At 53.3% G+C, this 110494-nt stretch carries 122 protein-coding genes and 1 pseudogene; 57 read left to right on the top strand and 66 right to left on the bottom strand.

Annotated features, from left to right (window positions below; all coding sequences use genetic code 11):
- Positions 1 to 501: 501 nt before the first annotated feature.
- Together GSQ70_RS17920 and GSQ70_RS17915 are read right to left on the bottom strand one after the other, a co-directional pair.
- On the bottom strand, positions 502 to 762 hold the full coding sequence (locus GSQ70_RS17920; protein ID WP_370521080.1) for a biofilm/acid-resistance regulator YmgB/AriR: 261 nt from the start codon (positions 760 to 762) through the stop codon (positions 502 to 504).
- A 241-nt stretch (positions 763 to 1003) separates the two neighbouring features.
- Complete coding sequence (locus tag GSQ70_RS17915) at positions 1004 to 1312, bottom strand: hypothetical protein (protein WP_158783804.1); 309 nt, start codon at positions 1310 to 1312, stop codon at positions 1004 to 1006.
- Positions 1313 to 1356: 44 nt separating this feature from the next.
- Here GSQ70_RS17915 and GSQ70_RS17910 point away from each other — a divergent pair, with 44 nt between their 5' ends.
- Complete coding sequence (locus tag GSQ70_RS17910; RefSeq protein WP_199257278.1) at positions 1357 to 1602, top strand: hypothetical protein; 246 nt, start codon at positions 1357 to 1359, stop codon at positions 1600 to 1602.
- A gap of 1392 nt (positions 1603 to 2994) precedes the next feature.
- On the opposite strand, the gene GSQ70_RS17905 is transcribed toward GSQ70_RS17910, so the two are convergent.
- Complete coding sequence (locus tag GSQ70_RS17905) at positions 2995 to 3240, bottom strand: hypothetical protein (protein WP_158783803.1); 246 nt, start codon at positions 3238 to 3240, stop codon at positions 2995 to 2997.
- 418 nt (positions 3241 to 3658) lie between these two features.
- Between GSQ70_RS17905 and GSQ70_RS17900 the strand changes: the two genes are divergently transcribed.
- The 5 genes from GSQ70_RS17900 (at position 3659) to GSQ70_RS17880 (ending at position 8203) form a co-directional block, all read left to right on the top strand.
- On the top strand, positions 3659 to 4516 hold the full coding sequence (locus tag GSQ70_RS17900) for a hypothetical protein (protein WP_199257277.1): 858 nt from the start codon (positions 3659 to 3661) through the stop codon (positions 4514 to 4516).
- On the top strand, positions 4513 to 5733 hold the full coding sequence (locus GSQ70_RS17895; protein ID WP_158783802.1) for a DNA adenine methylase: 1221 nt from the start codon (positions 4513 to 4515) through the stop codon (positions 5731 to 5733). The genes GSQ70_RS17900 and GSQ70_RS17895 overlap by 4 nt, the downstream gene beginning before the upstream one ends.
- A gap of 255 nt (positions 5734 to 5988) precedes the next feature.
- Positions 5989 to 6354: a hypothetical protein gene (locus tag GSQ70_RS17890; protein ID WP_158783801.1), complete on the top strand. Its 366-nt coding sequence runs from the start codon at positions 5989 to 5991 to the stop codon at positions 6352 to 6354.
- A gap of 412 nt (positions 6355 to 6766) precedes the next feature.
- Positions 6767 to 7888 (top strand): cupin domain-containing protein, encoded by a 1122-nt coding sequence (locus GSQ70_RS17885; protein WP_158783800.1) that lies wholly within the window; start codon positions 6767 to 6769, stop codon positions 7886 to 7888.
- Between the two features lie 93 nt (positions 7889 to 7981).
- Positions 7982 to 8203 carry a DUF2767 family protein gene (locus GSQ70_RS17880; protein ID WP_158783799.1) on the top strand — a complete coding sequence of 74 codons (222 nt, stop codon included), beginning with the start codon at positions 7982 to 7984 and terminating at the stop codon, positions 8201 to 8203.
- A gap of 90 nt (positions 8204 to 8293) precedes the next feature.
- Here the strand turns inward: GSQ70_RS17880 and GSQ70_RS17875 are convergent, their stop codons facing one another.
- Positions 8294 to 8392, bottom strand: coding sequence for a YoaK family small membrane protein (locus GSQ70_RS17875; protein WP_157032633.1), 99 nt, complete (start codon positions 8390 to 8392; stop codon positions 8294 to 8296).
- 182 nt (positions 8393 to 8574) lie between these two features.
- A complete protein-coding gene (locus tag GSQ70_RS26060) occupies positions 8575 to 9468 on the bottom strand; it encodes a UbiD family decarboxylase domain-containing protein (RefSeq protein WP_233268343.1) in 894 nt (297 codons plus the stop codon).
- Between the two features lie 432 nt (positions 9469 to 9900).
- On the opposite strand from GSQ70_RS26060, the gene GSQ70_RS17865 reads away from it, so the two are divergent.
- Both GSQ70_RS17865 and GSQ70_RS17860 read left to right on the top strand, forming a co-directional pair.
- Complete coding sequence (locus GSQ70_RS17865) at positions 9901 to 10227, top strand: hypothetical protein (RefSeq protein ID WP_158783798.1); 327 nt, start codon at positions 9901 to 9903, stop codon at positions 10225 to 10227.
- Between the two features lie 82 nt (positions 10228 to 10309).
- Positions 10310 to 11269 carry a chemotaxis protein gene (locus GSQ70_RS17860; protein ID WP_158783797.1) on the top strand — a complete coding sequence of 320 codons (960 nt, stop codon included), beginning with the start codon at positions 10310 to 10312 and terminating at the stop codon, positions 11267 to 11269.
- A 34-nt stretch (positions 11270 to 11303) separates the two neighbouring features.
- Here the strand turns inward: GSQ70_RS17860 and GSQ70_RS17855 are convergent, their stop codons facing one another.
- Both GSQ70_RS17855 and GSQ70_RS17850 read right to left on the bottom strand, forming a co-directional pair.
- Positions 11304 to 11462, bottom strand: coding sequence for a hypothetical protein (locus GSQ70_RS17855; RefSeq protein WP_158783796.1), 159 nt, complete (start codon positions 11460 to 11462; stop codon positions 11304 to 11306).
- Between the two features lie 106 nt (positions 11463 to 11568).
- The gene (locus GSQ70_RS17850) at positions 11569 to 12471 is read right to left on the bottom strand and encodes a DMT family transporter (RefSeq protein ID WP_158783795.1); all 903 of its coding nucleotides are present in this window, start codon (positions 12469 to 12471) and stop codon (positions 11569 to 11571) included.
- A gap of 178 nt (positions 12472 to 12649) precedes the next feature.
- Here GSQ70_RS17850 and GSQ70_RS17845 point away from each other — a divergent pair, with 178 nt between their 5' ends.
- The 9 genes from GSQ70_RS17845 to GSQ70_RS17805 all read left to right on the top strand — a co-directional run bounded on the left by GSQ70_RS17845 (position 12650) and on the right by GSQ70_RS17805 (position 25370).
- Complete coding sequence (locus GSQ70_RS17845; protein ID WP_158783794.1) at positions 12650 to 13525, top strand: helix-turn-helix domain-containing protein; 876 nt, start codon at positions 12650 to 12652, stop codon at positions 13523 to 13525.
- 142 nt (positions 13526 to 13667) lie between these two features.
- A complete protein-coding gene (locus GSQ70_RS17840) occupies positions 13668 to 14162 on the top strand; it encodes a DUF1198 family protein (RefSeq protein WP_158783793.1) in 495 nt (164 codons plus the stop codon).
- 449 nt (positions 14163 to 14611) lie between these two features.
- On the top strand, positions 14612 to 15337 hold the full coding sequence (locus GSQ70_RS17835; protein ID WP_158783792.1) for a gluconate 2-dehydrogenase subunit 3 family protein: 726 nt from the start codon (positions 14612 to 14614) through the stop codon (positions 15335 to 15337).
- 40 nt (positions 15338 to 15377) lie between these two features.
- The gene (locus GSQ70_RS17830; protein WP_158783791.1) at positions 15378 to 17147 is read left to right on the top strand and encodes a GMC family oxidoreductase; all 1770 of its coding nucleotides are present in this window, start codon (positions 15378 to 15380) and stop codon (positions 17145 to 17147) included.
- 14 nt (positions 17148 to 17161) lie between these two features.
- A complete protein-coding gene (locus tag GSQ70_RS17825; protein WP_370521120.1) occupies positions 17162 to 18412 on the top strand; it encodes a cytochrome c in 1251 nt (416 codons plus the stop codon).
- 173 nt (positions 18413 to 18585) lie between these two features.
- A complete protein-coding gene (locus GSQ70_RS17820; protein WP_158783789.1) occupies positions 18586 to 23820 on the top strand; it encodes an AvrE-family type 3 secretion system effector in 5235 nt (1744 codons plus the stop codon).
- Between the two features lie 10 nt (positions 23821 to 23830).
- A complete protein-coding gene (locus tag GSQ70_RS17815; RefSeq protein ID WP_158783788.1) occupies positions 23831 to 24241 on the top strand; it encodes a type III secretion system chaperone in 411 nt (136 codons plus the stop codon).
- A 203-nt stretch (positions 24242 to 24444) separates the two neighbouring features.
- Positions 24445 to 24906, top strand: a complete 462-nt coding sequence (locus GSQ70_RS17810; RefSeq protein WP_158783787.1) for an RcnB family protein — start codon at positions 24445 to 24447, stop codon at positions 24904 to 24906.
- 254 nt (positions 24907 to 25160) lie between these two features.
- Positions 25161 to 25370, top strand: coding sequence for a hemolysin XhlA (locus GSQ70_RS17805; protein WP_158783786.1), 210 nt, complete (start codon positions 25161 to 25163; stop codon positions 25368 to 25370).
- A 113-nt stretch (positions 25371 to 25483) separates the two neighbouring features.
- Here GSQ70_RS17805 and GSQ70_RS17800 read toward each other — a convergent pair whose 3' ends face one another.
- The 4 genes from GSQ70_RS17800 to GSQ70_RS17785 form a co-directional block, all read right to left on the bottom strand.
- Positions 25484 to 25897 (bottom strand): RcnB family protein, encoded by a 414-nt coding sequence (locus GSQ70_RS17800; RefSeq protein WP_158783785.1) that lies wholly within the window; start codon positions 25895 to 25897, stop codon positions 25484 to 25486.
- Positions 25898 to 26131: 234 nt separating this feature from the next.
- Positions 26132 to 26908 carry an SDR family NAD(P)-dependent oxidoreductase gene (locus GSQ70_RS17795; protein ID WP_158783784.1) on the bottom strand — a complete coding sequence of 259 codons (777 nt, stop codon included), beginning with the start codon at positions 26906 to 26908 and terminating at the stop codon, positions 26132 to 26134.
- Positions 26909 to 26961: 53 nt separating this feature from the next.
- Positions 26962 to 28101, bottom strand: coding sequence for an iron-containing alcohol dehydrogenase (locus tag GSQ70_RS17790; RefSeq protein WP_158783783.1), 1140 nt, complete (start codon positions 28099 to 28101; stop codon positions 26962 to 26964).
- A gap of 92 nt (positions 28102 to 28193) precedes the next feature.
- On the bottom strand, positions 28194 to 28565 hold the full coding sequence (locus tag GSQ70_RS17785) for a hypothetical protein (protein WP_158783782.1): 372 nt from the start codon (positions 28563 to 28565) through the stop codon (positions 28194 to 28196).
- Between the two features lie 506 nt (positions 28566 to 29071).
- On the opposite strand from GSQ70_RS17785, the gene pqqU reads away from it, so the two are divergent.
- The 16 genes from pqqU (at position 29072) to fetB (ending at position 45505) form a co-directional block, all read left to right on the top strand.
- A complete protein-coding gene (gene pqqU / locus GSQ70_RS17780) occupies positions 29072 to 31180 on the top strand; it encodes a TonB-dependent receptor PqqU (RefSeq protein WP_370521119.1) in 2109 nt (702 codons plus the stop codon).
- 148 nt (positions 31181 to 31328) lie between these two features.
- Positions 31329 to 33719, top strand: a complete 2391-nt coding sequence (locus GSQ70_RS17775) for a glucose/quinate/shikimate family membrane-bound PQQ-dependent dehydrogenase (protein ID WP_158783781.1) — start codon at positions 31329 to 31331, stop codon at positions 33717 to 33719.
- Between the two features lie 194 nt (positions 33720 to 33913).
- Positions 33914 to 34135 (top strand): YdgH/BhsA/McbA-like domain containing protein, encoded by a 222-nt coding sequence (locus GSQ70_RS17770; protein WP_158783780.1) that lies wholly within the window; start codon positions 33914 to 33916, stop codon positions 34133 to 34135.
- Positions 34136 to 34338: 203 nt separating this feature from the next.
- On the top strand, positions 34339 to 34572 hold the full coding sequence (locus GSQ70_RS17765; protein WP_199257275.1) for a LysR family transcriptional regulator: 234 nt from the start codon (positions 34339 to 34341) through the stop codon (positions 34570 to 34572).
- A 442-nt stretch (positions 34573 to 35014) separates the two neighbouring features.
- Complete coding sequence (arnB, locus tag GSQ70_RS17760; RefSeq protein ID WP_158785360.1) at positions 35015 to 36154, top strand: UDP-4-amino-4-deoxy-L-arabinose aminotransferase; 1140 nt, start codon at positions 35015 to 35017, stop codon at positions 36152 to 36154.
- A 1-nt stretch (position 36155) separates the two neighbouring features.
- Positions 36156 to 37136, top strand: coding sequence for an undecaprenyl-phosphate 4-deoxy-4-formamido-L-arabinose transferase (gene arnC / locus GSQ70_RS17755; protein ID WP_158783778.1), 981 nt, complete (start codon positions 36156 to 36158; stop codon positions 37134 to 37136).
- Positions 37136 to 39118 (top strand): bifunctional UDP-4-amino-4-deoxy-L-arabinose formyltransferase/UDP-glucuronic acid oxidase ArnA, encoded by a 1983-nt coding sequence (gene arnA / locus GSQ70_RS17750; protein ID WP_158783777.1) that lies wholly within the window; start codon positions 37136 to 37138, stop codon positions 39116 to 39118. The genes arnC and arnA overlap by 1 nt, the downstream gene beginning before the upstream one ends.
- A complete protein-coding gene (gene arnD / locus GSQ70_RS17745; protein ID WP_158783776.1) occupies positions 39115 to 40008 on the top strand; it encodes a 4-deoxy-4-formamido-L-arabinose-phosphoundecaprenol deformylase in 894 nt (297 codons plus the stop codon). The genes arnA and arnD overlap by 4 nt, the downstream gene beginning before the upstream one ends.
- A 6-nt stretch (positions 40009 to 40014) precedes the next feature.
- Positions 40015 to 41676: a lipid IV(A) 4-amino-4-deoxy-L-arabinosyltransferase gene (gene arnT / locus GSQ70_RS17740; protein WP_158783775.1), complete on the top strand. Its 1662-nt coding sequence runs from the start codon at positions 40015 to 40017 to the stop codon at positions 41674 to 41676.
- Positions 41673 to 42005: a 4-amino-4-deoxy-L-arabinose-phosphoundecaprenol flippase subunit ArnE gene (gene arnE, locus GSQ70_RS17735; protein ID WP_158783774.1), complete on the top strand. Its 333-nt coding sequence runs from the start codon at positions 41673 to 41675 to the stop codon at positions 42003 to 42005. Before arnT ends, arnE begins: the two co-directional genes overlap by 4 nt.
- Positions 42005 to 42391 carry a 4-amino-4-deoxy-L-arabinose-phosphoundecaprenol flippase subunit ArnF gene (gene arnF / locus GSQ70_RS17730; protein WP_158783773.1) on the top strand — a complete coding sequence of 129 codons (387 nt, stop codon included), beginning with the start codon at positions 42005 to 42007 and terminating at the stop codon, positions 42389 to 42391. Before arnE ends, arnF begins: the two co-directional genes overlap by 1 nt.
- 8 nt (positions 42392 to 42399) lie before the next feature.
- A complete protein-coding gene (locus tag GSQ70_RS26055) occupies positions 42400 to 42558 on the top strand; it encodes a hypothetical protein (protein ID WP_233268342.1) in 159 nt (52 codons plus the stop codon).
- Entirely contained in the window at positions 42555 to 42785 is a 231-nt protein-coding gene (locus GSQ70_RS26050; protein WP_233268341.1) for a HAMP domain-containing sensor histidine kinase, read from the top strand. Before GSQ70_RS26055 ends, GSQ70_RS26050 begins: the two co-directional genes overlap by 4 nt.
- Before the next feature lie 99 nt (positions 42786 to 42884).
- Positions 42885 to 43991 (top strand): ABC transporter substrate-binding protein, encoded by a 1107-nt coding sequence (locus tag GSQ70_RS17720; RefSeq protein ID WP_233268565.1) that lies wholly within the window; start codon positions 42885 to 42887, stop codon positions 43989 to 43991.
- A gap of 93 nt (positions 43992 to 44084) precedes the next feature.
- A complete protein-coding gene (fetA, locus tag GSQ70_RS17715) occupies positions 44085 to 44741 on the top strand; it encodes an iron ABC transporter ATP-binding protein FetA (protein WP_158783772.1) in 657 nt (218 codons plus the stop codon).
- Positions 44738 to 45505 (top strand): iron export ABC transporter permease subunit FetB, encoded by a 768-nt coding sequence (gene fetB / locus GSQ70_RS17710; protein WP_158783771.1) that lies wholly within the window; start codon positions 44738 to 44740, stop codon positions 45503 to 45505. Before fetA ends, fetB begins: the two co-directional genes overlap by 4 nt.
- Positions 45506 to 45555: 50 nt before the next feature.
- Here fetB and GSQ70_RS17705 read toward each other — a convergent pair whose 3' ends face one another.
- From GSQ70_RS17705 to GSQ70_RS17685, 5 genes are all read right to left on the bottom strand, one after another.
- Positions 45556 to 46896, bottom strand: a complete 1341-nt coding sequence (locus GSQ70_RS17705) for a carbohydrate porin (protein WP_158783770.1) — start codon at positions 46894 to 46896, stop codon at positions 45556 to 45558.
- A gap of 404 nt (positions 46897 to 47300) precedes the next feature.
- The gene (locus GSQ70_RS17700; RefSeq protein ID WP_158783769.1) at positions 47301 to 47555 is read right to left on the bottom strand and encodes a CsbD family protein; all 255 of its coding nucleotides are present in this window, start codon (positions 47553 to 47555) and stop codon (positions 47301 to 47303) included.
- 161 nt (positions 47556 to 47716) lie between these two features.
- Complete coding sequence (locus tag GSQ70_RS17695; RefSeq protein WP_370521077.1) at positions 47717 to 47878, bottom strand: DUF2474 domain-containing protein; 162 nt, start codon at positions 47876 to 47878, stop codon at positions 47717 to 47719.
- A gap of 79 nt (positions 47879 to 47957) precedes the next feature.
- The gene (gene cydB, locus GSQ70_RS17690; RefSeq protein ID WP_158783768.1) at positions 47958 to 48965 is read right to left on the bottom strand and encodes a cytochrome d ubiquinol oxidase subunit II; all 1008 of its coding nucleotides are present in this window, start codon (positions 48963 to 48965) and stop codon (positions 47958 to 47960) included.
- Between the two features lies 1 nt (position 48966).
- The gene (locus tag GSQ70_RS17685; RefSeq protein ID WP_158783767.1) at positions 48967 to 50391 is read right to left on the bottom strand and encodes a cytochrome ubiquinol oxidase subunit I; all 1425 of its coding nucleotides are present in this window, start codon (positions 50389 to 50391) and stop codon (positions 48967 to 48969) included.
- A 904-nt stretch (positions 50392 to 51295) separates the two neighbouring features.
- Between GSQ70_RS17685 and GSQ70_RS17680 the strand changes: the two genes are divergently transcribed.
- Both GSQ70_RS17680 and gntT read left to right on the top strand, forming a co-directional pair.
- Positions 51296 to 52219 carry a hypothetical protein gene (locus GSQ70_RS17680; protein ID WP_158783766.1) on the top strand — a complete coding sequence of 308 codons (924 nt, stop codon included), beginning with the start codon at positions 51296 to 51298 and terminating at the stop codon, positions 52217 to 52219.
- A 167-nt stretch (positions 52220 to 52386) separates the two neighbouring features.
- On the top strand, positions 52387 to 53703 hold the full coding sequence (gene gntT, locus GSQ70_RS17675; RefSeq protein ID WP_158783765.1) for a gluconate transporter: 1317 nt from the start codon (positions 52387 to 52389) through the stop codon (positions 53701 to 53703).
- Positions 53704 to 53940: 237 nt separating this feature from the next.
- Here gntT and GSQ70_RS17670 read toward each other — a convergent pair whose 3' ends face one another.
- From GSQ70_RS17670 to GSQ70_RS17645, 6 genes are all read right to left on the bottom strand, one after another.
- Entirely contained in the window at positions 53941 to 54183 is a 243-nt protein-coding gene (locus GSQ70_RS17670) for an immunity protein (RefSeq protein ID WP_158783764.1), read from the bottom strand.
- Positions 54184 to 54623: 440 nt separating this feature from the next.
- On the bottom strand, positions 54624 to 54896 hold the full coding sequence (locus GSQ70_RS17665; RefSeq protein WP_158783763.1) for a hypothetical protein: 273 nt from the start codon (positions 54894 to 54896) through the stop codon (positions 54624 to 54626).
- 14 nt (positions 54897 to 54910) lie between these two features.
- Entirely contained in the window at positions 54911 to 55345 is a 435-nt protein-coding gene (locus GSQ70_RS17660; protein ID WP_233268340.1) for an S-type pyocin domain-containing protein, read from the bottom strand.
- Positions 55346 to 55497: 152 nt separating this feature from the next.
- Positions 55498 to 55758, bottom strand: coding sequence for an immunity protein (locus GSQ70_RS17655; RefSeq protein ID WP_233268339.1), 261 nt, complete (start codon positions 55756 to 55758; stop codon positions 55498 to 55500).
- Complete coding sequence (locus GSQ70_RS26045) at positions 55755 to 57992, bottom strand: S-type pyocin domain-containing protein (RefSeq protein WP_233268338.1); 2238 nt, start codon at positions 57990 to 57992, stop codon at positions 55755 to 55757. Before GSQ70_RS26045 ends, GSQ70_RS17655 begins: the two co-directional genes overlap by 4 nt.
- Before the next feature lie 356 nt (positions 57993 to 58348).
- Positions 58349 to 59428 carry a malate/lactate/ureidoglycolate dehydrogenase gene (locus tag GSQ70_RS17645; protein ID WP_158783762.1) on the bottom strand — a complete coding sequence of 360 codons (1080 nt, stop codon included), beginning with the start codon at positions 59426 to 59428 and terminating at the stop codon, positions 58349 to 58351.
- A 288-nt stretch (positions 59429 to 59716) separates the two neighbouring features.
- Here GSQ70_RS17645 and GSQ70_RS17640 point away from each other — a divergent pair, with 288 nt between their 5' ends.
- The gene (locus GSQ70_RS17640) at positions 59717 to 60826 is read left to right on the top strand and encodes a hypothetical protein (RefSeq protein ID WP_158783761.1); all 1110 of its coding nucleotides are present in this window, start codon (positions 59717 to 59719) and stop codon (positions 60824 to 60826) included.
- Positions 60827 to 60835: 9 nt separating this feature from the next.
- Here GSQ70_RS17640 and GSQ70_RS17635 read toward each other — a convergent pair whose 3' ends face one another.
- The 3 genes from GSQ70_RS17635 to GSQ70_RS17625 all read right to left on the bottom strand — a co-directional run bounded on the left by GSQ70_RS17635 (position 60836) and on the right by GSQ70_RS17625 (position 63731).
- Positions 60836 to 61477, bottom strand: coding sequence for a response regulator transcription factor (locus GSQ70_RS17635; RefSeq protein ID WP_158783760.1), 642 nt, complete (start codon positions 61475 to 61477; stop codon positions 60836 to 60838).
- Positions 61478 to 61523: 46 nt separating this feature from the next.
- The gene (locus tag GSQ70_RS17630) at positions 61524 to 62990 is read right to left on the bottom strand and encodes a PAS domain S-box protein (RefSeq protein WP_158783759.1); all 1467 of its coding nucleotides are present in this window, start codon (positions 62988 to 62990) and stop codon (positions 61524 to 61526) included.
- A 198-nt stretch (positions 62991 to 63188) separates the two neighbouring features.
- Positions 63189 to 63731, bottom strand: a complete 543-nt coding sequence (locus GSQ70_RS17625; protein WP_158783758.1) for an RNA polymerase sigma factor — start codon at positions 63729 to 63731, stop codon at positions 63189 to 63191.
- 299 nt (positions 63732 to 64030) lie between these two features.
- On the opposite strand from GSQ70_RS17625, the gene sctW reads away from it, so the two are divergent.
- The 11 genes from sctW to sctU are packed head-to-tail and all read left to right on the top strand — an operon-like array spanning position 64031 to position 74546.
- On the top strand, positions 64031 to 65182 hold the full coding sequence (gene sctW, locus GSQ70_RS17620; RefSeq protein WP_158783757.1) for a type III secretion system gatekeeper subunit SctW: 1152 nt from the start codon (positions 64031 to 64033) through the stop codon (positions 65180 to 65182).
- A gap of 12 nt (positions 65183 to 65194) precedes the next feature.
- Entirely contained in the window at positions 65195 to 67303 is a 2109-nt protein-coding gene (sctV, locus tag GSQ70_RS17615; protein WP_158783756.1) for a type III secretion system export apparatus subunit SctV, read from the top strand.
- Between the two features lie 10 nt (positions 67304 to 67313).
- On the top strand, positions 67314 to 68213 hold the full coding sequence (locus GSQ70_RS17610) for an FHA domain-containing protein (protein ID WP_158783755.1): 900 nt from the start codon (positions 67314 to 67316) through the stop codon (positions 68211 to 68213).
- Positions 68207 to 69568 carry a type III secretion system ATPase SctN gene (sctN, locus tag GSQ70_RS17605; RefSeq protein WP_370521118.1) on the top strand — a complete coding sequence of 454 codons (1362 nt, stop codon included), beginning with the start codon at positions 68207 to 68209 and terminating at the stop codon, positions 69566 to 69568. Before GSQ70_RS17610 ends, sctN begins: the two co-directional genes overlap by 7 nt.
- Positions 69555 to 70019 (top strand): hypothetical protein, encoded by a 465-nt coding sequence (locus tag GSQ70_RS17600; protein WP_158783753.1) that lies wholly within the window; start codon positions 69555 to 69557, stop codon positions 70017 to 70019. Before sctN ends, GSQ70_RS17600 begins: the two co-directional genes overlap by 14 nt.
- Positions 70016 to 70681, top strand: a complete 666-nt coding sequence (locus GSQ70_RS17595; RefSeq protein WP_158783752.1) for a type III secretion system HrpP C-terminal domain-containing protein — start codon at positions 70016 to 70018, stop codon at positions 70679 to 70681. The genes GSQ70_RS17600 and GSQ70_RS17595 overlap by 4 nt, the downstream gene beginning before the upstream one ends.
- Positions 70678 to 71727: a FliM/FliN family flagellar motor switch protein gene (locus tag GSQ70_RS17590; RefSeq protein WP_158783751.1), complete on the top strand. Its 1050-nt coding sequence runs from the start codon at positions 70678 to 70680 to the stop codon at positions 71725 to 71727. Before GSQ70_RS17595 ends, GSQ70_RS17590 begins: the two co-directional genes overlap by 4 nt.
- A gap of 4 nt (positions 71728 to 71731) precedes the next feature.
- Positions 71732 to 72385, top strand: a complete 654-nt coding sequence (gene sctR, locus GSQ70_RS17585) for a type III secretion system export apparatus subunit SctR (protein WP_158783750.1) — start codon at positions 71732 to 71734, stop codon at positions 72383 to 72385.
- A gap of 10 nt (positions 72386 to 72395) precedes the next feature.
- The gene (gene sctS, locus GSQ70_RS17580; RefSeq protein WP_158783749.1) at positions 72396 to 72656 is read left to right on the top strand and encodes a type III secretion system export apparatus subunit SctS; all 261 of its coding nucleotides are present in this window, start codon (positions 72396 to 72398) and stop codon (positions 72654 to 72656) included.
- Position 72657: 1 nt separating this feature from the next.
- Entirely contained in the window at positions 72658 to 73461 is an 804-nt protein-coding gene (gene sctT / locus GSQ70_RS17575; protein WP_158783748.1) for a type III secretion system export apparatus subunit SctT, read from the top strand.
- A complete protein-coding gene (gene sctU, locus GSQ70_RS17570) occupies positions 73461 to 74546 on the top strand; it encodes a type III secretion system export apparatus subunit SctU (protein ID WP_158783747.1) in 1086 nt (361 codons plus the stop codon). Before sctT ends, sctU begins: the two co-directional genes overlap by 1 nt.
- A 32-nt stretch (positions 74547 to 74578) precedes the next feature.
- Here sctU and GSQ70_RS17565 read toward each other — a convergent pair whose 3' ends face one another.
- From GSQ70_RS17565 to GSQ70_RS17505, 13 genes are all read right to left on the bottom strand, one after another.
- Positions 74579 to 74923: a hypothetical protein gene (locus GSQ70_RS17565; RefSeq protein WP_233268337.1), complete on the bottom strand. Its 345-nt coding sequence runs from the start codon at positions 74921 to 74923 to the stop codon at positions 74579 to 74581.
- The gene (locus tag GSQ70_RS17560; RefSeq protein WP_158783746.1) at positions 74920 to 75318 is read right to left on the bottom strand and encodes a glycoside hydrolase family 19 protein; all 399 of its coding nucleotides are present in this window, start codon (positions 75316 to 75318) and stop codon (positions 74920 to 74922) included. The genes GSQ70_RS17565 and GSQ70_RS17560 overlap by 4 nt, the downstream gene beginning before the upstream one ends.
- Before the next feature lie 139 nt (positions 75319 to 75457).
- The gene (locus GSQ70_RS17555; RefSeq protein WP_158783745.1) at positions 75458 to 75781 is read right to left on the bottom strand and encodes a hypothetical protein; all 324 of its coding nucleotides are present in this window, start codon (positions 75779 to 75781) and stop codon (positions 75458 to 75460) included.
- On the bottom strand, positions 75778 to 75963 hold the full coding sequence (gene hrpT / locus GSQ70_RS17550; protein WP_158783744.1) for an HrpT family type III secretion system protein: 186 nt from the start codon (positions 75961 to 75963) through the stop codon (positions 75778 to 75780). Before hrpT ends, GSQ70_RS17555 begins: the two co-directional genes overlap by 4 nt.
- 13 nt (positions 75964 to 75976) lie before the next feature.
- Entirely contained in the window at positions 75977 to 78094 is a 2118-nt protein-coding gene (sctC, locus tag GSQ70_RS17545; protein ID WP_233268336.1) for a type III secretion system outer membrane ring subunit SctC, read from the bottom strand.
- A 13-nt stretch (positions 78095 to 78107) separates the two neighbouring features.
- A complete protein-coding gene (locus GSQ70_RS17540) occupies positions 78108 to 78503 on the bottom strand; it encodes a hypothetical protein (RefSeq protein ID WP_158783743.1) in 396 nt (131 codons plus the stop codon).
- Entirely contained in the window at positions 78490 to 78717 is a 228-nt protein-coding gene (locus GSQ70_RS17535; protein WP_158783742.1) for an HrpF protein, read from the bottom strand. Before GSQ70_RS17535 ends, GSQ70_RS17540 begins: the two co-directional genes overlap by 14 nt.
- 140 nt (positions 78718 to 78857) lie before the next feature.
- A complete protein-coding gene (gene sctL, locus GSQ70_RS17530) occupies positions 78858 to 79472 on the bottom strand; it encodes a type III secretion system stator protein SctL (RefSeq protein WP_158783741.1) in 615 nt (204 codons plus the stop codon).
- Positions 79441 to 80046 carry a hypothetical protein gene (locus tag GSQ70_RS17525; protein ID WP_158783740.1) on the bottom strand — a complete coding sequence of 202 codons (606 nt, stop codon included), beginning with the start codon at positions 80044 to 80046 and terminating at the stop codon, positions 79441 to 79443. Before GSQ70_RS17525 ends, sctL begins: the two co-directional genes overlap by 32 nt.
- A complete protein-coding gene (sctJ, locus tag GSQ70_RS17520) occupies positions 80033 to 80800 on the bottom strand; it encodes a type III secretion system inner membrane ring lipoprotein SctJ (RefSeq protein WP_158783739.1) in 768 nt (255 codons plus the stop codon). The genes GSQ70_RS17525 and sctJ overlap by 14 nt, the downstream gene beginning before the upstream one ends.
- A gap of 8 nt (positions 80801 to 80808) precedes the next feature.
- On the bottom strand, positions 80809 to 81180 hold the full coding sequence (locus GSQ70_RS17515) for an EscI/YscI/HrpB family type III secretion system inner rod protein (RefSeq protein ID WP_199257274.1): 372 nt from the start codon (positions 81178 to 81180) through the stop codon (positions 80809 to 80811).
- Between the two features lie 70 nt (positions 81181 to 81250).
- On the bottom strand, positions 81251 to 81481 hold the full coding sequence (locus tag GSQ70_RS17510) for a hypothetical protein (RefSeq protein ID WP_158783738.1): 231 nt from the start codon (positions 81479 to 81481) through the stop codon (positions 81251 to 81253).
- A 146-nt stretch (positions 81482 to 81627) separates the two neighbouring features.
- Entirely contained in the window at positions 81628 to 82542 is a 915-nt protein-coding gene (locus GSQ70_RS17505) for a sigma 54-interacting transcriptional regulator (protein WP_158783737.1), read from the bottom strand.
- A 444-nt stretch (positions 82543 to 82986) separates the two neighbouring features.
- Between GSQ70_RS17505 and GSQ70_RS17500 the strand changes: the two genes are divergently transcribed.
- Complete coding sequence (locus GSQ70_RS17500; protein WP_158783736.1) at positions 82987 to 83844, top strand: hypothetical protein; 858 nt, start codon at positions 82987 to 82989, stop codon at positions 83842 to 83844.
- A gap of 483 nt (positions 83845 to 84327) precedes the next feature.
- Here GSQ70_RS17500 and GSQ70_RS17495 read toward each other — a convergent pair whose 3' ends face one another.
- Positions 84328 to 84573, bottom strand: coding sequence for a hypothetical protein (locus GSQ70_RS17495; protein WP_158783735.1), 246 nt, complete (start codon positions 84571 to 84573; stop codon positions 84328 to 84330).
- A gap of 120 nt (positions 84574 to 84693) precedes the next feature.
- Entirely contained in the window at positions 84694 to 86007 is a 1314-nt protein-coding gene (locus GSQ70_RS17490) for a hypothetical protein (RefSeq protein ID WP_158783734.1), read from the bottom strand.
- 1086 nt (positions 86008 to 87093) lie between these two features.
- Here GSQ70_RS17490 and pagP point away from each other — a divergent pair.
- The 3 genes from pagP to GSQ70_RS17475 all read left to right on the top strand — a co-directional run bounded on the left by pagP (position 87094) and on the right by GSQ70_RS17475 (position 88839).
- Positions 87094 to 87633: a lipid IV(A) palmitoyltransferase PagP gene (pagP, locus tag GSQ70_RS17485; RefSeq protein WP_304623064.1), complete on the top strand. Its 540-nt coding sequence runs from the start codon at positions 87094 to 87096 to the stop codon at positions 87631 to 87633.
- Positions 87634 to 87783: 150 nt separating this feature from the next.
- The gene (gene cspE, locus GSQ70_RS17480) at positions 87784 to 87993 is read left to right on the top strand and encodes a transcription antiterminator/RNA stability regulator CspE (protein WP_004156612.1); all 210 of its coding nucleotides are present in this window, start codon (positions 87784 to 87786) and stop codon (positions 87991 to 87993) included.
- 417 nt (positions 87994 to 88410) lie between these two features.
- On the top strand, positions 88411 to 88839 hold the full coding sequence (locus GSQ70_RS17475) for a GNAT family N-acetyltransferase (protein ID WP_158783733.1): 429 nt from the start codon (positions 88411 to 88413) through the stop codon (positions 88837 to 88839).
- Here the strand turns inward: GSQ70_RS17475 and GSQ70_RS17470 are convergent.
- Complete coding sequence (locus GSQ70_RS17470) at positions 88820 to 90178, bottom strand: aminotransferase class I/II-fold pyridoxal phosphate-dependent enzyme (protein ID WP_158783732.1); 1359 nt, start codon at positions 90176 to 90178, stop codon at positions 88820 to 88822. The two genes, GSQ70_RS17475 and GSQ70_RS17470, sit on opposite strands and share 20 nt — an antisense overlap.
- Positions 90179 to 90311: 133 nt before the next feature.
- Here GSQ70_RS17470 and GSQ70_RS17465 point away from each other — a divergent pair, with 133 nt between their 5' ends.
- The 6 genes from GSQ70_RS17465 to tatE all read left to right on the top strand — a co-directional run bounded on the left by GSQ70_RS17465 (position 90312) and on the right by tatE (position 95052).
- Positions 90312 to 91271 carry an ABC transporter substrate-binding protein gene (locus tag GSQ70_RS17465; protein WP_158783731.1) on the top strand — a complete coding sequence of 320 codons (960 nt, stop codon included), beginning with the start codon at positions 90312 to 90314 and terminating at the stop codon, positions 91269 to 91271.
- A gap of 2 nt (positions 91272 to 91273) precedes the next feature.
- Positions 91274 to 92068, top strand: a complete 795-nt coding sequence (locus tag GSQ70_RS17460; RefSeq protein ID WP_158783730.1) for a deaminated glutathione amidase — start codon at positions 91274 to 91276, stop codon at positions 92066 to 92068.
- 19 nt (positions 92069 to 92087) lie between these two features.
- The gene (locus GSQ70_RS17455) at positions 92088 to 92975 is read left to right on the top strand and encodes an ABC transporter substrate-binding protein (RefSeq protein WP_158783729.1); all 888 of its coding nucleotides are present in this window, start codon (positions 92088 to 92090) and stop codon (positions 92973 to 92975) included.
- On the top strand, positions 92972 to 93946 hold the full coding sequence (locus GSQ70_RS17450; protein WP_158783728.1) for an amino acid ABC transporter permease: 975 nt from the start codon (positions 92972 to 92974) through the stop codon (positions 93944 to 93946). The genes GSQ70_RS17455 and GSQ70_RS17450 overlap by 4 nt, the downstream gene beginning before the upstream one ends.
- Positions 93943 to 94713, top strand: a complete 771-nt coding sequence (locus tag GSQ70_RS17445) for an amino acid ABC transporter ATP-binding protein (protein WP_158783727.1) — start codon at positions 93943 to 93945, stop codon at positions 94711 to 94713. The genes GSQ70_RS17450 and GSQ70_RS17445 overlap by 4 nt, the downstream gene beginning before the upstream one ends.
- A gap of 132 nt (positions 94714 to 94845) precedes the next feature.
- Positions 94846 to 95052, top strand: coding sequence for a twin-arginine translocase subunit TatE (tatE, locus tag GSQ70_RS17440; protein WP_158783726.1), 207 nt, complete (start codon positions 94846 to 94848; stop codon positions 95050 to 95052).
- Between the two features lie 121 nt (positions 95053 to 95173).
- On the opposite strand, the gene lipA is transcribed toward tatE, so the two are convergent.
- The 25 genes and pseudogenes from lipA to GSQ70_RS17320 all read right to left on the bottom strand — a co-directional run.
- Positions 95174 to 96139, bottom strand: a complete 966-nt coding sequence (gene lipA, locus GSQ70_RS17435; RefSeq protein ID WP_158783725.1) for a lipoyl synthase — start codon at positions 96137 to 96139, stop codon at positions 95174 to 95176.
- A gap of 177 nt (positions 96140 to 96316) precedes the next feature.
- Entirely contained in the window at positions 96317 to 96970 is a 654-nt protein-coding gene (gene lipB / locus GSQ70_RS17430) for a lipoyl(octanoyl) transferase LipB (RefSeq protein ID WP_158783724.1), read from the bottom strand.
- A gap of 83 nt (positions 96971 to 97053) precedes the next feature.
- The gene (gene ybeD, locus GSQ70_RS17425; protein WP_158783723.1) at positions 97054 to 97317 is read right to left on the bottom strand and encodes a DUF493 family protein YbeD; all 264 of its coding nucleotides are present in this window, start codon (positions 97315 to 97317) and stop codon (positions 97054 to 97056) included.
- Positions 97318 to 97496: 179 nt separating this feature from the next.
- Positions 97497 to 98708 carry a D-alanyl-D-alanine carboxypeptidase DacA gene (gene dacA, locus GSQ70_RS17420; RefSeq protein ID WP_158783722.1) on the bottom strand — a complete coding sequence of 404 codons (1212 nt, stop codon included), beginning with the start codon at positions 98706 to 98708 and terminating at the stop codon, positions 97497 to 97499.
- Positions 98709 to 98848: 140 nt separating this feature from the next.
- Complete coding sequence (gene rlpA / locus GSQ70_RS17415; protein ID WP_158783721.1) at positions 98849 to 100006, bottom strand: endolytic peptidoglycan transglycosylase RlpA; 1158 nt, start codon at positions 100004 to 100006, stop codon at positions 98849 to 98851.
- 11 nt (positions 100007 to 100017) lie between these two features.
- Positions 100018 to 101130, bottom strand: a complete 1113-nt coding sequence (gene mrdB, locus GSQ70_RS17410) for a peptidoglycan glycosyltransferase MrdB (RefSeq protein ID WP_158783720.1) — start codon at positions 101128 to 101130, stop codon at positions 100018 to 100020.
- Positions 101131 to 101132: 2 nt separating this feature from the next.
- The gene (gene mrdA, locus GSQ70_RS17405) at positions 101133 to 103037 is read right to left on the bottom strand and encodes a peptidoglycan DD-transpeptidase MrdA (RefSeq protein ID WP_158783719.1); all 1905 of its coding nucleotides are present in this window, start codon (positions 103035 to 103037) and stop codon (positions 101133 to 101135) included.
- Positions 103038 to 103068: 31 nt separating this feature from the next.
- Positions 103069 to 103539, bottom strand: a complete 471-nt coding sequence (rlmH, locus tag GSQ70_RS17400; RefSeq protein WP_158783718.1) for a 23S rRNA (pseudouridine(1915)-N(3))-methyltransferase RlmH — start codon at positions 103537 to 103539, stop codon at positions 103069 to 103071.
- 3 nt (positions 103540 to 103542) lie between these two features.
- The gene (gene rsfS, locus GSQ70_RS17395) at positions 103543 to 103860 is read right to left on the bottom strand and encodes a ribosome silencing factor (RefSeq protein ID WP_158783717.1); all 318 of its coding nucleotides are present in this window, start codon (positions 103858 to 103860) and stop codon (positions 103543 to 103545) included.
- Between the two features lie 72 nt (positions 103861 to 103932).
- The gene (locus GSQ70_RS17390) at positions 103933 to 104892 is read right to left on the bottom strand and encodes a tyrosine-type recombinase/integrase (RefSeq protein ID WP_370521117.1); all 960 of its coding nucleotides are present in this window, start codon (positions 104890 to 104892) and stop codon (positions 103933 to 103935) included.
- Positions 104893 to 105003, bottom strand: a pseudogene (locus tag GSQ70_RS26425) (phage integrase Arm DNA-binding domain-containing protein); the annotation flags it as partial.
- Positions 104978 to 105223 (bottom strand): excisionase, encoded by a 246-nt coding sequence (locus GSQ70_RS17385; RefSeq protein WP_158783715.1) that lies wholly within the window; start codon positions 105221 to 105223, stop codon positions 104978 to 104980. The gene GSQ70_RS17385 and the pseudogene GSQ70_RS26425, both read right to left, overlap by 26 nt.
- A gap of 81 nt (positions 105224 to 105304) precedes the next feature.
- Entirely contained in the window at positions 105305 to 105598 is a 294-nt protein-coding gene (locus GSQ70_RS17380) for a hypothetical protein (protein ID WP_158783714.1), read from the bottom strand.
- 162 nt (positions 105599 to 105760) lie between these two features.
- The gene (locus tag GSQ70_RS17375) at positions 105761 to 105940 is read right to left on the bottom strand and encodes a hypothetical protein (protein ID WP_158783713.1); all 180 of its coding nucleotides are present in this window, start codon (positions 105938 to 105940) and stop codon (positions 105761 to 105763) included.
- Positions 105937 to 106293, bottom strand: a complete 357-nt coding sequence (locus GSQ70_RS17370) for a hypothetical protein (protein WP_158783712.1) — start codon at positions 106291 to 106293, stop codon at positions 105937 to 105939. The genes GSQ70_RS17375 and GSQ70_RS17370 overlap by 4 nt, the downstream gene beginning before the upstream one ends.
- Entirely contained in the window at positions 106290 to 106505 is a 216-nt protein-coding gene (locus GSQ70_RS17365; protein ID WP_158783711.1) for a hypothetical protein, read from the bottom strand. Before GSQ70_RS17365 ends, GSQ70_RS17370 begins: the two co-directional genes overlap by 4 nt.
- Positions 106502 to 106771: a DUF5405 family protein gene (locus GSQ70_RS17360; protein WP_158783710.1), complete on the bottom strand. Its 270-nt coding sequence runs from the start codon at positions 106769 to 106771 to the stop codon at positions 106502 to 106504. The genes GSQ70_RS17365 and GSQ70_RS17360 overlap by 4 nt, the downstream gene beginning before the upstream one ends.
- Before the next feature lie 75 nt (positions 106772 to 106846).
- Positions 106847 to 107230 carry a DUF551 domain-containing protein gene (locus GSQ70_RS17355; protein ID WP_158783709.1) on the bottom strand — a complete coding sequence of 128 codons (384 nt, stop codon included), beginning with the start codon at positions 107228 to 107230 and terminating at the stop codon, positions 106847 to 106849.
- Positions 107227 to 107475, bottom strand: coding sequence for a hypothetical protein (locus GSQ70_RS17350; RefSeq protein WP_158783708.1), 249 nt, complete (start codon positions 107473 to 107475; stop codon positions 107227 to 107229). Before GSQ70_RS17350 ends, GSQ70_RS17355 begins: the two co-directional genes overlap by 4 nt.
- Positions 107476 to 107551: 76 nt before the next feature.
- Complete coding sequence (locus GSQ70_RS17345; protein WP_158783707.1) at positions 107552 to 107935, bottom strand: hypothetical protein; 384 nt, start codon at positions 107933 to 107935, stop codon at positions 107552 to 107554.
- Positions 107936 to 107977: 42 nt separating this feature from the next.
- The gene (locus tag GSQ70_RS17340; protein WP_158783706.1) at positions 107978 to 108460 is read right to left on the bottom strand and encodes a siphovirus Gp157 family protein; all 483 of its coding nucleotides are present in this window, start codon (positions 108458 to 108460) and stop codon (positions 107978 to 107980) included.
- Positions 108457 to 109350, bottom strand: a complete 894-nt coding sequence (locus GSQ70_RS17335; protein ID WP_158783705.1) for a RecT family recombinase — start codon at positions 109348 to 109350, stop codon at positions 108457 to 108459. Before GSQ70_RS17335 ends, GSQ70_RS17340 begins: the two co-directional genes overlap by 4 nt.
- Positions 109350 to 109664: a hypothetical protein gene (locus tag GSQ70_RS17330; RefSeq protein WP_158783704.1), complete on the bottom strand. Its 315-nt coding sequence runs from the start codon at positions 109662 to 109664 to the stop codon at positions 109350 to 109352. Before GSQ70_RS17330 ends, GSQ70_RS17335 begins: the two co-directional genes overlap by 1 nt.
- A 288-nt stretch (positions 109665 to 109952) precedes the next feature.
- Positions 109953 to 110168: a hypothetical protein gene (locus GSQ70_RS17325; RefSeq protein WP_158783703.1), complete on the bottom strand. Its 216-nt coding sequence runs from the start codon at positions 110166 to 110168 to the stop codon at positions 109953 to 109955.
- Positions 110169 to 110185: 17 nt separating this feature from the next.
- The coding region (locus GSQ70_RS17320; protein ID WP_233268335.1) for a hypothetical protein at positions 110186 to 110494 on the bottom strand (309 nt) is incomplete at its 5' end.

Here is a 110494-nt window from a genome sequence, read left to right as displayed (position 1 = left end):
TAATGAATTATACTCTTTCAGATAACTCCGAAAGAGGGTGGGGTATGCAGGCAAAATATTACTATATCGTAGAAGATCCGATTGGTGATTTCTCAATACACACAAAGAGTTGCAATATGTCATGTCCACTCATTCCGAAAAGATTCATTGGGACATTTTACTCTGCGCAAGGGGCACTCACACACACCCGTTCCATGGGGTACAACTGCCACTTGTGCACACTTTGCTGCCGCTTGACTGACGAGAAATGATATTGTAGAAAATAGTCACCTTCTGTTATCTGTTGTTAACCGAGAAAGTCCAATCCGTTCAATGGCGGAAGGTAGCCCCGATCATCATCCATCGGGGCTTTTTTTCTGCACAGCAGACAAGCAAATAGCCAGTTTGCAGAAATACATTCGCGCAATTGAGCCAAATAATATTTCCAAAACTCAGTGAGGTATTCCTCAGGCGGAAGGATTTATTGGTTGTGCAGCAAAAATGCCCATCCATGGGAATGGTTTATTTAACCAGATCATCCGGTGTGCGATGTACAACAATCTCTAACGCATTTCGATATACATCGAGCATTACGACATCATGCTCAGTCTCCAGACGCTCGAGGAGTTGCATGATAATTTTCTTGTTTGAAACCATCCCTTCACGAGCAGTCAATTCAGCGATGATTTCACCAATGACCATAGACTCGTCGTCCATGTTTTTGACTGAAGCCATCAGGTAAGCTTCAATCTCAGCAGCAGTATTTGTTTGTTGTTCTTGCATGATGAATTCCTACCAAGAGTATAAATATGTGTAGTTTCAAAGTGGTAACCATGTATAGAACTCAAAAAACTATACAAAAAAAGTCCTCTGAAAGTAGAGGTTAGCTTTCCTTTCAGAGGCGTCCCATCTGGGATTTGTTACCGGGTTCAAATAACTCCGAACTAAACTTATACAATAAAACAAAACCTGTACAATAATTTTTTGATCAAAAAGTGCTGTTAATGTTGCATCTTAAGTACCACTAATAAATTTGAAGTTTCATGCCAGCTTGTTCAAGAAAAAGCCCAACAGAACAATAAGCAAAATAGAAAGCGACTAGCGGCAGGATTATCAGAAGCAAGGATATCCAAAAAGGTGAGTCGCTATATTTGAGAAGTTGCTGCATGTGATAAAAAAATGCTGCAAAAGATAATGCACTAAAAATCAGTGCCATAGATGCCGTAAACAGGATCATATCCTTATATCCTAAACCGGTGGGATAGGCCTCGATGATATCAATTAAGCCTGAAATCAAGCAAGGAGCCGTATGTTGATAATCCCCCTGAAACATCAACTATCTGCACGGTATATCCTGTGATTTATGGAGCAATCTGAATGGCTGACAACGGCTTTAACCATCCAACCCTTTCGCAGTTAATTACCACGATCCGCAGCGATATCAAGACCCGCCTTGCCGCCGACAGTACGCTGGCCGCACTGCGCCGCACAGACGCCAAAGTCTATGGGCGCTTACAGGCAGTAGCGGTTCACACGGTTTACGGGTATATCGATTATCTGGCGCTAAATCTGCTGCCGGATCTGGCAGACGCTGCACGGATATATGAAACGCGCACCGTATAAAGCGGCCACACCGGCGTCGGGATTTGTGCGCTGGGGCTTATCGATCAGCGGCATCGTTGTGCCTGCAGGCGTGACAATCCAGCGTGACGATTTGGTACCTGATGATCAGCGTGGTGGTTTGAGATGGTTAAGGATAGGAAAGAGCCGGTTTACGAAAATCGGATGAACTACATCACTTTCAGTGACAGCTGACACATTAAAAAAGCCCGCGTTACACGGGCATGAATTTGTACAAGGGGAATTGGGAAATCCAATGTCAGCGCTTTGCTGAGCAGCCACCATACAGATAACTGCATAGATTTATACATATCTTTTACATTCGTTGCATTTAAAGCACGACAGGTACCTCAGATACAAAAAAACCCGCCTCCGATGCCGGGGCGGGAAAAAGTCATTAAAGTTATTTTCACCTTACCAGTTTGACACAGGAATAGGTGTCATTTTCAGATTAGACTAACTAATGTTTTTTGCAAGTTATCAGCAAAAAAATGCCAGTGCATGAGAGGGGCACCAGCATAAGTAGAGGTATACCAAAGTGTTGCTTTCAACGTTTGGACTATGGCATCAGTGGGCATAAAAAACAACAATCAGTGAGGCATGCGGTCTGAAGATATCTTCTGGCGTGATAAAAAAAGCCCGCACATGGCGGGCAGAGATGAGGCTGTGTGTCTTTTTATCCCTTCAACTTTGTGGTGAAGGTACATATTAATAACGGCAGCGTAGCGGGAAACTTAAGCGACAGGCACAAAAAACTATCGCGGTGGCCGCCCGCTATGAAGCCTCCCTGCTGAACACTCCATTTATAACCAGCCCTGATGCTGATTTGTAGTGCGCTACTCTGAGATCATTTAAGGATAACGACACCGGGAACAATAAGTGACATGACTACTAACAGAATTGGGGCGATTAAAATTCGCATATTGATTTCTGTGTGACTGTTATGCCGGTCTGCACATATTCTCTGTGGACATATCCCACCGAAATCCCCTGGTATGGGTACGTTATCATTTACCCGGGTACAGCCCTGAAAAAATGTGAAGCATAAAATCGGTAACTGCTGGCAGAATTTTCCATGGGTGCGTTCGAAAACTAAGAGCTGATTCGGCCTGTCCTGACGCAGAGGCTTACCACCATGGCAGTGGGCTTAAGCCCATAATCATTAACATGAATATCACTGCAAGGGATATTATAACAAGAGGGAAGATGATCTTGCTCATAACGTGCCAGATAATCATAAAGTTGAGGATGTCTCACAGCGGATGAATCATCGATGTCCATAACAACAAATTTGCCATGAAAGCCCACAATGTGGGCCATGCTGGGTGGCCATCGGACTTGCTGTATGCAGATTAAGACTACAATAATTACTGGCGCTAATGTTTAGGATGTTTCCTAATGAGTGTTAAAACTCATTAAATGGCTTTCCCTGCGATCTCCACCGAGGCGAAGGAACTGGCTGCGCTGCTTAAGTATGCCTGCTTTTAATACTATTTCGATTTTATCCAGTGAATCCATTTCTGAATTTCCAGACTGTTGTGTTTTTTCATTAGCATTACCCACTGCAGGACAACCTGTTTCACCTTCCATCATTGCCGCCAACTGGGCCGGCGTCATTACAATACTAAAACCGTTTTCCATAACGTTTCCTTGTATGATAATTATCCATTGCTAATAGTAGGGAATCTGGCGCACCCGGCAAGTGCTTTCTGTGAGCAATTGTCATTCTGTGCATGATATTTGCTTTTGCATAGAAAAGGCGTAATTTCTCAGGAAAGCAGGATATTACGCACATATCACTTACACAATTATGAACTTCGCTTCGGCGAATTTTTTACTTTCAGGCAAACTGACAGAGGGCTGTTGGTTGCTTAATTTTTAAAATCCATAAAAAACAATGTGTTGTGTGTTTTAATCGAATTCTGTGTGTTGAGGCCAACACACCGCTACTGAATTCTCCTGTTCTCCTTTATACTCCCTGAAATTACTGGGTTTTTCTGCCATAAGTTCTGTCGAAGTCAACTTAAGTTATCTCTGTTATTTTAAAAGGGCGTTTTGTATGAAAGTTGTAGGTCTTAAGAAACTGGTTGATGTAAATGATATGCTGGAAGAAGGTTCATACGGAAGCGATAACGATTATTATGAACTTTTTATGGAGCCAGTTAGAAAATGTAAATACTATAAACCCAAATTAGGTGGTAATGATGCTAATGGGGTTGACCTTGATGGATTCAAAACGTTATACGGCAGTGACTCTTTCTATTCATGGGTCGGTTTAGATAGTGAGCTTATGTACTCTGCGCATAAAGCAGCGGGAGGAATGACATCTATTTACCGGCAAATAGGTATTGGGTGTGAAAGACTTTTCAGGCAAATCATTATGGATACTTGTCTCTATGAAGACGCTGTCTACTCAAACTGGTCTTATGAATCAAAAACCAGTGGCGGGAAAGTGAAAACGTTGTATTTGGATGGGCGCCTGGAATTAGAAAAAATCAGGAATGAAGAAGTCCTGGGTGGCGTTAAGTCATGGATGGATAAATACTGTGACCAGTTAGGTGTTTCAGCGCCTGTCAAAGGTGTGGTTTTTGAAGTAAGGCAAGGTTATAAAAGTAAAGACAGCAAAAGACAAAATGGTGATATTGATAATGCAACGGTAGCATGGGCTAATGGATACCTGCCAATCTTCGCTATTTTCTCTGCTCAAATTGATAAAGATATTGTCTACAGATACATAAATAACCGTTGTGGGATCCTGACAGGCATTAATGAGTCTGATGCCGGGGAGTTTTTATCACTGTTTTCATTTTTCAGGAAAGTTTTAGGGTATGATTTAGCTGGATTTTTCCAAAGAAATAGTGATAAAATGAAGGTTGAAATTAATACTGTTTTAGCTAAACTGTTGAGTCCAGAATGAAAGATACCTTTTCTTTAAAAGGAAGTGATTATACTTTTAAATACAACCGTGGAATAGGGCGACATGGTTGGTTGAGATTAACTCCTGCCTATTCAGTAAAACTTGTTGAGGAGTTAATCTCACAGACACCAAAAGGCAAAAGGCTCCTTGATCCTTTTTCTGGTACGGCCACTACGGGACTCAGTTCTCTGGAACAGGGCTATGATGCTGTCCTGTGTGATATCAATCCTTTTTTGATTTGGTTTGGCAACACTAAACTTGCTTATTTTAGTCATAATGACCTTTTAAAGATAAAATCACTTTCTCTCGAAGTCGTTAACCTTTCATCTTCAAAGCTTGTTGAGGATAACTGGGTTCCTGATATACATAACATCAATCGATGGTGGGATTGTGATACTCTTTCGAGCCTGGCCGCATTACGGTCTGCAATCGTTGAAACGATAGGTGAGCCTTCGGATAACCCTGTTTTTAATCTGGTCTGGATTTCATTCTGCAGGTTGATTATTGAAACATCTTCAGCAGCATTCAATCATGTTTCAATGTCTTTTAGTCATTCAACAATTAAACATGAGCACGCTCAAATTGTTGAGCTTTTTTTGTCCGTAGTTGAAAATATTGTCTCTACAGCATTTATTGAAACGTCCCATCATGCTCAGGTGTTGAGCTGTGACTCCAGATTTGTAAATAATATCGAAGTTGAAAAAATTGATCATGTGGTGACATCCCCTCCTTATCCTAACCGAATGAGTTATATCAGAGAGCTTAGACCCTATATGTATTGGACTAAGTTTTTAAATCATGCCGTTGAGGCGGCAGATCTGGACTGGAAAGCAATAGGAGGGACCTGGGGAAGTGCGACATCTAAACTAAAAACCTGGCATCCATCGGGTAGTGATTTGCCTGGGCTTTTAATTCGCAAGTGCGATGAAATACGAACTAAAGAAGATAAAAATGCCGATTTAATGGCCAGATATGTGCATAAGTATTTTTATGATATGCATCAGCATTTTTCTTCATTACGAGATCTGCTCAATGACGGTGCTAAAATAGATTACATTGTTGGTAATTCAACTTTTTATGGCGTCAAAATTGAATCTGAGAAGATTTTTGAAAGCTCGCTCTTATCTTTAGGGTTTAAAGACATATCATCCAGGATCGTAAGGAAAAGAAACTCAAATAAAGAGCTGTTTGAGTTTTGTGTGACAGCCTACATCTAGTTTTTTTGATTTAAGAGGCAAGAATGAACGGCTTGTCTCTTGAGTTTTATTTGCGTTAATCATGAAATTATTACGTTTTCTACGGGGTTTAATTCACCGTTTGGCAGTCATGGAGGTTTTTTGAACGTCTGTATCGGAACAGGCATGTGATCCCCCGGAGCATTTAAATCACCAAATCCCCCTGTTTTAGCCTTACTCTCATTTGTCATGCTGATTGTGTCTGCTAGCCTTAGTGGCTGATACAAAGGAGGCAAGATGCGAGTTATAAGTTCAGTTTTAGTCATCTCCATAGGGATGCTGTCATTGCCAGCCTCAGCCGCGCAGATGTACAAATGCAGCCTGACCCAGAACCGGGATATGCCTGGTCAGAAGCCAAAAGTCGATGTGCTGAACCATAATTCAATGGTCACGGACAATGGCAATACCTTCACCTTCTCCACTGATGGTGTAAAGAAGATCACCAGTCCTGAACTGATTGCTATGAAGACGGATGACGGGACGGAAGTGATGGCAGGCAAACAGAAAGATCTGACTTTCGTGAAGCTGAAGAACAGCTATGTGATTCGCAATGCTCATGAAGGCTACGTTTATGCTGGCTGCAAACCCGCAGCGAATGAATAAACCTCATTGCAAATATTAACCAGCCCGCAGATGCGGGCTTTATAGTGGCGAAAATCTGGTAATAAGAATGTGTTCTGTTCAAAAATTTACTAAACGACGCTTTCTGCTTCTTTACTATATGAAAGCATACTGAAGATGAGGGAACGTATAAATTTCATGTGACGAATTAAACACGACATGCCATTGCCGGGCAAGGACGAAGGCTGTAGTGAGTTGCTTAAGTTTATTCAGCTAATTAACGTGAGTCAGTCAGGGAATAATATTACCTTAATTTCATCATTAATTAATGCCGGTCTTACTCTTAAGAAGTTAAACCGATCCGATTATCTGTTCAGCACTTGACCTTTAACAAGGCAAGCCGGGTGGCACAGGCTGATAATCACGCCCTCTCTTTCCTGACTGGTGCGAACGTATGGCATATCAACTGAACCTGAACTGGTCCGAGTTCATTGAAAAATACTGGCAAAAACAACCCGTTGTATTAAAAAAAGCCTTCCCTGATTTTGTCGATCCCATCAGTCCGGACGAGCTGGCCGGGCTGGCGATGGAGCCTGAGGTGGACAGCCGCCTGGTGACCCATTTCGGCGGCGAATGGCAGGCCAGTAACGGCCCCTTTGAGCATTTTGACGGTCTGGGTGAAACCGGCTGGTCGCTGCTGGCGCAGGCGGTTAACCACTGGCACGAGCCGTCTGCAGAGCTGGTGCGCCCGTTCCGCGTGTTGCCGGACTGGCGTCTGGACGATCTGATGATCTCGTTTTCCGTGCCGGGCGGCGGTGTCGGGCCACACATTGATAATTACGATGTGTTCATCATTCAGGGAATGGGTAGCCGCCGCTGGCGAGTGGGGGACGCAATCCCTATGCGTCAGTTCTGCCCGCATCCGGCACTGCTGCACGTCGATCCGTTTACGCCAATCATTGATGAAGACCTGGAACCCGGCGACATTCTTTATATTCCACCAGGGTTCCCGCACGATGGTTTTACGCATGAAACCGCGCTTAACTATTCCGTTGGCTTCCGTGGCCCCAATGGGCGCGAGCTGATCAGCAGCTTTGCCGACTACGCGCTGGAAAACGATCTGGGCGGCGAGCACTATAGCGATCCGGATTTAACCTGCCGCGCGCATCCGGGCAAAGTAGAAGCACACGAGCTTGAACGTGTGCGAAGCATGATGACTGAAATGCTTAATCAGCCGGAGAGCTTTAATCAGTGGTTTGGCCGCTTTGCCACTACTCCCCGCCATGAGCTGGATATTGCTCCGGCGGAACCACCGTATTCGCCGGAGGAAGTCAGGGATGCGTTGATGGACGGTGAAATGTTGATCCGCCTGAGTGGGCTGCGCGTGCTGAATATTGACGGCAGCTTCTTTATTAACAGTGAGCCTTTAGACACCGTGGCTCCCCACGCTGCCGATCTGCTGTGTCGCTTTACCGAACTCGGCCAGCAGGAGCTGGGCAATGTGCTGCAAAATCCGGAGTTTGTGGCTGAGCTGACCGGGCTGATCAATCAGGGTTACTGGTATTTTGAAGACTGACCCGGATTTGAAACTTCATCATAACGTTCTAAGCTGAATCTTAATGTCAGGCAAAATGCACTGTTTTCCGGTGTGGAATGAGGATGATTCGGGATGAAACGCGATATCTTAAGCGAAGAGTATTATGACGAAGTCTGTCGGGTAGTGGGAGATGCGGTGATTGTGCTGGCGGAGGCGGGATATGACACGCGCCGTGAAGCGCTGGCCGATCTGCTGAAGAAGACCCGTAATGAGCGCCATGATGCGGACAGGGATGAACAGAAGGTGCTGGAGCATGCCATCAGACTGGTGAAGCCCAGTCAGGGGCCGGTCTGAACCAGCCGGGCAGGACGCTTTTCGCTCTAATCGGCCAGGTGAGAATGGCGCTGGCGGTGTGAGAGGGCCATTCTCACTGGCAGACGCGGCTCAGGCACCCGGCATCCAGGCGCCGCTGGCGATAAACCAGACCAGCAGCGCAACGCCAGCAATACCGACAGCCGCCGGAAACAAATAGCCAATTTTCATATGCTGCTCCTGCTGTTAAGGGGGGATCTGCTGCTACCGGGGGTAGCGACCGTCAGTCATCATAAAGAAAACCGCGACTAAAGCCACCATAACCTGTTACCTTTCGGCAGTCATTTTATTGCAGGACATTGAAAATGTTCAAACAAGCTACTGTAGCTTTGTTCATGCTGATGTTTACCTCTTCAGCGCTGGCCGCTGTGCAGTGCGGCCCTTTTACCATCAAGCCTGAACCCCATGGCGGGTTTTATATTAACAATGCCAAAGCTGAGCGGGTGAAAACCACTTTTACCGGCAAAAAAGGTGATACCGACAATGTCCGTTATCACTGGATCGTGAAGAATACCCGTGCGCCAGGCAAACTGGCAATGACGCAGTCCAATGCTCACGGCAAGGCAACATTGCAGGTGGAGGTTGTTCGTACCAGCAGCCAGCAGATCCGCCTTTCGGGCGATTATGATTGTGTTAAAGCAGATTAAGGTATAATTCAGTACTTCCTCAAAGGCCGTGTCCACATCCCCCTGATAGCGGGTCTGCATGGCCCACAGCACGTCGTCGGTATCGAAAATATCCACATTTTCCTCCACCAGGATCACGTGCTTCAGTTTCGGGAAGGCGGCAAAGGCCAGCAGGGCAGCCTGACGCTGATGGCCTTCATCCACCGCAGCGGATTTTTTAAACTGGATGACGGCCAGCAGTTTGCCGCCGCCGGAGGTATGGGCATTGACGTTAAGCACACGTCCCGGCATCACTTTTTCCACCATATCCAGAATGCTGGACCCGCCATGCTGACATTCAGCCCGATCTTGGGCGATCACCACCGGATCCACGGCGTTATTAACCGACTCTTTCAGCAGGAAGCCCAGTTTTTCCGGCGGGCAGTTTAATAAGCGGCCGACACGTTCTCTGGTGGACATCCGTCCGGTGACCACCCGCACGTCCGGAAAGCCTTTGATGGTATTAAACATCATCGCCGGGCCTTTGCGTGTTGGGCGTTCACAGGTTCCGCCTGCGCCAACATGGCGATAAACACCGGATAATTCCGCATGGGGATCCACTTCCACATCCGTACTGACCATTTCGTCTGGCAGACTTTCTAAAAAGGAAATGGCTGAACGAAAGTCGTGAATATTTTTCTTATTCCTGTTCGCTTTTTGCCAGACATAATCGATTCCATTTTTCCTGAAGTGAAGAAGTGAAGAAGTGAAGAAGTAAAGAAGTAAAGACGTGAATGGAATATATTCCTGATAATTAAATTTAATTAATACCTTTTGAATGCAACGTCTAAACTTTTTTGGTATATAAATGAAGTGTCGACTTTATTTCAATCAAAGCAAACACGTCATTAACACCTTGTCGTTATAATTATCTCTTCCACATCTGAAATTGCACTATTGTAACGGTACTTCAACGGGAGCGCGTTTATCATTGCTGGTTGAAACGCGATTAATTATCAGCAGCTATACTCGCAGGGGAAGATTAAGCAGGATGACTGAAGGTAAGGAAGTAAAATGAAATACAAAGTGTTTTCACTGGCCGGACTGGCGTTGATCGTTCTGGCATCCTGGCTGGTGCTGCCAGGCGCTCTGCAAAGGATCAACCACAGTGAAGCGGTCGACCGCTATGTTGCCAGTCCGGATTCAACCTTCGCGGTTTTTACCGGCTGTAAAAAGCAGGTGGATGATGCAAACGACTGTTACAACGCCTACAGTGCCGCCGTTGCGCTGTCGGAATCGCAAGATTGTGGTGTCGCGAGGCGCTTCAAAACGCTGGTTGAGCACAACAGGCCGGAGATCATCGAGCAGGAGCTGGCGAAGGTCTGTACCCCAGAGAAATAATGCTTTCACCTCTGTACTTTTTTTCTGCGCTGCCGATATACAGATGAAGCGTGTAAAACCAGTATTTAACCCAGAGGTAGAGATGGATAATTTTCAAAAAGAGATTGATGAGAGAGCGAATCTCGCGTCATCCAATAAGTTTGAACTCCTTCTATTTCGTTTAGGATCAGAGAGTAACGAAACCAAACCAGAATTGTTCGGTATCAACGTGTTTAAACTGCGTGAAATTGTGCCGATGCCGACCATCACTAAAGCCGCCGGCATGAAATCTCCGTTGCTGGGGATGGCCAATATTCGCGGGCAATTTATCCCGGTAATCGACCTGCCAGCCGTAACCGGTTGCACCCCGGAAACCGGACTGAACCTGCTGCTGGTCACTGAATATGCCCGCAGTACTCAGGCGTTTGCCGTGGAGTCGGTTGAGGATATCGTGCGTCTGGACTGGAGCCAGATCCATACTGCGGAAGCGGGCGTCAGCAGCCGCAATATCACCAGCATTGCCTGTCTGGACACCAAAACCAACAGCATGGCGCTGGTGCTCGATGTTGAGCAGATCCTTAATGATGTGATCCCTTCCGTGCGTGAAGTGAAGGACGGCGACATTGAGATGAAGGCCTTTAACATCCGGCCGGGTGCGGTGGCGATTGTGGCGGAAGATTCCAAAGTTGCCCGTCAGATGTTGGAGCAGGGCCTGAAAGTGATGGGCATTCCGGCGCTGATGCATGTCACCGGCCTGGAAGCCTGGGAAAAAATCAAGCAGATGGAGCAGCAGGCCGTCGCCGAAGGCACATCGATTCATGACAAGATTGCCATGGTGCTCACGGACCTGGAAATGCCGGAAATGGATGGCTTTACCCTGACGCGCAATATCAAAACCGACCAGCGGTTCCGTGATATTCCGGTGGTGATCCACTCCTCGTTGTCCGGCAGTGCCAACGAAGATCACGTACGCAAAGTGGGCGCTAACGGCTATGTGGCGAAGTTTGAAATCAACGAACTCTCCACAGTGATCCATAAGGTGCTGGACGAAGCACCACACTGATGCAAAAAACCCAGCGACGGCTGGGTTTCATTTTTCAGCTGATGGAATAACCCACCACGCCGTTAATCACGGCCGTCAGCATAAAGCCAAGCCCCAGCGGCAGAAATACCTGGTTGCGTTGACGGATCCCCAGAAACAGGAACACCACGGCCAGAACAAAGAACGGGATAGCAATAATGTAATTGGTGGACATGAACTCTCCTTGTATGTCGTCACGAGATCTGAGACCAATCTCACCCGCATAATATAGCGTTCCTGATTAGCAATATACAGTAACGCTAATTATCCCGTGGCCCCGTTCAGGAAGAAGCGGCGCTGCGGCGCAGGCTGAGCATCCCCGGCTTTGAGAACATCACCAGATTACCCAGCAAAATCAGGACCAGCCCAATCACCGCGTTGATATGCCAGACATAGCCTTCGTACAGGGTGGAAAGCATCAGCGCAACCAGCGGAAACAGCAGGGTGCTGTAGGCAGCCCGACTGGCGCCAATTCTGCCCACCAGGGTGAAGTAAGCCCCAAAAGCGATCACCGATCCAAAGATGGCGAGGTAGAGCAGCGAGCCGAGATAGCGTACCGACAGATCGGGCATAAAATGGTCGCCATTGAACAGGCTGATGGCCGCCATCACCAGTGCGCCATAAAACATCGCATAAGTGTTGGTGGACATCGTTTCCAGCCCACGTTGCTGGTGGCGGGTACTGATCATATTGCCCAGCGAGAAGCCGAAGGTGCCCAGCGCGCTCAATCCAATGCCCGGCAGCAGTGAGGGCGCTAACTGAGTGGCTACCAGATCGTGCCAGAACAGCGCCACAATGCCGGTCAGACCCAGCAAAGCGGCGGGCAGCAGGTTGGGATGAGGGCGCTGGCGGAAGAACAGCATGCTGTTCACGGCGTTATACAGCACAGCCATTGAGAAAATCACCGACTCCAGCCCGCTACTGATCCACGCGGCGGCATGATAAAAGCAGACAAAATTGAAGCCGAACACGCAACAGCCCTGCAGCAGGCAGAACAGATGGTCGCGCAGGCTGATTTTACGCAGGCGTCCCATTATCCCCAGTACAATAAGCATCGCCACGGCGGCCACCAGGAAGCGCCAGAAGATTGAGACGGTGACTGGCACCACTCCCTGCTGCATAAAAATGGCAATCCAGGTGGTTCCCCAAATCACCACCACCAGAAGATATAACACTGCATTCATTGTTCACCTCAGCTCAGTCTGTTTGCGTCAGTGTCCCTTTTTACGGCTGATGCGGCTTCCACCTGATTGCGGTGACTTGCATAATCTTGCGGTTTTTTGCCTGCCCGCACCGGGAAAGGCTGGTTTCTGGCGGCATCGCTCCTTAAAATAGTGCTCTGAATCACAGCAGCAGGTTGCCATGAACAAATCCTATCAGGCATTTGAAAACCTCCAACAGCACCGCGCGCGCCTGCAGGGCAGCGTGCAGCTTGGTTCGGGTATTCAGCTGGCGGCCTGGCGGAATGATTTTGACTGTGTCACCCAGCGCAGCGATCACCACACGCTGAGCCTGTATGTTGAAGCAGGCTTCGATACCTGGCATAAAACGCAGGCGGGGTGGCAGGACGGCGGCGGTCCGGATCGCTTTTGCCTGATGCCGGAAAACAGCGAGTCTACCTGGGATATCCGTTCCGAATTCTCCTTTGTTCATCTCTACTGTACTGATGAACACCTGCGCCATCTGGCCGAGCAGATCTGGGATAAAAGCCCGGCGGCCATTTCACTTGATGAAATGATCTTCAGTGAAGACCCGCGGATCACCCAGCTTTACCGTCACTTTCTGCTCAGCTGTGACTGGCAGCAAAATGCCAATCACCTGACGCTGAGCAGCGCCTCAACCCTTCTGATGACCCACCTGCTGCAGCACTACAGTCAACTGCTATGGAAACTGCCTGCGGTGCGTGGCGGGCTGGCCCCGACGGTACTGCGTAACGTGATGGCTTACATTGAAGAGAATCTGGCGGCTTCGCTGACGCTGGGGGAGCTGGCGTACCAGGCCGCCCTGAGCGAATTCCATTTTGCCCGCATGTTCAAGCAGTCCACGAAGCTGGCTCCGCATCAGTATGTGATGCAGCGGAGAATGGCGAAAGCCGAACTGCTGCTGCGGCACAGCAAGCTGCCGCTGACCGAGATCGCTCTGCAGTGCGGCTTTAACTCGTCCAGCCATTTCAGCCACCGTTTTAAAAGCCTGCACGGGATGATGCCTTCAGCCCTGCGGCGCGCTGAGGTAACGTAGCCCGCCATCAAATTGTTGCTGCAATATGTCGATAAAAGTGATTTTTTTGAACACGTTTGCGTGACATGTTTCTGTCATCAACATATTCTGTCGACCATTCTCTTTCTGCCTGCCATAGCGCGGTAATCTCACAGGACGGTTAATGATCTGGTTGATGCTCGTGACCCTGGTTGTGGTTTTTTTCATTGGTTTCCGCGTGCTTAACTCGCAGGCGCGTCGTGCCTCACGGGCTTTAACGAAGCGGCTGAACCTGGACCCGGTCTACGTGGAATCACTGATCAGCCTGATGGGGCGCACGGCAGGCGAGGAGTTTGTCGCTTATCTGTCCAGAGATAACGAGGCGCACCTGAGCAATGCTGCCAGCGTGTTATTGATTTATCAGGTGTTTATCGTCGATGAGTCAGAAGAGAGCCTGACTTTCTGGCGCGGCGTGCTGCGCAAAGCTTACTTTCCGACCGAAATCTCCAGCGAGCATGTTCGCCTGGCGCTGGTCTTTTTACGTGAGCTGGAACCTGACGCGCAGGAAATGCATGCTTTTCGCCTGCGCTATAATACCCGCTTTTCTCCCGCTGAAGATATTTCCCCTGCTGAAGTCAGCAATGTCTATTCGATTCATTCCCGAATCAACCGTCACTGATTTTTTAACAACTTAATTTCTTTCCGGCATGCTTTAAACCCCTTACTGATGTTTTTTAAGCGCAGATTGCCTGGAAAAGCGTCATTGTATTAAATTTGTTAAATTAATGTTCTTTAAAAGTGAAATTAATAAAATTGACCTCAGACGACTTTTTCCCATTTATTCAGTGTGGGCATTGTCACACTGGTGAATTATAACCGGATAAATAACGGGTAAATTGGCCCTGAATCAGCACAAAAACAGGGGAGATCGGCCTTTCATCGTTGTTACAGGCGTTTAAAATTTTTTAAGCACTTTTTAAAAATATGAATATGATTTAACTATAAACAAATAGAATTTAATATTTACATTTTGTAACGTGTGTATCCATAAAATTACGTAAAGATTCGTCGATAACGATACTTATTAACTCAAATTACATTTTATTAGCATGTGAGAGTCGTAATGTTATGCTCCTTCAAAAAGAAACTACCCGCCGAAAGTTTTTATTAGGATCGCTGTTGGCATTACCGCTGACCGATATCGTGTTTAAGGGATTAACAGCAGCTCAGGCTGCTGAAATGGCCGCTCCAGAGCTGGTCGATTATAAACCCATCTTTTTTTCCGCGAATGAATGGCAATTTATCATGGCCGCCTGCGATCGTCTGATCCCTGCTGGGGGCAAAGGTAAAGCGCCCGGTGCGTTAGAGACCAACGTGCCGATTTTCATCGATCAGCAGATGCACGGCGAATTCGGCGAAGAGATCTACATGCAGGGGCCGTTTAACGTTAACGCTCCGGCCACAATGGGTTATCAGATCCCGTTCCGTCCGCAGCAAATCTATAAAACCGGTATCAAGCTGATCGAAGGCTGGTGCCAGACTAACCATCAAAAATCGTTCCATGAACTCACAGATGCGGACAAAGATGCCGTGCTGACTCAGGTTCAGAAGAACACCATTAACTTCAGTGAATTGGGTGAAGGTTCTCTGAAAGCGTCGCAGTTCTTCAGCGAGCTGCTCTCGGATACCAAGCATGGTTATCTCGCCGATCCGATGTACGGCGGTAACAAGGGGATGAAGGCGTGGATCGCCATCGGCTTCCCTGGCGCGCGCGCCAGCTACACCGAATGGGTGAAGCAGCACAACATTCCGTACCCGCTGGGTCCGGTAAGCATCAAGGGCGAACGCGCCTGAGTGAGCTTTTTCCCTTTTCTGAAGAGTGGCAGGATTTAAGATGGCAACTGTAAATAAAGAAGAAGTCGACGTTGTAGTCGTCGGCCTGGGCTGGGCTGGCTCGCTGATGAGCATTGAGCTGGCAATGGCCGGACTGAAAGTGCGCGCACTGGAGCGTGGTGCTGACCGTTCTTATGAAGATTTCGCCTATCCGAAACCGGCGGATGAGTACGCTTATGGCGTGCGTAACAAAGTGATGGCAACCCCGGCAGAAGCTGCAGTCACCGTGCGCTACAACATGAGCCAGACCGCGCTCCCAACCCGTAAATGGGGCGCATTTGCGCCAGGTACCGGTGTTGGTGGTTCAGGTCTGCACTGGACGGCGGTATTGATCCGTCCGACGCCTACCGACCTGAAGCTGAAAACCTATGCGGATCAGGCTTATAAACCTGGGATCCTGCAGGAAGATATGCGCATCATGGACTTCCCGTTCACCTGGGATGAAATTGAGCCGTATTACACCAAATTTGAGCACATCTGCGGCCAGTCCGGTACCACCGGTAACCTGCGCGGGCAGATTCTGGAAGGGGGCGATCCGTTCGAAGGTCCTCGTTCCGAGCCGTACCCCTTGCCAGCACTGGAAGATACGCTGAATACCACCATGTTCGCGGCCGCAGTGAAGAAACTGGGCTACCATCCGTTCCCGAACCCTTCAGCCTGCGTGTCCCGTGCCTGGACTAACCCTTACGGCAACCAGATCGCACCCTGCAACTACTGTGGTTACTGCAGTAAATATCCGTGCCTCAACTACTCCAAAGCCTCGCCGCAGACTGCGGTGATGGACGCACTGAAGCGTATGGATAACTTCTCATATGAAGTGCATGCCAACGTCATGAAAGTGGTGCTGCACGACGACAAGAAAACCGCGAAAGGTGTGATCTACATCGATGGGCAGGGCAACGAGTGCTTCCAGCCAGCGAAAATCGTGGTGCTGAGCAGCTTCCAGTTCTGTAACGTCCGTCTGATGCTGCTGTCCGGTATCGGCAAACCTTACAACCCAATCACCGAAGAAGGTGTGGTGGGGCGTAACTATGCCTTCCTGAGTAACGGCGGCTCCACGCTGTTCTTCAAGGACAAAAACTTCAACCCGTTTGCCACCGCTGGTGCGACCGGACAGATGTTTAACGACATCTCTCCGGGCAACTTTGATGGTCCATCACTCGGCTTTATCGGTGGGGCAAAAATCCACAGTTCTCAGGCGACCGGTACGCCAATCGCCACCGCGCTGCCTAAAGGCACGCCTGGCTGGGGAGCGGGCTGGAAAGAGGGAATGGAAGAGTGGTACGGCCATTCGATGAAAATCAGCATCACCACCACCTGCCAGTCCTATCGCGATATCTACCTTGATCTGGACCCGAACTACAAAGATGAGTACGGCTACCCGCTGCTGCGTATGACCTTCGACTGGAAACAGAACGAACTTAAGCTGCAGCAGTACCTGAAGGGCATCGTAGGCAATATTACCAAAGAGCTGAATCCGGACAGCTACAGCGAAAGCTTCCTGCCGATGGACGCGCACTTTGACCTGACCAAATATGTGTCGACCCATAACGTGGGCGGCGCGGTGATGGGCGATAACCCGAAAACTTCAGCGCTGAATAAGTACCTGCAGAGCTGGGATGTACATAACGTCTTTGTGCCGGGCGGTAATGCGTTCCCGCAGAACTTCCAGGCGAACCCGACCGACACTATTGGCGCACTGTCGCTGATGGCAGCGACGGCAATCAAAGATATGTATCTGAAAAATCCCGGCCCACTGGTACAGGCATAAGCGATATGAAGATGATGAAACTGAAGAGCTTTTTAATCGCCAGCGCGGTGCTGTTCAGCGCGGGTTATGCGCTGACTGCACAGGCTGATGATGCGGCGCTGGTAAAGCAGGGGGAGTACATCTCCCGGTTGGGCGACTGTAGTGCCTGTCACACCATTCCGGGCAAGCCGGAGTTTTCGGGCGGCCTGGCGATTGAGTCGAATCTGGGCACTATCTATTCGACCAACATCACGCCGGATAAAGATCACGGTATTGGCAATTACAACGAACAGCAGTTCTCGGACGCGGTACGTAAAGGCGTGCTGCCGGACGGTACGCGCCTGTATCCGGCGATGCCTTATCCGGATTATGCCAAAATCAACGACCAGGATATGCACGCGCTTTACACCTGGTTTATGCAGGGCGTGAAGCCGAGTGCGGAAGCGCCGCCAGAAACTGACCTGAGCTTCCCGTTCAGCCAGCGCTGGGGCATGCGCTTCTGGAACTGGGCGTTTACCTCTGACAAGCCGTTCCAGCCAATCGGCGGCGCGTCGGCAGAAGTCAACCGTGGCGCCTACCTGGTGGAAAGCCTGGGACACTGCGGTAGCTGCCATACGCCTCGTGGTCTGGGGATGAATGAGAAAGCGCTCGACAGCAGTGACAGCAAATTCCTTGCCGGTGGCAGCCTGAACGGCTGGGAAGTGCCTTCGCTGCGTGGCCTGCCGAAATGGACAGAGCAGGAAACCGTCGACTATCTGGCTACCGGGCGCAATGACAAGGCTGCCGTGGGGGGGGAGATGACTTCGGTCATCGAGCACAGCTCCTCGTATATGACCGATGCCGACCTGAAAGCGATTGCCGCTTATCTGAAGTTCCTGGGCGGCAACCCGCCAGTACCGGCAGCGGAAGACAAAGCAGTAAGTGCAACCGAGGCTAAGCTTACCACCGCGAAGAACCTCAGCACCGGCGAGCGTCTGTATCTGGATAACTGTGGTGCCTGTCACTTTGTGACCGGTAAAGGCGCACCTGGCGTCTTCCCGCAGCTGGATCAGGCGACCATTGTCAATGCAGGCGATCCGACCGGGCTGATCCACACCATCCTGGCCGGTGCACAGCAGCCTTCCACCGCCAAAGCGCCTTCCACTCTGGCGATGCCTGGTTTCAGGTCTCGCCTGAGCGATGATGAAGTGGCACAGCTGGCCACCTTTATCCGCCAGGGCTGGAGCAACAAGGCTTCAGCGGTAACGGCGGATCAGGTGGCGAAGGTCAGAAAAACCCTGAAATAACCAGCCATAGCCGTCTGGTGTTACAGAGAAGAGAGAGGTGAAAGCCTCTCTCTTTATTTATGCTTTGCGCTCATCAGTAAATATAAAAAAAACTTATTTTTCGGGAACCGGGCCGTCTTTTCCGCCACATAGCTGAAGTTTCAGGACGCTATCACTGGCCGGGGAGAGACATTGTGTTAACGGGATTAAGAACACTTATCAAGCCATCGGGGGCAAGTCAGACTCAGCGTGCGGGCGCTGTCGGGCAGCAGGGGCAGGCTGCTTTGCGCCAGCAGCAGGCGCAACCACGGTTAAACGGAGGCGGGACGCTGCGAACAACGGCTAACGAGCAGGGCGCGCCTCAGGGGGCAGGAGTTCAGCAGCAGGCGGCTTCGCGCAGCACGGGACGGGGGCGATTCACCTCATTCGGTCATTTAGCGTTATTCCGCAGAAATTCACAGGCTGCACCGGCACGAAACGCAGGGCAGGCGGCGGAAGAACACGAGATGCAGCCGCTGGACCTGATGAATTTTGCTATTCCCACCCTGCAGGAGGGCGGCCTGGAGCAGGAAATTCATGCAGAGATTGCCGCCCGTGCCGCACCACCTCCGCCGCCACCGCCCCCTCATGTTCCCACGCCTCAGGAAATAGCCGCCCGGCCATATCAGGCAGAAGATAAGTCCTCGCTGGGCATTACTCTGAACGACAAGCGCAACGTCAGGGTGGCCGCGCCGGAAGGAAAGGATGTGCAGCGGGCGTTAATCAGGCAGACTTTAGGTCACCCCAAAATGCAGTATCAAAGCGTGGCGGCCAGCAAGGATCACCAGCAGCACACTCTGCTGGATGACAGCGGAAGGCTGCTGGCTTTGCATTCCACACCGGGCAGCTTAATTGGCGTCGCCCACAGCAAGGCAAATCCGCAGTGGCAGCGCGAAGAGACACCAGGCTCCTCATTTCCAAAGCGGCGACCAGCCGTCGTCACCGATCACGCGCTTTCGCTCAGCGATGACGGCAGTACGGTGCGGATCGGGCGGAATAATGCGCCTGCAGGTCGTCCACTGGCTGAAGTGAAACTCCCGGACAATGCCATCCTCAGCCAGCTCTCCGGCATCCATCATCAGGCCTCGCTCGCAGGTTCAGAGGCATTCCGCCTGCATAACGACAAACTCTACCGCCTGACCTCGCAGGAAGAGGGCTGGCAGCAGGCCGATTATCCGCTGCTTGCTCAGGATAAGGATCAATCGAAGCTGGCGCGGCAGGCCGATAACGCTCTCTATCTGGTTCATGATGATCACCATTTACATAACCTCAGCAGCCAGACGCAGAGTGCTCACTTTGAGGACAAAATCAGCAAAGCCTCCGTTGCCCCGGACGGTCAGGCACTGCTGATGTTGACCAATGACGACAGTAAACAACAGAGCCTGAAATTACTTCCCCGCATCGACAGCCTGGAAGAGGCCCATCGCACGCTGAATGTCTCGCCTCAGGGAACCACGCTGGCCGCTTTTGCCCAGACTGACGCGCTGGTGATTGCGGCCGATCATCATGGGCGGTTACAGGTAGCGCTGCGTCCGGGTGAGCAGAGCGACGAGCTGAATTTTGGCACCGGGCTTAATCAGACCGTGCGTGACCGTCTGCAACAGCAGATTAAGGATGCCGTGGGCGAGCGTTTCCATGTGCAGGACTTTATTCACGATGGCAGCAATCAGCTGCATGCGCTGGTGAAGGATGGTATGGATCGCCAGCACGCCGTGGCGCTGAGCCTCGATCCGGCACGTCCCCACGCGGCTTCCAGCTGGAACCTGAGCGACAGTATGGTATTAGACTTCCAGAAAGGCCTGCCTGAAGTCACGCCGGAGCGCGGTGATATCGTCAACATTGGCAACAATGGCAAGCTGGCGCTGCACGATGGCAAAGTGCACTTCTTCAATGAAACCACCAGCGGCTGGGAAGCGTCAGAAGTAAAGGCCGACCAGCTGCGGGCCGGACAGGATGGTCAGGCCTGGGTACTGAAAGATAACGAGCTGAAGCGCCTGAAGGTCAACCTCTCCAGCAATAAAATCAACTTCGATCAGAATGCCTTCTCGCTGCATCAGGTGAAGAAAAGCGTCAGTGAAGACCTGGCGATGCCGGGACTGGATAAAAATCAGGCCACCGTTTCGGCCAGCGTGCTGGATAACGGGCGCTTCGTCACGCTGCAGGACAATGGCGATATTCATTCGCACCACGTGAATACTGACACCCGCCGCGATAAACAACTGGCGCGTACGCTGGATAAGCAGGCACTGAGCCAGGCGATGAATGACGCCGTCAACGCGCTGGCAAGGATCCCGGCCGGTCCGGAGGAACACAAAGCCACCGACATGGCGATCGGGCCGGATCACCGGATGTTTATCCTTAGCGACAAGGGCAAGCTCTTCAGCCTTCCGGCACAGAGCTGGCAGCAAGGGCGGCTGGCTGGCATGCGGGAAGAAAAGCTCCCCAAAGCGGCGGCCAGTGTCCGGGAGGGGATCGAGGTAGACGAAGAGGAAGCAGAAGCGAAGCCGTCAAAACTGCATGGCAATCAGAAGGATGGTTTGTTACTGGAACTGGATAACGGCCGGATGATGGTGCGGGGCAAAGAGCAGTGGCAGACTGTTTCTTCCCATCTGTCACCGGGTGGCCACCACCAGGATAATCTGGCCGATCAACATTACGATCGTCTCAGTGCCGCCACCCGCGACTCCAGACTGGGGAAAACCGGCCTTACCTTTAAGCGTGAGGTGAATACTTTCGGCCAGTCCGGCCATGACGGACATAAGGTGCATACGCCTTTCCGCACACGTCTCAGCACCTTTGTCTTCCGCCCTACGCTGGAAACGCCGCGTCCGCTGAAGAACATGGGTAATCTGATCCAGCATGCCCACAGCGGGCGAAAAGGGCTGACTGGCATCTACCAGCAGCAGACTCAGCAACTGGCGGAGCTGAACCAGCACCTGCAGCAGCAGGCAAATCGCGCGCCGGAAGAACCGCTCAGCCTGAAACTGAAAACGCTTTCCGGTAAAGCAGACCTGCCCGGCTGGTTTGGCGAAATGCAGCAGTTCAATACCACGCTCGCGGACAGCGCAGCGCATCAGGCCGGTTTGCTGCAGCAGTTTTACGGCAAAGAGTCGGGGGCGTTTAAACAGCAGCTCGGCAATCTGACCAGCAGCCTGAATCCGGCCAGCTCGCGCAACGACGACCTGGTAAATAAGCTCAACCGGCTGTTCTCGCAGCAGCCGAGCGGTAAAGGGAATACCGCTCAGGTGACGCTGGCTTCTTTGCAGAAAAAAGGTGTTGCGCTCTCTCATCAGAAACCTGGTGGAGATATTCCAGCCGCGCTGCATCGTGATAAACATGATTCGATGGGGCTGGTGAAAACCCGCCTGATCCTCGATGGCCTGACGAACGCAAAATTGCACGACCTGACCGGGCGCTTATCAGCAGCGTTAGATTTGCAGGACGGCACGCGCGAGCAGGCACTGAAAGATCTTGGCGCAGAGTTCCGCACGCTGCGGGATGACCGCTGGGAAAAAAATCCGATCAAACAGGTGACCAGCCAGGGCTTCACCGGCAATGACCGGCTGGAGTCGAACTACGATGCCATCAAATCGATGACCAAGGCCTTCACCAAGCAGAATCACGGGATGAACGTCACCACCCGGACGGTAATGCAGGCGGACGATCAGCAGACGCTGGCCCGCAGATTACAGGGCACGGTGTTATCCATGGAGAAGGGCGAGAGCATCTCCTTCAGCCGGGCTTACGGGGCAGCAACCACCATCACTGGCATTCCCGGTACTCAGGTGATAGCCGGTGTCGGCGGCAGGGGAAATCTGGATCGCGGTTATAATCTGAGCATGACGCGCGGAGAGGGGGGAATAAACGTCAGCTTTGGCCGTGATGGTGGCGGAGCGCTGACCGCTTTTACCGGCGTGGGTTACAACCTGCTGACTGATTATATGAAAGATTCCGCTCATGATGTGCCGATCGATCATGAACGGGATCTCTCGCCAGCACTGCGTCTGGGTGGCGTATTTTCGGCCACGCCGCTGGATTTAAAAAAGCAAAACAGCGTCAGCTTTGATATCACCGAGGCTGAGCTGCCTGAATTTATTGAGGGGTTGACGGAAGGCACGCTCGATCCGCTGGCCCTGCTCAACCGGGGGATCAATCACAGCGTTAAGCATGGCGACGTGATGAATGTCAGCCTTGATGCCAACGCCGCGGCACTGGCTTCAGCAGGCATACCGCTCACCAACAATCATGAGAAAGATACGCCAGCCAGCTTCCGTGTCGGTGGCGGTGCTTACGCCGGGGTGAATATCCTTTCCGGCACTCGCGAACGGGGCGAAACCACTAAGGAAGACAGCGCCACCGCCAGCCGCAGTAACAATCGCCTTCGCGGGCTGAATAAAGCCAGCGTCGGGGCGAACTTCGCGCTGCCCACCGGCGTGCTGATCCGAAGTGATGAGGGCCGCCTTCCGCTGTTTGCCGGTCCGGCGGCCAGCGTACAGCTGTCAATTGATAACCGGACCAGACAGAGCCTGTCGGTGGAGACGAAAAACGCCCAGCCTCTGGAGCCGGTGCATATTGACAAACTGATGGAGTCGCTGGGCAAAAATTTCTCCGCTCCGGCAACGGCGGCACTGATGGCGTCTTTAAAAGACAAAAAGGATGACGAAGAGGCGATGATGCTGACCCCACGGCAGAAACTGGACAAGCTGGATGCGCATTTTACGCCACGTAACAGCGAAAGAATGAACAATGGCCAGCAGGCTGCTCTGCGCGACCTGGACAAGCACCTGCGTCAGCAAACAGCCGCCGAGCGTGGGCATAAGCTGCTGCAAAATGGCGAGTATCAGACCACTTACGCCAACCTGAGCAAGGTGGACAACAACGGCTTATGGCACCAGCTGTCTAACCTGCTGGATGGCAGCCTGAACGCCAGCAACGCCAATAAAATGCGCGAACTGATGGGCAGCGATCATCAGTTACAGACGCTGATTGCCAGCCTGCAGGATAACGTCAGTACCGATGCCACGGTGACGCTGGAGCTAAAAGACGAAGTACGCGAAAGGCTGGAGAAGCGCTGGCTGGAACAGGGCAACAGTCCGGAAGAGATGGCGGCTGAGCTGACCAACCGCGATAACCTGCGGCTGAAATCCATCGCGTTCACCAAGTCACAGGTGAAAACCGACGGGTTTGCCACCCCGGCCTTCCTGCTTGGCGGCTCGAACAACGCTTCTGTCTCGATGAAGCGCAATCTTGGAAAAATCAACTTCAGCTACGGTGAAAATCAGGATACCCCCACACAGTATTCGCTGGAGGGACGTATTGCTAAAGCCACCACCGACCTTGCTTCCGCACTTCGTAAAGGGCAGGACAGCGGCTACGTTTTGAAAGGATAACGGAGAAAGTATGTCAGCAACTGAACAACTCAATCACTGCCTGGCGCTTTATGGGCGCAGGCAGGGGATCTCACTGGGGCTGCGGGATGGGGTCTGTGCGCTGGTGGATCATAAGCAGCAGGAAGTGGCGGTGGTGGAACTACCGCTGGAGAGCGACTGCGTGCTGTTCCACTGCAAAACAGAAGAGTTGAAAGGGGCAACTTCAGAGCGCTATCTCCGCACTTTGCTGGCCCTGAATTTTGAAATGAGTGCCATGCGCGGCTGTTGGCTGGCGCTGGATGGCGACGATAACCTCAGGCTGTGCAGCCAGCAATCCGTCGCGGGGCTGGAAGTCAGCCATTTCGCGCAGTGTCTGGATGGTTTTATCCTGCAGGCGCAGCAGGTCAGTGAGTTTATTCGCGAATTGAAAAGTGCGTCATAAGGCCTTCTTTTTCTCCATAACACAAATCATTCGCATCTGTAAGGTCCTTAATTCACTCATAGTGTTAAGAAAGTGCTAAGTAGTGGTAAAGTACCGTAATACCAGCAGTTTTAAGACATTTAGAGATGTTCTTGTTGTCGGGAGTCGCGGATAGTATCCCTCAACGGCGCAACAGAAGCCGTTAGCAAATTGAGGATATAACCATGAAAAAAACGACTCTGGCACTTTTAATGACCGTCTTCACAGCCAGCACTTTGTTCTCCACCGTCACCAGGGCTGATGGCCCTCCGGGACAGCCATGGCACCAGCAGGGCGGTCACGACGGACATGGTGGCCCTGACGGACACGGTGGCCCAGGTCGTGGTCCGGGTCCAGACCACGGACATGATGGTCGGGGTGATTATCAGGGTCATGATAACCGCGGTCCTGACCGCCATTATCAGGAGCGTGACCGCTTCGCCTGGCAGGGACACGATTTCCGCCGCGGTTACCCACTGCCGCCTCACTTCCGCGGCGATGATTACCGTATTAATGACTGGCACGAACGTGGCCTGCGTGAGCCACCTCGCGGTGAGCACTGGGCGTACATCGACGGTAACTATGTGCTGATTGCCGCCGCCACTGGGGTTATCACCTCCATCCTGCTGAACAACGCCTTCCACTGATTCCCCAGGCTGATACTCCGGTGTCAGCCTGCTTCTTTTTGTGCTCTGCATCCCATGTATTATCTTTTAACCGGTTTACCCTGAGCCTGCCTTGAATACTCCTTTTCTGGTTGTTCCCTTCTCTGAATTACATTGATTTTCATCTTTTTTCTGGAGCTTTCTCTGAGTTATCAGGCGTTAAAACGCTGGTTTTTTTTACTGTCAGGCATAAACTTGTGGTTCTGAAACACTGATTGGCCATTGAGGACAAGGGAATGTTGGAAAGAATCCGGCTGGTAGAAGGAAAGGTGGAAGCGCTGTTGATTGATGCGGCGGTTATCAAAGCGAATTATGCCACGCGACAGGATGTAGAGGGCGTGCGTAAAGAGTTGCACTCTTCAATAGCCAGTCAGACCAAATGGCTGGTGGCTGCGCTGTTTATGGTTCTGGCTGCCGGGCTGACCCTGGCAAAATGGCTTTTTTAACACGGCTCTACTGGAACTCACCTGTTCCTCCATGGGGCCGTGGCTGTGGCGAAAATTCAGATCAAAAAAAGGGCTGACCCATCATGGGCCAGCCCTTAATGTTTGGCTGACGATTACTGGTGAGCGATGACAGAAGTGATCACTCCGGTTGCTATGGCGATCAGCACATAGTTACCGTCAATGTTCTGCCAGCGGTGACCGGCAGGAGGTTGCTTCAGGCCACGCTGGTGCCAGTCTTTTACCTGGTAGCCTTCACCACGGTATTTTGATGGCAGTGAACGGCCTTTACGGAATTCAGGGTGCTGTTCGTGATGCTGCGACTGGCGATGCTCTGAAGCATGCTGAGGCTGAGCGTGTTGTGGCTGGTCATGGCCCTGAGGCTGACCGCCATGCTGTTCATTCTGCGGCGGACGTTTGACCTGCTGCTGGTGACCGTCGGGGCCAGGCTGCGGACCTTCTGCAAAAGCACTGAGGCTGGTGGTAGCAAACAGCAGCGCGGAGAGGGCAATAATTCCTGATTTTTTCATCTTTTTTTCCCTACAATATGGACCAGTTGTTCTTGTTGATGCACTCAATCTGGGGGGCAGGGAAGAGAAGGACAAGTTCAATAATCCTAAGAATGCCTGTCTTAACGATAAATTTACGCTTGCCTTGCAAAAAACTGAGCGCTCCTCCACGGTTTCTCCCCGATATTTGAGGCTGAAAAGGTCTGCGCAGGATGAGAGAAAGGGACGCCACTGTCTGTGCGGCGTCCCGTTTGGTCAGAAGGGGGTTTCGACCACACCGCCGTCAACCCGCAAAGCGGCACCGGTAGTGGCTGAGGAGAGCGGAGAACAGACGTAAACCACCATATTGCTCACTTCTTCCACGCTGGCGGCCCGCTGAATAATTGAGGTCGGACGATTTGCCTTCACAAAATCCACGCCCAGTTCCTGCAGGTCTGCGCCCTGATCCAGCTCCTCTTTAAAGAAGCCGGCAAAACCATCAGAAAGCGTCGGGCCTGGCAGAACGGCATTCACCGTTACTCCCGTCCCTGCTGCTGCTTTCGCCAGCCCGCGCGACAGGGCAAGCAGGGCGGTTTTGCTGACGCCATAGTGGATCATATCTGCCGGGATATTGACCGCAGATTCAGAAGAGAGAAACACCACGCGGCCCCAGTGAGATTTGATCATCTGCGGCATATAAGCCCGGCTAAGACGCACGGCGGACATGACGTTGATATCCCAGATGTTTTGCCAGACCTTATCTTCAGTTTCAAAAAAGTCGCCGCCGGGAAAAATACCGACGTTATTGACCAGGATATCGCATGAGGGTTCAGCCTTCAGCAACGCCTCACAGCCTTCCGCAGTGCCTAAATCGACCACGTGGCCACGCGCTTTGCTACCCAGCGATTTCACCAGCGAATGGACCTGTTCTTCCGTGCGTCCGGTGACCACAACCGTGGCTCCGGCGGCGGCCAGCCCTTCGGCAATCCCTTTTCCGATGCCTTTGGTTGAGCCGGTGACAATGGCGATTTTTCCGGTCAGTTCAATCTTCATTACGATCTCCTTCAGTGACACAAAGAAGGTAAGCTTAGACCAGGGAATCAGTTCTACTGGATGTGACAGGTCTGTTCCAGCATAAAGCGCTGCTGTTCTGTGCTGTAAGTGACCAGCGAATTTTTACTGTTGGAACGCGCGAGGATCCAACTGGCCTCCTCTTCGCTCAGCGGCTGCGCATCGTGCCAGAAGGGGGTGATCGCCTTATCCTTTAGCCACTCTGCCAGCATCCTGGCCGGAGGCAGGGTAAAGCCGGGGAACAGGGCGGTAGCCAGTTCGGCCATCAGCGTCTGCTGCTGCAGGTTCTCCGTCTCATTCAGCAATTGCAGGAACGGGAACAGTAAGCGGCCACACACTTCTCCGTGGTGATAGTCCTTGATCGCGCCCAGTTCTCCGGCAATGCCGTGGATCACGCCCAGACCGGCCATACTCAGGCTCAGGCCACCCTTCCAGGAAGCCAGCATCATCTGCTCACGGGCCAGGTTGCCCTGCTCATCCTGGCGATCCAGATACGGCCATGCGCTGATAAATGCCCGCATCCCGCTCAGCGCGGTCTGGCGGGAGAAGAGGTTGCCCTTGCTGGAAAGATACGCCTCAAACAGGTGAGTGAAAGCATCAATCGCACAGCAGGCCAGCACATGAGCCGGTGCGCCACGCAGCAAATCCGGATCGAGGATTGCCACCTGCGGCACAAAATTAGCGTGTCGCAGCGAGGCTTTAACCTTGATCTCCGCTTTGTCAGTGACCACCGCATTCTGAGTGACTTCACTGCCTGTTCCGGCAGTAGTGGGGACGGCGATCAGCGGCAAAGTTTCACCGCTCACCGTCGTGTCGCCGACTTTTTCCAGATAACGCAGCGTGTTAAGCGGATGCTGGCTCAGCGCGGCAAATGCTTTGGCAGCATCAAGTACGCTACCACCGCCGATAGCGACCACTCGTTTGACCTGGCCGCGCCACCTCGCCACCCAGGCATCAATTTCAGCAGGGGAGGCTTCATGGCTGACGATCTCATGGCCGATAAATTGCGGCTCCAGTTCGGTCTTCAGCGCATCCCAGGCCGCGCCGTTCAAAAACGAGCGGCCGCAGAAAAGCAGGGTCGGCTGCGGATCGTTGCTGAGCAGCGGCAGCAGCTGGCGCAGGCTTCCGCGGCCAAAAAAAGTCTGACGGTTGGCAATCATCTGGCAGGTGTGCATGTTTAGTCCTTGCAGGTCAGTGGGCTGCGTCTTCGCGCAAAGCTGAGGAACTTACTGTAGGTGAAAATATCATCGCGATTCAATCAGTAAGATTACAGGGATCGCGACGGGCAGCTGAAGGTGATCATTTTGTCCTGCGGTGCATTGATAATACTGAAGCGGGTATCGGAAAGACGCTGCGCCAGCCAGCCCTCTCTGCTCACCGCCGAGGGAATATATTGCTGCCGGTCTGAGGATTGCAGAGGACCACTTTCAAGTTTGAGGCCAGAACTGGCCACGCTGAAAGAGGTGAAACGATCGACTATTGTGCCTTCGATATTCCCCAGTGGCTGGCCGGTAAGGGTCTGTATTTTCCCCTCGCAGGTCATGCCTTTTTCACCAGAAGAACAGGCACTCAGCAACAGGGTTATCGCCATGAATAGCGGGAAGAAGAGAACGGAGCTTTTGCCATCCTGCCAGGACATGAGACTTCCTTATCTTAAAGAGAAAATCTAAGTATAGACGGGAGTTGAGCAAACTTTGCAGAACGGTAAGACCCTGAGATAAACAGGGATCAAACCCACGCTGGCTGACCATGTAACAGAGGTATTATCATTTTGTGGCTTTCAACTGAATCAATTTAGCTAATTGCGTAACAACAGTTCGCAAATAAATTATTGGATGCTACAATCCTCGCCGCTTTTGCTACTTTCCCCTGATTCTCGCTGCTCTGGTAGCCGTTTTCTTCGACCGAAAGCGAAATAGCCCTGTTTTTATAGTGGAGATAAGCGGGCAAGTTTTGTAACTGCTTATATACTTTTGCTGCATTGATGCATTCGCGCTTCCCAAGGCAACGTCCAGGCTGGATAACTCACTGTTTACCGGGCGTCAGGCTGAGAAGCTCCTGACGACAAATTTTATCAATCGAACCGATCCTGTGAACAACAAAACCTCTGTATTCTTTTTAACGCCGCTGTTTTTCCTGCAGCCAGTGCTCACCTACGCACAGTCAGCTACCACGCCGGGCACCGCTGCGGCTTCCTCTTCGTCGCAGGACGGTTCGCTAATCGTTATTAAGAAGCGCAGCGGTGTTTCCGAGCTGGATACTCCGGCCGCCGTCAGCGTGGTCAGTGGCCAGGATCTGCGCAGTAACACCGCGCAGGTTAACCTGTCAGAGTCGTTGGGCAGTGTGCCAGGCCTGCAGATCCAGAACCGCCAGAACTATGCGCAGGATTTACAGCTGTCAGTGCGCGGTTTCGGTAGCCGCTCGATGTACGGGGTGCGGGGCGTGCGCGTTTATGTGGATGGTATTCCGGCCACCATGCCAGACGGGCAGGGACAGACCTCCAATATCGACATCAACTCGATTGATAAAGTCGAAGTGCTGCGCGGGCCTTATTCTGCGCTGTACGGCAATGCATCAGGTGGCGTGGTCAATATCGATACCGAAACCGGCAGCCAGCCGACCACCCTGACCGCAGGGACTTATTACGGCAGCTTCGGCAGCTGGCGCAACAGCGTCAAGGCCAGCGGCGCCACCGGCAACGGCACCCATGCCGGTGATGTAAACTACACTATTTCCGGATCGCGCTTTACCACCCGGGGCTTCCGTGACCAGAGCGGCACGCAGAAAAATCTCGGTAACGGCAAGCTTGGCGTGCGCATTGATGATGTCAGCACCCTGACGCTGATGTTTAACAGCGTTTCCGTCGATGCCAACGATCCGGGTGGCCTGACCAAATCCGAATGGGAAAGTAATCCCCGGCAGTCGCCGCGTGGTGATATGTATAACACCCGTAAGAGCCTGGATCAGACTCAGGTCGGCCTGCGTTATCAGCGCGACATGAGCGAGAAAGACCAGCTGACGCTGACCACCTGGCACGGCGAGCGTCACACCACACAGTATCAGTCCATCCCGGTCAGCGTGCAGCAGAACCCGGCTTATCCCGGCGGCGTGATTGTGCTGGAGCGCAAATACTCCGGCGTTGATACCCACTGGAAGCATGACGATCAGATTGGCTCCGTGCCGTTCAGCCTCACCGGCGGGCTGGATTATGAAACCATGACCGAGCGCCGTCAGGGCTTCCAGAACTACGTGATTGATAACGGCACTACCGAACTGGGTGAGAAGGGCGATCTGCGCCGGAACGAGAAGAACGTGATGTGGAACCTCGATCCTTACCTGCAGACCACCTGGAACCTGACGCCGAAATGGACGCTGGATGCCGGAATGCGCTACAGCACCGTCAGCTTCGACTCCACCGACTACTATGTCACCCCCGGCAACGGCGATGACAGCGGCAGCAAGCGCTATCACAAATTGCTGCCAATGGGCTCGCTGAACTATGCGCTGACCGAGGCCTGGAACGTTTACTTCTCGGCAGGGCGCGGTTTTGAAACGCCAACCATCAACGAACTTTCATACCGCTCAATCAGCGGAAATGAAACTGGCCTGAACCTTGGGCTGAAGCCGTCAACCAGCGACACCTTCGAGCTGGGCAGCAAAACCCGGGTGGGTTATGGCCTGTTCACTGCTGCGCTGTTCCAGACCAACACCGACAATGAACTGGTGGTGGCGGACAGCAGCAACGGCCGTTCCGTGTATAAAAATGCCGGCAAAACCCGCCGTCGCGGTCTGGAGATGTCGTTCGATCAGCAGTTTGCCGAAAACTGGCAGATGAAGATGGCCTGGACGCTGCTGGATGCCACCTACCGTAATGAAACCTGTGACGACGACGGCAGCTGTACCCCGGCGGGCAACCGTCTGCCAGGTGTGGCGCGCAACATGGGGTATGCCTCACTGGCTTACGCGCCGGAAGCAGGCTGGCACGCCGGTGCGGAAATTCGCTATATGAGCAGCATTCAGGCCGATGACGAAAACGATGCAAAAGCACCGGCCTATACGGTCACAAGCCTGAATAGCGGCTATCGTTTTAACTGGGATAAGTGGTCACTCGATACCTTTGCCCGTGTCGACAACCTGTTCGACAAAGAGTACGTCGGTTCGGTGATAGTTAACGAAGGCAATGGACGTTATTACGAGCCAGCACCGGGTCGTAACTACGGCGTGGGTGCCACGCTGACTTATACATTCCAGTAATCAAAGGATCCAGAAGTGTCTGCCTGACGGCGTAAACCTGAGGGCGGGTTCAAAACACCGGGATGGATAATCAGTATAAACCGGGTGTTTTTTGCGATTCAGCGTTGAACCTGAATCGAAGATGTTAAATTTTGGTAAGGTCCATACTATGCAAAGTAAAGCACCAGTATCACGTCTCCTCGTGATCCTTACGGCTCTGTTTGCCCTGCTCAGCGGGTTATACCTGCTGGTCGGTGGTATCTGGCTGGCTAAACTGGGCGGCTCTTTCTATTACATCATCGCTGGTGTGATTGAATTGATTGTTGCCTGGCTGCTGTTCCGTCGCCGCTCTTCAGCGCTGCTGTTGTACGCGGTATTCCTGCTGGCGACCCTGATTTGGTCGTTATGGGAAGTGGGGTCCGATTTCTGGGCACTGACGCCGCGTTTAGACGTCACCTTCTTCCTCGGTCTGTGGTTGGTTCTGCCGTTCGTTTACCGCGGGCTGTCGCAGGGCAAATTCGCGCGCGGTGCGCTGAGCCTGGTTCTGGTTGTCACGGTGATCGCCCTGGCGTACTCCGTGTTCAACGATCCGCAGGAAATCAACGGTTCCCTGACACCTGAGCAGGCGGCGAACATCAATAAATCCGCTGATGGCATTGCTGCCGGTGACTGGCCAGCCTATGGCCGCACGCAGGCTGGTACCCGTTATTCGCCGCTGACGCAGATCAACGACAAAAACGTTGGTCAGCTGAAAGAAGCATGGACCTTCCGTACCGGTGATATGAAGCGCCCAACCGATCCGGGTGAGCTGACCGATGAAGTGACCCCGATTAAAATCGGCGATTCACTCTATCTGTGTACGCCACATCAGATCCTGTTCGCACTGGACGCGGCGACCGGTAAAGAGAAGTGGAAATTTGATCCACAGCTGAAAACCGACCCATCCTTCCAGCACGTCACCTGCCGGGGTGTTTCTTATCATGAAACGCCGGATGCAGCGTCCATTCCTGCTGGTGGCAAACCTGCGCTGTGTTCACGTCGCGTGATCCTGCCGGTTAACGATGGTCATCTGTACGCGCTGGACGCGGAAACCGGTGCTCTGTGCCCGGGCTTTGGTGACAACGGCAAGCTGAACCTGCAGCAGAACATGCCTAACGCCCGTGCCGGTGCTTACGAGCCAACCTCACCGCCAATTATCACTGACAAAGTGATCGTTGTGGCCGGTGCGGTAACCGATAACTACTCGACCAAAGAGCCGTCCGGTGTGATCCGTGGTTTCGATGTCAACACGGGCAAACTCCTGTGGGCATTCGATCCTGGCGCAAAAGATCCTAACATTCTGCCAGAAGGCGAGCAGCTGTATACGCCTAACTCGCCAAACTCATGGGCACCTGCGGCTTATGATTCGAAGCTGGATCTGGTTTACCTGCCAATCGGCGTGCAGACTCCGGACATCTGGGGCGGCAACCGTACTCCGGAAAGCGAGCGTTTCGCGAGCGGCATGCTGGCACTGAACGCCACCACCGGTAAGCTGGCCTGGTTCTACCAGACCGTGCACCACGATCTGTGGGATATGGATGTACCGGCACAACCTACGCTGGCTGACATTACCGACAAGAGCGGCAATAATGTTCCGGTAATCTACGTTCCGGCGAAAACCGGTAACATCTTCGTGCTGGATCGTCGTACCGGTAAAACCGTTGTGCCTGCGCCAGAAACTCCGGTTCCTCAAGGCCCGGCAAAAGGTGATCACCTGTCTCCGACTCAGCCGTACTCTGATCTGACATTCCGTCCGAAAAAGAACCTGACCGGTGCGGATATGTGGGGCGCAACGATTTACGATCAGCTGATCTGTCGTGTGATGTTCCACAGTCTGCGTTATGAAGGCCCGTTCACGCCTCCTTCCGAGCAGGGCACCCTGGTTTTCCCGGGTAACCTCGGTATGTTCGAGTGGGGCGGTATTTCCGTCGACACCGATCGTCAGGTTGCGCTGACTAACCCAATGGCACTGCCGTTCGTTTCCCGTCTGATCCCACGTGGTCCAAACAACCCACTGTGGCCAAACGAGAACGATAAAGGCGGTAGCGGGACGGAAACTGGTGTTCAGCCGCAGTACGGCGTGCCGTATGGCGTGACCCTGAACCCATTCCTGTCACCACTGGGCTTCCCTTGTAAGCAACCGGCATGGGGCTACATCTCTGCGGTTGACCTGAAAACTAACGATATCGTGTGGAAAAAACGCATCGGTACCGTACGTGACAGTTCACCCATCCCGCTGCCGTTCAAAATGGGTATGCCGATGCTGGGCGCACCAATCTCTACAGCAGGTAACGTGATGTTTATTGGCGCAACGGCAGATAACTATCTGCGTGCGTTCAACGTGACTAACGGTAAATCACTGTGGGAAGCGCGTCTGCCCGCTGGCGGTCAGGCTACGCCAATGACCTATGAAGTGAACGGCAAGCAGTACGTGCTGATCGCTGCAGGCGGCCATGGCTCCTTCGGTACCAGGCTGGGCGACTACATTGTCGCTTACGCACTGCCGGACGACGCGAAGTAGTCATCTTTACCGGCGGCGCTGAGCCGCTGCGGTAAGACAGAGAGGGCAACCCATCCGGTTGCCCTTTTTTTTTATTGCCAAAGAAATGTGATAAAGATCGCACCTATGGTTAATCTGCTAATAGTTTCTGTGGTTATTATTGCACCCATCGAAGGCACACAGTCTTCTTCCGAAATCAAAGAAGGAATTTAACCATGAAAAACATTAAAACTCTGTCAATCGCCGCTGTAGCCGCTCTTTCAATGATCTCTTTCGGTAGCTTCGCCGCTGAAAGCATCTCCGCTCACGGCAGCACCCTGGACAGTGCACAGTCACACATCGCTGCCAAAGCGAAAGCAGCAGGCGCTGACTCTTACAAAATCACCAGTGCCCGTACCGATAACGGCGTTTATATGACTGCTGAAATCTACAAATAACGGATGGTTGTACAAGGAAGTACCAGAAGAGGCTGCCCACGGGCGGCCTTTTTTGTGGCCTGATTTTATCAGGCCGACAACCGGTCAGACATTTCAATATCCCAGTCGACAAAGGCTTTAAGCTTTGCTGTTCCGGGATTATCGAAGAAAGTTCTGGCCGCGCCCTCTTCGGCTATGACTCCGTTATGCAAAAAGATAATGCGGTGAGCCAACCCACCCTCTCTTACCGTATCCGCGAGTTGGAAACCAGCCTCGGGATTGCGTTATTTATTCGCCAGGTAAGGGGGGAACTGACCAGCGAAGGATATGCGCCCTGTGCTTACGTTAAGCGCATGATGTTGATTGCCAGTGATATTGCTATGAATAATGACATTATCAATCGTTCGGTTAAATCCATCAGCCAGCTGATCAACGATGTTGCGCTGGAACGAGACTAATGTGCCCATTGAAGGGGGCTTAAAAATAACCGGATTGTGCGTGTGACAAACAGATGAGGAAAATATTAAGGTTTTTTTAAGTCTGACCGAAAGAATTTTTGAAAATTCATGCCAACTTTTTCCTGCAAAGTAAACAGCCCCTCAATCACGGAAGTTTAATTTCCGCCAATTTCCCTTTCCTTGCGCTCTCTTAATTTTCAACTAAGGAATCTACTTTATCGTTCAGGAAACGTTGAATCAGCGTGATTTACAACGTGCCACAATGGTTTCCTTCTTGAAGAGGGAAGAAGTGGCGAAAAACGCGGGTAAAGCGACCGCAAAATTGTAATCACGTTATGGTAAGAATGCTGGCGAAAATTCAATGATTTATCGATGGTTTGAACGTTGAAAATCGCACATTCTGCTAAAGTAAGTTCAGGTTATTATTAAAGGAAGTTTAATGATGTCCGATTTTCTCCCCTTTTCCCGCCCGGCCATGGGCGAAGCCGAGCTGACCGCCGTCGGTGAGGTACTGAATTCCGGCTGGATTACCACCGGCCCTAAAAATCAGCAGCTGGAAAAAGCATTTTGTGAACTGACCGGCAACCAGCACGCCATTGCCGTGAGTTCCGCCACGGCGGGCATGCATGTGACGCTGATGGCGCTGGGCATTGGCGCAGGCGATGAGGTGATCTCGCCCTCGCTGACCTGGGTCTCCACGCTGAATATGATCGCCCTGCTGGGCGCTGAGCCGGTGATGATCGATGTCGATCGCGATACGCTGATGATTACCCCTGAGCAGATTGAAGCAGCTATTACTCCCCGCACTAAAGCCATTATTCCTGTGCACTATGCTGGCGCTCCGGCTGATATTGATGCCATTCATGCTATCGGTAAGCGTCACGGCATTGCGGTCATTGATGACGCGGCCCATGCGGCGGGCACTTATTACAAAGATCGCCATGTGGGCGCCACCGGCACGGCCATTTTTTCCTTCCACGCGATTAAAAACATGACCTGTGCGGAAGGCGGCCTGGTGGTGACCGATGACGAATCGCTGGCAAATCGTATCCGCAGCCTGAAGTTCCACGGATTAGGTGTGGATGCCTTTGATCGCCAGACCCACGGCCGTGCGCCGCAGGCGGAAGTGATGAGCCCCGGGTATAAATACAATCTGGCCGATATCAACGCTGCCATTGCGCTGGTTCAGCTGGGTAAGCTGCCCCAGCTTAATGCCCGACGTAGAGAGATTGCCCAACGTTACCTGCATGAACTGGCGGATACGCCGTTCCTGCCACTGGCGCAACCGGAGTGGCCACACCAGCACGCCTGGCACCTGTTTATTATCCGGGTCGATCAGGCCCGCTGCGGGCTGACCCGCGATGAGCTGATGCAGGCGCTGAAAGAGCGCAACATCGGCACCGGTTTGCACTTCCGCGCCGCACATACTCAAAAATATTACCGTGAGCGCTTTCCCCAGCTCTCCTTACCTGAAACCGAATGGAACTCGGACCGTATCTGCTCCATCCCTCTGTTTCCAACGATGACCGATGATGATGTCAGCCGCGTGATTACCGCGCTGCGTGAGATTGCTGAGAAATAACATGATTGCTGAACAGCCAATTAATAAAGTTTCCGTGGTAATTCCTGTTTATAACGAACAGGAAAGTTTGCCTGAACTGATCCGTCGTACCAGCGAGGCCTGCGCCACGCTGCCGATGGACTATGAAATCCTGCTGGTTGATGACGGCAGCAGCGATAATTCTGCCGAAATGCTCACCGTGGCGGCAGAAGAACCGGGCAGCCACATTGTAGCCGTGTTGCTGAACCGTAACTATGGTCAGCATTCAGCAATCATGGCCGGATTCAGCCACGTCAGCGGCGATCTTATTATCACCCTGGATGCAGATTTACAGAACCCACCGGAAGAGATCCCTCGCCTGGTGGCTACCGCGCAGGAAGGCTATGACGTGGTGGGGACCGTGCGTCAGAACCGCCAGGACAGCTGGTTCCGTAAAAAGGCTTCCCGCCTGATTAACCATCTGATCCAGCGCACCACCGGCAAAGCGATGGGCGACTATGGCTGCATGCTGCGCGCCTATCGTCGCCACATTATTGACGCGATGCTGCACTGTCATGAACGCAGTACTTTTATCCCTATTCTGGCTAACACCTTCGCCCGTCGGGCGATTGAGATCCCGGTGCACCATGCGGAGCGTGAGTTTGGCGACTCCAAATACAGCCTGATGCGCCTGATCAACCTGATGTATGACCTGGTGACCTGCCTGACGACCACCCCGTTGCGTATGCTCAGCGTGGTGGGAACCTTTATCGCGCTCGCCGGTTTTGCTTTTTCTTTGTTACTGATCCTTTTACGCCTGTTCTTTGGTCCTCACTGGGCTGCAGACGGCGTGTTCATGCTGTTTGCGGTGCTGTTTATCTTTATCGGCGCGCAATTTGTAGGAATGGGGCTGTTGGGTGAATACATCGGACGTATCTATAACGATGTTCGTGCCCGTCCCCGTTATTTTATCCAGCGTGTGGTCAACTCTTCCCATCCCGTCTCTACTGAGGACGATAAATAATGAAAGCTGTTGTTTTTGCCTACCATGATATGGGTTGCATTGGTATCAATGCACTGGTTCAGGCCGGTTACGAGATCGAAGCAATCTTCACTCACGCTGATTCAGCGACTGAGAACCACTTCTTTGGCTCGGTAGCCCGAACGGCTGCCGAGCAGGGCATCCCGGTTTTTGCCCCGGAAGACGTTAACCATCCACTGTGGGTCGATCGCATTAAAGCGATGGCTCCGGATGTTATTTTCTCTTTCTACTACCGCAACCTGCTGGGCGAAGAGATCCTCAGCAGTGCGAAGATCGGTGCTTTTAACCTGCACGGTTCGCTGCTGCCAAAATACCGTGGCCGTGCGCCGCTGAACTGGGTGCTGGTCAACGGTGAAACCGAGACTGGCGTGACGCTGCACCGCATGACGGCCCGTGCTGATGCCGGGGAAATCATGGCGCAGGAGAAAGTAACCATTGCGCCAGAAGACAATGCCCTGACGCTGCACCGTAAATTGAACGCCACGGCAGAGCACCTGCTGAATGACTGCCTGCCTTCACTCAAAGCCGGTACAGCCACCGGGCGTGCGCAGGATGACAGCCAGGCGACTTACGTTGGCCGCCGTAAACCGGAAGATGGCCGTATTGACTGGTCTCAGCCTGCCGCAGCCGTCAACAACCTGGTGCGTGCGGTGACCGATCCGTGGCCGGGCGCGTTTGGCTATGTGGGATCCGCGAAATTTATCATCTGGAAAGGCAAGGTCCGTCAGGACCAGCCTGCGGCGAAAGCCGGTACCGTGCTGTCGGTCAGCCCGCTGATTATCGCCTGTGGCCAGGGTGCGCTGGAAGTGATGACCGGTCAGAGTGAGAACGGCGTTTACATGCAGGGTTCACAGCTGGCGCAGACCCTGGGTCTGGTCAGCGGCGCGCTGCTGAGCAACCAGCCGGTGACTGCGGCCAAACGTCGCACCCGCGTGCTGATCCTCGGCGTCAACGGCTTTATCGGTAACCACCTGACTGAGCGCCTGCTGAAAGACGACAACTTCGATATTTATGGTCTGGATATTGGATCAGATGCCATCAGCCGCTTTGTGGGCCATCCGCGCTTCCAGTTCGTGGAAGGGGATATCAGTATTCACAGCGAGTGGATCGAATACCACATCAAGAAATGTGATGTGATCCTGCCGCTGGTCGCGATCGCCACGCCGATTGAATACACGCGCAACCCGCTTCGCGTCTTTGAGCTGGATTTTGAAGAGAACCTGAAAATCATCCGTGACTGCGTGAAGTACAAAAAACGCATCATCTTCCCGTCCACTTCTGAAGTTTACGGTATGTGTACCGACCCCAACTTCGACGAAGATCACTCCAACCTGGTAGTAGGACCGATCAACAAACAGCGCTGGATCTACTCCGTTTCCAAGCAGTTGCTGGACCGCGTAATCTGGGCTTACGGTGATAAAGAAGGGCTGCGCTTTACGCTGTTCCGTCCGTTCAACTGGATGGGGCCGCGTCTGGATAACCTGAATGCTGCCCGTATTGGCAGTTCACGCGCCATCACCCAGCTGATCCTTAACCTGGTGGAAGGCTCGCCGATCAAACTGATCGACGGTGGCAAACAGAAGCGTTGCTTTACCGACATCAGCGACGGTGTCGAGGCGCTGTTCCGCATTATTGAAAATAAAAACAATAACTGCGACGGGCAGATCATCAACATCGGTAACCCGGAGAACGAAGCGAGCATCAAAGAGCTGGCAGAACAGCTGCTGGCCAGCTTCGATCGCCATCCGCTGCGTGACCAGTTCCCACCGTTTGCCGGATTTCGGGACGTGGAAAGCAGCAGCTACTACGGCAAAGGCTATCAGGATGTGGAGCACCGCAAACCGGCAATCCGCAACGCCCGCCGCCTGCTGAACTGGAAACCTGAAGTTGCTATGGACAAAACCATCGACGCCACGCTGGACTTCTTCCTGCGTACCGTTGAAGGAGTGGAAGAGAAGAAATGAGAAAAGTCGGCCTCCGTATTGATGTTGATACGTGGCGTGGCACTCGTGATGGCGTGCCTAAGCTGCTGGAGATACTCAGTTTGCATCGCACTCAGGCCACTTTTTTCTTCAGCGTCGGGCCGGATAACATGGGGCGTCATTTATGGCGCCTGCTGAAACCGAAGTTCCTGTGGAAGATGCTGCGCTCCAACGCGGCCTCGCTGTACGGCTGGGATATCCTGCTGGCCGGTACGGCGTGGCCGGGACGCAACATCGGCAAAGGACTGGCGGAGATCATTAACGCCACGGTGGATCACCATGAGGTCGGCCTGCATGCATGGGATCACTTCGCCTGGCAAACCTGGGCTGGCGTCTGGCAGCCGGAACAGCTGACGCGGCAGATCCGGCTGGGCAGGGACGCGCTGAGCGTGATCTCCGAACAGCCGGTCACCTGTTCCGCGGTAGCTGGCTGGCGGGCGGATCAGCGTACGGTCGATGCGAAGGAAGGTTTTCATTTCCACTACAACAGCGACTGTCGTGGCACTGCGCCGTTCCTGCCGTTGTTGAGCGATGGCAGTACCGGCACGGTGCAAATCCCGGTAACGCTTCCCACCTGGGATGAAGTGGTCGGATCCACGGTAAATAAGGAGGATTTCAACGCTTTCATTATTGACCGTATCAAAGCGGATCGCGGCACGCCGGTGTACACCATTCATGCAGAAGTGGAAGGGATCGTGATGAGCGACATGTTCGGCGAACTGCTGACGTTGGCGGAACAGGCCGGTATCCAGTTCTGCCCGCTGGGCGAGCTGCTGCCCGAAGATCTGAGTAGCCTGCCGACAGGAAAAATTGTTCGGGGTAGCCTCCCCGGTCGTGAGGGATGGCTGGGATGCCAGCAATTAGCTGAGTGACTTTGTATGAAAATCATGAGAAATGGCCTTCTCCTTTTGGTGTTATTTGCCCTGTATTACCTGATTCCTCTGGAATTTCGTCACCTGTGGCAGCCTGATGAAACACGATATGCCGAAATCAGCCGGGAAATGCTGGTCAACGGTAACTGGGTGGTCCCTCATTTTTTCGACCTGCGTTATTTTGAAAAGCCGATTGCGGGCTACTGGATCAACAATCTCAGTCAGCTGATCTTCGGCCATAACAACTTTGCAGTGCGCTTTGGCTCGGTCTTCTCCATCACGCTGACAGCCCTGCTGGTGTACTGGCTGACTCTGCGCGTCTGGCGGGATCGCGCCACGGCGCTGATGGCGGGCGTGATCTTCCTGACCAGCCTGCTGGTCTATGGCATCGGCACTTATGCGGTGCTGGACCCGATGATCACCCTGTGGCTGGTGGCGGCAATGTGCAGTTACTGGCTGGCGGTGGAAGCCCCGACAACCGGTAAAAAAGTGCTGGCCTGGCTGCTGATGGGCTTTGCCTGCGGCATGGGCTTTATGACCAAAGGCTTCCTGGCGCTGGCCGTGCCGGTGGTCGCTATCCTTCCGTGGGCTATTCAGCAGAAGCGGTTTAAAGAGCTGCTGACGTTCGGCCCGCTGGCGGTGGTTGGCGCGGCGGCGATCAGTGCGCCCTGGGCTATTGCTATCGCCCGGCAAGCGCCTGACTTCTGGCACTATTTCTTCTGGGTGGAGCATATCCAGCGTTTTGCCGAAGCCAACGCGCAGCACAAGGCACCGTTCTGGTACTACCTGCCGGTGCTGATCCTTGGCTGTCTACCCTGGCTGGCACTGCTGCCGGGTGCTTTGCGCAACGGCTGGCGTGACCGGCGGGAAAGTAGCGGCAGCTTCTATCTGCTGTGTTGGGTGGTGATGCCACTGCTGTTTTTCAGTATCGCCAAAGGCAAGCTGCCGACCTACATCCTGCCGTGCTTCGCGCCGCTTGCCGCGCTGCTGGCCAGACAGGCGATGCAGCTGATGGCGGTTAATGGCCGGGCGCTGAAGGTAAATGGCTGGATTAATCTGGTATTCGGGCTGATCTGTACCATTGTGGTGGTGGGTTTCCTTGCTCCGTGGGGAGTGGCGAAACATTCTGTCTACGGCCATCACGAAGTGCTTAAAGTTGCGCTGGCGGGTGGTGCCTTCCTGCTGTGGGGAATTTGTGGTTTGATCACCCTGAAATCCCCGACACAGCGCTGGAGCTGGGCGGCTTTGTGCCCGCTGGCGCTGGCGCTGGTGGTGGGGCAGGCAATCCCTGACCACGTGATGGACTCCAAGCAGCCGCAGCAGTTTATTCATGGTATGCGAAACGAAATTGCACCGAGCCGCTTCGTGCTGGCTAATAATCCAGGGATTGCTTCCGGGCTGGCATGGGAGCTACGACGTAGCGACATTCTGCTTTACGATCAGCCGGGAGAGGTGCAGTACGGCCTGAGTTATCCGGATGCGCAGGGCAGGTTAATCAAAGGGTCTGACTTCGCTCAGTGGCTCGAACAGTATCGTCGTGAAGGCAGCGTCACGCTGGTGATGTTGCTGTCCCGCACGGAAGACAATCCGGATGCCGACGTGCCAAAAGCGGACTTCAGCTATCGTCAGGGACGGCTGGTGATGTACCAGTACAAGCAGACGCCATGAATGCGCTACTGATCGCTTTTGCCAGCCTGCTGAGCTGCGCAGGACAGCTGTGCCAGAAGCAGGCCGCGCACCATGGCCTGTTAAAAGGCAAGTGGCATCTGCTGTTCTGGCTGGGACTGAGCGTAATGTTGCTGGGGTGTGCGATGCTGGTCTGGCTGATGGTACTGCAACAGGTGCCGGTAGGTGTGGCTTATCCGATGCTCAGTCTTAACTTTATCTTTGTCGTGCTGGCTGCCCGCTGGCTGTGGAAGGAACCTGTATCGCCACGCCACTGGATGGGGATCGGCCTGATCGTGGCCGGTGTGGCGGTGATGGGAGTGTACGCCTGATGGGGATTATGCTGGCGTTATGCAGCGTGCTGCTGGTCAGCGGCGCGCAGTTATTAATGCGCTGGGCGATGGTGAATCTGCCTTCCACCAGCGATCCAGTGGCGCTTCTCACCGCTTTGCTGGGGCTGTCTCCTGCCGCGCTGGGGTTGTTTGGCGGCCTGGCGGCTTACGCATTGTCGATGCTGTGCTGGTTCCTGGCGCTGCAGCGGGTGGCGCTGAGCAAGGCTTATCCGCTGCTCAGCCTCAGCTACGTGCTGGTGTGGGGCGCAGCACTTTATCTTCCCGCCCTGAATGAGCCGTTTCAGTGGGGCAAGCTGGCCGGTGTGATGCTGATTTTCTGCGGTCTGTTGCTGGTTTGCTGGCCCGCCGCTAAAGTAAAACGCTGACCTAATGTGTGATTAAGTTTCCCCTGGCAAACTGGCGCTATCTGCTTTCGGCGCTGGTGTTTGCGGGCGGCATTGTCCTGGTGGCCTTTGGCTGGCATATCTGTCACTTCAACGCCATCGCCTGTTTCTGGATTGCCTACATCCTGTCGAATCAGGGGGGGTGGTGATTGAGATCGAAGATACCGGCCCGGGTATTCCGCCAGAAAAACGCCAGCGTGTGTTTGATGCTTTTTACCGGATTGAAGGTAATGAAGAGACGGGGTCCGGGCTGGGATTATCGATTGTCCGTACGCTGCTCAACAGATTGCAGGGCGAAATTTTGTCAGGCCCGGCGGAGCGCTCGCCGACCGGGCTTAATGTCAAAGTCATTCTTTATCTGAGCGTATCACACTGAGAAGTTGAGATTAAAAAGAATGAAATGGCACTGGCTTGTCGGTATATTTGCAAATGATTATCGCTCTTATTTATATTCTCATGGAGACATTAAGTGACTATTCGTTCCTGGCTGTTGTTAGGCACCCTTGCGGCGTCGGCGGGCTGTGCCGCCACGACCTATCCGGTGCAGATTACCGATATGGATAATCAGAAAATCACCCTGAAGAAAGAGCCACAGCACGTCATTCTGCAGGACGGCCGCGATATCCTGTCGCTGGCGCTGCTGGACCGCGAAGATCCTTTTAAACGAGTGGTTGCCTGGAATAACCTGCCGAAAAAGCAGGACACACTAACCTGGGACCTGCTGAAGAAAACCTGGCTGGAAGCCACTAAAATCATCGACATGGGCTTTAACGACCAGGGGCAGGTGAATCTGGAGAGCGTGATTGCCGAGAAGCCGGATTTGATGATTGCCCAGCTGCGCGCCAAACCTGCACTGAAGCAGACCGGCGTGCTGGATACGCTGGCAAAACTGAATATTCCGGTGGTCTTTGTTGACTATGAGCTGCATCCTGCGCAGAACACCGCCAACAGCATCACCCTGCTGGGGACCGTGCTGAACCAGGAAGCCAGAGCGAAAGAGTACACTGACTTCTATCATCAGCACTGGGATGCGATGCAGCAGAAGATCGCGCAGATCAAGGATAAGCCCACGGTCTTTATCGAGCCTATCGCTGGTAACGCTGATAACTGCTGCTTTACTCATGGCCATAACGGCTGGGGTGGTCTGGTTGAAGCGGTTGGCGGGAAAAACATCGGCTCCAGCCTGCTGCCGGGCGCATCAGGGTTTGTAGCGCTGGAGAAAATCATCGCCATGAAGCCGGATGTTTATATTATGTCCGGCTCCAAACGGCCAAATAAGAACGTTCTGCCATTTGGTTATAATATTCCGCGTGAAGAAATTACCGCCACCTTTAATAAGCTCACCCGCCGTACCGGTCTGCAGCAGATTACCCCGGTGAAAGCGGGCAAGGTGTATGGCGTTTATCACCACTTCTACAACCACCCTTATAATATTATCGGTATGGAAATTCTGGCTAAGGATCTCTATCCGGCCCAGTTCAGCGATCTCAATCCGACCGCAGACTTCCATCAGATTATTTCGACGTTCACCAGACTTCCTGACGATCCGGTGACGCTGAGCTATTCTCCGCAGCAACAATAAGCGTTACGTTTTTAATGATGAAAAGGCGACAATGTGTCGCCTTATCGCGCTATGATCGGCCTGATAATATTTCCTCAGGCTGGTTAAAATTTTATGTCGCACTCTTCACCCCTGCTCGACGTGCAGGCTGTTTCCTTTGCGCAGGATGGCACCACACTGCTGGCACCTGTTTCGCTCCAGCTTGATGCCGGTGAGTTTATTTTACTGACCGGGCCTTCCGGCAGTGGCAAAAGTACGCTGCTGAAAATCATCTCCACGCTGCTTGAGCCTTCGGGCGGTGAACTCTTCTTTAAAGGCCAGCCGGTGAGCGGAATCAAACCCGAAAGCCACCGTCAGCAGGTCTCCTACTGTTTTCAGACTCCCGTGCTGTTTGGCGAAACGGTTTATGACAACCTGGCGCTGCCGTGGCAAATCCGGCAGAAAAAGGTCGATGTGGCAGTGCTGAAGCACTGGCTCAGGCAGGTCAACCTGCCGGAAGAGATGCTGGAGAAGAAAACGGGGCAGCTTTCAGGCGGGGAAAAACAGCGGGTGGCGCTATTGCGCAATCTGCAATTTCTGCCGGAGGTGCTGCTGCTGGATGAGATCACCAGCGCGCTGGATGAAGAAAACAAACAGATGATCAACCAGCTGATCGCCGGGCTGGTCAAAGAGAAGGGCGTGGCGGTGATTTGGATCAGCCACGATACCGCAGAAATCAGCCAGGCACAGCGGGTCGTGACGCTAGCCGCAAGCCGGGAAGGTGACGCATGAACCAGCATAATATTACCAATGAATCTCTGGGGCTGGCGCTGGTCCTGGTGCTGATTGCGCTGATCGTCAGCCGCAAAGAGAAGCTCGGCCTGGAGAAAGACATTGTCTGGAGCGTGTCGCGCGCGATCGTTCAGCTGATCATCGTCGGTTACGTGCTGAAGTACATTTTCGACCTGAATAATGCCTGGTTAACGGTGTTGATGGTGCTGTTTATCTGCGTGAATGCGGCGCTGAATGCCCGCAAGCGCAGCCGTAATATCGACCATGCGTTTACCCTGTCATTTGTCGCTATCACTATGAGCACCACGCTGACGCTGGTGATCCTGGTGCTGAGTGGATCGATTGAATTTATGCCGATGCAGGTTATCCCGATCTCCGGAATGATAGCCGGGAATGCGATGGTAGCGGTCGGGCTGTGCTACAGCAATCTGAACCAGCGCTTCAGTGATAATCGCCAGAAGATCCAGGAGATGCTGAGCCTGGGCGCTTCGGTTAAGGTGGCCTCTGGTTCGATCATCCGCGACAGCATTCGCAGCGCAATGATCCCCACCGTGGACGCCGCGAAAACCGTCGGGCTGGTGAGCCTGCCTGGGATGATGTCCGGGCTGATCTTTGCCGGTATCGACCCGGTGAAAGCGATTAAATACCAGATTATGGTCACCTTTATGCTGCTCGGCACCGCCAGCTTCTCGACCATTATCGCGGGCTATCTTGCCTACCGGCGCTTCTATAACGCCCGGGCGCAACTGAAGCAGGCAGTATGAGTTGTGGATGAATAAGGCGGACCCGAAGATCCGCCAGCAGAGGGCAATAATCAGAAGTTGATGTTGGCGCTGATACCGCCGATAAAGGCGTCTTTGACTTCGCTGACTGCACCCGGAGAGGCAACGTACTGCAGGTTTGGACGCAGGTTCAGCCAGTTGGTGACATGCGCGTTGTAGTAAACCTCGTAGTTGTATTCAGAACCGCTCTGGATTGGCAGATAGGTCGGGCTGTTGTAGTCGCCCATGCCGTTGTCCTGATTGGTCTGACGCAGCATTTTGGTGTAGTCATCATTGACATGAATACGGGCTGCGCCGACGCCAATTTCATCCTTCGGACGGGCATCAAACGGCCCTTTCCACACCAGCGAGACCGACTGATAGTTGTCGGTTTTCGAGGTTTTCTGATCGTTCATCACTGCCTGAACAGTGATGCCCAGCCCACGCTGGTTGTCGCCATCCATTGCGGTTAACTGTTGTTGTAACAGCAGGTAGCCGCCGTAGGAGTGGTTCTTCTGACCGTACTCGCCGTCGTTATAAGAGCTGTAGTTATCCCCGTTAACCGAGGAGTAGTACATCCCGATACGGTAGTTGCCAGGCAGCTTATCGGCACCGAACGCAGGCTGCCAGCCCAGTTCCACCGGCACCATGTTGCCCAGTGTCGGGCTGGTATCAAGGCGGAAACCATTGCCGGTATCGTAGTTGGACGGGGTCTGATTATAGAAGCCAACCTGGAAGAACACTTCCGGGGTGATGTTCAGTTTAACCCTGCCGCCCCACTGGGAAACCGGCCAGTTGTACCAGCGGTCGCCGCGCCAGTTACCGGCCTGGCCACTGCCGAAGGCCAGGTTCTGGAAGTTACTCTGGAAAGAGTCAAAATCCTCGCCGACAGTCACGCGACCGGCCTTCACTTCCAGCGCATGGTCAAAGAAGCCTTTATTCAACCAGAACTGGGTCAGACGCCAGGTTTGCCCACGCCCCCAGACTTCCTGTACTGAAGAGAGGCCACCCGAACGCGGGTCATTAATATACTGAGTTAAATCCTGACCGTTACGGCTGGTGATGGTTGCCTGAAACTGGGTGTCGTTCCAGTTCAGCAGTTTTTCCAGGTCCAGCGTGGTGCCGAAAGCCCACTGGTCGGTATAGCGCGCTGACGTTGACTGGTTATAACCACCGGAGAAGTTGCTGGCGGACTCCATGGTGTAGTTCACCTGGAAATCAACGCCATCCTGTTTCAGCTGGCTACGGGTGCCGTCCCAGTCGCCAAAGGCGTAGGGAGAATCCATGCTCAGCGGGGCATAATCTGCCAGCGCCTGGCCGGATGCCAGTAGTAAACCTAAACCACAGAACGCCACCGATCTTTTTAACGTGGTTTTTGGGAGGGTGCTTTTCATGATGGAAACCTTATTTTTATTGAGATAACGCTGTCCTTCTGGATGTCGGGCAGGCCAGATCGCAGCCATCAGCCACCGTTCAGCATTTTCTCCTGCACATAAGATGTACAGAGGGCGCAAAAACTGACGTAAGGTGGAATTGACGGCCAGAACAGAATGAATCAAAGCACCAAACAGAAATATGATCGTTATAAATAGTGCTGAAATGATTCTGCTGTTACCGGAAAAGATTAAATGTTCAGGCGGGATCACAGTTTGGCTGGAGGGGGGAAGGTCAGGGGAGGTGAAAATCGCCGATTATGTCAGAAAATGCTGGTAACGGGCGAAAAAAAGGCCGGTAAACCGGCCTGTTGGCTGTCATGCTGAAGGGAGATTTCTCCGGGCCAGCACTAACCCGATTTCATTCAGCGGCGGCCGAAAATCTTCGCTGCCAGGAAGCCGACACCGGCGGCAATAGCCAGCGACACAAACGGGGAGTCCTGGGTTTTACTCTTCACACAGTCCAGCGCGTCATCCACTGCATAGGATGCTTTGGCCGCTCCCTGTCGCACGCGGCCTTTGAACTCATGCTCTGGAGAATCGACAGCTTTACCAAACTGTTCCTGGCCTTTACCCAGCGCTTCATCGGCTTTATCGTTGGCTTTATCTAACAGACTCATACTGCCTCCTTCTGATGGCATGATTTCCTCATGAATGAACCTAAAGCTTAGACTATTACAGAAGGGTTACCGCTGCGGTTATGTGTAAAATTATGACTGATGTAAAGGAAAGGGGCCGACTGACGGCCCCTTTGAGTGTTGTTCAGCAGATCGTTAAGCTGTCAGTGTGACTTCATGCCCGCAGCTGTCATCATAAAGCGGAACAGGGTGGCAACGACACCAAGCGCCATCACGCTGCCGACATATATAGCCACCATCCACAGAATGCGCTTCCACGCCGGGGATTTTGTGATCTGTTGAGTCTGGTTTTGTACCATCATCATTTCCTCCAGAATAACTCTCTGCTTCACCCTGCCACTGACTCAACCACAGGGTGATATTGACGGGGATGAGCCCGAATAATCAGTGATAGCCTTCGTCCGGTTTGATTTTCCCGCGAAACACGTAGTAGCTCCAGAAGGTGTAAACCAGGATAACCGGAATAATCAGCAGGCCGCCGACCAGCATAAAGCCCTGGCTCTGCGGCGGTGAGGCAGCATCCCAGATGGTGATGTTCGGTGGAATAATATTGGGCCAGATGCTGATCCCAAGGCCGGTAAAGCCGAGGAACACCAGAGCCAGCGTTAACAGGAACGGCAAGTAGTGCGCATGACGTTTCAGCGCGCGCCACAGTCCCCATGAGGCCAACAGAACCAGCACCGGCACTGGCAGGAACCAGAACAGGTTGGGCAGGGTGAACCAGCGGTGCATGATGTTGGCGTGTTGCAAGGGCGTCCAGATACTCACCACGGCAATCACCGCCAGCAGAGCCAGCAGCAGAGGTTTGGTCAGCGCCGTCATTTTACGGTGCAGGCCGTTCTCGGTTTTCATGATCAGCCAGGTACTACCCAGCAGGGCGTACGCCGCCACCAGACCCAGGCCACAGAACAGAGAGAACGGTGTGAGCCAGCCCAGCTCCGGGCCGCTGTAGGCGCGGTTGGTTACTTCAAAGCCATTGATAATGGCACCCAGCGCCACGCCCTGACTGAAGGTGGCCATATAGGAACCCACAATAAAGGATTTGTCCCAGAATGGGCGGTGTTCTTCAGTCGCTTTAAAGCGGAACTCAAACGCCACGCCACGGAAAATCAGGCCAATCAGCATGATGGTCAGCGGCACTGACAGCGCATCGATGATCACCGCATAGGCCAGCGGAAAGGCGCCATATAGCGCCGCACCGCCCAGTACCAGCCAGGTTTCGTTACCGTCCCACACTGGCGCGACGGTGTTAACCATCATGTCGCGCTCGGTCGCATCTTTATTGAACGGGAACAGAATGCCGATACCCAGATCGAAGCCGTCCATCACGATATACATCAGGGTCGAGAAGACGATGATGGTGAACCAGATAATTGAGAGATCGATACCCACGTTATTTACCCTCTTCCGGCGAATTTAACTTTTCCTGCACGGCAGACAGCGGACGTGAAGGGGTGTGCGAAGTGCCAGGACCGCCTTCCGGGGTATGGTCACCTTCGCCCTGCACCGGGCCTTTCTTGATCAGGTTGAACAGGTAGGTATACCCCACGCCGAACACCGACATATACACCACGATAAAGGCGATCAGGCTCAGGCTCATGTGCAAATCGCCATGGGCCGACACCGCATCTTTAGTGCGCAGCAGGCCATAAACCACCCACGGCTGCCGACCAATTTCAGTGGTAAACCAGCCTGCCAGGATCGCGATCAGGCCTGAAGGGCCCATCAGCAGGGTGAACCACAGGAAAGGACGTGAGGTGTACATCCGGTCCCGGAAGCGTAGCCACAAACTGACCACACCCAGCAGTACCATCAGCATGCCCAGGCCGGCCATCACGCGGAAGGACCAGAAAATCACCGTGGAGTCCGGACGATCTTCTTTCGGGAAGGTCTTCAGCGCCGGAACCTGCTTATGCAGGCTGTGCGTCAGGATCAGGCTGCCCAGGTAAGGGATTTCCAGCGCGTATTTGGTTTTTTCCTGCTCCATGTCCGGAATACCGAACAGGATCAGTGGAGTAGGTTCACCTGGCGGGTTCTCCCAGTGGCCTTCAATCGCGGCGATTTTGGCTGGTTGATGTTCCAGCGTGTTCAGGCCGTGTGCATCACCCAGCATCGCCTGAATCGGGGAGACAATCAGAGCCATCCACAGCGCCATGGACATCATCTTGCGGATGGCTGGCGTGTCATTTTTGCGCAGCAGATGCCAGGCTGCAGAAGCCCCAACGAAGAAGGCGCTGGCCAGGAAAGCAGCGGTCGACATATGCAGCAACCGGAACGGGAAGGACGGGTTAAAGACGATCTTGAACCAGTCAACCGGGATCACGATGCCGTTCTGAATGGCATAGCCCTGCGGCGTTTGCATCCAGCTGTTAGACGCGAGGATCCAGAATGTGGAAATGATGGTTCCCAGGGCGACCATGCAGGTGGCGAAGAAGTGCAGACCAGGGCCGACACGGTTCCAGCCAAACAGCATTACACCGAGGAAACCCGCTTCCAGGAAGAAGGCAGTCAGCACTTCATAGGTCAGCAGCGGGCCGGTTACGCTCCCGGCAAACTGGGAGAAGCCGCTCCAGTTGGTCCCGAACTGATAGGCCATCACCAGACCGGATACCACGCCCATGCCGAAGTTAACGGCAAAGATTTTAGACCAGAAATGGTAGAGGTCGCGATAGTCCTCGTTTCTGGTTTTCAGCCATAACCCTTCCAGTACCGCCAGGAAGCTGGCGAGCCCGATGGTAATAGCCGGGAAGATAATATGGAAGGAAACGGTAAACGCGAACTGTATCCTTGCCAGGTGGAACGCATCTAATCCAAACATTGCTTACCTCGATCTAACATAAACTGCCTTTCTTTTTTATTTACCGACAATTAACAATCAAGCTACATATTCGGTGAGAACAGCCTGAGCTATGCCGGAATTTCATCGAAGGATTGATCCTGAGACCAATTCAGGAGAAGGAGTAGTCACAGTAATGGTGTTCCGGGCTATAACAGCACAAATCTTTGCGATGAATTGTTTCACCGTCTCGTTAAAGTATTTATCACAAGTGTTAAATTGAGATTGTAATTTGATGCCAGTGTGTAAAATAATTGGTTTTTTAACGGTTTTTATCCTCTGACAGGATTTTACAGAACGTTAAACAGCTGTGATCATGAATGAGAGTCGTATTCAGACCAGTGATGTATTCATTACCAGCTATAACTTTTTGGCGTGATGCTCGCGCGAATAAACGCACAAATTGGAAATTAATCGCCAGATTACCCCTTCGCGCTGTGGTGATGTTATTTTAATGTTGCAGAATGGAAGATGTGGGTTTAAATATTGCAATATTGATTGTTATCATCGGCCAATGGTTGCGCCAGGCAATCATTTCCTGCGCAAATTACTGTAAATGTTAAACCAGAAAAACGCATTTTGATTCACTGTGAATTGTTTTGTTACATTGGTGCGGGGTATAAGCTGAATTTTCTTGTTTGATGTCAAAGTATGGTTCGGAGATGTGTGATGCATGAACTGCGTTGAGGGAGAGGAAGAGAGGGCTCTCTTTTTAACATAAGTGCAGTTTTATCTGGCGTATGTGCAGACATAATGTCGCGCAATGAGTATTGGGGCAAATTAGCGGGAATGGTAAACTGGCAGGCAGGAGTCAGGAACATTTTCTATCTGCCAGCTTATTCCAATAAATGTTCCTGAAAAAAACATGGATTTTCAGGAGCATAATATGGAAATTAGAAATTTTTTAACAGACGACGTCAAATCCCTCGGCATTATGCTCTATGTCGATAATTCCCCCAAAATGTTGGAAGAATTCAGCTGGCTGTATAAAAGCTGGATTTACAGCGGCTGCTACCACACGTCTGATTTGCTTGTGGTACACCATCCTGAAGTGGGAAAAGATCTCCCCAATGAGCCGGGAATTATCCTTATCCCCTGTCTGCCAAAAGCGGTGGCAGGCACCCCTTTTGAGGATTATCACTTCTATAATTCAATTGGTTGTCTTTCCGGGGAGCATGTTGATGCCACTGCGGCTCAGTATGAGTACCTGTTGAGAACGGATGCCGATGTTTTTCTTACCCGCCATCTTGCTGATTTTCGCCCCAGCTTTCCGGTTCACGGACGCGGGCTTTATCACTCCAGCGACGATTTTAAAAACAATATGCTGAACTTCTGCCAGCGCCATGGCGTTAAGCATTTCTCCTCTTTCGGTTGTGGAAGCTCGCTACTGGCTTCTTCTGACCTGATGCTCCCTTTTCTGCGCCGACAAATCCACTGGTGCGAGGTACTGCTGGAAGCGTTTGGTAAAGATGAAAAGAACTGGGGGAAATGGCCAGGCTGGTTCCGTGGGGTGACGACGATGTACGCAGCAGAAATTGCCGCGAATGAAGCCTACTGGGAGATGCTGTATCGCGGGCGGGAGCGTATCCTCGATGTCGAGAGCGATCTTGATGAACTGATTGATTCTATGACACTTCATATCCATGCGGTGACCACTGACAGGTGCTTTTCTAAATACAAGTTGCGCGAAGGGGAGTATCAGTCGGTTGATCCTGACGCGCTCGATCGCAGCCGTATTCCACAATATTGTCAGTGGCTGGCGCTGGCAACGGTTGAGCAGGTTAAGCAGGAAGTGCGCTATCCCTGGTAGAAGGAAACGCGCGCCAATGGCCGGAAACGGCCATCTGTGTCAAAAATTTGATCTTCATCTCAAAATGTAAATTCCCCGTTAACAGGGCATTCCCGGTGTGGAATGTTACCGCTAACATGTTCCCGGTAACATAAAAACAATAATTTATCCCTACCGGAGAAAAATATATGCCATTAGTCATCGTTGCGATTGGCGTAGTGCTGTTACTGCTGCTAATGATCCGCTTTAAGCTAAATGGCTTTATTGCCCTAATCCTTGTCGCGCTGGCGGTCGGTGTGATGCAGGGAATGCCTGTCAATAAAGTGATCGGTTCCATCAAAGCCGGTGTGGGCGGTACGCTCGGCAGTCTGGCGCTGATCATGGGCTTTGGTGCCATGCTCGGCAAATTACTGGCTGACTGCGGTGGTGCACAACGGATTGCCACAACGTTAATCAGTAAGTTTGGTAAGAAATATATTCAGTGGGCGGTGGTACTGACCGGTTTTACCGTGGGCTTTGCACTGTTCTACGAAGTTGGCTTTGTGCTGATGCTACCACTGGTGCTGACCATTGCGGCGGCTGCCCGCGTCCCGTTGCTGTTTGTCGGTGTGCCGATGGCGGCAGCGCTGTCAGTGACTCACGGCTTCCTGCCTCCTCATCCTGGCCCGACGGCAATTGCCACCCTGTTCCATGCCGATATGGGGAAAACTCTGCTCTTCGGCACGCTTCTGGGGATCCCAACGGTAATCCTTGCCGGACCGGTTTTTGCCCGCTTCCTGAAAGGCATTGATAAGCCAATCCCGCAAGGGTTGTACAACCCGAAAACCTTCAGTGATGCAGAGATGCCAGGCTTTGCGGTCAGCGTCTGGACTTCGCTGGTACCGGTCGTGCTGATGGCGTTGCGGGCGGTTGCTGAAATGGCGCTGCCAAAGGGACATGCGCTGTTGCCGTATGCCGAATTCTTCGGTGACCCGATAATGGCAACGCTGATTGCCGTGCTGATCGCGCTGTTTACCTTCGGTCTGAATCGCGGCCGTACTATGGATGAAGTGATGGGCACCCTGACCGACTCCATCAAAATTATTGCGATGATGTTGTTGATTATCGGCGGCGGTGGGGCGTTCAAGCAGGTGCTGGTGGACGGCGGCGTGGACAAATACATTGCAGGGATGATGGAAGGCAGTTCAGTCTCGCCAATCCTGATGGCGTGGTCCATTGCGGCAGCCCTGCGTATCGCGCTTGGCTCGGCGACCGTTGCGGCAATTACCGCAGGCGGAATTGTCGCGCCAATCATTGCCACTACCGGGGTCAGCCCTGAACTGATGGTGATTGCGGTGGGGTCGGGCAGCGTGATTTTCTCGCACGTCAACGATCCGGGCTTCTGGCTGTTTAAGGAGTATTTCAACCTGACCATTGGTGAAACCCTGCGTTCCTGGTCAGTACTGGAAACCATCATCGCCGTGTGCGGCCTGATTGGCTGCCTGGCACTGCAGGCAATGCTCTGATACTGAATGGCCTGCAGACGACGGGAAATCTTGCCCGCCCTCTGCAGGTTTCCCTCAGGTTTATTCTACCACTTCAATTTTTCTGCACTGGCCAACGCCATATTAAATTTAACGAGAGCTGAAAGATAAATGATCATTACCAGAGCTCTTCATGGCCGAATCAGTCATGCCCGTGGTTGTTTTCAAAGATGGGGCGAAGTTTCTCGTCCCAATTTTCTTTAAAAGTAATTTGGAATGTCAGATATTATATTTCTTTTCAATCATAAATGATGGCGCTCTCCAATTAGGACCCATAATAGCCATTCCTTTGTCGTTTTCTGAACGTTTCTCTTCCTCAATCAATTTACCGTGCGTTCTTAGCAGTAAGCAGGAAGCAACTGCTTCAAAATTATATCTTTCATACAACCGGTCAATGCCTGGATATGATGTTAATGGAGCAAGGAAAAGTAAGACATCTTCAACGCTCTCATTTTCAATCATTTTTTTTATAATCGGTCATTTGTTTTTCCTTAATTCTTGTTTTTTATAGGCATCCAGAGCTTCAGGTGTATACATTGGTTGTGTCCGTATATCAATTTTGTAATCTTATAAAGTTTCTGTATGAGTTTTGTCTGTGTGCGCTAAGCTGATAGTATTTATTTTTCCTGTAAAATAAATATATTCCCATGCTAAGGTGATTTTTTACTTCGTGTATTTTAATCAATGCTATCGCAAAGGGAGTATTTATAAAAAATTAGCGAGATTTTTTAATGTCTTATGATGATATCTTTAAAGGATGAATGTATCCTTATCAAGGTGTTTATAAGGTTCTTGCCTGTCAATGCCCCGACCTTTTGTGACGATGCTCAAGCTTCAATTTTATTATGGAACGCTAATGTTAAGGGTGGAGTTCTCCACCCTGAAACTCTAAACTGTAGTATCTATCTAATATAATATTTATTTTCGACCATGAAGTCAGGAGCTTTCCAGTTAGGGCCAGTTTTATAACCTGGAATTAACTCCTGAGAAGCTTTGAGGTTTTCAGCTTCATTAATTAACCTTATATTATATGACTCATATTTTTCGCTAGCTTTATGGATGTAAAAAAACCTGTCTAATGATGGATGTGACATACCTTGCTCCCGGCGCCCAACTAAGAACAAAATAACGTCTTTCATTTCTTCATTTTTAACCATTGCATCAAAATCATACATTTTAAATTCCTTAATTATTCGTGAGTGTAATCTAACGCATCAGGAGTATATAGCAGCGATTGATCAGAGCTTAGTTTATAATCCTCCAAGGTTGCTGTGTGGGTATTATTCCAAACCTCACCTTCATTTTTTGGTAACTCACCGTCTTTAACTCCCAAGGCTCTGTATCGTTCCAATTCTCTGATTTCATGAGTATAAAACCGTTTGTCGGTATCGGTAGTATCCAATTCACCTTTAAGAATTTTTTCCAGTCGATCAATCATGACATTGTTCTCTGTACTATCATTGAATCGCCCTGTATGCAATTTCACCTTATCCACACCTTCACGGTCAATTTCGGCTCCTCTCCAGTCCAGATTTTGAATCGGACCGCCTGCATTGTCAGTATTGTAATCCCGACCGCTGTATTCGCCTTTCGCATTAGTTTTGCCATAAGGGTCATTCAACATCACCTAGACTGGCTCCACGCCCGTCTCGCTTTCGTCAAGCTGCCAGTAGATAAAATCCCGCAGGTCACTCCGCGCTTAAGCAAGTCAAATATCCGACAAATTCTCATTTGTCGGACGTTGATTAAAACATGCTTATTGAAAACTAACTGAAACTATTCGATACCGTATTTTTTCTCGGTTACGAAAGCAGGGGGGGCCCAGTTTGGGCCCTTGATTACTTCACCTTTGTGATCCTGTAGAACTCCAGTTTTAAACAATTCATCATATTTTTCTGCCAACTCACCACTTGTTACCACTTCAATCCTATTATATGTGAATAATCTGTCCAACTTCCGATAGTCAGACGTTGGTCCCAAAAAGGATAATACATCCTCAACACTTTCATTTTTAATTATTTCAGTCAAAGAGATCATTTTGTTCCTCCAATAGCATCTTTTAATTCCTGTTTATAAGCTGCTTCTAGTGCCTCTTCGGTGTAAAGAGGTTTATCTTTTTCATTTATTTTGTAATCCTCCAGTGAGGCAGTATGCGTATCGTTCCATACAGCTTTTTGTTTCTTAATACTTTCTGGTGATTTCCCATCTTTTATACCTAAGTTCCTGTATCGCTCGAGCTCTCTAACCTCATGTGTATAGAAGCGTTTATCGACATCCGTGGCCTGTATCTCACCTTTTAGAATTTTCTCCAGACGGTCAATCATGACTTTGTTAGCATCTGATTCATTAAACCGGCCAGTATGCAATTTCACCTTATCAATACCTTCACGGTCAATTTCAGCACCTCTCCAGTCGAGATTTTGTATCGGACCGCCTGCATTGTCTTTGTTGTAATCCCGGCCGCTGTATTCGCCTTTCGCATTGGTTTTACCATAAGGCTCATTCAACATCACATAGACTGGCTCCACGCCCGTCTCGCTGTCGTCAAGCTGCCAGTAGATAAAATCCCGCAGATCGTCTTCCGTACCTGGTGTGGTCGTGATCTGTATATTATCAACCGGTTTTATTTCCGTTCCTGTATGAAGCGGTGGGGCAGGAACGGGAACCTGAGGGGGTATATCCAGTACGGGGTTTAACGGGTCACTGCCGGGAAGTACGCCGGGATATATTTCAGGCTGCATAACTTGTGCAGCCTCAGCCAGATAAGGGTTAACCAGAATGTTTCGGGCTGGCCGTCCTGGTTGAGCTGGCACCGTAATGCTATCCAGACCGCTATTCTGATCCCGTTTTGCCTCAAGTACCTGAACTGTGCGGGATATTTTGCCGTCACCTGTTTTCATCAGCTTCAGCGCCAGGCGACCGTTATCCATCACCAGTGCGCCCCGGACAGGCATGTCGACCGTTTTCATTCCGGGCTTAACAGAATCACGGCTACCGGTCAGCAGCGATACCGGAACAGTGAACAGAGCCGCTACGTCGCGTCCAGGAACCTGGTCGCTGCCTTTACCCGCCTCAGCAGGCCAGAAACCAGCAACAATTGCTGCGGCGCTGAGACTGGAAGCGCCCAGCAAAGCGGAAACACCTCTTGATATAGCATTGCTTATTGCTGTAGATGCTGCGCCGGAGGTGACTAATGTTCCTTCACCAGCAACAGCCATCTGAAATCCACCGTGAGCGGCGCGATTAAAGGTCATTGCGCCAGCGGCCTTCATTAATTCATTGACTGAAGGGACAAAATATCCTGGCACCTGATCCTGGGGCTGCAGTCCAACCGAGTTTAATGCTTTATTTCTGGCCTCATCTACCTCTCTGGCTTGAATTCTTGCCTCATTATATGCATTTACAGCTTTGCTGTAGGCTTCCCTTGCGTTTTCTTCTGCTTCGATTCTGGCAAAATGATTCTGCATTTCTTCAAAAGTAGCTTTGGTTCTCTCGTTCAATTCAGCTTGTGCTTTTGCCCTGGCTTCTGCCTCAGCTTTTGCTTTAGCTTCTGCCTCAGCTTTTGCCCTGGCTTCTGCCTCAGCTTTTGCTTTGGCCTCTGCCTCAGCTTTTGCTCTGGCCTCTGCTTCGGCTCTTGTTCTGGCCTCTGCTTCAGCTCTTGCCTGAGCATCGGCTGCAGCAGCCTGTTCCGCAGCTTGTTTTTGGCGAACGTAATTAATGACGGCAAGCTCTGCCTGCGCCTCTTTTGTCGCCTGTTTTGCTTTCCTAATTCGTTGACCAGACTGAGTGCTGTTCGCTAATTTTGCATTGTCAGCAATGGTTTTATTCAGTGCTGCGATACGTGCATCGGAAATATCCCCCTTATAGGAAGCACTGCTGCCCGCGGTGCTGTTACTGCTACTCGTCCCCTTACCACTATTACCATAGTCGTGCAGCAGATCTGCTGGTGCCGGACCTAAGTTAATTCCTCCTGGTTCGAAGTCATTTAATTCTACAAATCCCACGGATAATAAAGATGATACGCCAATAAGATCGCCATCTTCATTGATATAGTAATAGTTGAAAATACCTGGGTCGATACCAGCCGTACGGGAAATTGCATCTGCTCTGTCACGCGGAACGTTCTTTACTCCGTTATTTCCCTTTGTATTGCCATTACCTGAAGTTGAAGAACTGTCGCGGTCACCTGCATGTCCCTGCGGGCTATCTCCGCCAGGCTTAGAGCTGCTTCCTCCATCGGCGGTTACATTCATTGTCCCTTCGTCACTCATGTCACTCTCCTTTTATTTTTAAATTACTCCATCTCAACAACCTTCATATTGCACAATGTCTAATTTGGTTTTGTGACCGATGTAGAATAAAGGGTTTTTTAGAATTGTAGCGATTTAATTAATTGAACGGGCATGGTGTTATTTAAACTGCCTGTGAATAAGATGTTTGTGGCTTGTTGTTAGTTAAGTGATTGTCGTTAGCTGATTGGTTTTTATTTTGACGTTTATGGAGTGCTCGGTAGTTTAAATTTTACGGAAGGTATTTCAGCGATGAGGCGAAAAATATTTTTTGAGCTGTTTTAAATGCAAAATTCTCATTTTTTTAACAAACCCGGCCTCGAGCCGGGTTTTCAATATTAAATAAATTCCGCCAGTTCGCTCTCCGACATGCCAGCTTCACGGGCGGCAGCCAGAATTTGTTGCCAGGTATTGGCATCAACCGGTATGCCATCCCGCAGCCGTTCTGCCCGCTGTGCCTCTTCAAATTCACCTGGAACCTGAATCGGCTGGTCATCTGCCTGCGGTGAGGCTTTCACCCAGTCGATAAAGGCTTCAGCTTCTTGCTGCATTTGAGGGGCATCAAAGGCTTTTGGATCAAGAATGATAGTGGTCATGCTGTTAAAAATGGCTTCCACGCTGGTCTGCAACGAGCTTTGGTGCGTGGTCTGGCCGCCGGACAATGCGCCGCCGAGAATTTCGCACATTACCGCCAGCCCGTAACCTTTATGTAGTCCAAACGCCAGCAGCGAGCCGTAGGGGGTTTCGTGCATCACCGAGGGTTCGACAGTTGGCGTTCCCTTATGGTCAATCAGATTGCCCGGCGCTACCTGGACACCTTTATTCCAGGCAACGCGGGTTTTACCAAAGGCAATGCCGCTGGTGGCGAAATCCAGCAGCAGGGGAGGCTGCTCTTTACGGGGGAAAATGGCACAAAAAGGGTTGGTCCCGAAGCGGCGGTCACTGCCATGGAACGGAGCGACCATTGGATCGCCCACCACATTAACAAAATGGAAGGAGATCAGACCTGCGCGGGCGCACTGCTCGGCCCAGTGGCCAACACGGCCTATATGGTGAGTGTTGCGCAGGGCAATCGCGCACATTCCCAGTTGTTGCGCACGTTCAATACCCAGCGACATCGCTTCACAGGCTGCCACCTGACCAAACCCGTTATTGCCGTCCACCGTCAGTACCGCACCAGCATCTTTTACCACCTGTACATGCTGGTTCTGCTGCAGATGGCCCTGCTGGCGCGAAATCATATAGCTGGGGATCATCCCGACACCGTGCGAGTCGTGTCCGCTCAGATTAGCCTGCACCAGATGGTCAGCCACCAGGCGGGCTTCCGTCTCGCTGCTGCCTGCGGCACGCCACAGCGTCTGTACCAGCCGGGTAAGCCTGTCGCTGTCGATGCTTATTTCGCCCTCGTTTTGTCGCATGTTTTTTTCTCCATTCACTCCATGTTTACTGTTTATTTTTAAACGATTAATTGCTCACTGTCGTGGCAATCGTTGAAAAAAACGTGGGCTGAAGGGCTGGATTTCATTAACGGAGTTGCTAATAATTACCCAAAATAAGTATACTATCACCTTGAAATACTTTGATTTTTTTGACTAAAGCCAAATTTATGACGGCGATAAAAAACACCCTCCTTGTTAAGGCAAATTTGCCACATTTCAGGCGCAGGTCAGCCGGTACTTTGCTTATCCTTTGGGGATTGACGCAGTATGGAAAGTGAACATAATGAAGCCATCCCGACGGTCCCCGAACTGTCGCTAAAGGGGATCCCCTCGGAGATCCTGCGGCTGGGCAAACGCCTGGCGGATACCAAATACCAGATTGATATGCTCGGCAAAACCGGTTGGGGAGAGCTGACCGGTAACCTGCATGGTCTGGAAGCAAGCGGTGAATGGGATGGCCCGGATGATGCGCTGACCTTCTTCAGTAAAATTTTCCCCTTTGCGATGTTGCCTGCACAAACCGAACCGCTGGGCGTATTTCAGGTGCCCACTGAGCGGGTCATTGCCCGCAGCTGGCGCTGGTGGCCGGAACACCTCAGCGGCAGCAGCGAAGAGCGGCTGAGGGAACATCTTGCCAGCCCGTTTGCTGCCGAAAGCACATCCTGGTACTTTCTTCCTGCGCTCGGCGTGCTGCTGGCAGGGCAGGGACAAAGTCGCGTCAACTACTGCCGCCAGCGGCATATTTCCGCCATTACCGCGCGGGTCAGCAATCTGAACTATCCCCCGGCCGACCGCTTCCGCCTTTATCATGTTAATAAAGGCGTCTCGCGCCAGAGCTGGGTGGTGCTGAACAATCGCTATCTGCAACCGGTGCTGTGGCCGCGTATCACGCTTCCGGCGCTGACAACTTATGGCGTACACAGCGCCACCTGGCCGCTGACTTTTCCGCCTATCAGCCGTATTTTTGAAGAGTTGTACCATCCACAGCCTGCGGAAGATTTTGTTGCACCCTGTGTCGATCTTGAAGCGGTAAAAGCAAAAATCCGGGCAGAGCAGGAGGCCGAAAGGCGCGCCGTCAAGCCGGTGAAAATGGCGCTCAGCGAGATGGACATCACCAATATCTGGCCGGTCAGCCTGACGCTGTCCTTCTTCTTTATTCTGTCGCTGGTGGTGGCGGGATTAACCGTTGGAGAAGGGTGGGCGGGCTGCATCAGCCTGCTGGTCTGTGGGATGGCGGGCAGTCTGCTGCTGTTCCTGGCGACGCCGGTCTTCCTGGTCAGTAAGCGCCATCATCGCCAATGGCAGCCGGAAGTGCCGGAAGAACCGCTGCCCGTTGAGGAAGCAACGACCATTAAAGAGCCGCCGCCAGAAACCTGACGGCAGGCGCTACTGCACCAGATGATGGCTGATGGCGTACTTAACGATATCGGCATTGCTGGAAAACTGCATCTTATCCATCATCCGTGATTTATAGGTGCTGACGGTTTTATTGCTGATCGACAGCGCATCGGCAATGGCGTTGATGGTTTCGCCGTGTGCCAGCATCAGCAGGATCTGGCGCTCGCGGGTGGTCAGCGTTTCATGCAGGGCGCGGTTGCCGTTCTGATATTCGGCAAACACAATTTCCTGCGCCAGATCGTGGTCGATATATCGCGATCCCTTCGCCACGCTGCGTATTGCCGTTAACAGCGCATCCGGATTTTTATCTTTGGTGATATAACCCAGCGCACCACAGTTCAGCACCCGCCGGGCAATCTGCGGCTCGTTGAACATGCTGAGCACCAGAATCGGCAGGCTTTTGTACTGTGAATGGATGCGATTAATTAAATCTTCCCCGCTGATCCCGGGCATGGAGATATCCAGCAGCAGCAAATCCAGCCCGCCGAGCCGCAGCCTTTCGAGCACCTGGCTGCCATCACCGGCTTCCCCCACCACTTCAATATTTTCATCCAGAGCAAAAATCTGCTTCAGTCCCTCACGCATTAGCGCGTGGTCATCGGCAATCACTAACTTAATAACTTCATTCATCCTGTTTCCCTGGTCGGAGCCCTGGTAAATGTACAAGCATAGTGGCTCACTGTGACTGTCTGGCTGTCAGTGGCAGCGTCAGCTCCAGCTGTGTCCCTTCCCCGGGGTGGCTGGTGATGGTCACCAGGCCATTCAGCATATCCACCCGCTCTTTAATCCCCATCAGCCCGAACGCATCGTGGCGCACGTTCTGAGTTTTAAACCCTTTGCCGTTATCGCGTACCTGTACCACCACTGACTCGCGGCTGGTCTGCACGATAATAGAAACCTTGCTGGCCTGCGCATGGCGGGAAATGTTGGTCAGCGACTCTTGTACCACGCGGAACACCGCCGTCACGGCCTGATCGCTGAGCGCCACCGGTTTATCTTCCGGCACGATCAGCATGCAGCTGCAGCCGCCGTTTTTGACAAATTCATCGCGCAGCCACTCAAGCGCGGGCACCAGCCCCATATTCAACATATTCGGCCGCAGGCGCGTGGAGACATCCCTGACCACCTGGATGGTGCTGTCGATCAGCGTCATCAGATAATTCACCTGCTGCGTGACCTGCTCCGGGCTGCCAGCCTGCATACCAATCACCGACAACCCGGCGCGTAAGCTGGTCAGGTGCTGGCCCAGCTCATCATGGATTTCACGCGCCATATGTTTGCGTTCCTGCTCGGTTTGCTCCTGCTGATTGCTTGCCAGCAGGCGTAGCTGGTGATGGGCGGCGCGCACTTCATTTTCCACTTCCCGCAGGCGGCTGATATCACGGCCCACCGCCAGAATGGTGACCACTTCGCCTTTCAGATCGTACTCCGGCACGCAGCGAACATGCAGCACCATTGAGCGATCGCCAAAACGGGCCTCCAGCTCCGCCTCGCTTTTTTCACCCCGCGCCAGGGTGTTGGAGACGAGCCTGAACAGCCGCATACCCACCTCATCAAAGGGGATGGTGTCCGTTAAGCGCCAGCCGCGTGCCTGCTCTTCGCTGCAGCCAATCAGCTCCAGCACCAGCGGGTTGGCGTACCGGCAGCGCATATCGGTATCGAAGCGGGCCATCAGATCGGGGGAGTTCTCCACCAGCGTCCGGAACTGCTGCTCCTGTTGCAGATAGCGCTCGGTACGCTGCTTCAGCTCACGGACATCGCGCACCACGCAGAGCACCAGAGTCTGCCCCTGGTGTTCATAAGCGCTGGAACTGACCTCCACCGGAATAATTTCGCCGCTGCGCATCCGGTGTTGCGAAGTGAAGCGGATCCCTTCCGGTCGCAGGCTCAGTTTCCACCACAGCGCGGCGACATCCGGATCCTGCAATTCTCCCTCAATATCGGCATAGCTTAATCGTATCAACTCGCGATATTTATAACCCAGCATTTCGCAGGCTTTATTATTGAGATAAGCCAGACTGGCATCCGGCGCGACTAAATAGATGGCGTCATTGACTTTGTCAAGGGCAAAGTCAGGCAAAATAGCCCGCCCGTCGTGAGGGATTTTAGTCACATTAAAGCTGAATATTTCAGAAGAAAGCATTTCTCTCTCTGATTGTGCATAAATGAATGTGTGATAAGCATATATTATTACCGCTTACCCGGCGGCACCTGGAATTTTCCCATCAAGGAACAATTACAGCAAATATTTCCTCTGGTGACCATCAATATTCATCTGAAAATTGAGCTACCACGCAGATAAATAAATTGATCGCGCTACAATCTGAAAAATTAGCTTTGTTCAGCTTATTGTGCTTTTCAGTGCCTCCCTGACGCGGGAGAGGCGGGATTTTACCGTACCCAGTGGAATGTCCAGCGAGGTTGCCACGTCCTGGTAGCTGCCATTGCGTTCCACCAGGATAGAGAGCATCTGGCGGGTGTCTTCCGGCAGTTTATCAATGGAATGGGCCATTACGCTGAGCAGTTCATCATTAGCGATGATGTCGCTGGGATCGCAATCATGAATGAGTTCCAACACGTTATCTTCGTTAAGGCTGTCGAACAAAAACCGGTTCTGATGGGTTTTGTAATAGTTGCGGATCAAATTGGCGGCGATGCCAAACAGCCAGGTTTCCGGGCGGGAAGCGCCTAAAAACTTATGACTGTTGCGCAGCACTTCCACGCAGGTCATTTGCGCAATATCTTCCACGTCTTCCCGGTTGGAGACGCGCTTACGAATAAAATTATGCAACTTGCGATTCTGCTGACAGAGGATCTCCTGCCATAAAATAACGACCGGTGCTTCAGGTGAAAATGACAATTCTGCGGTTGAAGAAGTTAACATTGACTTGCTCCTGAAATTAATTAACAGCCTGCAGAACGTCATATAGCAAGGAGTGTGCCAGGCGAAAAAAAAGCGTGAGGCGGGGTTATTCCAGTGTTCTTTATTTTAATTAAGAATTATCTGAGACAAAACATGGCCGTAATCGGGAAATAGCTGTGCAACTTTTAACACTAATAACGGCGGTTTAAAGTTTCAGTAAAATCACACATTTTAAATACCAGTTATCCATTTTTTTATTCGGGAACTTATTGTCCTTTGCCGCCACGTAAGAGAATCGCGAAATCAACCACGAGTGCGCAATGATAAAAGTTCAGTCCTCACTTCAGTTTCAGCAGGCGATGGCAAAAACGCTGCTTAAGCAGGATGTCCCGTCTTCGCGAACGGCGGGCGCAGACGTGCGTGCGCGACCGGTGAATACCCAGTCGGCCGCAGACTCGCTGACGGATTCGCTGGAAGAGATCGGCATGATGTTCAGCGAAAAGGTAGAGAAGAAAACCAAAGGGCTGAACCGGCGGCAGATTAATACTCAGCATCTGCGCAGCAATCGTGGTGCGGTGGAGCGTATCGAACGACTGGCTGAACTTTATCAACTGCTGGACGGACAGCAGCAGGATCGGCTGGAAACGCGGCTCAGTGCGCTTAAGGGCGTGCTGAATAAAGGGCAGGAACCGGAGGCCGACGCGCTGGTCGAGGCTGCTGATAACGACCCTGCACGCTGCGATTTGCTGTTGCGGATGACCCTGCGCGAGGCTGACCGTAGTGGCGACACGCAAACTGCGGCTGCGGCCAGTCACGGGCTGGACGCACTGCATGAACATTATGGCGATAAAGTGCGGGCGGGGCTGAATACCGCTACGGCGATTGCCAGCTTCACCACCGACCCGACCGAAAAGCAGTCGATGCGCAACCTTTACTACCATGGGATCGTCAAGCACCAGTCGGCTTCGGTGATCCTCGACAGCCTGCTGGAGCGCTTTGGTCGTGCGCAATTTATGCCGGGCCTGCGCACTTTGCAGCGCGCGCTGGCAGAAGATATCGCCTCGCTGACGCCCTCACTCTCTTCCCGATCGCTACACAAAATCCACCTTGGTCTGAGCGAGGCCGGGCAACTGACTCAGCTGATTGCCGACAGCGACAAGCTGCTGGATCGGCTGCGCGCGGGCGGCAAAATTCCGCCTTCCGCACTGAGCGGGCTGGATATGACCCGCCGGTTGCTTAACGTGGCAGAAACCGGGTTGCAACCCCGGGACATTACCTCAATCGGCAAAGAGTACGCCGGAGAAAAACCCGCGGCGCAGATGCGCTTCCTCAACGGTCTGCTGCCGCTGATGAACGATATGCCGCTGATGCTATGGCGCGACCGCAAAAACCGGACTGAAGCGTCGAATCTGCTGCGTGGGGTGATCACCATGCTGGTCAATAACGAGAACAAAGCAGCGGCGAAAGGCTAGCGGGAGAAGGGTATGAACAGCATGTTTCTGGTTCTGAATCGCATCGCACTGGGCGCCATGCAGCGCTCCGAAATTATCGGGGCGATGTTCGCGATGGCCATTGTTTTTATGCTGATTATCCCCCTGCCGCTGGGGCTGATTGATACCCTGATTGCCGTGAATATCTGTCTCTCCTCGCTGCTGGTGGTGCTGGCGATGTACCTGCCGAAGCCGCTGGCATTCTCCAGCTTCCCGGCGGTGCTGTTACTGACCACCATGTTCCGCCTGGCGCTCTCTATTTCAACCACCCGTCAGATTCTGGTACAGCAGGATGCCGGGCATATCGTGGCGGCGTTCGGCACCTTTGTGGTGGGCGGCAACCTCGCGGTCGGGATGGTGATGTTTCTAATCCTGACGGTGGTCAACTTTCTGGTGATCACCAAAGGATCGGAAAGGGTGGCGGAAGTGGCTGCCCGCTTTACGCTGGATGCGATGCCGGGCAAGCAGATGTCGATCGACAGTGATTTGCGCGCCGGCCTGATTGATGTCAATACCGCCAAACGCCGCCGTGTCGACCTGGCGAAAGAGAGCCAGCTGTTCGGAGCTATGGACGGCGCAATGAAATTTGTGAAGGGCGATGCGATAGCCGGGCTGGTGATCCTGTTTATCAACCTGATCGGCGGCTTCAGCATCGGTGTGATGCAGCTGGGCATGCCTGCCGGTGATGCGATGCATACCTACTCGGTGCTGACCATTGGTGACGGCCTGATTGCCCAGATCCCGGCACTGCTGATCTCCCTGACGGCCGGGATGATCATCACCCGCGTCTCGTCCGACAGCGACACCAGCGAGGATAACAACATTGGCCGGGAGATCGCCGAACAGCTGACCAGCCAGCCGAAAGCCTGGATCCTCTCCTCGATTGGCATGTTTGGTTTTGCGCTGCTGCCAGGGATGCCGACCGGCGTGTTTATCATGCTGGCGGTTCTGACGCTGGCGACCGGCAGTTTTCAGGTCTGGCGGGCGAAAAGGGTGCTGGTGTCGAACCTGCCGCAAATGGAAAATGAGGTGATCCCACCAGAGCTTAACGGCACCGAAGATTTACGCCAGTTCAACCCGACGCGGCCCTATCTGCTGCAGTTTCCCAGCAGCGCACGCGGCACGGCAGAGACGCTGGAGCTGGTGCAGGCAATCCGCCGGATGCGCAACAGCATCGTTTATAACTACGGCTTTACTTTGCCCGCTTTTGATATCGAGTTTCAGGACGCGCTGCCTGCAGATGAATTCCGCTATTCGGTCTACGAAATCCCACGAGTGATCGGCACGTTCAACGTTGGTCTGCTCGCTGTCAGCAGCAAAGATCATCCTCAGTTGGCGGAAGAAGAGGGCGTGGTTGCCGGAATGGATACCCGCCGCGAGAGCGAGCTGTTGTGGCTGCCAGCCGGCCATCCTCTGTTGCAAAACGAAGACGTGCCGCGCTGGAATTTCCATGACCTGCTGATGAAGCGCATGGAGAACGCCATCCACGCCAGCGCCCCGCATTTTATCGGCCTGCAGGAAACCCGCGCGCTGATGGGCTGGCTGGAGACAGAACAGCCGGAGCTGGCTCAGGAGTTGCAGCGCGTGATGCCGATTGCCCGTTTCTCCAGCGTGCTGCAGAACCTGGTGGCGGAACGCATTCCGCTACGCTCGGTGCGGGCGATTGCCGAGGCGTTAATCGAGCATGGTCAGCACGAACGCGATATCAGCCTGCTGACCGACCTGGTGCGCATCTCGCTGAAGGAACACATCTGCTATCAGTACACTCAGGATGACGGCCTGCACGTCTGGCTGCTGACCCCGGAGATGGAAGAGCAGCTGCGCGATGCACTGCGCCAGACGCAGAGTGAAGTCTTCTTTGCCCTGACCCAGGAACAAAACATGGCGATCCTCGGGCAGCTTCGCGATGCCTTCCGGCCTGAAAATCCGGGCATCGCAGTGCTGCTGGTGGCCCAGGATCTTCGCAGTCCACTGCGCGGTTTGATTCAGGACGAACTTCACCAGGTGCCGGTGCTGTCATTCGCGGAGCTGCAGTCCAACTTGTCGATCAACGTTGTCGGTCGTCTGGATCTGGACGAGTCCGTCGAGTCCTTTGATGCTTAAGGAGTGGGTTATGTTTGAGCTACGAGTGCTGAGCGGCCGCCATCAGGGAGCGGCTTTACCCGTCAGCGGCGGCCAGTGGACGCTGGGCCAGGCTGACGATGCGGATCTGCTGCTGACCGATGCGGGAGTGGCTGCACATCACGCCACGCTGCTGTTTGCAGAGCAGCGCTGGCAGCTCCAGGCGATGGAGGGCAAGCTTCTGACTGCTGCCGGAGAAGAGCAGGAGCTGTTGGATCCGCTGGAGCCGGATCGGCCTTTTGCACTGGGCGATATCTGGCTGAGTCTGGTCCCTGCTGAACTGCCGTGGGAAGAGATGCAGGCGGCTCCCGAACCCCCAAAACCCGCTCCGGTTCAGGCCGCTCCAGCCGTCACAGCCACACCAGCCCCTTCGCGTACTTTCTCCCGTGGCGTTCAGGTGTTGTCCGTCAGCCTGATCCTGTTGCTGAGCTTCACCATTATCAGTTGGATCCTGCAACCCACCGTGGCCCAGACCTCTACAACAGGTTCGAACCGCAAAGTGCTGGAGACATTGCAGGAAGTACGCCCGCCGCTGGTGGCGATGCTGCGCGACCGTGGGCTGACACCGGGCGTGAAAATCGACATGGATAAAGGGCGGATGATCCTGAATGGCGAGCTGAATAAAGACCAGTTGCAAATTCTTGAACGAATGCTGGTGCGCTTCCAGACGCAGTACAGCGTAATGCCTAAGCTGGTGAACAACACCCGTGCGCGCAATGCCAAACTGCCGTTCCGTATCGTACAAATTACCACCGGCAAGCGGGCCAATGTGGTGACCGATGCCGGTGAGCGCTTGTTTATTGGCGATCAGGTTGATGAACTGCGGCTGGTTGCCATCACCTCCAGCGAGGTGGAGTTTGCCGGACGTGAACACATTAAGGTGAACTGGTGATGCAGGCCCTGACCGCTCAGCTTGACGACTGGTTTGCTCAGCATCAGCAGCGCCTGGCCCGCTTTGCGCCGGTGGAGATTTATGGTCGCATTACCGGCATCAGCGGCATTTTGCTGGAAAGCAGCCTGCCGCGCGCGCGCATCGGCGATCTGTGCCGTATCGAAGGAAAAAACAATACCCGCGTGCTGGCGGAAGTGGTGGGGTTTAATCCTCAGCACACTTTGCTTTCTGCTCTGGGGCAGCTGGACGGTATCGCCCAGGGGGCACGAGTCACGCCACTCTATCTCCCTCACAGTATTCGCGTGTCTGACCAGCTGCTGGGCAGTGTGCTGGATGGATTTGGTCGGCCGATTGAAGAGGGCAGCGTCAGTGCGTTTGCTCAGCCTGGCGAAACGGGCGCTAAACCGGTGCTGGGAGATGCGCCGCCGCCAACCGAGCGACCGAGGATCGACACGCCGCTGCCAACCGGCATGCGAGCGATTGATGGTCTGCTTACCCTGGGCGTGGGGCAGCGCGTGGGGATTTTCGCCGGAGCAGGCTGCGGCAAAACTACCCTGCTGGCTGAACTGGCGCGTAATACGCCCTGCGATGTGATTGTTTTCGGGCTGATTGGCGAACGTGGCCGCGAGCTGCGTGAATTCCTCGACCACGAGCTGGATAGCGAACTGCGCAGTCGTACCGTGCTGCTCTGCGCCACGTCAGACCGCAGCAGTATGGAGCGTGCCCGCGCCGCCTTCACCGCCACGGCAATTGCGGAAGCCTTCCGGGACCAGGGGAAAAGCGTGCTGCTGATCCTCGATTCTCTGACCCGTTTTGCCCGTGCCCAGCGTGAGATTGGCCTGGCTCTGGGTGAACCTCCGGGCCGTGGCGGTCTGCCTCCCTCAGTCTATACCTTGCTTCCCACGCTGTTGGAGCGGGCCGGGCAGACTTCCACCGGGGCCATCACCGCGCTCTATTCGGTGCTGATTGAGCAGGATTCCATGAACGATCCGGTCGCCGATGAGGTGCGATCGCTGATCGACGGCCACATTGTGCTGACCCGCAAACTGGCGGAGCGGGGCCATTATCCCGCCATTGATATTCTCGCCAGCCTCAGCCGTACCATGAGCAGCGTGGTGGCGCGGCAGCAGGTGAGCGAGGCGACCGCAATCCGCCGGCTGATGTCGGCCTGGCAGCAGGTGGAAATGCTGATCCGCCTGGGAGAATACCAGCCGGGCAACGACAGCCTGACCGATGCGGCCGTGGAGGCTCAGGGGGCGATCAATGGCTATCTGCAGCAGGCAATGCGCGATCCGTCCGGTTTTGACCAGACCTGTTTTCAACTGTCAGAGGTGAGCCGTTATGCGCCGTCATAGTAATCCTGAACCTGAAACCGACACTGATGCCGCCGCGGCTGAACTGCAGCGAACGCTGAACCTGCTGTTACCAATCCGCCGCCAGCGCCTCAGCCGCAGTGAGCGGCAGCAGAGAGAGCAGGAGCAGGCTCTGCGGAAGGTTGTTGAAAAAACCACAGAGACAGAGCAAAGGCTGGAGGAACGCCAGGGGGAATACCAGCAGCTGCGTCAGGCGTTTGTGCAGAAAAACTGTGGCGTGCAGCAGGCGAAATATCGTCTTGAGCGCGCGCTGGAGCAGGAGCAGCACGCACAGCAGCAGGTGGATGACGAACGCCTCAGTCTGCATCAGCTGGCCCTGGCCCGCAGCGAGCAGTTGCAGCGGGTAGAACAGGCGCAGCAGGAAACGCGCCTGCGCCTGCGTGAAATGGAGAAGCTTAACTATCTGCTACAGCAACAGGAGATTGCCGGATGATCCGTAATCTCTCTCAGGCGGCGCTGCAGCATCAGCTCCAGCAGGCTACCGAGCGGCAGACGCAGCAAAAACGCGATACCCAACGGCATGCCCGCAGCCAGTTTTTGCAGGCGCGTGATGCGCGAAACCGTGATAACCGTGGAGCGTTGCCTCCGCAGCCCGACCGTACCCGGCCTGCTGCGGCTATCACTAACACTTCTCCCCGTTTTGAACCCCGCCGCCCAACGCGCGAGGAAGATGACCTGTTCAGTTCGCTGCTGGACAGCGACGACGTGATGAGTCCGCTGCTGGCTTTCAACGATGCAGGCTCCGATCAACAGCAGGGTTTCTCTCAACTGGAGGAGAGTGTCGGTAGCGCCCCTCCGGCGATGGCGATGTGGCAGGAGATTGAACCGGCGCTGGCAGACGCGATGAGTTCTCAGCCACCGGGGGAAATGCAGCTGACGCTAATCCTGCCGAAGTTGGGCCATGTTGATGCGTGGATGTCCGCCCTGCCTGCTGGCGGCTGGGATATTGCCCTGCATCTGCAGCCTGCTGCCTGGCAGGCGCTGCTGCCCCATCAGGAACGCTGCCGCTTCTCGCTGAGGCAGAGAATGGCCTGCCGGGTGCGCCTGCGTTTTGAACGTCGTGAACAGGGTGAACGTCAGGAGCCGGACTCATGAACGCCTTAAATTTCCGGCTGGTCAGCCAGCAGGAGGCACAACTGCGTCAGCGCATCGGCGCAGGGCTTCTCTATCCCTTTACGCTGGCGGGCGAACCTGGCGTTTTGCGGCTGACGCTGGCCGATGATTGCCAGGTTGCGGAGATGAGCCACTGGCGCTGCGATGCGGGAATGCTGCAGTTTTCGGACGCGCAGCCGGTGCTGTCACTGATGTCCGATTGCCCGACTTTTGCCCATGCGGAGCAGGCTCCTGAACAGGACTGGTACTGGCCGTGGTGGCATCAGCAACTTTCTGCCGAACTTCTTACGCTGTTCGGCCACTTAAGCCCTGAGCAGGAGAACGTTGAGACAGGCGAGTTCCTGCTCAGGCTGAATGTGGGGTGGGGCATGCAGCGCGCGCAGAGCCTGTTGGTTCTCTCCGCCCGGTGTTTGTCATCGCTTCTGAAAAAATCCGGATGGCAACAGGACGTAATGCCGTTACCGGAAAGCATGACGCTTACTTTGCCGATGATTATCGGCGACTTAGTGCTGTCGCCAGCGGAGTTGCAGTCCCTGCGACGCGGGGATCTCCTGCTGCCTCCGCAGCTGTATTTTACCCCTGAGGGGCGCGGTGTGGTTCGCTGCGGCACCCGTCTGTTACAGGGGGAATTGCAGATGCAGCCTGGCACGATGGCCCATTTTTATCTTACCGAGATGGAGAAACGTAACGTGACCCTGACCCCTGACGAGTTTGAGCACGAACACCAGAACCACCCCGAGTCCCACTGGGACGCTGAGCCGGTCACTGAGGCGACTGATTTTGCCCCGCTGCCGCTGTCCCTGTCGGTTCGTTGTGGCCAGCTCAAACTTACCCTGGGCGAGCTTACGACGCTCAGCCCTGGCGCAATGGTGATGATTGAGAACGTCACCCCGGGGGAAGCGATCCTCTGCCACGGTGATTATCCGCTGGCTAAAGGGGAGCTGGTGGATGTGGAAGGGAAGCTGGGCCTACAAATTACTCACGTGCTGCCGGGCAGCAAGAACCCGCTGAACGGGGGCACCTGGTAGCCGTATGGATTCCCTGTCGCTGAACCCGATGACCCTGGCCCTGTTTCTGGGGGCCTTATCGCTGGTGCCGATTCTGATGATTGTCTGCACCTGCTTCCTGAAGATTTCCATGGTATTGATGCTGACCCGCAACGCCATGGGGGTTCAGCAAGTCCCGCCCAATATGGCGATTTATGGCATTGCGCTGGCGGCTTCACTGTTTGTAATGGCGCCGGTGTTTAATGAGATGAGCCAGCGGGTAAAAACGGTGCCGATTGACAGTCAGTCTGCTGAGCGGCTGGAGTACACGGTCAGCAATGGCGTTGAGCCGCTAAAGCGCTTTATGGTGAAAAATACCGATCCGGACATCCTCACCCATCTGCAGGAAAATGCCCAGCGCATGTGGCCAAAAGAGATGGCCGACACCATCCAGCACGACAGCCCGCTGCTGCTGATCCCTTCATTTGTGCTGTCAGAGCTGCAGAACGGCTTCAAAATTGGCTTCCTGATTTTCATTCCATTTATCGTGGTGGATCTGATTGTCTCTAACGTGCTGCTGGCGCTGGGGATGCAGATGGTGTCGCCAATGACTATCTCGCTGCCGCTGAAAATCCTGCTGTTTGTGCTGGTCAGCGGCTGGACACGGCTGCTCGATGGCCTGTTCTACAGCTATCTGTGAGGGGCCGTCGATGGATATTCTGACCCTGTTTCGTCAGGCAATGCTGCTGGTGGTGCTCCTTTCTGCACCGCCCTTAATCGTGGCGGTGATCGTCGGCGTTATCGTCTCGCTTCTGCAGGCGGTGATGCAGTTGCAGGATCAGACGCTGCCATTCGCCATCAAACTGGTGGCTGTGGGAGTGGCGCTGGCATTAACCGGACGCTGGATCGGCGTGGAGCTGATCGAGCTGGCGCAGAGCGCCTTTGCCATGATGCCGAACGTGAAGTACTGATATGTGGAACAACGTCCTCTTCGATGGCTATCATTTTATCCTTGCCGTCACCCTCGCGATGGCGCGCATTTTCCCCTGCCTGCTGCTGTCGCCGGTTTTCTCCTTCAATGCCATTAAAGGCGGCCTGCGCTCGGCGATAGTGCTGGCGCTGGCGCTGTTTCCCACTCCGATGATCCAGCAGCAGCTGGCGCTTGAAGATCCGTCGCTGTTTTTGCTGGCGGCGCTGGCGCTGAAAGAGGTGATTATCGGCGTGATGATTGGCCTGCTGATGGCGATGCCGTTCTGGATGTTTGAGTCCGTGGGTGCGCTGTTTGATAACCAGCGCGGGGCGCTGATGGGCGGCCAGCTCAACCCGCAATTGGGGCCGGATGCCACGCCGCTCGGTTTTCTGATGCAGCAGTCGATCATTCTGCTGCTGGTGGTGGGGCTGGGGCTGTCGACGCTGACCCAGATTGTCTGGGACAGCTACCGGCTCTGGCCCGCGATGCAGTGGCTGCCGTTCCCGGGTGAAGCCGGATTTAAAGTCTATCTGGATATGCTGGGCAGCGTGTTTATACATATGGTGTTGTACGCCGGGCCGCTGGTGGCACTGCTGTTGCTGGTGGATTTCAGCGTTGGCATCCTCAGTATTTACAGCCCTCAGCTGCAGGCCACGGTGCTGGCGATGCCTGCCAAATGCCTGCTGGGGATGCTGTTCTTCGTGCTGTATCTGCCGATCCTGAACTACGTCGGTGGTGAACGGCTGTTCGAGCTAAAAGATCTGATCCCCCATCTTGCCGATATGCTGGGCAAAGGAGGGAAGTAATGGCAGAAAAAACGGAAAATGCCACGCCCCATAAGCTGAAGGAGTCGCGAAAGAAGGGGCAGGTAGGGCAGACGCCGGATATCCCGAAGCTGCTGATTTGCATCGGCGTGATGGAGACGATTTTTGCGCTGGTCGGGGGTGGGATGCAGCGTCTTGAGGCGATGGTGATGTTACCGCTCGGACGGCTCCACGATCCCTTTGGTCACGCGATGCAGGAAGTGGCAATGGACGGTCTGATGGTACTGCTCTATTTCTGCGGTATCGTCTGTGCGCTGATTTTTCTGCTGAGGATCCTCGGCGGCTGGATCCAGTTCGGCCCGCTGTTTGCCACCGAGGCGCTGGAGCCGAAGTTTGATGCGATCAACCCGGTTGGCCATCTGAAGAATATGTTTTCTGCCAAACAGCTGACCACGCTGCTGACCAGCGTGCTGAAGGCCATTGCGATTGGAGTGATTTTCTATCTGGCAATTAAACCGGATTTGGGGCCGTTGGCACAGCTGGCTTATGGCGATGATCTGAACGGTTTCTGGCTGTCGGTGTTGGCACTTTTCAAGAAGATCGTGCGTGAAACGCTGGCGCTGCTGCTGGTGATGAGCGTGCTGGACTTCGGACTGCAGAAGTATTTCTTCCTTAAACAACAGCGGATGAGCCATGAAGATATCCGCAACGAATTCAAGCAGAGCGAAGGTGACCCGCATATGAAAGGGCACCGCAAATCGATGTCGCAGCAGATCCTTAACGAAGCGCCTAAGCCGCGACGTGAGGTGGCGGTGGAAGAGGCCGATATGGTGCTGATTAACCCGACCCATTTCGCCGTCGGCCTTTATTATCGCGCAGGAGAAACACCGCTGCCGCGCCTGCTGTTTAAAGCCGAGGGTTATGAAGCGCAGGATATTATTGAAGAAGCCAAAACCCGAAATATGCCGGTGATCCGCTTTGTCTGGCTGACCCGAACGCTGTTCCGTACCGTGGAGGAGGGCGACTATATCCCTCGCGAAACGCTGAAGGCCGTGGCCCAGGTGTATCGCCTGCTGAAAGAGATCGAAGATCAGCAGATCGATGAGGTGCTGGATATTGAGGAGTGATGCTTTATCAGAGCTGAACGGTGCCTTTCAACTTACAAATTAGCATATTCAAGAATTTCTTCACCCATTAACAGACAGTCGTCAGGGTAGTATAAAAAACGCATTCGGTATTTTCCTTTATATATGTTTCCCCAGACCTCAAGTACATCAAAAATTTGTTTTTTATTTTCAGGGTTTTTTATTTTTGTTAATGGGGTGACGTCGTCATCGATAACAATTCGCTCGTCATTATCACGATAAAATGACAAGAGTTTTTTTGCTTCGACAAGTGCCTCTTTTTTGCATTGCAAAGATGACTTGCCTGATGAAGCATGAACAGATAAAGGGAGTAATGTCAGGATTGAAATTACTAATGCTGTTAATTTTATTTTTTTCACTGGAATCCTCCAAGGACTTGTTTCGCTTTTTTTAGAGCCAATTTTCTTTCTTCATAACCATTAAAACCACTATTAACTACTAAGGTCACACTTCTTATATGATCATTATCAGCCAGTCTGTTAAGGTTTCTTGAATTCCAGAAGAAACAGGCAGCTTTCACGGCAGTATAGGGGTTGTTAGCTAAACTCTCAGGATTGCTAACGTAATCTTTACCGAATTTCTTGCCGAATTTATCGTAATTATCACGTCCTGTAAGATGGAGTACGCCGCGTCCAATAAATTTAGGATCATCGCCAGGAAGTGTATTACCTAAGTTTTTACCAATCCTGGTGTCATAATCGTACTCCCTTCCGCCATGGGCTGGAATTTCTGTCAGAGAAGAGAAGACAGACACTATCCGTGTAGCTATTTATACCGGATTGATCTTCATCAAGCGTTAGGATGCTTGAAGGTTTTTTAGGAATTAAAAGGGATATGACGGCAGGATTTTTAAGAAAAGGAGTAGTAATCGCCACGCTCGGAGTAAAAAGCGGTCAGTTCAGATCCACCAGCGAATACAGCGTGTTAATAGCGTCGTGGGGATCGTCTTCCGGGGAAGGCTGGAGCATCACGCTCAGCGCGCCATCAGCATCCATGCTGATGTAACAACCGTCGTAGCGATCGGGGTGCTGAAAACGCCACGTCAGCACCTGACGCAGCAGCGTATCCCGCAGTGAGCCAGGCAAAATGCGTAACGTCAGCGTGGGGGAAGGGCCGGGAAGGTAAAACAGCTCGCTGCCGGGCTGTGATGCCCAGCCGCAGGCTTCACTCTTTTGCCAGGCGGCCAGGAAGGCCGCCATATTGTCCACCCAAATCATTCGTTCACCGAGGCTTGCGAATAGTCGAACGGGCCGTTACGCATGTCCGGCTGCCACCAGATGGTCATCGCATGATCGTCGGAGACCGGGCGGCAGGAGACATCATTGCATCCGGCAAACTTTGGCTTCGCACACGCGGATAACAGCAGTGCCAGCGCCAGCACTAAAAACGGCTTCTTCATCTTTCTCACTCCCTTAACGCGACAGCAGACGGGTTGACGATCGGGTGCCTGCAGCGACAGGTGCTGCCGGTACATAGCCATCCGGTGACTTCAGCAGCGAAACGCGGGCAGGGCGTGCCGGGATCTGCGTGTCATACGCAACGTACACCTCGGTCGATTCTCCCGGCTTCAGGCGTGTATGTGGCCAAGCCGAGACGGCCAGCGTACGGTCGCTGCGGCAGGCTGCTTCATCAAAGCGGGCTTCTTTACCGCTGGTGTTAGTGATCACGCCCACGGCGATCTGCATTGAGCTGTTGCCGTACCACTGGTGCCGCGCACTGGTGCGGAAGGTCAGCGGGATATTACACAGCGAACTCAATGCCAGGCCAGTCTGCGTGGCCTGCAAGCCTCCCGGCAGTCGGTTTTCCGCCAGATCCTGCATCCCACTCTCAATGGTGCGCTTCATATCGCCAAACTGATGGCGGCGGTTGATATCGCGCAGCGTATCGTTGACCTGATCGCGATTATCCGCATCCACATAGCGGGAAGGATCCACCTGATCGCCAATCAGATGCGGGGTGATGATAAACAGCCTCTCACGCTGGGAAGTGGTGTGATTATTCGAGGTGAACAGTTTGCCAATTAGCGGAATTTTACCGAGGATCGGTACGCGCTGCTCATCATCCCCACTTTGTTTGGTGTGGAAGCCTCCCATGACCAGCGAACGTTTTTCCTGCACCAGTGCCTGGGTGCTGATCACGCCATTTTCGGTGCCCTGTGCGCTGCCGTCCTCGTTTTTATCCAGCTTGCCATCTTCCACATCCACCACCAACTGCACCGCCGCTTTGCCCGGATTCGCTCCGATGGAACGGGGCGTCACGCGCAGGCTGGTGCCAGCGGTGACTTCGCGGATATCGGCCACGCGCTCGCCGATAGCGGTAATAAAGGCGGTATTGCTGAAGTCGATCACCGCAGGCTGGTTCTCCAGCGTCAGTACCGACGGATTGGCAATAATTGAGGCTGTGCCTTCGCCTTCCAGCGCCTGGATATCAGCGAAGAAGCGGTTAAAGTCCGTGACAAAAAGCGTGCTGGTGCCGCTGAGCATAGAGGCTCCGGCGGTGACGTTGCCAAATTGTCCTGACCAGTTAGTGGAGAGCCGTGCCAGCTCGTTGCGATCGATATCGACGATCACCGCGTCAATCTCGATCAGCTTCTGCGGCACGTCGATCATTTTCACCAGCTCCTGATACTCAGAGCGCAGCTTTTTATTGTCACGGACCAGCAGGGTGTTATTTCTCACGTCGGCGGAAACTTTGCCCTGCAAGGCTTTCCCCTGACTCTGGTCCTGCGCGTTGCTGCGTCCCAGCCGGGTATTACGACCAATCATCTGCTCCATAATGCTGCGGCTTTCACTCTGCATCGCCTGATACGGGCTGTTGCTGTCGCCACGGCCATTCTGCGTGGTGGTGGTGCCATTGGCCGAGCCGTTGCTGTTTTGTCCCAGCAGCTCATTCAGCATGGTGGCCACGCCGGGCACGACCAGTGTCTGATCGCGGTATTTGATGGTGCGATCCGCTACATCGGCATACTTCAGGGGGAAGGCCATCATCTGCTTATCTTCGCTGGTTTCCGGCTCCGACTTTTTACTGAACTCAGCAATAAGATCGACATACTTCGGCGGCCCGGTCACCAGTACCACGCCTTCGTCAGGCAGTTCGCCCCAGCCGAAGCGAGGTTCCAACAGGCCAACTCCCTGCAGAGCCTGTTTGATATCCGGCGCGGCATCAGGGCTGATTTTCAGACGCCGTGATGTCTGTTCAGACTGGGGGCTGACATAGAGCGTGTTGTTATAAACGAACCATTGAAAGCGGTACTCCAGCGCCAGCCGGTTCAGGAAGGCTTCGGCATTGTCTGAGCGCAGACGGGCGGTTACAAAGGTATCCGGCAGGCCGCTGACGTTGGCATCAACACCGTGACTGCTGGCAAAATCCTGCAGGATCACGCTTAACGGGGTATTATCAGCGGAATAGGCATAGGCGCCGTCTTTCCACTCATCCGGGGTGCTGGCATAGCCGTGTGACACTGATAACCCGATCGCCAGTGCCAGAAGCAGCGGACGGAACGGTAAAAAAGCAGACAGCGGTTGAGACACGCTTCTCTCCTTATTATACGGACATCGTAACGCCTTGCCGCGTGAGCAGGCTCAGCAGGGAATCCTGCCAGACTTCGCACTGGTTACAGAGGCTTTCCAGCAGCGCAACTGCATAGTCGGTCTGGTCATTTTTCAGGCGGATGATCAGGCACAACACCTCCGTCTGCGGGTTAAAGCAGAGGGCGGCAGTCCGATCGGTAAAGTGTGCCAGGGCAGGGCGGGACAGCCTGAGTGCCGCCTGCATTACCCGGCCATCAACCGGCACGGGCAGAGTTAATTCAGCAAGCCAGAACCAGCCGCCGGGCAGGCGCTGCAGCCTGACGGGCATGCCGTCAATCCACAGCGCCAGTTCGCCATCTGACTGGTCAAGACATTGCTCCGTCAGGGCAGCAACATCAGTTGATGGCATCAATGATCGCCTTGCGAATGCCGTGTTTGTACTGGGTGTACTGTGAGCTGGCCCAGTTGGCATTAGAAAGGTCGAGCATCTCATTCTGGAAGGCGTACATATCGCTAACGTTAAAAGGCTGGTCCTGGCTATTCTGCGCAAACTGGTACATGTCTTTCTGCGCGTGAACCACCTGATTGGTTAAGCGACGCTGGATAGAGTCGTCGTTGCTCATCTTGTCGGTCTCCTGTGGGGGTCTGACATTAAGTGGTATGTTGGGCCGACAGGTTCCAGGCGGGGGGGAAAAATGTTGTGGGGAGGTAACTTCTTCGGCGAAAAATCCGGAGCGGAGAGCTGAGCGTGTGGGCATCAAGGTCAGCTAACGGGAAGCAACGCTGCGCAGAGTTGTGACCAGCTAAGATGCAGTTCACCCTGTTCAGTGGTCAGCAACAGGCTGTCGGCAGGCAGGGTGGTATCACTGCTGATCTGCCATGCCAGCTGCGGATGCTGTACCAGCCACTCCTGCACGACTGTCTGTTGTTCAGGAGAACAGAATAGCGTGGCGGCGGCCTGCCGACCCTGCGCTTTTAACAGCTGTTGCAGCATCGCCTGCAGGCGGGCTTCCGTTGGCTGTTCAGCCAGCAACTGGCTCATCGCCTGTGTCAGCAGGGCTTCGGCGCGAGGTAACAGAGCTGCCTGCCACTGCTGTTGCTGTTGTTGCCAGTCGGCGAACAGTTGCTCAGCACCGGCCAGAAACGTCTGCTGCTGCTCAGCAATCTGTTCCGCCAGTTGTTGCGCGCTGCGCTCGCGGGCATCGTTCAGCAGCTGTTCAGCCTGCCGGTGGGCAGCGTCCAGGCAGGCCTGCGCCTGCTGTTCCGCGCTTTGTAATATCGTCAGCGCCTGCTGATGTTCAGCCAGAAGCTCACGTGTAAGCAACGTACCCGACAAGTGTTGCGGGTTAAGCAGGGTTATTTTCTTGTGGATCCACATTCGGCACACTCTCAGGTTGCTGGCTTTGCCAGATTGCGGCGTCCAACAACGCAGCCAGCCGCGATGCGGGTAGCTTCGCTGAGGGATACTCTGCCACCTGGTTGACCCAGTCGCGAGGGAACAATAAACGCAGGCGAGGCCAGCTCTCCGGATGAAGGCTGCGCAGCAGGATCAGGCTGCCGGAGGTATAGGGCTGAAAGTAGCCAGCCGGAAGCCAGCTTTCACAGCGCAGCGCCCTTGCCAGGCGGCGACACCAGATCAGGTTGGCGCTGCTTAGCCCTGGCGGTTCAGCCTGTGGTGCACAGATACCGGCCAGCAGGGCCAGCAGCCGCAGCCAGGCTTCCCCGGGTAGCTCAATCAGCGTCAGCAGGCGGGACTGCGGCTCTGGCGGCAGGTCGGCGCGGATGCCAAAGCTGGCCGCCACGGCCTGCGGGTGCTGCCAGGCCAGCGCCTGTTGCTGATCGGCGGGCAGGGCGTAAAAACCGTTATTGGCCCAGCTTTCATCCGCCAGTTGCCAGTAACCCTGATGCCACCAGTGCAGCCACGCCTGAGCCTGCTCCTCACCCCAGCTCATTGGCAGGCTTTCCTTTATTTTTGCGGCCCGGCCGGAACAGCAGCAGGGCGAAGGCGGCCAGCAGCACAATAGCCAACAGGGAGAAGATCCATTTCACCGTAGAGTATTCATCCGTGGAGAGCTGGAACGGCCCCATTTGAACCACTTCGACCCGATCTTCATAGGTCTGGGCAGGCACAAAAACAATGGCCAGATCCTTGTCACTTTTCCCCGCCAGACCGGGAATACTGGTTGCCACCATCTGACGGATACGCGGCTCGATGCTGTCCGGGTCGAGGTTATTATGGTATTTGATAAACACCGAAGCAGAAGCGGGCTGGACTGGTTCTCCAGGTGCTAACCGTTCTGGCAGCACCACGTGGACCCTGGCCACCACCACGCCATCAATCTGCGCCAGAGTGGATTCCACTTCCTGCGACAGGGCATAGATGTAGCGTGCCCGTTCTTCCATCGGGCTGGAGATCACACCGCTTTTCTGGAAAACCTCGCCCAGATTGGTACGCGCTTTGCGTGGCAGCCCGGCAGAGTCGAGGATTTTTACGCTTCGTTCGATATATCTGGCGTCCACAGAGACTGAAATCCCCGCTTTATCTATCACTTTATCCGCGGCGATCTGGTGCTGATTCAGCTCAGCGATGATGTCATTGGCGTCGTTTTCAGCCAGTCCGCTGTACAGCACGGTTTTGTCGCCGCAGCCGGCCAGCAGCAGCACCAGCGACAGCGTCGCCAGCCATTTCAGCAGGAGGGTTTTCATCGCAATAGCTACTGTAGGTTGGTCAGTTTATCAATGCTCTGTACGCCTTTGGCGACAATCTTGGCATTCATTAAATTTTCAATGTAATAGTTTGACAGCGCGGCGTTGGCCTGGCTGAATTCTAATAAGTTGGACGAGCGGGAGGCCTTCTGCAAATCCTGATAGGTCTGCTTTCTTTCCCGCTCATTATTATTCATGGTATTGGCCAGTCCGGAGAGAAAATGAGTCACGTTGGCCGGTGCGGAGACTTTTTCCACCTGAGGTTCTTCTTTTAACTGTGCGGAGAAAAAATCGACATCGGTCTGATCGGGTTGCGCCAGGGAGGGTTTCTCTGCCATATCGGCGTGGGTTAACCCTGCCTGTGAAGAAGCTATTTTCATGGCGGTGGACTCATACAAGCGAGTGGAAGAGCAGTGCGGACCGGGGCCCGGGCCGCACTATGAAGCCAGACTAGTACTGGATCTTCACCTGAGCAGCAGCAGAGCCGGCCTTGCTGGCACTATCTGCAATACCGTTCATTTTGTTGTTCTGTGCATCCAGCTTGGCTTTATCAACCATATCCTGCTGCATCTGGCCCTGTACGTCCTGCATCTGCGACATGAAGCTTGCACCGTCAGTTGCGCTTTCTGTTTTGGTGGCTGCAGCAGCTGCAGTTGAGATACCACTAGAGATTGCAGACATAGTGTGACTCCTGATTAAAAAGTGAGTTTGAACATCAGCGTATTCGTTTATTAAGTGGGAGCGGAATAAAAAGGGTTCCAAATTTTTTTTATTTTATTTTTGTCGGGATGAATGTAATAAAAAAATATTCGAGCGCAATTACCTGCTCAGGCAACGATATTCAGTAATTTTATCCGGTGATAGAGCGTCCGGCGCGGAATACCTAATTCATGCACCACATCATCGATTTTATGGCCGTGCCGGTTCAGGCACTCTTTAATCAGGCTGCGTTCGATTCTGCGCAGGCGATCTTTCAGCAGGGTAGCTTCGCCATCGCAGGGAGAAAAATCACACAGCGGCGGCAGTCGCAAAACATGGCGTTCGGCTGCGGCTTTCAGCTCGCGGATATTTCCCGGCCAGCTGTGCAGCAGCAGGGCCTCGTCCAGCGCCAGCGATCGGGGTGGAATGGATTGTTTAAGGCGCATTGCCGCTTCCTGAGTAAACCGGCGGAACAGCGGAATAATCAGTTCGGCATGAGAACGCACCGTCGGTGTTTCAATTTTAATGGTCGACAGGCGGAAGTAGAGATCGCGACGAAAACGTCCTTCATCGACCAGGTCGACCAGCGGGGTCTGCGATGCGGCAATGACCCTTAAGTCCAGCGTAATCGGCTGTGTTGAACCCAATCGGTGAATCGCGCGGGTTTCCAGCACCCGCAGTAATTTAGCCTGCAGGATCAGTGGCATGCTGTCGATTTCATCCAGAAACAGGATCCCTTTGTCTGCGGTTTCGATATACCCGGCGCGGGAATGGCTGGCACCGGTATAGGCACCGGCCATCACGCCGAACAGCTCGCTTTCGGCCAGGTTTTCCGGGATGGCGGCACAGTTCACGGGAACCAGCGGTCCCTTTGCACCGGATAGCTGATAAATCCGTCTTGTCAGAGTATCTTTGCCGGTACCCGTTTCGCCCTCCAGCAAAAGGTCGACCTTCAGCGGTGCGAGTGTATTAACCATCGGATGCAGGTTAGCGTGAATGTCTGCTCTTGCCAGATCTGTCTTGTTATCACTGCCCGTAAACATATTTTCTCCTGTCTTCCCTCAGACGAATTTATTACAAATTCAGTTGGCAACCTGATGTGAAATAAGAGACGAAATACAACAGAATCCGGGACCCAAACGCCCGGTGGTAACACTCAATTTTTACTTACTATTTACTAGCCTGGCCTTGCGCGGCTATCAGTTTCATCTGAAGTTGTTGTGGGGATCTCCGTGCCGAAAGGTAGGGAAATCCCTACAAAAATGGGCCAGATGACTGATTAATATGTGTAAACAAGTACATTATTTAGATTGCTAATCGTTAAGAATGTGTAATTTAGATTGCCGGAAATGAGCCTTTCCAATCTTAACAGGGAACCCTTCACCGTCATCTTCCACCTATGAAGTGAGCAAAAGCCTGGGGCACCACGGCTCCAATCAGGGTGGGCTGACTCGCAGAAGTACACATTTCAATTAATGGAGGTACCTATGAGTGGCATGAAAATAGGCGGCGGAGCAGGCGGCGTATTGGGTGGGGGTAAAGCAGGCGGTATGGAGATGCCGGGTGCCGATCTCTCCGGCAAGGGACGCCAGGATATCGGCATTAATGGTTCGCGTAATAGCGGATCGCAGGGCGGGAATGGCCTGAGCAGCGCGCTGAATTTCGGCTCCAGCGCGCTGAGCAAAGTAGGCGGCCAGGGCGTGCAGTTTGGCGGCCAGGCCACTAACGATGCGGTGAAAAACAGCAGCGGTAGCGAAGGCGGTCAGGGGGCAAATAGCGATCAGAACAGCGTCACTAACAGCCTTACCCAACTGCTGAACGCCATCGTGCAGCTGCTGCAGGGTAAAGGGGCTGAGGGCGGTGACAAATCCGGCACCGATGCCAGCAATGGCAGCGGAAACGGCAGCTCAGGCAGCCAGCAGGCTTCTGGCAGTGGCGATATCATGACCCAACTGATGGATATGATCAAAAAGATGCTCGGCCAGTCATCCGGTGACAGTTCTTCCGGCAATGCAGCCGGTAACAGCAGCGGTAGCGGCACTTCCGGCTCACAGGATGCTTCCGGTAGCGGTGATATCATGACCCAACTGATGGATCTGATTAAAAAGATGCTCGGACAGTCTTCTGACAGCTCCGATGCTTCCGGCCAGTCTGGAACCGGCACCGGCTCTTCACCAACAGCTGCGCAAAGTAACAGCGGCACTCAGGAAGGCAGCAGCCAGGACAGCAGCGGCATCGCCGGTAAGCTGGGTGGTGCATTGCAGATGCTCGGTCTGGGCGCCATTCTCTCTGCCCTGCAGGGTGGCGGAGCCAGTGCCCAGAGTGGTAGCGAGAGCAGTAAATAAGTCAGAGGAACGCCAGCTGGTATTCCCTGAGAAAAGCGTGAACGGGAGGTTGACGATCGCGCTGGACAAGTTATCACACCCTGTGAGCAGTAAGCTGACAGGGTGTTTTTTTATGCCGGAAGCGTACTGCTGCCAGTGGCAAAATCCAGCGACATAATGCCCCGGCTGGCACTTCCTGCGGCAAAAGGCCACCCAACGGAATCCGTTTAACTATCAGGACGAGAAATAAGCCTTTTAATTTGCCCGGTGCCTCAGCCAGCCGCCATACCCATGGTGGCTCGGTAAAATGTACCGTTGCAGCGCTATTGATGGCGATCATGCCTTTGTGATGGTGGGTGACCTGCGGACCAACGGTGAGCGGAATTATTTGAAGGCTTTGCCGATCAGGACGGAAAGCTGCAGCAATTTCTGTTACTGCCCGCGGAAGAGGCTCAGCCAGCCTGAGAGCAGGGCCAAAAAGAGGGCCCTGCCCGGCAAAGCCGTTTAATGCGGTTGTTCAAATCCCGCCTTTATCATCTCATCACGAAAGGCTTTAGTGATGGCGCGATTTCCTCCGGTGACCGGGTAAACTACGTTGTTGATCACATCGTCGAGGTAATGTTCATTAAACTCTTGTAACGTCAGTTGCGAACCGCCTTCATCATTGATGGCGATCGACCCTTTAATATGGTCGCCCGCATTTTTTGCTTTCAGGCTGTATCTGCCCATACTGCTGTTGACTGTGCTCATAAGATCTCCTTGTTAACTTTCAGGGTTGCGTCATAGCAAGTGAGTCCATAGCGAATAACCCTATCATTCTAGCGCCAACCTAAGAATTATCTGTAAAGAAACCGCAGATCGTGATCGCTATCAACTGTTACTCAGCGGACGGCCTGGCCCGTGTGAACTCAGGCGGGCCTGCAACTGGTCCGCTCCCCATTGCACCGCTTTGGGGATATTTTCCTGTAATTTTTGCGTCAGTTTGTCTGATATTTCCGGAGCAAGGATTTCGGCGGCCGGTACGGAGGCAAAGACCGGCGCGGAGAGGGCAAAGTTAGTCAGGTGGCTCATTGCAGCCTGCGAGGCCGCATTAAAACCTTTGCTTTTCATGGCCTGGCTTACGGCGCTACGGGCAGATAACGTGGCGGCAAATCCTCCGGCCAGCAGTCCATTTTTCGACATGCCTGCCGCACTTAAGACTTCCCGTCCGGCTCTTAAGCCATCCGTTGCCACATCCAGCGGCAGTTTAGCCAGCCGCTTAGCGGCACCGGCCAGCGGAGCGGTGAAGGCGTTGATATTTTTAAGCGCGGTATACTGTTCTTTCCAGTCAGTGCGACCCAGCAGGTATTCTGCCCCAACGCGGCCCTGCTTGCTGTCTACCGCATGTGTAGCTCCGGACATCAGACCCCCTGCGACAACGCCTCCTCCGGCAGTCAGCCAGGTGTCCACTTTAGCCGCCGTGGCCGGTCCAAATTTTGCTGTTACCGCCGCTGATGTTCCCAGACGCAGTAAATTCCTCGCGCTGTAGCTCTGAATAGCCGCGGCGTTTTCTCCTGCCAGTCTGCCCGTGGACGGTTTTTTCTGTTCGCTAACCTGATGCATGACCGGCTCTAGTTGTGACGGTTCCGCTGTCAGCCATTGAGTATTGGCAGTGGCTTTATCCAGCAGGGCACAGCCAAAGGTATCGGCAATACCTGACTGCAACCCCGCATGCAGACCAAGCTGAGCGGCCCCTTCAGCAAAGGCGCTGAGCTGGGGAAAGGTGTCAAAAGCGACCGAAGCAACGGCAAAGGGGATGGCCCGTACCGCGCCGCGGGCAACCTGAGCCACGCTGTCGAGCCGGCTGCCTTTGGCCAGAACCGCTTCAACAGACTCTGGCGTTTCGTTCATGGTGTGCAGCTGGCGAGTACGATCTTCGATCAGGCGATGAAAATCGGCGGCGTTCTCACCGTCAATATGGCGGCCAAAGAGGACTGCCAGTTTGTGGTGGAGCGCGGCTTCGTTGGCGGTGTGATAGCTGGCTCTGGCAACATGGTGGATCCCACCGCTCTCGCCGGGCAGGCTGGTCTGGCTTCGTTCATTGTGAACTGAACTTTTTTCGGAACCTTCAGAACTCCGTGGCTGTTCGGCGACGGCATCGTGATAAATTTGCAGGCTACTGCGGGAAGAGTTAACAGAATTCACTATCAGGGACTCCGGTCAGCATAATCTTAAGATGTGATCGGTTGAGTGGATTAATGCAGTAGGGTGTTCCGTCGTTGCCAGATGGTTGCTTGCAGGCAGAAGAAGAGATTCTCTTCTATACTCAAGTGACTACAACGTAGTGAATTTTTACTCTGATTAAGGAAAATGGAATGAAGATTATTCTCTGGATTATTGCGATCATTTTCATTGTCGGGCTGCTGACGATTACGGGTGTCTTTAAGGTTCTGTTCTGAATGGCCGGGTGGCGGCGCGGATGGATGCGCTGTCACCCCTTGAAGTGCACGCCAGTGGCGGTTTTAAAGGCATTTACCTCTTCAGGTTCCGGCGAGGGCTGAGGGGGACTTTCTTCCTCAGTTGCGGTTGATAATCGCGTATTAAATAAGCAATCTTTCAGCGTTATTGGGTTATTACAGTTAGCGCAAATAGCGCCGTGGTGGTGACCGAACCGATCGCCGCTGGATGTAAAAATAATCCTTGCGTGCCCGCATCTCCAGCATCGTATTCTCACGCAGGTACCTCTTCCTTATCATTGTTAAGTAGGATTAATCTTACCAAAATTTAACCAATGATCGATAAATAATATTTATCAATTTCATGAAATGACATTCACTTCTAACAATTTGATTGCAAAGACTTAAGCCAAATTAACCCCGGATGTTGCCTGTGCTTTACGATAAACACTGTTTGTTTTATTGGATTTATTTTGCTTTCAGGCTAGAAATTGTCTGATACGCTCAAAATAATGACTCAGATCATTTTACTGTTCGTCATTTAAGGCTTTGTTAGGCCGTTCTTCATGACTCAAGAGTTGTCCTGGCGCGATTTACTGATTCTGTATGTTATGTTTTTGCGTCGGAATCAGGACGTTGGCCGTAAAGTTTAAGAAACACAGTCCATGAATTTCAGTCACATTGCATTCATGAATTGTTTAATCAGAATGCTTATAATGTGTGCCAGACAAAAAAGACACGCTGAACCTTCTTAATGCGAAAAATGTGCGCATTTTTTTCAACACCAGGTGTAATTATCGTGAAGCTATACAGAATTTCTCTTGTTATGGTGGCAATGTCCGGCGGACTTGTCTCAACACCGGCGGCGCAGGCTGGGACACTTGGCTCGGCTATATCCTCCACCTGGCAAGACTTCAGTGACAAAGTCAGTACGACATGGAACGAGCCGCAGGGTTACGACCTGTACGTTCCTGCGATCACATGGCATAACCGCTGGACCTACGATAAAGAAAAGACCGATCACTACAACGAGCGACCGTGGGGTGCCGGGTTTGGAGTGTCACGCTTTGACGATAAAGGCAACTGGAATGGCCTTTATGCCATGGCGTTTAAAGACTCTTATAATAAGTGGGAACCTTTTATGGGGTACGGCTGGGAAAAGATCTGGCGTCCGCTGAATGACCAGAACTTCCGCCTCGGTCTGGGCTACACCGCTGGCGTGACGGCGCGTGATAACTGGAAGTATATTCCTGTGCCCGCTCTACTGCCTTTAGCTTCAATCGGTTACAGTAAAGCGACTTTCCAGATGACTTATATTCCAGGCACTTACAACAACGGAAACGTTTACTTCGCCTGGTTCCGCTGGCAGTTTTAATGGCGGTAAACGGCCGGAATGATGGCGTATCTGCGAAAAAGGCGATATTTATCACTTTTTCTTTATTGTCTACTGGACAAAAGCCTCTGCAATTGCTGTACTAACAGGCGACACAGTTTAGTGTCCATTTTTCATGTAAAGGTAATATAGATGTCTAAGATTAAAGGTAGCGTTAAGTGGTTTAATGAGTCCAAAGGATTCGGTTTCATTACTCCTGAAGATGGTAGCAAAGATGTGTTCGTACACTTCTCTGCCATCCAGAGCAACGGTTTCAAAACTCTGGCTGAAGGTCAGCGTGTAGAGTTCGAAATCACCAACGGCGCCAAAGGCCCATCTGCTGCTAACGTTGCCGCTATTTAAGTTATCAGACAGAATTCTAAAAACCCGCCGGATGGCGGGTTTTTTTTTGCCCCGCATCCGGCCAGGTGCGGTACGGGAGGCAGAGAGGAATTAACGGGAAAAAAATTGCTCAAGCCAGAAAAGAATGGCGATCAGACTGATGGCAACGGCGACGCCTTCGCTCAGGGATTTGGGGATCAGGTTCATGTTTGTCATCTCTTAGAGCAGTTAGCTCATAGTGTGGCGAAACATTATTAAGGAAACATTAATCAGCAGCCCGACCACTACAGAATGCCGTTCCCTCGTCCCACTTCAGAATAATTGCCCTGTCTCTGTAACAAATCCCTGTTGTGCCGGGGGTTGCTAATCCTGGCAGGCAGGCTATAAACATAAGCGATGAAGAGCCAGTGAATCAGGCTCAAACCTGGAGGAACAGCGATGAAGATCCGAATGGCGCAGCCAAAAGACAGTTTTGCCCTGAGCGCCCTGTTAACCGAACTGGGCTATGAAAATACCGGGGATTTTATTGACCGTCGTCTGGCACAGCTGATTGATGACCAGACTGAACAGCTGCTGATCGCCGAGCACGGCAGTACCGTGTTGGGTTTCCTGTCGCTGCATTTTATCCCTCAGCTGGCGCTGGCCGGTGATTTTGCCCGCGTCAGCTATTTCTGCATAGCTGAAGGTGAACGCAGCAAAGGGGCAGGGCAGCAGTTGCTGCAGCATGCAGAAGAGCTGGCCCGCGAGCGCGGTTGTGATCGGGTGGAGGTGCACTGCCACGAACGTCGGATCAAAGCCAATGCGTTTTATGCCCGCGAAGGCTACAGCGACTCTCCACGCTATCTGATTAAAGATCTGAACCAATAGCATTAATGTCCTGACCGCAGGCCAGCACCAGCGCATCGGCAATGCTGTTGATGCTGTCAGGCTGGATCATCGCAATGCTCACACGGATAAACTGGACTCCGCCGCTGCGGCATCGTTCGCCGGGCAACACGGCAATGCCTCTGGCAGCCAGGGTAATCATGGCGAACTGTTCGGACTGCACCGGGATAAAAATACTCAGCCCGTCACGATCCGGCAGCGTCAGCCCTCTGGCGGCCAGCGCGGCCAGCAGCTGACGACGGCGTCCGCTGTAGATGGCTTTCGCCTGCTGAATCTGCAACTGAGTGCTCTCATCCTGTAACATCCACGCTACGGCCTGCTGCAGAATACGGCTGGTCCAGCTGGCACCAAAGTTTCGCCATGACTGAATGCGCTTCAGCGGCTCACGCGGGCCGGATAACACCGCCAGCCGCAGATCGGGGCCATAGGCTTTGGAATAGGAGCGTACGTGCAGCGTGCGCTCCGGAAAATAGCGCCCCAGGCTCCATAGCGGATAAGCCGAAAGCTCACCAATCCCGTCATCCTCAATAATCATCGTGCTGGTGCCCATCAGCACTTTAGCCAGCTCTTCACTGCGTGCTTCACTGACGGTATGGCCGGTAGCGGAATGTGTTCTGGGCTGATAGATCATTGCCGTGGCCCCTTTGTTCAACAGCATGGCCAGCGCGCCAGGTAATGGCCCGTGTTCATCGCAGGCCAGTGGCATCACCTCTGCGCCAATATTATCCAGCATATCGAGCAGGCGGGTGGCGGTTGGATCTTCAATGATGACCCTTTGCCCCGGCGAAAACAGCGTTTGGATGATGCAGTTCATCGCATCAAATCCGCCGTCTGTCGCCAGCCACGCCTCGGCCTGATAGGGCCAGCCAGACCGGATGGCTGTCAGCAGCGGCTGGGCGATGGGATCGCGCTGGTAGCTGTTGAGTTGCGGGCACTGGATCCCCTGAAGCATCGCCTGTTTCAGGTCGGGAAGCAGGGCCGGATCCGGTGAGGCCATGGCGAGATCGGCACGGATATTGTCGCCATAATTGCCGATCTTCTCGAAACGCACCGGTCTCGACGTCACGTTATCGCCGCAAACCCAGACTCCGCTACGTCCCTTCCCGGCGATCACTTTTTGTCGCTTAAGCTGGCCCCATGCCGCTGAGACCGTCGCTGGACTGACCCCTAACGCTTCAGCCAGATCCCGCACCGACGGCAGATGAGTGCCGATCGGGATCTGCCCCTCGCGGATCAGTCCCGCTGTTACGCCCGCAATCCCTTTTACCGAGGCATCCGTCAGGCGTTCAACAAACCAGTTCAGGTCCAGCGGTGAGGTCATAAGAAATCCGTTTGTTCAGTAACAAAGAAAATATTGTACAGATATTATTATCGATCTAGTATCAAATTCAAGCATTAATTGAACACTATTTAAGCGCTCTGTTCTGGCGCTTTCAGGCAACGAGAGAGAGCAGATGGTTACGATCAGACTGGCGGTACGAGACTGGGATTATTTCACGCCGCTGGCACTGGGCGATATCAAGCCACAGGGCTTTAAGCTGGAGGTGCATCGCGTGGGAACGCTGGTGGGCGATCTGGCAACCAGCAGCGACTATGACGCGGCTGAAATCTCCTTCAGCCGCTATGCTCAACTGAGGGCGAAGGGCGATAACTCGCTGCTGGCGCTGCCTCACTTCCTGATGCGCGGTTTCCGTCAGCGCTGCATCATCACCACCGAAGATAATCCGATCGTCACTCTGGACCAGTTGAAAGGGAAAAAAATCGGCGTGACCGGCTGGCAGGACTCCGGGAATACCTGGACACGTGCGCTGTTGCGTGAAGCCGGTGTGGACATTGATGATGCTTACTGGTTTGCTGGGCGCCTGACGCCGGAGCATCCGATTGTCGATCGCCTGAACGGTTTTGGTCGTCCCGGACGCATTGAAGCTGCACCGGGCGAGCATCCGCTGATCGACCTGCTCAGAGCGGGCGAGCTGGATGCGGTATTTACGCCATTCATGCCGCAGGGCTTCTTCCTGAAGGGATCCGGTCTGCGTCAGTTGCAAACTGATTTCCGCCAGGCCGAGCTGGAATACTTTAACCGCGTGGGCTATATCCCCGGTCACCATCTGCTGGCCTTCAAACCCGAAATTGCCGAAGCCCATCCGGACATCCCGCAGCAGGTCAGCGAACTCATTGAACAATCTGCGAAGCTGTGGAATGACAAACGCGAAAAATACGCCGATACCACCCCGTGGTTGCTCGACGATCTGCGACGCACCGCGCAGGATTTACCTGCCGACTGGAACGCCAACGGTTTTACAGCTAACAAGAAGATGATTGGTGATTTTGCCAGCGAGCTTTTTGAGCAGGGGATTACCTCACACCGCCTCACGCCGGAAGAGCTGTTCCCCGCCGTGATCACAGGAGCATAACGATGAAAGTTGCATTAGGACAGTTCGCGGTCAGCCGCGAGTGGCAGGAAAATGCCGAAACCATTACCGGCCTGATGGCTCAGGCCGGAGCTGGTGGTGCTGATTTACTGGTGCTGCCGGAAGGCGTGCTGGCCCGTGATATCGCCGATCCGGATCTGGTGCTGAAAGCCGCCCAGCCGCTGAATGGCCCGTTCCTGACTGAGGTTTACGCGGCCAGCCGTGGCAATAATCTGACAACCATGATGACCGTACACGTGCCGAACGGTGATGGCCGTGCGCTAAACGTGCTGATTGCCATTCGCAACGGCGAAATCGTTGCCCGCTACGACAAACTCCATCTCTATGATGCCTTCGCCATGCAGGAATCACGCAACGTTACGCCAGGCAATGAAGTTCCGCCGCTGGTCGATGTTGCCGGGATGAAAGTGGGTCTGATGACCTGCTATGACGTGCGTTTCCCGGAACAGGCCCGCCGCCTGGTACTGGATGGTGCTGACGTGCTGGTGCTGCCTGCAGCCTGGGTGAAAGGCCCGCTGAAGGAGATGCACTGGGAGGTACTGGTTACCGCCCGTGCGTTAGAAAACACCTGTTATCTGGTGGCGGTGGGCGAGTGCGGCCCGCGCAATATCGGTAACAGTCTGGTTGTTGACCCGCTGGGCGTGGCGATTGCCAAAGCCGCCGAAGCTCCGGCGCTGGTGTTTGCTGATTTGGATCCTGCCCGCATTGCTCATGCCCGCAACGTCCTGCCGGTGCTGGAAAACCGTCGTTTTGCTCGTCCAGAACTTAACAATAAATAAAATAACGGGGAGTTTACTGATGAAGAAGATTGCCACTGCCATCACTCTGGCTCTGGGCTTAACCGCGGGCCTGGCTCAGGCCGCAGATGCCATTCCGGCACAGAAAATGGATCAGGCGTTGCACGATCGTTTACCCGCTGATATCAAACAGGCCGGTAAAATGATCTCGGTAAACAACGGTTCTTTCCCTCCGTACGAGATCGTTGAAGGCCCGACTTCCATGACCGGTGCTTCTGCCGATCTTACCGAGGCACTGGCGCAGGTGCTGGGGATCAAAATTGAACATGCAACGGTCAGTGGCCTGTCAGGCGTGCTGGCCGGGATCAAATCGGGTCGTTACCAGCTGGCCATCGGCCCGATTGGCGATTATCCGGACCGCCAGGAGAAAAACGACTTTATCGATTTCGTGCAGGAGTTCGTGGTATTTGCCGTGCAGAAAGGCAACCCGTCCAGTATCAACGGCCTGGATGATACCTGCGGCAAACGCATTGCCGTGATGGCTGCCGGTTCTGCCGAGCAGGTGATCCGCAAGCAGTCACAAGTCTGTACCGCAGCCGGTAAACCAGCCGTGACGGTGCAGTCCTTCACCGACCAGCCCTCTTCTATCCTGGCGGTACGCTCCAAACGTTCTGACGCCTTCTTCTCTTCTCAGGCACCACTGGTCTATTTCGTCGACCAGGCGCACGGTCAGCTGGAACTGACCGGTCAGGGTAAGAAAAACGGCTTTGGCGATATCTTCCAGGGCACCGTGGTGCCGAAAGATTCTGAGCTGGGCAAAGTGGTGCTCGACGGTTACAAAGAGCTGTTCGCCAACGGGACTTACGCGGCAATCATGAAGAAGTGGAAACTGGATGGCAACATGATCACGCAGCCGGGGGTTAACCTGGCGAAAGGGGTAGCGAAATGATCAAAGGCACCACCGATTCACGAGCCAGGGAAAGGGCAGACGTGCAACAGCGCGATGTGGCTTTCGCCCGCAGCGCACCACGCTATGGACGCCTGGTTTGCTGGATTGTGGTGCTGGTGATTGCCGCTAACTTTGCCTGGCTGGTAGCCACCAACCCCAATTTCGAGTGGAACGTGGTGCTGAAGTGGTTTACCGAGGCTTCGGTGATGAAGGGGCTGCAGGTCACGCTGGGGCTGACCGTGGTCTCGATGATCCTCGGCACCCTGCTGGGCTTGCTGCTGGCGGTTTGCCGCCTGTCGGATAATCGTCTGCTGAGCGGTTTATCTGGTCTGTATATCTGGTTCTTCCGTGGCACTCCGCTGCTGGTGCAACTGATATTCTGGTACAACATGTCAACGTTGTTCCCAAAAATCACCCTTGGTATTCCGCTGGGCGGACCGGTATTCGCAAGCTGGAACACCAACGACCTTATCACCCCGTTGACCGCTGCCATCGCGGGTCTGGCACTGAATGAAGCGGCCTACATGGCGGAAATCATTCGTGGCGGTTTGCAGTCGGTGGATAACGGTCAGGTGGAAACGACTCAGGCATTCGGGATGAGCCGCGCACGCGCATTGCGCCGTATTATTATTCCGCAGGCGATGCGTTCGATTATCCCGCCAACCGGCAACCAGCTGATCAGTATGATCAAGGCAACCTCGCTGGTGAGTGTTATCGCCATGGGCGATCTGCTCTATTCGGTACAGTCGGTGTATAACCGAACCTTTGAAGTGATCCCGATGCTGATGGTAGCGGTGATCTGGTATCTGCTTATCACTTCAATTCTCAATGTCGGTCAGTCAGCGATTGAACGTTACTACTCCAGAGGTGTACGCCGTACTGTGACAGTGGCGAAGCGTCGCCAGACTGCATTGGACAGCAAAGCCACTCCGATGGTCAACCGTCCTTTGGTCCGTAAGGAGGATGTATGAGCGAAATTCAGCCGCTGGTTCGCGCGCGTAAAGTGCAGAAAAGTTATGGCGATAATGAGGTGCTGAAAGGCATCGATATGGACGTGATGCCTGGTGAAGTAGTGGTGATCCTCGGGCCGTCCGGCTCCGGAAAATCCACCTTCCTGCGCTGCATTAACCATCTGGAAGATATGAACGCCGGGTCCATTATGGTCGGAGACCACCAGGTGGGCTATGAGCTGAAGAAAGGAATGTTGCACCGCCTGTCGGCGCGGAAAATTGCCCGTCAGCGCCAGGAGATTGGCATGGTGTTTCAGCAGTTCAACCTCTATCCGCATATGACGGTGCTGCAGAATATCATCGAAGCGCCGATTGGCGTGCACAAGCAGTCACGGGAAGAGGCCACACGCCACGCTACCGAGCTGCTGGCTACGGTCGGGTTGAGTGATAAAGCGGATGCCTGGCCGCGTCATCTTTCTGGCGGGCAGCAGCAGCGAGTGGCGATTGCCCGCGCGCTGGCGATCCGGCCTAAGCTGATGTTGTTCGACGAGCCAACTTCGGCGCTGGATCCGGAGCTGGTGGGGGAAGTACTGGCTACCATGCGCACTCTTGCCGATCGGGGGCTGACAATGGTGGTGGTGACGCATGAAATTGGCTTTGCCCGTGAAGCCGCGGATCGGGTGGTCTTTATGGATGGCGGAGTGGTGGTGGAGCAGGGACCGCCGGAAGAGGTGCTGGTCAATCCACAACATCCCCGATTCCAGGCTTTCCTGAGCCGATTTATCTGATATTATCCCTGATGCAGCTGTGCAGATATTACTCTGTTACAGATTGCGGTTGTATTGACCGGTGATGTGCGCGTTAATACACTTTATTGTTATTGACCGTATATCAGGTCAGATTTTAAAAAGAAGGTGTGTATGGAAGGTATCAGTATTGCCAAGCTGCTGATCATCGGTGCTCTGATCGTGTTACTGTTCGGAACCAATAAGTTACGTTCTCTCGGTGGCGATCTGGGGTCTGCGATTAAAGGTTTCAAAAAAGCCATGAGTGACGACGACACTTCCGCTAAAAAAGCGCCGGCCGCCGAAGAGAAGCCTGCAGAGCAGGTTGCTCATAAAGAGTAATCTCTTGCGGAGGAGATAAAAAAACGGATGACTCAGTCATCCGTTTTTTGTTTCCATTGCACGTTTGTAAAAAAATATAACGGCCAGGCGAACCAAATTCGCCCCGCATGGCAAAAGAGATTTACTTCACTTCCAGGCCTTTCGCCTGCATATCCGCATGATAGGAAGAGCGCACGAACGGGCCACAGGCCGCATGCGTGAAGCCCATCTCCATCGCTGCTTCTTTCATCTCATCAAACTCCGCCGGGCTGACGTAGCGCTGAACCGGCAGGTGGTGACGGCTTGGTTGCAGATACTGTCCCAGCGTCAGCATGGTCACGCCATGGCGGCGCAGGTCACGCATCACTTCAACGATTTCCGCATTGGTCTCGCCCAGTCCCACCATCAGACCTGACTTGGTTGGGATCTCCGGATGCGCTTCTTTAAAGCGCTCCAGCAGCTTCAGCGACCATTCGTAGTTAGCGCCCGGACGTACCTGACGGTAAACACGCGGCACGTTTTCCAGGTTGTGGTTGAACACGTCTGGCGGCGTGGCATTAAGGATCTCCAGCGCGCGATCCATACGACCACGGAAGTCCGGCACCAGCGTTTCAATCTTAATGTTCGGGCTTTTCTCGCGGATTGCGGAAATACAGTCAGCAAAGTGCTGTGCGCCACCATCACGCAGGTCATCGCGATCAACCGAGGTGATCACCACGTAACGCAGAGCCATATCTGCAATGGTCTGGGCCAGTTTCCCCGGCTCGTTAGCATCCGGCGCGACGGGACGACCGTGGGCCACATCGCAGAACGGGCAGCGACGGGTGCAGATGGCTCCGAGGATCATAAAGGTTGCCGTACCGTGGTTGAAACACTCTGCAAGGTTAGGGCAGGAGGCCTCTTCACAGACGGAGTGCAGGCCGTTTTTGCGCATGGCGGCTTTAATACCCTGGATGCGGCTGGAGTCGGCTGGCAGCTTGATTTTCATCCACTCCGGCTTACGTAAAATCTCCGTGCGCTCAGTGACCACGGTTTTCACCGGGATCAGGGCCATTTTGTCTGCGTCGCGGTATTTAACGCCGCGTTCCATCTGAATGGGTTTACTCATAGTCTTGCAAGTTCCAGGTTGGCATGCGCTCTGACAGCCGCAAAAACTCAAAGAGTGATAATGGTATTCAACTTTATTTGAGAAAAGCGCAAAAATTATATCATTCCGGCAGGCGACTTGCAGCCAGCCAGCAAGAGAAATTGTGACGGAATTGTAAATCCGCACGCACGGTTACCTTTATGGCAGCTCATTGTCTGCCAGCCAGGCAACTTCAGGGATTGCCAGTCGTCGGGCGAAGTTTTCAATCAGCAGGGGCTGCACGTCGGAAAGGGTGGTGCCGGGTTTCAGGGCGCTGAGTTGGGTCATCTCCAGCCCGGCATAACCGCAGGGGTTGATGCGCAGGAAGGGGGTCAGGTCCATGTTGATATTCAGCGCCAGGCCATGAAACGAGCAGCCCTGACGGATCCTCAGCCCCAGCGAGCAGATCTTTTTATTGCTGACGTAAACGCCAGGCGCATCCGCTCTGGCTGCAGCTTCAACGCCAAAATGTGCGAGCGTATCGACCACCGTCTGTTCGATGGCAGTTACCAGCTGGCGGACGCCCACTTTGCGGCGTTTAAGGTTGATCATCACATACATCACCTGCTGGCCTGGCCCGTGATAGGTCACCTGACCGCCACGGTCGCTCTGCATCACCGGGATGTTACCCGGCATCAACAGGTGTTCCGCTTTTCCCGCCTGTCCCTGAGTGAACACGGGCTGATGCTCCACCAGCCAGATCTCATCCGGCGTGGTGTCGTCACGTCGATCGGTAAAGTCATGCATCGCCTGAGAGACGGTAGCCCACGGCTGTAAGCCCAGCTGACGGATCAGTAAGGTATCCTGGTTCAAAACGCGAAGTCCGCTGATGAAAGAAGGGGGAGTATAACGCTGACCAGAAGCAACAACCAGCTGCTCCCGGCCAGGGGAGGGACTTACAGAACCATCCGGACGATTTCTATTTTGCCCAGCTCTTCGTACAGGGTTTCCACCTGCTCAATATGGGTTGCCGTGATGGTGATGGAGACCGAGTGGTAGTTGCCTTTGCTGCTTGGCTTCACGTCCGGAGAGTAATCACCCGGGGCATGGCGCTGAACAACTTCAACCACCTGATCAACCAGCTCTGGCTGTGCCAGTCCCATCACTTTGTAAGTGAATGGAGTAGGGAATTCGAGCAGTTCTTTAAGATTGGTTTTCATAGGAGCTCCGGTAACGCCAAAACAAAAGCTCCCGCCGCAGCGGGAGCCTGGATATAAATCAAATATGGGGGGCATTCACGCCGAAATCAAGGGGGGTTAACAGTGGTTACAGAAACCGCAGCATGAAGGGCGGAATCAATCCCGCCCTCTTGTTGACGCATCATGCAGGGGAGAGGCTGTTAACCAAACCAGTGGTGGAACATCAGCTTGATATAATCGACGATACGACCGATAAAGCCGCCTTCCGGCATATCGTTCAGCACCACCAGCGGGTGCTGCTCGATGGTTTTACCATCCAGCTGGAAGTTGATGGTGCCCACGACCTGGTTTTTGGTCAGCGGGGCGTGCAGCTCGGTGTTGGTCAGCGTGTAGCTGGCCTTCAGATCTTTCATCCGGCCACGTGGAATGGTCAGATAAACGTCTTTTTCCACGCCCAGCTGAACGCGATCGCTGTTACCGAACCACACTGGCTCTGAGGCGAACTCTTTACCAGCCTTAAGCGGTGCCACGGTTTCGAAGAAGCGGAAGCCCCAGGTCAGCAGCTTTTTGCTCACAGTTTCACGGCCTTTATAGGTGTGACCACCCATCACCGCAGAGATCAGACGCATCTGGCCTTCGGTCGCGGAAGCCACCAGGTTATAGCCTGCCGCTTCAGTGTGACCGGTTTTGATGCCATCAACCTGCAGGCTGGTATCCCACAGCAGGCCGTTACGGTTCATCTGGCGGATGTTGTTAAAGGTGAACTCTTTCTCTTTATAAACGGCATACTCTTCCGGAACGTCGCGGATCAGCGCCTGACCAATAAGAGCCATATCACGGGCGGAACTGTACTGGCCTTCTGCATCCAGGCCGTGAACGGTCTGGAAGTGAGTGTTCTGCAGGCCGAGCGCCTTGACGTAGTTATTCATCAGACCGACGAAAGCGTCCTGGCTGCCGGCAACATAGTCGGCCATTGCCACACAGGCGTCGTTACCGGACTGCAGCACGATACCGCGTGTCAGTTGGGAAACCGGGACGCGGTCGCCAGGCTTCAGGAACATCAGGGAAGAGCCTTTGAACACCGGGTTGCCGGTAGCCCAGGCATCTTTGCCCACGGTAACCACGTCATCCTGATGAATTTTACCTGCCTTAACGGCCTGACCGATGACATAGCTGGTCATCATTTTGGTCAGACTGGCCGGGTCGCGGCGCGCATCGGCATTTTTTTCTGCCAGCACCTTGCCGGAGTTGGCGTCCATCAGCACATAGGCTTCAGCATCAATATCAGGCACGCCGGGGATCATTGTTTTAATGTTCACATCGTCAGCGTGGGCGAAAGAGGCGAGGCTGAGGGCAATCAGCGAACCTGCCGTCAGGCGTTTGAGTCGTTGGGTAGAGGTCAGATTGTTCATGTTCAGGACTACAACATCCGTGGCTAAGTTAAAAAAAGTGACTCACTATAGCAAAAGCAGTCCTGCCCGGCATCCGTCTTTATCTGTGCGGGTTAACAGGTTTTCACACTGTTACCCGCAGACGGTCTGCCGGAGCAGCATTACATTTTGTCAGGTGCGACGGTGATAAATGAGGATTGACCGGCTTCAGCAGACAGCCGCTGCTGCAGGGCACTGGCCTGCTGCCGCGAGCTGAAGCGGCCCAACTGAATACGATAGACGTTGCCGTGATTGTCTACGGCACCGGGCACGCCGAATTTTTTGCTCAGCGATGTCATCAGCTGGTGAGCACGGGCTGGATCGCCGACGGCACCAACCTGAACGACGTAAGTTGTTGTTCCAGCTGCCGCATGGGGAGCTGAAGCTGCAGCGGCTGGCGCGGCAACGGCCGCAGGAGCGGCCACCGCATCAGGAGCAGAAGCTGGAGCCGCAACAGGCTCGCTGCCTTCCAGCACGCCGTTACGCAGCGGCTGAGGCGCACCTAAAAAGCCACTGCTTCGGACCGGTGCCCCCATGTTGTCGTCACTGTTCAGGCTGCTGTTGTCCACCGGGCGCGATTCCGGTTGCTGTTGCTGGCTGGCAACTGGCTGAACAGGCTGCATGGGCTGGCTCTGCTGAGGCATGGACCCTGCTCCGGCACCTGCGCCCATCACCACCATACCGCCGCCAATATCCGGGCGGGCTGGCAGCGCATAGCTTTGTTTGGCAACGCGGGTACCAATAGTGCCCGGGCCTGACAGCGTGCCATCTGGTGCGACGCTGATAAAGTCCACTTTTACGCGAGTATTGTTGGAGATATTCAGGCGGTCGCCCGCTGCTTTCGACAGGTCGATAATCCGGCCCGGCGTGTAAGGACCGCGATCGTTAACGCGAACCACCAGCTGACGGCCATTGGCCAGGTTGGTGACGCGAACATAGCTGGGAATGGGAAGTGTCGGATGAGCTGCCGTCAGGCCTTCCGGATCGAACTGCTCACCGCTGGCCGTGCGGTTGCCGCTGGCTTCATCACCGTACCAGGTCGCCAGACCGGTTTCACTGAAGTTGGAAGGATCTTTCACGATGCGGTATTTTTTACCGTTCATCGTGTAGTCCTGATTGGCATTGGGATTCAACGGTTCATAGATGGGTTCCACGCCGCCAATCTCCACTACCGGGCCGTTATAGACCGGCTGTTGTGGGGCAGGAGCCTGCTGTTCAGTGGTACTACAGGCCGCCAGCAGAGCTGCAGCCAGGCCAATCCAGAGCCAGTCCTTACGCATGTTCAAGCCTCTTAAACGCTTTTCGACAACAGTTTTCGGTGGGTGTGGATCGACATGATTATGCCAAATCCGGCCATCAGAACAATCAGAGCGGAACCGCCGTAACTGACCAGCGGCAGCGGAACCCCAACTACAGGCAGAATGCCGCTCACCATCCCAATGTTAACAAAAACATAGACAAAGAAGATCAGCATCAACCCTCCGGCCATCACGCGGCCAAAGGTTGTCTGCGCGCGGGCGGCCATCACCAGACCACGCATAATCACCAGCACGTAGAGTACCAGCAGGATCAGCACGCCGACTAATCCTAATTCTTCTGCCAGAACCGCAAAGATAAAGTCGGTATGGCGCTCGGGCAGGAACTCCAGCTGCGACTGGGTACCGTGCAGCCAGCCTTTGCCACGCAGGCCGCCGGAACCAATGGCGATTTTCGACTGAATAATGTGATAACCGGCCCCCAGCGGGTCACTCTCCGGGTCGAGCAGCATCATCACGCGGTCGCGCTGATAGTCATGCATCAGGAAGAACCACAGTACCGGAACAAAGGCCGCCACCATCAGCACCGCCACGAGGATCAGCTTCCAGCTCATGCCCGACAGGAACAGAACAAACAGCCCGGAAGAGGCAATCAGGATCGCGGTGCCCAGGTCAGGCTGTGCCGCCACCAGCAGCGTCGGCATAAAGATCAGCACCAGCGCGATGGCGGTATTTTTCAGCGTTGGCGGGCAGACGTCGCGGTTAATAAAGCGGGCGACCATCAGCGGCACGGCAATCTTGGCGATCTCCGAAGGCTGAAAACGCACCACGCCCAGATCCAGCCAGCGCTGTGCACCTTTACTGATATGGCCGAAGGCATCCACGGCGATCAGCAATATCACGCAGAGAATATAAAGATAGGGCGCCCAGCCCTCGTACACCCTGGGCGGGATCTGCGCCATCACCAGCATTATCACCACGCCCATCGCAATCTGTCCGAGCTTACGCTCCATCATGCCCGGATCCTGACCGCTGGCGCTCCAGATAACCAGCGCGCTGTACACCAGCAGGGCGGCGATCAGAATAAAGAAGGTTGGATCAACGTGAATGCGTGTCCAGATAGTGCGTTTCTGATGACTGTCATTCATGGTTATTCACCTTCATAGCCGGACGGCAGCGGTGGTGCATCCGGCAGGTTGGTATTGTTATCCCCGAGCATAATATGGTCGAGGATTTGACGCATGATGGTACCCACCGCCGGACCGGCACCGCCGTTCTCCAGGATCATGGTCACCGCCACGCGGGGATTGTCGTAAGGAGCAAAAGCAGTCATCAGCTTATGGTCTCGCAGCAGTTCTGACACTTTATGTGCGTTATAAGTCTCGTTAGCCTTCAGGCCAAATACCTGAGCCGTCCCGGATTTGGCCGCAATTTTGTAAGGTGCATCGGCAAAGCTTTTACGCGCCGTACCATTTGGCCGGTTAGCCACACCGTACATGCCGTCTTTGGCAATTTCCCAGTTACCGTTATGGATATCCGCCACGGGCGGCGTCTCGGGCTGGCGATAGGGCACCTTAACGTTATCGACCACGCTTGAAGACATCAGGTGCGGCGTTTTGATTACCCCGTCGTTAATCAGGATCATCATTGCCTTGTTCATCTGTACCGGCGTTGCCGTCCAGTAGCCCTGACCAATCCCCACCGGGATGGTATCGCCCTGGTACCATGGCTTTTTAAAGCGCTTCATTTTCCAGTCGCGGGTTGGCATGTTGCCCGGCGTTTCTTCCACCAGATCGATCCCGGTCAGATGCCCGTAACCGAATTTGTTCATCCACTCTGACAGGCGATCGATGCCCATGTCATAAGCGACCTGATAGAAAAAGGTATCCGCTGACTCTTCCAGCGATTTGGTCACGTTCAGCCGCCCATGGCCCCAGTGTTTCCAGTCGCGGAAGCGTTTTTCCGAACCGGGCAGCTGCCACCAACCTGGATCGAACAGGCTGGTGTTACGATTGATTACGCCTGCAGAGAGAGCTGAAACTGCAATGTAAGGCTTCACGGTCGAGGCAGGGGGATAGGCGCCCTGAGTGGCCCGGTTAATCAGCGGACGGTTCGGATCGTTAAGCAGCATGTTGTAGTCTTTGCTGCTGATCCCGTCGACAAACAGGTTCGGGTCATAGCTCGGCATCGAGACCATCGCCAGGATATCGCCGTTGCGCGGGTCTGTCACCACCACGGCGGCACGACTGCCTGCCAGAAGTGTTTCAATATACTGCTGCAGTTTCAGATCGATGGTGAGATAGATGTCCTGACCGGCCTGCGGTGTCTGCTCGTGCAACTGGCGGATCACCCGGCCACGGTTGTTCACCTCAACCTCTTCATAACCGGTTTTGCCGTGCAGCATATCTTCGTAATAGCGCTCGATCCCCAGCTTGCCGATATCGTGTGTGGCGGCATAATTCGGCCATTTTCCCTCTTTATCCAGCCGGTCAACGTCGCGATCGTTAATCTTGGAGACATAACCCAGCACGTGGGTCAGTGCGGAATTATAGGGATAGTAGCGGCGCTGATAGCCTTTTACTTCCACACCCGGGAAAGCGTACTGATTGACGGCAAAGCGGGCGACCTGCACATCATTCAGGCCGGTCTTCACCGGAATTGAGGTGAAGCGGCGTGAGCGTTTGCGCTCTTTTTCAAAGGCCACCAAATCTTCGTCGGTCAGGTCGACGATCGGGCGCAGAGCCAGCAGGGTTTTTTCCAGATTCTCGACCTTCTCCGGCACCAACTCAATCTGGTAAATGGTGCGGTTCAGCGCCAGAGGGACGCCATTGCGGTCGAAAATAATGCCGCGGCTGGGGGCCACCGGCACCAGTTTGATGCGGTTTTCGTTGGAGCGGGTGCTGTAGTCGTTATAACGGATGATTTGCAGGTGATACAGGTTCACCACCAGGATACCGGAAAGCAGGACGATGCCAATAAAAGCGATCAGTGCCCGGCGAACAAACAGCGTCTGCTCGGCGGTATAGTCACGAAAGGAGTTGCGTTGTAATTTCATCCGCTGCTTAAGTGTGTCCGGTTAATCTTGGTTATTCGCGATGATAGGGATGGTTCGCCGTAATGCTCCATGCCCGATACAAACTCTCGGCGACCAGCACGCGAACCAGCGGATGGGGCAGGGTCAGCGCCGAGAGTGACCAGCTTTGCTCTGCCGCTGCTTTACAGGCTGGTGAAAGGCCTTCCGGCCCACCAATCAGCAGGCTGACATCGCGGCCATCCTGTTTCCAGCGTTCAAGCTGCGTGGCCAGCTGTGGGGTTTCCCACGGCTGCCCCGGAATATCCAGGGTCACAATGCGGTTGCCTTTGCCCACTGCAGCCAGCATCAGTTCACCCTCTTTTTCCAGGATGCGTTTAATGTCGGCATTTTTCCCACGCTTGCCTGCCGGGACTTCGGTCAGCTCAAACGGCATATCTTTAGGGAAACGACGCAGGTATTCCAGAAATCCGGTTTGCACCCAATCCGGCATTTTGGTGCCGACGGCGACCAGCTGCAACTTCACGCATTAACTCCAGAGTTTTTCGAGTTCGTAGAGCTGACGGCTCTCTTCCTGCATCACATGCACAATCACGTCACCGAGATCGACCACCACCCAATCCGCCGTGGCTTTGCCATCGACGCCCAGCGGTTTCATTCCCGCCGCGCGGGATTCCTGCACCACGTGATCGGCGATAGACGCCACGTGGCGCGTTGAGGTACCGGTGCAGATAATCATGCAGTCGGTGATGCTGGATTTGCCCTGAACGTTAACAGAAACAATATCCTGGCCTTTCAGATCGTCGATTTTATCAATGACGAAGTCTTGGAGTGCTTGACCTTGCAAAAGGTTCCCCCTTTATTTTGTATTAGATATCAAAGATATATAACTTGCAGTTCAAAATCATTCTATATTCATTCAAACCGATATCATTGACCATGTTGACCCACGCGGGTCTGTGTACCGTGCTGTCATCTCTGCTGATTTATGTCCCAGCAGTTTTTGAGCAAAGCTATCGCCATACTTCTCTGTATAAAGTCGTGCTGAAAGACTTCTGATTTCATGAAATGTCGGCGGGTCATTGTCCCACTTAAGTCCAGTCGCTTCACGGGCTTTAGCGAAGTATTTTGTCAACATCTTTTCGCTTAGTGTAAGCATTTTTGATGAGGCAATAGTTGTATCAGCATTGCTATAAAAATCGTGGCAGCGAAGGATAACAGTCTCAAGATCGGTGTCAATGATGTCCAGGCTTATATTCAGTGGTATGCACACCTTTGCACCGGTCTTTATTTGCTCAACCCAGGCGTAGCTGTCGTGAACATTGGCCCACCTGATGTTTCGTACATCACCCATCCTTTGGGCGGTGAGCAGTGCCAAGTCCATACCGAGCTGAACCCATGGCGGCATGCAGCTGGAAGCATCTCTTATAGCCATGAAATCAGCGCATGTTAGACGTGCCCTCCCAATCTTGAACCGTGGTGGTTTTGTTGCTGCAACGGGATTCCCCGTAGAAACTCCTTCTGCCATTGCCTCCCTGAAAACATCCATCAGCAGCGATCTGGCAAGCTTTGCCGATGCATCAACCCCTCGTTCTGTATACCCCCTCAAGTGCTTTGCAACATCACTCGTCTGAATTCTGTTTATCGCTATATGACCCAAATCAGATTGTGCTGCTGTCAGCCATGCCTGATAATTTCGCAATGTGCTGATGCCAAGATTCCTTTTCTCAATAATGGACTGATATGTTTGGCACCATTCTGAAAATGTAGTTTCTTCCGGGGCATTAATGCGATCTACCAGGCTTACAGTTGAAGCAGCTAACATTGACATATTTGCTTCAATCGCTTGATTTACTGCAACCCGCTTGTCTCTCCCCAAGCCGTATTCCTTGCCCGTCCGTGGGTCTCGGAAACTGTAATAGCCGTCATTTCTTACATACAGGTTGGGTGGGAGGTCGCGCGTCTTATGGCTTCTTCTCCGTGCGGCCATGTTTTATCCTTGAAGTTAATGAACACTTTGCCGGGGTGGCAAGTGCATTTTCGGGTTTGGTCGGATTAATTTTTACAGCCGTTTCCTCTACCATGATCCGGTATCCATCTGATGAAGAAGGCGGATAGATTTTGCTGTCCCTGTGCCAGCGCCTGAGTGTTTCTGTAGATGGCGGAACGGGCAGGCGGTCGCCCCATTCGCGTAATGGAATTAATGGCATATTGACCTCTGTTAGTTCAGGCGAGTAGCGCCCATATGATGATTGCGAATGCTGTTGCGATTAGGATTTCAGGTGCGGTGATCATAGTTTCCCTGTTCTGTACTCTTTCTCGATAGGATGTTCTTTACTTGCTACCTCGATAGCTCCAGATAACAGCCTGCGGTTCATTCTCCCTACCACGCTATCAGGGCTGATATCTAAACCTTTTAAAGGAGAAATCTTCGCGTTCTCGCGTTCAATTAAATCTGATCTTTTCGCATCGACTAGCTTAATGACTTCATCGAAATGTTCCTCGCATGACACAAATCCTCGGTATTCATAAGAGTTGTAACCATCGAGTATTTTTTTGCAGCGACAGCATTGATAATCGCTCATTTAATCTCCTTATCCACCACGCGCACGTAATACGTCAGCCACCGTTTTGCGGTGAACTTGCCAGGCGGCAGCGCGGTGATCAGTTTTGTGTATTTGTCTAACAGAAGGGTGGTTATGTGGTCGTGCTCGGATTTGGGTTTGCCTTTTATTGCAGTGAGTATTTCAGCTCTGCACTTTCGGGCCACGGCGCGGAGTGCGTTTTCCGTTTGTGGTGTCATTGCTCATTGCACCCATTAAGTTACGCAGGCAGTTCAGATAGAACGTCTCTCGCATGGACAGAGTTTCACATTTTACTAATCGCTCAATCTCTGCCCCAACGGTCTCTGCTGTTACCGGCTTCATGAATCCTCCAGTTTAACTCCAGGGATTTTTCCGGCCGCTATGGCGTCAATTATCCAGCCAGCTAATGGCTTTGCCGAGCAACCATCTCTGTATTCTAAAACCTGTGAGATCGCCTCAACTTGAGACTCTCTTCTGCGTTCAGCTTCATTGCGGATTGGACGGAATCGATAAGGGTTTCCAACCACCACATTTTTACCTCGTTCATTCCTCAACCAGTAATCCGTAAACTGCCCTCCGGGCCTTTCGGATATAGCGATGACAGTTACCACCATCCATTCATTTTCTCCACCGAGAAGGTACTCACACGTGACTCCAACTGGTGGGCGAGCCACACCATCCCATTCAGTGCTCATGACAATCTCCTCTGACTTTCAGCCCACACCATATCTTCATGATCTTTCCTGCAATAAGCATCACAGAAGTGGCCGCTGTCGATTGACTCTTTGCAGTAATGGCATTCACCGGTGAAGGTCATGTTGGGCCTCTTCCTGTTAGCCAGGGCGTTATCAATCATCTGCTGCTGAAGTGCTGCAGCTTCGTCTACTGGGTCTGCGAAAGTGGTCATACTGAAACCTCCGAAAATGCTTTCTCACACTGCAACGCTACACGCTCAATATGCTGCTGCATGGCCTGAAGTGATTGCACCTCGGATAGCTGCACATCGAGATGAATTAGTGCACTGATTGCCTGGATGATTTTTGGGAAATAGCCGACCAGTGACAGATACTCGTAACCCTTCTTCTCACCTTCCTTGATGATTTCACGCTCACGGAGAATGTACTGATACTGGTCAGCCGTGAGCACATATTTGGTGCCGATGTCTATTTGCATACTGGTTACTCCGAATTCTTGGCATAAAAAAAGCCGCTTCAGCGACTCAGTTTGGCTTTGCGTTCTGCGGGGGATTTAGCCATGATCACCTCCCGGCTCCGGCGCTGCTGGCAGAGGCATCCAGTGCGTTACGCTCGTATCATAGTGATTCCAAAAACCCTCAGCTGGTTCTGGCTCCATCCAATAGTCATGCGCCACGCGGTTATTGAGCGTTTCATAAACAATGTACTCACCCTCAAACTGAGGCAGCTCGTCACTGCACTTAATCCATTTCTGTGCCGGCGCTGGCGGGGCTGTGTACAGCGGCTGCGGGTCATCTTCAAACGTGTAGCTGTGAATCTCAGCCTGCAGCGAGGCTAGGGCGATGCGGGCCAGTGCCGGTAATCCTGTATTTTCTGGTGCAGTGCGAGTGACATGCTCCGCAAGTTCAATCAGCTCCAGCCGTTCTTCATTCGTCATTCTGCAATCTCCCCGCCAGCTTCCTTAACTGCCGCTGACCATTTTTCATCATGTTCATGGATAGCGTCTTTCACCCAGCCGATGCATTTTGTTACCGGGCGCTTCACAACAAACGGCTTACTCCCGCTGTTGAGGCGCAGCACTCCGGCGCGGCAGGCGTTCCATACCCTCATTGCTAACGTTGGCCTGTCCTCACATGACATTCCGTTTATGAGTACAAAATTAACCGCATCGGAATAACTCATCTCATCCGGCACAGCAACCGGGGCGGGCGGTACTGGCTGGCAATAAAGCGGTTCTCTCAACCCCAGTAGTCCCGCGTCATCGTAATACTGAACCCCAGCGTCGGTGCCATCCATGTAGTGGCAATGTGCTCGCCATGCAACAGGCTTCTGCTCCCTCAGCCGCCAGCGCGTTCACCTGCTGCTGTAAACGGGCGCTTTCTTCCAACGCATTATTGAACATACCGTTCAGCCGCTCGGCTCTTTCAGAAAGGGAGTTCACCTGCTGCTGGAGGGCGTCGCGCTCAACGTAAACAGCCATTAGTTTTTCAGCGTCAGCGCGACTATTTAAATCTTCAATTGCCTGACTTTCACCTGTTTCATTCCGCTCATACAGAGTAAAAAAATGCGCCTCATTATCAGCGCCTATTTCACAGTTACCTTCAGCGTCGGCTTTAACACCTGATACGTAGTATTTGTCCATTTTGTAGCTCCGGTAGGGGCCAGACGGGCTGGCCGGGGAGGGTTATTTGATAAGGAGGGAGGGCTTGCCGAGTTTTATCTGAGCGCCGGGTATTGCTATTCCAGCCTCCAGTTGCTTCTTGATAGCCAACTTGTCAGGCTTGATTGTTGTTTCGTATTCCACGAATTCGGACGGGATTGAACCGGCGTCGGTGATTTCGACAGACTTCGAAGGGGCGCGTAGCGTGACCTGCTGCAATCCTGCTTTCACCGTTTTAAGCCCAGCGCTTTCTAATGACTGAGCGATGTAATTTTTTATGCTCGCGACCCGGTTATCTTCGTTCTTGGCACGTTCGGCAAATTTTCGGGATTCTTCTTTCAGGGCTTCAGAATAGGCTGACTGGTTTTTGCAGATGGAGAGCAGTTGCTCTACCTTGGCGCTGAACTCGCCAGAAATTCCTTCCAGCGTGTCTGCAATAAACTCAGGGTCGAAGTCTTCAGCCACGAGTTGGGCATATTCGTTCGCAATCTGGTACAGAGCGCTCATTGTGTCACCTCCAGTTTTCCTTTGGCCTCGGCATAAATCGCCTGGACGTTTTTCTGAACCGGTAAGCCGGAAGTCATTTTGTAAGCCTGCTGGAATAAAACCTTCAGCTCGTTCATGCCTTCAGCCAGCGACATCTTGTCGCAAAGCTCAGCCAGCTCAGTTTCAAATTTCAGCTTGCGCTGGGCTTCATCCTCTACCAGTTTCTCTTCGGGAACGTGCGCCATCACTGGCTCAACGTGAATCCCTTCATCTTCATTGATAACGTGAATGGCGTTATCCAGACGCTCTGCGCGAGGCCAGTATTTGCTTGCCCGCTTAACGATGGTCTTCCTTGCCATCTCTTCCCAGAAGTTCTTCCATGGGCCATTCTTGGCCTTACTGGTTGCTTCCGTTGCTTTGATTTCCGTAAGGCTCATTTCTTCCGTGAGATAATCACCACCCGGCGTTTTAACCGTGCAATAGCCACCAACAACCAAGCCACGGTCGCCGAATGCGTTGTACTTGTGGGTAGGGGCGGTATCGAGTCCATTCGATTCGTAGGTGTCGTTGGAATAAACGAGCTTGCACTGACCCCAAAGGATTGACCCGGCAGACTGAGCCAGATGAAGAAGCCCCATGTAGCTGATGTCGAGGCAGACCATGCCATCGCGTGGCACCAGATAGGCAAGTTTGCTCGCGGGGTTCAAGGTGATGCCCACAGCGGCTACGTTAACAATGGCGTTCTGAGCGCTGACCGGATTCGACATAGCCGTCTTAGCCAGAAAGTCATTTTTCTGGAACAGCTGAATGGCAAACTGGCTTTCCTTGGCCCACACCACTGATTGGTCTGTAACAGCCCCAACAAACAGCGGTTCCTGTTTTTTCACGAACTCAACAATGCTCATGCTCATCACGCCACCTCCCTGTATGAATGCCGTGCTTTCCAGATTGATTCGCCCAGGCGCTGCTCTTCGATTTTGGTCACATAATCCCACAGAAATTTATGCGCCATTTCCTGAGCATCACAATCATCCTGAGCGCGTCCGACCATATCCATGTCATCGCCTTGCTTGGCAAAGAAAAGCGTCATGGCGGCTTCAATGGGGTTATGCTTTTGCGATTCGACCTGCTGCTCTACCAGTTGGCGAATCTGCTCGTGTTCTGCCTCTCCAAATCCTTTGATGATGGCTTCTATTTCCTGCCGGTCTTTGAATGTGAGCCTCATGGTCGGCCCTCACTTCTGAGAAATTCGACCAACTTATCCAGCCAGCTCTTACGCGGTGGTGGGGTAAAGCTGGCACTGGTGAGAATGTTTGAGCGGTGAAATTGGATGCTGTTGATAGCGTGGAAAGGGCGACCGCATGCCGCCCCAGCCATTGCATAAGTTGGCATGGGTTGCTCCGTTAATTTGTTGGTTGCATAAAAAAGCCCATCACACAGGGTGGGCAAATAGGTCAGTGGATGATGGGTAACATCGTCGAGCTGAATCAGTGAATCAGCTCTGCGATGTCACTCAGGGGTAAATAATGGGGTTTGCTAATGCCTCATCGAGCGCTTTACTGTCATTTTCGTCTTCAATCTTTTTTCGATCTTCTTCAACCTTCTTCATTGCATCTGCGATAGCAAATGCGCTCTGAGCCAAATCTTCATAGTTATCCCAGGCGTCAGTATTGAGACCTGAACTAATAAGGGCTTGCATGGCAGCCAAAGCGTATATTTCTACTTCCATCTTCTCTCCTTACAGGGTTATTTACGGGCTTCGAGCATTGCGTCGGCGATTTCATATGCATATTTGGCTATTCTTGATGGAGTCTCAAATCCACCATCTTTAGATAGATCCCCCTGCATAGCCTTGGCCGCAAAGTAATCGCGCAGTGTCATGCCTTCTTCCTGATATTGCAGAACGTTATTCTGCCCATCGTATTCCCATTGCTGTCTCGGGAATGCCTGGCCACCTGTTTCTTTACTCATTTCCCCTCCAGATAATATTTCCTGACCAGCCTGATTAGCTGCTCTCTGTTGACTGTTATTCCCTGCCATGAATAGGGCACGTAG

The sequence above is a fragment of the Pantoea sp. BAV 3049 genome, from assembly GCF_009765445.1.
In the GTDB taxonomy this organism is placed as follows: Bacteria; Pseudomonadota; Gammaproteobacteria; order Enterobacterales; family Enterobacteriaceae; genus Erwinia.
Note: the sequence above shows the minus strand (reverse complement) of the source record. Positions and strands in the feature narration are given on the sequence as shown.

Excerpts from the sequence above, each read along its gene's own strand:
- GSQ70_RS17380 (WP_158783714.1), bottom strand. The coding sequence starts at position 105,598 with ATGAGCGATTATCAATGCTGTCGCTGCAAAAAAATACTCGATGGTTAC.
- GSQ70_RS17900 (WP_199257277.1), top strand. The coding sequence starts at position 3,659 with ATGAAAGTTGTAGGTCTTAAGAAACTGGTTGATGTAAATGATATGCTG.
- GSQ70_RS17590 (WP_158783751.1), top strand. The coding sequence starts at position 70,678 with ATGAACGCCTTAAATTTCCGGCTGGTCAGCCAGCAGGAGGCACAACTG.
- GSQ70_RS17685 (WP_158783767.1), bottom strand. The coding sequence starts at position 50,391 with ATGTTTGGATTAGATGCGTTCCACCTGGCAAGGATACAGTTCGCGTTT.
- GSQ70_RS17370 (WP_158783712.1), bottom strand. The coding sequence starts at position 106,293 with ATGAGCACTGAATGGGATGGTGTGGCTCGCCCACCAGTTGGAGTCACG.
- dacA (WP_158783722.1), bottom strand. The coding sequence starts at position 98,708 with ATGAACAATCTGACCTCTACCCAACGACTCAAACGCCTGACGGCAGGT.
- GSQ70_RS17375 (WP_158783713.1), bottom strand. The coding sequence starts at position 105,940 with ATGAAGCCGGTAACAGCAGAGACCGTTGGGGCAGAGATTGAGCGATTA.
- lipA (WP_158783725.1), bottom strand. The coding sequence starts at position 96,139 with ATGAGTAAACCCATTCAGATGGAACGCGGCGTTAAATACCGCGACGCA.
- sctL (WP_158783741.1), bottom strand. The coding sequence starts at position 79,472 with ATGTGGATCCACAAGAAAATAACCCTGCTTAACCCGCAACACTTGTCG.
- GSQ70_RS17785 (WP_158783782.1), bottom strand. The coding sequence starts at position 28,565 with ATGTCCTGGCAGGATGGCAAAAGCTCCGTTCTCTTCTTCCCGCTATTC.
- arnB (WP_158785360.1), top strand. The coding sequence starts at position 35,015 with ATGTCCGATTTTCTCCCCTTTTCCCGCCCGGCCATGGGCGAAGCCGAG.
- GSQ70_RS17525 (WP_158783740.1), bottom strand. The coding sequence starts at position 80,046 with ATGAGCTGGGGTGAGGAGCAGGCTCAGGCGTGGCTGCACTGGTGGCAT.
- GSQ70_RS17355 (WP_158783709.1), bottom strand. The coding sequence starts at position 107,230 with ATGACGAATGAAGAACGGCTGGAGCTGATTGAACTTGCGGAGCATGTC.
- GSQ70_RS17635 (WP_158783760.1), bottom strand. The coding sequence starts at position 61,477 with ATGAATGAAGTTATTAAGTTAGTGATTGCCGATGACCACGCGCTAATG.
- fetB (WP_158783771.1), top strand. The coding sequence starts at position 44,738 with ATGAACCAGCATAATATTACCAATGAATCTCTGGGGCTGGCGCTGGTC.
- sctU (WP_158783747.1), top strand. The coding sequence starts at position 73,461 with ATGGCAGAAAAAACGGAAAATGCCACGCCCCATAAGCTGAAGGAGTCG.
- pagP (WP_304623064.1), top strand. The coding sequence starts at position 87,094 with ATGTCCGGCGGACTTGTCTCAACACCGGCGGCGCAGGCTGGGACACTT.
- GSQ70_RS17890 (WP_158783801.1), top strand. The coding sequence starts at position 5,989 with ATGCGAGTTATAAGTTCAGTTTTAGTCATCTCCATAGGGATGCTGTCA.
- GSQ70_RS17835 (WP_158783792.1), top strand. The coding sequence starts at position 14,612 with ATGCTCCTTCAAAAAGAAACTACCCGCCGAAAGTTTTTATTAGGATCG.
- arnC (WP_158783778.1), top strand. The coding sequence starts at position 36,156 with ATGATTGCTGAACAGCCAATTAATAAAGTTTCCGTGGTAATTCCTGTT.
- arnA (WP_158783777.1), top strand. The coding sequence starts at position 37,136 with ATGAAAGCTGTTGTTTTTGCCTACCATGATATGGGTTGCATTGGTATC.
- GSQ70_RS17695 (WP_370521077.1), bottom strand. The coding sequence starts at position 47,878 with ATGATGATGGTACAAAACCAGACTCAACAGATCACAAAATCCCCGGCG.
- GSQ70_RS17495 (WP_158783735.1), bottom strand. The coding sequence starts at position 84,573 with ATGAGCACAGTCAACAGCAGTATGGGCAGATACAGCCTGAAAGCAAAA.
- arnT (WP_158783775.1), top strand. The coding sequence starts at position 40,015 with ATGAAAATCATGAGAAATGGCCTTCTCCTTTTGGTGTTATTTGCCCTG.
- GSQ70_RS26045 (WP_233268338.1), bottom strand. The coding sequence starts at position 57,992 with ATGAGTGACGAAGGGACAATGAATGTAACCGCCGATGGAGGAAGCAGC.
- GSQ70_RS17895 (WP_158783802.1), top strand. The coding sequence starts at position 4,513 with ATGAAAGATACCTTTTCTTTAAAAGGAAGTGATTATACTTTTAAATAC.
- GSQ70_RS17460 (WP_158783730.1), top strand. The coding sequence starts at position 91,274 with ATGAAAGTTGCATTAGGACAGTTCGCGGTCAGCCGCGAGTGGCAGGAA.
- GSQ70_RS17905 (WP_158783803.1), bottom strand. The coding sequence starts at position 3,240 with ATGGAAAACGGTTTTAGTATTGTAATGACGCCGGCCCAGTTGGCGGCA.
- arnD (WP_158783776.1), top strand. The coding sequence starts at position 39,115 with ATGAGAAAAGTCGGCCTCCGTATTGATGTTGATACGTGGCGTGGCACT.
- GSQ70_RS17345 (WP_158783707.1), bottom strand. The coding sequence starts at position 107,935 with ATGGACAAATACTACGTATCAGGTGTTAAAGCCGACGCTGAAGGTAAC.
- GSQ70_RS17595 (WP_158783752.1), top strand. The coding sequence starts at position 70,016 with ATGATCCGTAATCTCTCTCAGGCGGCGCTGCAGCATCAGCTCCAGCAG.
- GSQ70_RS17465 (WP_158783731.1), top strand. The coding sequence starts at position 90,312 with ATGGTTACGATCAGACTGGCGGTACGAGACTGGGATTATTTCACGCCG.
- GSQ70_RS17795 (WP_158783784.1), bottom strand. The coding sequence starts at position 26,908 with ATGAAGATTGAACTGACCGGAAAAATCGCCATTGTCACCGGCTCAACC.
- GSQ70_RS17850 (WP_158783795.1), bottom strand. The coding sequence starts at position 12,471 with ATGAATGCAGTGTTATATCTTCTGGTGGTGGTGATTTGGGGAACCACC.
- sctR (WP_158783750.1), top strand. The coding sequence starts at position 71,732 with ATGGATTCCCTGTCGCTGAACCCGATGACCCTGGCCCTGTTTCTGGGG.
- GSQ70_RS17670 (WP_158783764.1), bottom strand. The coding sequence starts at position 54,183 with ATGATTGAAAATGAGAGCGTTGAAGATGTCTTACTTTTCCTTGCTCCA.
- gntT (WP_158783765.1), top strand. The coding sequence starts at position 52,387 with ATGCCATTAGTCATCGTTGCGATTGGCGTAGTGCTGTTACTGCTGCTA.
- hrpT (WP_158783744.1), bottom strand. The coding sequence starts at position 75,963 with ATGAAGAAGCCGTTTTTAGTGCTGGCGCTGGCACTGCTGTTATCCGCG.
- GSQ70_RS17840 (WP_158783793.1), top strand. The coding sequence starts at position 13,668 with ATGATCTGGTTGATGCTCGTGACCCTGGTTGTGGTTTTTTTCATTGGT.
- GSQ70_RS17360 (WP_158783710.1), bottom strand. The coding sequence starts at position 106,771 with ATGCAAATAGACATCGGCACCAAATATGTGCTCACGGCTGACCAGTAT.
- GSQ70_RS17540 (WP_158783743.1), bottom strand. The coding sequence starts at position 78,503 with ATGCCATCAACTGATGTTGCTGCCCTGACGGAGCAATGTCTTGACCAG.
- GSQ70_RS17625 (WP_158783758.1), bottom strand. The coding sequence starts at position 63,731 with ATGTTAACTTCTTCAACCGCAGAATTGTCATTTTCACCTGAAGCACCG.
- GSQ70_RS17610 (WP_158783755.1), top strand. The coding sequence starts at position 67,314 with ATGTTTGAGCTACGAGTGCTGAGCGGCCGCCATCAGGGAGCGGCTTTA.
- GSQ70_RS17500 (WP_158783736.1), top strand. The coding sequence starts at position 82,987 with ATGAGTGGCATGAAAATAGGCGGCGGAGCAGGCGGCGTATTGGGTGGG.
- GSQ70_RS17865 (WP_158783798.1), top strand. The coding sequence starts at position 9,901 with ATGAAATACAAAGTGTTTTCACTGGCCGGACTGGCGTTGATCGTTCTG.
- GSQ70_RS17800 (WP_158783785.1), bottom strand. The coding sequence starts at position 25,897 with ATGAAAAAATCAGGAATTATTGCCCTCTCCGCGCTGCTGTTTGCTACC.
- GSQ70_RS17455 (WP_158783729.1), top strand. The coding sequence starts at position 92,088 with ATGAAGAAGATTGCCACTGCCATCACTCTGGCTCTGGGCTTAACCGCG.
- arnE (WP_158783774.1), top strand. The coding sequence starts at position 41,673 with ATGAATGCGCTACTGATCGCTTTTGCCAGCCTGCTGAGCTGCGCAGGA.
- GSQ70_RS17875 (WP_157032633.1), bottom strand. The coding sequence starts at position 8,392 with ATGAAAATTGGCTATTTGTTTCCGGCGGCTGTCGGTATTGCTGGCGTT.
- GSQ70_RS17505 (WP_158783737.1), bottom strand. The coding sequence starts at position 82,542 with ATGTTTACGGGCAGTGATAACAAGACAGATCTGGCAAGAGCAGACATT.
- GSQ70_RS17645 (WP_158783762.1), bottom strand. The coding sequence starts at position 59,428 with ATGCGACAAAACGAGGGCGAAATAAGCATCGACAGCGACAGGCTTACC.
- sctT (WP_158783748.1), top strand. The coding sequence starts at position 72,658 with ATGTGGAACAACGTCCTCTTCGATGGCTATCATTTTATCCTTGCCGTC.
- GSQ70_RS17515 (WP_199257274.1), bottom strand. The coding sequence starts at position 81,180 with ATGAAAATAGCTTCTTCACAGGCAGGGTTAACCCACGCCGATATGGCA.
- GSQ70_RS17665 (WP_158783763.1), bottom strand. The coding sequence starts at position 54,896 with ATGTATGATTTTGATGCAATGGTTAAAAATGAAGAAATGAAAGACGTT.
- cspE (WP_004156612.1), top strand. The coding sequence starts at position 87,784 with ATGTCTAAGATTAAAGGTAGCGTTAAGTGGTTTAATGAGTCCAAAGGA.
- GSQ70_RS17660 (WP_233268340.1), bottom strand. The coding sequence starts at position 55,345 with ATGTTGAATGACCCTTATGGCAAAACTAATGCGAAAGGCGAATACAGC.
- GSQ70_RS17810 (WP_158783787.1), top strand. The coding sequence starts at position 24,445 with ATGAAAAAAACGACTCTGGCACTTTTAATGACCGTCTTCACAGCCAGC.
- GSQ70_RS17860 (WP_158783797.1), top strand. The coding sequence starts at position 10,310 with ATGGATAATTTTCAAAAAGAGATTGATGAGAGAGCGAATCTCGCGTCA.
- GSQ70_RS17845 (WP_158783794.1), top strand. The coding sequence starts at position 12,650 with ATGAACAAATCCTATCAGGCATTTGAAAACCTCCAACAGCACCGCGCG.
- GSQ70_RS17335 (WP_158783705.1), bottom strand. The coding sequence starts at position 109,350 with ATGAGCATGAGCATTGTTGAGTTCGTGAAAAAACAGGAACCGCTGTTT.
- GSQ70_RS17700 (WP_158783769.1), bottom strand. The coding sequence starts at position 47,555 with ATGAGTCTGTTAGATAAAGCCAACGATAAAGCCGATGAAGCGCTGGGT.
- GSQ70_RS17450 (WP_158783728.1), top strand. The coding sequence starts at position 92,972 with ATGATCAAAGGCACCACCGATTCACGAGCCAGGGAAAGGGCAGACGTG.
- GSQ70_RS17445 (WP_158783727.1), top strand. The coding sequence starts at position 93,943 with ATGAGCGAAATTCAGCCGCTGGTTCGCGCGCGTAAAGTGCAGAAAAGT.
- tatE (WP_158783726.1), top strand. The coding sequence starts at position 94,846 with ATGGAAGGTATCAGTATTGCCAAGCTGCTGATCATCGGTGCTCTGATC.
- GSQ70_RS17770 (WP_158783780.1), top strand. The coding sequence starts at position 33,914 with ATGAAAAACATTAAAACTCTGTCAATCGCCGCTGTAGCCGCTCTTTCA.
- mrdB (WP_158783720.1), bottom strand. The coding sequence starts at position 101,130 with ATGAATGACAGTCATCAGAAACGCACTATCTGGACACGCATTCACGTT.
- GSQ70_RS17510 (WP_158783738.1), bottom strand. The coding sequence starts at position 81,481 with ATGTCTGCAATCTCTAGTGGTATCTCAACTGCAGCTGCTGCAGCCACC.
- GSQ70_RS17915 (WP_158783804.1), bottom strand. The coding sequence starts at position 1,312 with ATGTTTCAGGGGGATTATCAACATACGGCTCCTTGCTTGATTTCAGGC.
- GSQ70_RS17640 (WP_158783761.1), top strand. The coding sequence starts at position 59,717 with ATGGAAAGTGAACATAATGAAGCCATCCCGACGGTCCCCGAACTGTCG.
- GSQ70_RS17555 (WP_158783745.1), bottom strand. The coding sequence starts at position 75,781 with ATGATTTGGGTGGACAATATGGCGGCCTTCCTGGCCGCCTGGCAAAAG.
- GSQ70_RS17325 (WP_158783703.1), bottom strand. The coding sequence starts at position 110,168 with ATGGAAGTAGAAATATACGCTTTGGCTGCCATGCAAGCCCTTATTAGT.
- GSQ70_RS17910 (WP_199257278.1), top strand. The coding sequence starts at position 1,357 with ATGGCTGACAACGGCTTTAACCATCCAACCCTTTCGCAGTTAATTACC.
- GSQ70_RS17630 (WP_158783759.1), bottom strand. The coding sequence starts at position 62,990 with ATGCTTTCTTCTGAAATATTCAGCTTTAATGTGACTAAAATCCCTCAC.
- GSQ70_RS17385 (WP_158783715.1), bottom strand. The coding sequence starts at position 105,223 with ATGCCATTAATTCCATTACGCGAATGGGGCGACCGCCTGCCCGTTCCG.
- GSQ70_RS17340 (WP_158783706.1), bottom strand. The coding sequence starts at position 108,460 with ATGAGCGCTCTGTACCAGATTGCGAACGAATATGCCCAACTCGTGGCT.
- GSQ70_RS17805 (WP_158783786.1), top strand. The coding sequence starts at position 25,161 with ATGTTGGAAAGAATCCGGCTGGTAGAAGGAAAGGTGGAAGCGCTGTTG.
- GSQ70_RS17885 (WP_158783800.1), top strand. The coding sequence starts at position 6,767 with ATGGCATATCAACTGAACCTGAACTGGTCCGAGTTCATTGAAAAATAC.
- sctW (WP_158783757.1), top strand. The coding sequence starts at position 64,031 with ATGATAAAAGTTCAGTCCTCACTTCAGTTTCAGCAGGCGATGGCAAAA.
- GSQ70_RS26060 (WP_233268343.1), bottom strand. The coding sequence starts at position 9,468 with ATGGTCAGTACGGATGTGGAAGTGGATCCCCATGCGGAATTATCCGGT.
- arnF (WP_158783773.1), top strand. The coding sequence starts at position 42,005 with ATGGGGATTATGCTGGCGTTATGCAGCGTGCTGCTGGTCAGCGGCGCG.
- GSQ70_RS17330 (WP_158783704.1), bottom strand. The coding sequence starts at position 109,664 with ATGAGGCTCACATTCAAAGACCGGCAGGAAATAGAAGCCATCATCAAA.
- GSQ70_RS17825 (WP_370521120.1), top strand. The coding sequence starts at position 17,162 with ATGAAACTGAAGAGCTTTTTAATCGCCAGCGCGGTGCTGTTCAGCGCG.
- GSQ70_RS17855 (WP_158783796.1), bottom strand. The coding sequence starts at position 11,462 with ATGTCCACCAATTACATTATTGCTATCCCGTTCTTTGTTCTGGCCGTG.
- sctV (WP_158783756.1), top strand. The coding sequence starts at position 65,195 with ATGAACAGCATGTTTCTGGTTCTGAATCGCATCGCACTGGGCGCCATG.
- GSQ70_RS17475 (WP_158783733.1), top strand. The coding sequence starts at position 88,411 with ATGAAGATCCGAATGGCGCAGCCAAAAGACAGTTTTGCCCTGAGCGCC.
- GSQ70_RS17350 (WP_158783708.1), bottom strand. The coding sequence starts at position 107,475 with ATGAGTTATTCCGATGCGGTTAATTTTGTACTCATAAACGGAATGTCA.
- GSQ70_RS17880 (WP_158783799.1), top strand. The coding sequence starts at position 7,982 with ATGAAACGCGATATCTTAAGCGAAGAGTATTATGACGAAGTCTGTCGG.
- ybeD (WP_158783723.1), bottom strand. The coding sequence starts at position 97,317 with ATGAAAACCAATCTTAAAGAACTGCTCGAATTCCCTACTCCATTCACT.
- GSQ70_RS17815 (WP_158783788.1), top strand. The coding sequence starts at position 23,831 with ATGTCAGCAACTGAACAACTCAATCACTGCCTGGCGCTTTATGGGCGC.
- GSQ70_RS17470 (WP_158783732.1), bottom strand. The coding sequence starts at position 90,178 with ATGACCTCACCGCTGGACCTGAACTGGTTTGTTGAACGCCTGACGGAT.
- GSQ70_RS17535 (WP_158783742.1), bottom strand. The coding sequence starts at position 78,717 with ATGAGCAACGACGACTCTATCCAGCGTCGCTTAACCAATCAGGTGGTT.
- GSQ70_RS17600 (WP_158783753.1), top strand. The coding sequence starts at position 69,555 with ATGCGCCGTCATAGTAATCCTGAACCTGAAACCGACACTGATGCCGCC.
- GSQ70_RS17830 (WP_158783791.1), top strand. The coding sequence starts at position 15,378 with ATGGCAACTGTAAATAAAGAAGAAGTCGACGTTGTAGTCGTCGGCCTG.
- mrdA (WP_158783719.1), bottom strand. The coding sequence starts at position 103,037 with ATGAAATTACAACGCAACTCCTTTCGTGACTATACCGCCGAGCAGACG.
- GSQ70_RS17920 (WP_370521080.1), bottom strand. The coding sequence starts at position 762 with ATGCAAGAACAACAAACAAATACTGCTGCTGAGATTGAAGCTTACCTG.
- sctJ (WP_158783739.1), bottom strand. The coding sequence starts at position 80,800 with ATGAAAACCCTCCTGCTGAAATGGCTGGCGACGCTGTCGCTGGTGCTG.
- GSQ70_RS17680 (WP_158783766.1), top strand. The coding sequence starts at position 51,296 with ATGGAAATTAGAAATTTTTTAACAGACGACGTCAAATCCCTCGGCATT.
- GSQ70_RS17775 (WP_158783781.1), top strand. The coding sequence starts at position 31,329 with ATGCAAAGTAAAGCACCAGTATCACGTCTCCTCGTGATCCTTACGGCT.
- GSQ70_RS17365 (WP_158783711.1), bottom strand. The coding sequence starts at position 106,505 with ATGACCACTTTCGCAGACCCAGTAGACGAAGCTGCAGCACTTCAGCAG.
- rlpA (WP_158783721.1), bottom strand. The coding sequence starts at position 100,006 with ATGCGTAAGGACTGGCTCTGGATTGGCCTGGCTGCAGCTCTGCTGGCG.
- GSQ70_RS17655 (WP_233268339.1), bottom strand. The coding sequence starts at position 55,758 with ATGATCTCTTTGACTGAAATAATTAAAAATGAAAGTGTTGAGGATGTA.
- GSQ70_RS17790 (WP_158783783.1), bottom strand. The coding sequence starts at position 28,101 with ATGCACACCTGCCAGATGATTGCCAACCGTCAGACTTTTTTTGGCCGC.
- GSQ70_RS17705 (WP_158783770.1), bottom strand. The coding sequence starts at position 46,896 with ATGAAAAGCACCCTCCCAAAAACCACGTTAAAAAGATCGGTGGCGTTC.
- fetA (WP_158783772.1), top strand. The coding sequence starts at position 44,085 with ATGTCGCACTCTTCACCCCTGCTCGACGTGCAGGCTGTTTCCTTTGCG.
- sctS (WP_158783749.1), top strand. The coding sequence starts at position 72,396 with ATGGATATTCTGACCCTGTTTCGTCAGGCAATGCTGCTGGTGGTGCTC.